The sequence below is a fragment of the Citrobacter sp. Cs237 genome (assembly GCF_030332325.1).
In the GTDB taxonomy this organism is placed as follows: Bacteria; Pseudomonadota; Gammaproteobacteria; order Enterobacterales; family Enterobacteriaceae; genus Citrobacter_A; species Citrobacter_A sedlakii.
In genome coordinates this window covers 1-113347 of record NZ_JAOWIB010000105.1, presented here as the reverse complement: position 1 = coordinate 113347, position 113347 = coordinate 1, and the positions used below count along the sequence as shown (strand labels likewise).

Genomic DNA, 113347 nt, shown 5'->3' with positions numbered 1-113347 from the left:
GGGCGGCAACAGGGAGCGAAATTTATCAGCCATTACCACTTTCCTCCTCTCGCGTAACATTAATCGCGGTACACCACGGTGCTTTGCCGGCTTCGGCTTCCAGATCTGCAACCGGGGAAATCAGTTTCACCCTTACAACACCGGCCTGCTGCAGCGCAGCATAGATTGCTGAAAGAGGGATGACGGCTTTTATTCGGTGAGAAAGGATGGTGTATGCCTGTAAAACATCAGTCGCATTCTTCAGCACCGTCTGCGCGTCCGGTCCGTCCGGTATTTGAAGTCTGGCGGTCACTTCATACCTGACGATCTCTGCACTTTTAACTGTCACATAATCAGTTAACGGGCGGACTTCATCAGCGTTCAGATTGCGTCTGACAGCTTCCAACAGCGTTTCCCCCGCCGTACCATCCCCTTTTCGCGACAGAACGTAGATATCTACTTCGCCGGGGCGATTGTGGGTTTCCGGACCATAGGCATCCGAGTCCAGCACATCGGTGTCTGCTGATTTGGCATGGAAGCGGTATGCGTTTCGCGCACCGGCGGTGTTTAGCTGCGCCCATGAAAGCTGGATGCGCTCACGGAAAGCGTCATCGTCTTCATAGACAGGATCGACGGGTGGCACGGCATTCGGATCACCCGGCGTAATAACAAGCCGTTTAACATTAAACGCCGCACCGAGTTGATCGAGATCGTCACCTTTTGAACTTGCAAGAAATACTGCCCGGACAGCGTCATTGACACGCTGGAAAGCCAGCATTAACTGATAAGCTGTTATCTCTCCCTGTTTGTAGGTCGGATCCGATTCCACCAGCGCATCAAATGCCGGATCCAGTTCGCGCAGGCGCGCCAGCCAGCGGGTAAAAATATCTGCGGCATCCGGTACCACTATTGCATCCGGTACCGCCAGGGCGGACAGGTTAATCACGTCATAGCTGCTTGCCATAAATCGGTATGCCTCCGGTGCTGACAGGAAGATTGTTTTCTTTGTTAATCCCTTCGATATCCACCACACACCCCGTTTCATCTGCCGGGAAAGAGACGGCCACGCGCGTGACCTTTAGCCGGGGTTCCCAGCGCGCCAGCGCCGAGGCGGTCGCTGCGATAATGCGCAGCCTGGTCAGGTCATCACGGGGGTTGTCTACCAGTAAAAACAGGTTGCTGCCATAATCACGGACCAGCAGACGGCTGCCGACGGGCGTGGAGAGGATGTCGCTGACCGACTGACGCAAATGGTCAATACCGGACAGGCGTTTACCCGTCCGGCTGTTTACGCCGTTCATAGTATTTTTCCGTATCGGGTCCGCCGGGTGGCGGAACGTTAGCCGAAGTAATCCGGGCCGGTTTTATCCTTGTTGCCGGATTTTTTAGAGGATTTTGCAGGTTTGCGAATATCAACCACCAGGTTGTATGTGTAGCTGAACCCGGCAGGTGTCAGGGAATACACCAGCGATTCCACCACCCAGGTACGATCCTCCCGCTCACCAAAACCGGAGGTAGACACTCCAGATTCTGCCGTGAGAGGAACATGCTTAGGGCGACACGGGCCAGAAACTGTCATTTTCTGTTCATTGCGTAGGGCCTGTGTCTTTTTTGATTTAGCCTGCTGGTCAGCCGTGGCCTTCACCGGCTGGGTATAGGGATTAGCCATCGAGGGACCATCATGGTCAACCGTGGTGGTTTTGGTCTTCCCATCCGCTTCATCGTAATACCGCACACCGATTTTGCCCGATGACTTACCACCACTGCCGGTAGCTTTCCCCGTAGAACTTCCCCGTTCCCCCTCACTGTATGACCAGTTCGATACTTCATCCGGGGTGATGACCAGCGCATCAGTTTGCCTGCCAGAGGCGTTCGCCGTAGCGCCTTGCCTGAGAAACAACCAGTAGCCGCCGGAGGGTTTGCTTACAGCGTTCCATGTCCTGGCAAGGCGGGTCAGCAGATTGGCGTCGGATTCTGCCACCTGGTCGATATGATCGATATGAATATCAGCAAGCTCTGAGGCCACTTTGGGCTTCAGCCCGTTTTCAATAGCAACGGTCTTGACCAGATCCGCCAGCCGCAGATTATCCCAGCTGCGCGTTTTATGGCTAAGCACATCGCCTGGCTGTTTCTGCGCGTTCATCGGCGCCGCGGTGGCATATATCTCGATACGACGTGGCGGGCCGCTGCTGCCAACACCGGACACCACGAACCAGCCCTTATCCACTAACTGGTCGTTAAAGCCCAGCGCGACACTTAGCCGTGCCCCTTTTGTCGGCAGGGACAGCGTTTCCGACAGAAGAGTGATTTTCAGCTCATCCGCCTTTGCCGTGGAGCCGCCGTAATCGGTGAGTGTCAGCTCCGTTAGGCTTTGCTGTAGCGCGCGGGTAATGTCTTTCCCTTCGGCGCTAACACTGTATGCGGGCGCATATTCTGGTTTAACAATCTGTTCGGTCATTTTAATCCCACAGGTTGAATGCAGATTCCTGAACGGGCGGAGACATATCCGGCAATGTGATAAGCAGACCTGACGGATAAACTGCCCCGCGGTCAGCCAGCCCCGGATTCGCTTCCAGTACCTGCGTCACAATATAAGAGAGGTTTTCCGTGCCGTAACGCGCTGCACAAATCGCATCCAGCACATCACCGTCACGGGTTTGATATATCGTCTGCATAATGTTTCAGCGTCATCGTCCAGTTTTTGTTACGGTGGCCGCCGCCTGGCAGAAAACGGCTGGTTGTATCGGAGAAGTCGATTACCACCCACCAGCCCAGCACATCGCCTTCGCCACTGACCAGTTGCTGTGGCTTTTTCTGATCGGCGAGGTCGTAGAGATCATTAACAGCATCCACCCCCTTACGGAAGAAAGCATGCGATTCCCCCTCGAGTCGGACGGTTCGCCCCGGCTTGCCGGTATACTGAAGCAAGTCCTGTTTGCCGATCCGCTCCTGCTCGCTCCATCGCCAGTTGGCCTCGCGGGTCAGTTGGTTGTAAGCCGTGGTATCGATGGAAAAGGCAAAGTCACCCAGCATCATCATCACCCTGGCCGCCTGCGCGCCACGAACAGCGCTGGATCCGGACTGCTCGAAATCTTCAAAGACAGGTATGATTTCACTCACCAGATTTGCCCTCCGTCCAGCATACTGCTGTCACCCGTAAATGCCGGGTTGCTTTTCGTCACTGCTCCCACCTCATCAGCAATTACCCGTTCGTCCTGTCCTGGCGCACCGTAAATTTCAAACCGGTATTCAAACTTACGGTTATCGGTAAGTTGCCGCTGTGGGGGGGGTTTATCAGCCATATCTAATCGCTGTAACAGTGTGTCCCAATTATCTGCTCCAGTCTGTCCCTGTTCATGGCTCGTCTGCTCGGCTATCCCTGCAGAGACAGGCCAATCCAAGTTGACACTTATGGCCGATGGGGCGGATGACACTGCAGTCAGCGCACCATTCTCCCGGAAACCTACCCCGCCCCCCGTCTGCGTGCCGGGTTGCTGACGGTTGCCCTGCAGTGAGGTGTTCCAGTCAAACTGTGTACCGCTGTTCTCCGGCGTCACATACTTATCGAGTGTGGAGTTGAACGTCTCCTCGTCGTCACGGAAAAAGCCTCGCGTATCGCGATACGATTTTTTCACATCATCCGGCAGATCCGGTTTTTCCTTAAGCTGCTGCTCAAACCATTCGCCCTGACCGTTACGCTGCGCGGTGATACGGGCAATATCGACTGAGCCTGTCATTGCCAGTGATTTGAGCACGTCCCGTTGATCGCCTCGCTCATCCGGCAGTAGCCAGGAAAGTTTTTTCGCGAGCGCGTAAGCGACCTTCCCGACAAAAACAATTCCCTGCCCGAAGGTCAGTATCCCAGGGTAAAGATCATTACGCAGGAAACTGACAATGCGCTTAATCCCGCCGCCCTTAAACCACTCTGCCAGATCGTCGGTCAGTCGGCGGATGTCCGGGGCCAGTTCGTTCCCCAGTTGTCCCGAAATCTCTGCAACTGCGGAGGAGAAGACAGTGCGCAGGTTCGTGACGGCGCGGTTGCCCGCCATCGCCCCTTCGGCGCCCTCTTTCGTGACGAGGTTATACCGCCGCTGCTCGTCCATCAGGTCGCGGTAACTTTTCCCGGATTGTTTCAGGAGCATCAGCAGTTTGCTGGCCTCACCGCCAAACAACGAATCCAGTGCAAATGAGGCTTTCGACTCATCCTGCAGGCTGAGCGCACGCTCGACAATTTTTTCAAACTGCGCCATATCGCTTAGCCCGGCCAAATCACCCGCCTTAAATCCCAGCGTCTCAAACGCATCCTGCAGTGAACCCTGCTTGCCGTTCTGCTTGTACTCCCCCGCTTTGTGGAGGTACTCCTCGAACAGGTCGCCTATATTCTCCCCATTCATGTCGTACTGTTTTGCGAGCGTGTCCCAGGCATCAAACGTCGGAATATCAACGCCATAACTTTTTGCCACACCTGCGCGCCGGGCCGTTTCCGCGTTGGTGGCTGCCGGGGCGATCAGGGTACCCAGTGCGGAGGCCACCACGCCCCCGCCCCCAATCGCCAGCCCCGGCGCCACCATGCCGCCCAGTTGTCCAGCGATACCCAGACCGCGGCGAAACAACCCTTTCCCGGCGCCTCTGAACGCCGCCAGGCGCTGTGCCTTTTGCATCTGCTGGTTCAGCTTCTGCTGTTCGGACTCCGTTTTACGGATTTCACGGGACACTTCACTGTAACGGCGTTTCAGATCGCCCAGGCTTTGCCCTGACAGCTTTGCTTTCTTAATCTCCGCCGCCAGCTTCGCCTGGTCTTTGGACAGTTTTTCTGATTGCTTCCCGACGTCCTTCAGGCTTTTTTGCAGACCGTTCGCTGAACGGTTCCAGGTACTGTCGATATTGCCGCCAAAGGTAATGACGGCCTTAAGATTCTGGCTTAATCCGGCCACGATTTACCGCCTCCACTTCGTCGGTGAGAAAATCAGAAAACACGCTGAATGGCATGTCCAGGTATTCCGTCATGGGGAAATGCAGACGCCGCCCCAGAAAGCGTATCGCCCGCCTCAGACCTCTTTCGGACGCTCCGCGGGCGGGAGCATAAAAACATTAAAAGCATCCAGCAGTTGCGCATAATCCGCCGCGGTCAGTTGCCATATATCCTGTTCGCTGATATTGCAGAGGAGCGCAATCATGCGTGCTTCTTTTTCTTCTTCGCTGCCGCGGTCTTTAGAAAAAGCGATACGGTCACGTACCAGCGGCTCGCGCAGAATCACCTGTTCAAGAAGATCACCGTTTTCAAGCTGAACGGGCGAATAAAGTTTGATGACGCGGGTTTCACCGGGAAAGCTCATAAAAACTCCTTAAAGTAAAAACGGCCCACAGGCCGTTGATAGTATGAGGGATAAATCAGAGGCGAACTTTTGCCGCCAGACCAGAAAGCACGTCCACGCCGTTCACCCGGCGCGCAAAGCGCTCAGTATCAATGGCAAAGAGTTCACGGCCATCTTTGGTCTGACGGTAATAGCTCACAGCAATATCAACTGTGATGGCATTTTCAGACAAATTGTCCTTCCCGCGCGCATCCGGCGTAACCGTCTGCACAAAACCTTCAATTTCCTCGATAGTACCGAGCGCGGTACCGTTCGCCAGGTAACCCTGATACGCCGTAAAGCGTGGGCGACTGCCGCTGACAAAACCGAACGCTGTCAGCATGTCCGTATCGATGCCGTAAAACTTGACCTGGCACGTCAGGGCCTCCATTCCGTCATCAACGGGCGTCGGTGCATCCTGCGCGCCGGTACGAAGATCTGTTTTAACGACTGCCAACGACGGCGGCGTAAACTCATGCGCCCCCTGAATGCGGATCCCCTGCCGGAAGAAGGTCCAGACGCGTAATGTGTTTTTTTCGCTCATGCTGCCAGCATCTCCTCAAGCGCATAGTTGTTATTCACCCGGACGCGCAGGCTGATAAGCTCAGTCGGCGATTTCGGACCAAAGTCATAGTTGATGTACAGGACACCTGCCGCCATGCTTTCTGCGGTATTCAACTCTTCATCCAGCCAGGCGCGACCGCCGAATATGGCACCGAGTCCAATCAGCTGCCGCATATAGGCATTGATGGTGCCGATAATGTCGTCGGCGTTTTCCCGGTCCAGCGGGCGGTCAACGTATTCCAGCATTGTTTCCTGTATGCTGTCCTCGATGACGTCAGCAGTGCGGCGAACCGATTCAAAGCGCCACTGCGGGTTGGTACCACACAGACGGTTGCCCCAGTGCTTAAACCCGGCACGACGGATAATGGTGGACACGTTCTGCATGTTGAGCAGGTTCGCGTCGCAGTTTTCATCGCCGAGAATAAACTCGTCGATCTGCTCCACGCCGAGGATATTGTTGATGTCCTGGTTGGATTTGCTCCACCACCATCCCTTCTCAAAGTCGATGCGCGCACGCAGCCCGGCAGCAAATGCCGAATACGGGCGGTAGACCAGCTGGCCATCAGCGTTGCTGACCTGCACGCGCGGACGCAGCAGCTCGGTGCGGGCACCATATGACTGGCGGCGCTGCACCACTTCCTGCAGCGTGGCGCCGGACTCACAGTCAACATACGCCACAGCCCGCAGCTTGCCAGCAACGGTTTCCAGCGCCTTGCCCACCGCATCATCCTCACTGAATCCCGGCGCGATGACGATACGAGGCTGATACGTTGTCACGGATTTTGCAGATGAAAGCTTGCCTGTCCCGGCCAGTACCGCAGCACGTTGTTTAGTCGCATCCGATTCTTCTGCCACACGCACCACCACAGTCAGGGCGTTACGCTGATCATTGATTTCCGTCAGCGCCTGCTTAAGCGTGCCTTTGTCCCCAAGGCGAGAGAGCATCGTCGTGCCTGCGATCGCCACCGGCGTATTCAGCGGAAAAGGTTCATCTTCACCACCAGCCAACTGGATACTGAACGGTGTGACAATACCGCTGCCGCTTCCTTGTGCGGTCACTTTCACATCAGCCAGTGCGCCCACCGCAGTGACAACCTCTGCAGGTGTTGCCGTCAGTTTTCCCGTATCATCACAGCCTAACGTGATGGTCAGCGTTAATGCCGTAGCATCCCAGACCGCAGATGTGTCCACCCTGGCTGGATTTTCCGCATCCGGGATCCCGGCTACAGCCTCAATCACCACAACGTTGCCTGACCTGCCCGCGATCGTCGCGGCAAAGTCCACAACGTTATCCATAATAGGGGTTCCGGTGGTGGCACTTGCCGGGGAACCGGCTGACGCATCCGGAGCAGTCCCCACCAGGCCGATAATCGCGGTCTGGATGGTGGTGACCGCCACAGTCCCTGAGGTTAGTTCTATTGTTTCAACGCCATGTAACTGAGACATGTTTTTTCTCCAGGCATAAAAAAACCTGCCGTAGCAGGTCACATTTTCTGATTAGGTTGCTTAGTGGTTCCGCCACTGTCTCCGGGGTGGTCGTGACTGTTAAAGGTTTTCCGGATCCCGCTCATACTGCCGGTTTTATCCGTAATTTCCTGAGAGGCGCCGATGTTACCTTTCACAGCGGTATCGGCGTTTATCTGCGTTTTTCCCTGTACCGTCAGGGTATCGGTGATCTCCACCGGGCCGTCCAGCGTACCTTTGCCAATAATTTTATAGGTACCGTTCTCCGCCACGGTGATGGTCAGAGCATGCTCGGCACGGTCATACCGGATTTCGGTACCATCGCCGTAGCGGGTGATATGTTCACTGTTACTGCCCTCCGGTACCGGCAGCCCGCCGGTATTCCAGCCGGGAAACACCCGGCCATTGTTGAGCTCGCCAGCCTCAGACAGTACTGTCACAGCATCCCCAACCGCGTACGGATTGGAGTCTGCCCGGTTCATACCAGAAAAGCCCTGGCAGAGAGGCAGCCAGCCGGTGATGTTGTCGCCCAGATCAACCCGGCATTTAGGGATCCGGTCATGCGTGACAGAATGAATGACGCCGCGCCGTACAATATTCGCCAGCCGGCGCTGTAAATCTCCTTCAATATCATTCATCAGGCTCAGCCTCATAAATCAGTCGGTAGTCATCAACATGTGCGCTGCCAATGTCCGGCGCCTTGCCGAGCCACGCCTGTTTGAGCGGTGCGTTCATCTGAGCAAACGGATCCGCACCAAAGGCGGCGGCCTGTGTGTACGAAATGCGCCAGACAAGGTAAGCATCCATTCGTGGGTCAAACTCATCGCGCGCAGCGTCGATAAAAATGGCAGGCTCCAGATTTGTCAGGCCAAATTGCTGGCCATCAATCCACTGCGTAATGTCCGCAGCCGCAGTACGCAGAAAAATTTCCGGGCGGCTGACACCGTGGCCGGCGGCATCCACTACCACGAACAAATCACAGGACAGGTTTACGTTGAGTTGCCCTTCATTACCGCCCCCCTGCTCCCAGCCATTAATGGAAAAATACACCGCAGGTGTGGACAGCCCGGAAAAGCGCGGTATGTTTTTTTCCGGATAGGCATCGGCGTCGCGCACCCACGCAATTTCTTTCAGCGCGCTGGTGACGGCATCGTGATATTGCCCCAGCAATAAAGGCTCAGCCATAAGCCACCTCAGACAGATATACGGGCTTTCACTCGCCCGCGCAGATCAGTTTCAAAGTGATGCATAAATATCTCCATCGCCTCCGCAAACGCGTTGTCCTCGATGTAGTTCAGCATCGGCTCATATATGTCGACTTCCGCTTCGCGGGTGCGGCGGGTGTCCGGATCACGGATTACCACCGTTCTCCTGTTTTCCCGTCGGGAGCGAGCCACTTCTCCGTTTTCATATGTGCACGGGGAAAGCAGACTGCCCTTAGGCGTAAATCCGGCGTTTTCCGCCTGGCGCCGCGCCTTAATAAAACGCCCTGTGGATTTATCCCGCCGGGTGTGATGAGGCCTGACACGCCCGTTAATGCGTCCTTTAAGGTCTTTAACTTTGATGGCGTTGAGGCCAAACCACAGACGAAAATTATCCAGCTTTGACTGAGAGGCGCGATCGAGACGAAAGGAAAGAAGACGGCGACGCACCAGATCAAGACTGCGTGGTGCCAGGCCGCTTTTCAGATCAGCTACCGCTTGTTTGCGGAGCGTCGTTGCCGTTCTGGTCAGGGCGCGGGAATACGCGGCCCGGAATTGTTTATGGGTGGCCCCGATGTGCTCCGCTATCCTCCAGATGGCATCCACATCGATATCGACAGGCAAATCCCGTCGCAGTCTGGACTCACGCGCCATATCAGCTCCACTTATTGATAGCCGGCTGCACCTTACCCGGTGCGCCATACGCCAGTGTGACGCGGGTACGGCCTTCTTCATCAGCCCCGACATGCGTCACACGATAAGCCGTACCGTTGATCTCCACACCGTGATGCTTCTCAAGTCCCGCGATATCGGAGGTCATTGCGCTGAATGCCGGAGAACGATCCTGAATTTGCCCCCCGCCCGGAACATCTACCGGGGCATCAGGCGTCTCGAAAATCACGTTAACAGGACGCAACTCAGCGTCGATAGACAGGACGGCAGGCACCTCTTCGGCAAATGCCCGGGAGATCCGGACATCCGCGTTTAACAGGCGTTGACGAAAGCGGTTCATCAGTAACCCAGCCGGACCGGAACAGATTCTGCATCCGCAGCAGCAGCAGCCCAGGCTGTACCCGCCAGAGGGTTGGGTGCAGCTTCCTCTCCCGCTTCCGCAGTCAGTTTACCGTCGGCCAGATACAGCTTCTGGCCGACAGTGACCGCTTCCGCTGCCTTTGGCAGAACGAACACGCCCGTTGTATGCAGCACGCCCCACAGCCCTGCCGGGATGTCATCGTGAGCGACGCCCACCAGTGCCCCTGAAAGCACGGCATCGCCTGAGTGAATATCGGTCACGCCGGTATTCTGAAAATCAAGAGTGTTGCCGTCCTGCTGATAGTTATTCGCCATGTTTTTTCTCCATAAGAGGATAAGGCGGCCCGCGCCGCCTTCAGGGATAAAAAAAACCGCCAGGCGGCGGTCGTTATTTTTTGGTGACTTTAACCATACCGCGCCAGTCAAGCGGTGCCACACCGGCATCGATACGCACCTTGAACGCGGCACCGTCAACAGTGAAGCCCTGTTGCTGCTCCAGATACGGCGTATCGATACCGTCCAGATACGCCACCTCAATGGTGTCGCGTCCCTGTGCAGCGGTCAGGTAATAATCCGTCGGACTGCTGTCATCCAGGCGAGCCTCAGAGGCCACCGTCACAAAGTTCTGGATCGGGTTAACGATACCGCTGTTCGCGTCCGCGCCCGGTACGCTTGCAGATTTGATCAGTTGGTTAGCGCGGGACTCAATGGCCACTGGCGTCAACATGTAGGCCGGGCGAATGTTCAGACGGCGGTCGCCTGATTTTTGCAGCAGCATCGCCTTACGCGCCGTATCCAGGCCTTCGATACTCAGATCAGCGGAGACAAGGTTGCCATGATCGGCGTGGAACAGCGGCTTGCCGTCGGACATTTTTGGGTTGCTGGTCAGAACTGCCCACACCAGATCACCCACGGTGGCACGAGCGGCAAGGCCCATTGCCTGCGGGATACGGGTCAGCATATCCAGGTCATCGTTGATGATGGTCTGGCGGTCAATGCTGAAAAGTTCGCCGTAGGTCGCCAGCGCAATCGGCTCACCGCGGTCTTTAATGGTGACATATTTATATTCCGCCCCGGCGCGAACCTTACGCAGCGATGCGAGTGATTCCAGGCCGACGCGGTGTGCTGTTTTGAAATCGGTCAGCGTACCTTTCCGGGTCCACTGATCAAAGGTTTCGCTTGCCTCATCCCACCCCTGTAGCGCTGCTTTGTGCGCCACATCCATCAGGATATTGCCGAAATCGCTGCTACTGTGGGTGAAGGCCAGGCCGACCATCGCTTGTGCCGTGCCTGCACCGGAGATACCGATGCCGCGATCGACCAGCGACGCGCGTGCCAACTCACGCAGGGTATAGCCGCTATAGGCATTATCTTTCTCTGCCTGGGCAAACCCCGCCCGGGTCATTACCGCAGCGCGAATGGAATCACCGACCAGATTGCCGTTACCGGCATAAAGATGAATAGCTCCCGGACCGGCGCTCGGGGTGGTGCCCGCCGCCAGTGCCTGCAACAGTTTGTCACGGGCCTTTTCGGCATTGCAGGAGAAGTCGGCCAGGCACTCCGCCTTTAGCGTCGCAAAGGTCGGAAACGCCTCAAACACGGCAGAGACGGAATTCACGCGCTCCGCGTTCGCCGTCTGCATCTGCTGCTGCAACTGCTGGGCAAGCGCGGTAATATCGATGTTCGACATCTGAGGCGCAGGCTGTTGTGGTGCTGGCGGGTTAAGATTTGCCTGTACCGGAGCAGGCTGCTGCGGCTGATTCACAGGAGCTTCGGCGCGCGGCGCAAATAGGGAATTAATCTGTTCTGGCATATTCTGGTAATCCTTCAGTTTATTTTGATTCACACAGGCCGCGGCCTGCAGTTCAGGTTCAAGTTTGTCGGCGAAACCTTTTTCCACCGCCTCGGCACCGTTAAGCCAGGTCTCTGCTTTCAGCATCGCTTCCAGCGCCTCCTGCCCCAGTCCTGTTTTGTTCATGTAAGCGCTGAGCATCAGGGACTCATTACGATCAAGCCAGGCGGCGTAATCGCGCATATCGTCAGAATCGCCGGCGATGCCGCCCCACGGTTTGTGGACCATAATCCAGGCGTTTTCCGGCATGTGCACCGTTGCGCCGGGCAGGCAGACAATCATCGAGGCCATGCTTGCCGCCACACCGTCCACCCAGATATCCACTTTCGCTTTCAGCCGCGACAGGGTGTTGTAGATGGCAAAACCCTGCATCACATCGCCGCCGGGGCTGTGGATATGCAAGTCCACCGCGCTGGCGTCAAACACCCCTGCCTCTTTACAGTCAGCGACAAACTGCTGGGCAGTGATGCCCCAGCCGCCAATCACGTCATAAAGGAAGATTTCGACGCGGCCTGCAGCCAGCGCGCGTATTTCATACCAGCACTGACCGTTTGCCGCATCGACACCCGCCAAGCTGGCGCGCGGATTAATCATCATCGTCCGGCTCACGCCGGACATCGTTTGTTTTTGCCGTTGCATCTGGCATCGCTCCTTTGTCGTTGGCGGCGTCGGAATCAAACACCAGCCCGTGTTTACGGTTAAATTCAGTTTCACGCAGTCGCTGGCGTTTAACCTCCTGCGGGTTTTTCCCACGGGCCCGCGCCCATTCCGCTTCTGTACCCGCACCGCCACGCACAATCGCTTTCCAGGCGTTAGCCTCTTTCCCCGGATCAATCCATGGCATAACCGGGCCGAGATAAAGTGCGTTATAGAGGGATTTTGGATCCACATCCGGCGGGACATCAACGCCACTCAGCAACGCCATCGCCAGCCATGCACGGTAAACAGGCCTGCTGTGCTGCCCGACAAACCACTGTTGCAGAACGTTGTAACCCTCGAAGCTTTCAACCAGTTCCTGACGTTGTGAGCTGTATGTACCGTTGTAGTCACGCGCGATACTCGAATAGCTGCCACGCGTACCGGCAGCAACCGCCCGCATTTGTCCGTTTCGGAATTCATACAGGTGAACATTCGGGCGATTTGATTCCACCATGCCCAGGTCTTCACCGGGCCGTAGTTCGTCATAAATCATGCCCGGCGCAATATCGTAATGACGCTGACCACCGGGTGTTGAAAACTCACTATCATCGCCAAGGGACTGCGCATCACCACGCTTGATGTAGAAACCGAGCGCAGCGGCAATACGGGCGGCCACGCGTTCACTCTCTTCGTAATCCTTGATGTCTGAAAGACGGGTGATCACCCCGTGGATCAGGCTGATGCCACGCAACTGATGCAGGCGCTTTCGCTGTGCCAGGTGGAGCATGTTTTCCGCTGAGACGGTTTTCAACTCAGCGCTGAACCGCGTCATGTTGGCCGGGTGGTACTTATAAACGCGGTAGCCTACGGGACGCCCCCACTCGTTCACGATGATGCCCTGGCGAACCTGCTGGCCTGCGGTACTGTTCAGGTTGAACGGAACGAAATCCGCCTCCAGCATTTCCAGTGAAAATGGTACTGACGTTGCGTGTTGCAGACCCGACACATTCCCCCTTACCAGTTGCGTGAACACCTCCCCGTCACGCAGCGCAGAACGCAGTAACAGGCGCTCAGCTTCCGGCCGGGTAAACATGCCGGTTACTTCCGGGCGCACGGACCATTCCGCCCAGAGCGCCGAAAGCTGCCCGGCAAAATCGGAATGGAGATTGCCCTCCAGATCGAGGGGCTGGGGTTCAACATGGATCCCGTGGGCACCGATTACCCGATCTTCCATTTTGTCGAACAGGCCGATCACCAGGTCATGGTTTTCATCCAGCCACCGGGCCTGCTCCCGCAGGGACTTACCTGCAGCAAATACAGAGGTGTCCGCTGACTGGCTTTGTTTTTTCGCCTTATGCAGCCGTGACGGGTTTGCCGCTTCATAAGCATTTAGCCGCAGACGATCCCGCGCACGCGCCGCTGCCCACCCGGGTGAAATAGCTCCCAGTGTTCTTTCAAAAATACCCATATGACGCCTTACAGAAAGTGTGCGAGTTTGTACGAACCACCGCGACTGTTGACCGCCCGCCAGCGACGCTCCCAGTATTCGAGCTCGTCGCGCAGCGCTATCGGATCGTGGTTAGTGATGGCGCGACCGTTTACGCCGGTAAAGGAAATGCTCTTGCCGTCTAGGGAATCCTGGTAGGCCTGACGCACCATCAGCAGCGTTTTCCAGATGTCGTCCTTCGTCACAACCAGCCTCCCTTACCGGAAGACCCCAGCCAGCTGCCGGAGAGAGCTGTATCCTTTTCAGGTTCAGCCTTAACAGGTGACTGAACAGGTTTTGTTTTTTTCACGGTTATCTCCCTTGGGCGTTCCCCTTCATGAATATTTGGGTTGAGATCCTGCGGCTCAGCCCACGCCGGAGGTTTTTCCCAGTCACGGATTTTTTCGTAGCCGCGCAGAACCGCCACGGCGTGGGCATAGCAGAACAGGTCAAAGGCTTCGTTGGGTCCCTTGCCTGGCTTACGCCATTTGCCGTCCACGCCGCGCTCTTCGTAGGTCAGTTCTTCGTAGAACCACTCCCCCAGCCAGTCAGGAAAATGGATATAGCCCGCGCCGGGGGTCTCACGGTCCAGATTGTTGCTCAACTGATCCTTGAGCAGGTCGGTCTGCAGCAGATATACCGGCACCTCGCCGCGCGCGTCGGCGCGACGGTCGCTGCGTTCGGTATTATTCGGGTGGGTTTTGGTGATAATTTTCTGACGCTTTGTACTGTCGCCCTTAACCAGATAGACGCGTTTACCCAGGCCATCCCGGCGGCACTGGCGCCAGAATTTATAGGCGTTATCGGTCACACCTTCTTCACCGCCGCTGTCGACGGCCATGGCCAGTACCGGCATACGCCGCGTCGGGTCAGACTGAAGCGCATACGTTTTTTCCAGCACATCGGAGACCAGCAGTTGCCAGTCCTCCGGATAGGCGCCGGGATGGATCGGCTCCGCCTCGCCATGGGCATTGCAGCGCAGCGACTGACGGATGTTGTAGCGGTCAACCAGCCAGCGTTCTCCGTTCTCGCCATAACCGATAATCTGCACGACGAAACGGCGTTTTTTACCGCCCTGAACGTCAACTGCCGCCAGCAGGAAACGTACCTTAGGCGGTACCAGGCGTTTACCGTAATCCTCCGCACGCAGCATCAGCGCATCGGCACGTCGCTGTTCGCTGGCCGAGCGAGGCAGGTACGGCAGCCCCCAGTCGGTGTTGATCACCGCCTTTAGGGTTTCTTCGCTGCCGGTGGCCTCATACTCCTGCTCAGCAGTCAGCAGTTTGTACACCAGCTGCGCCCAGGTCTGATACGCAGCGGCGGGGCCTTCCATCCAGAACGACGCTATGCGAGAACGGCGTGGCTCACCAGAAATATTGCCATCACGGTCAATACTCTGACCTTCACGCAACCAGACTCCCACACCGTTAAGCTCGCGCTTTTTATCTGCTGTAATAATGCTGCTGCAATGCGGGCAAAGCAGATGAGCCGACTCACTGGCTTTTACCGGATCCGGTTCATCACGGTAGCCGGTCATCGCCTCCATCGCTGGCTGAAAATATTCACCACAGTGCGGGCACGGCCAGTACCACCGACGGCGATCGCCACGGTTGTACAGAGAAAGCGCGCCAGTCGTTGGTGGCGCTTCATGGGGAGACTTGCGGCGCCATTTGCTGTCGCGAATGTCCCGCCCCGGTGAACACTCCACGAGGGTCATCCCGGCGGACATAAAAGTCGTTGTGCGTTTGGAGGCCAGGGTAAAACCGTCACCCTCGCCGTCGATGTCCTCAGGGAAACGGTCATAATCCGTGAGCGCCACACATTTGAAATCTGACGAGGACATAATGTTGATGGAAGGCCAGCCGATTTTGAGATAATTGCCCGCCAGAAAAGTACGATCATACACATTGTTGTCGTTTCGCAACGGGCTCAGGCGCTTCGCCACCTCAGGACTCACGCGGAAGGTCCGCGCCAGTCGCTTTTTTGAGTGCTCGCGGGCTTTCTCTTCGGTCATCTGAACGACGAGCATATCGGAAGGGTCGCAGACAATGTTGTATACAACCCAACCATCCACCAGACCGATCGTTTTCCCTGTTCGTGCCGGACCAACAAACACCACTGCATCGTATTCACGCATCGCGAGGCAGTTCATCGGTTCAATCACATACGGGGCGACGGCAGGGTCCCACGGTACTGAGTTACCGGCCCCCATGGGTACGCGCATAAATTTCTGAACCGCCTCAGCCACAGGCATACGGCGCGGGGCTTTGAGAATGACGGAAGCGTTACGCCTGACTTCCGCTGCCGTGGCCTGTCGCATGACTTACTCCTCTTCTGGCATATCCTCCTGTTCCGGTGAGTCGGCCTGCTCAACTTTGAGGGCTATCTGATCGCGCAGATCGTCAATAACCTGCTGCACCCTGACAACCGCTGCTGGGGTCATGGCGCAATCGCGCTCAAGAATATCGGGTAACGTTTCCAGCACCTGAACCATCGCTTTCGCCATGGAGGAAAACTGCCTGGTGACTTCGGATGCCGGGATCAGCTCCCCTGTTTCCTGCTGGAACTTGAGCCTTTCGCGCTCTGACTGAAACCAGGCTTTACGATCCGGGGGAAGCATTTTGTCGACGTCCAACAGCTCGGACGATGTGGTGCTTGTCAGCAGCTCACGCAAAATATCTGTGATTGCATAAAGCTTAAGTTTCGGATTGCTGCCGGGGGCGGGTTGCACATTTGCCAGCTTGCTTGCGACCGTCTGACGGTGCAGATCGGTGATTGCGGCCAGCTGAGTGATATTCAGCCGGAGATTTTTCAGTTCGTTATCCATGATGGTGAACAAAAAATAGTCATTTCGACATCCTGTAAACGATCAGGACTGAAATATCAATAGGTTAAACGGATGATGATGAAACCCATAAAATGCAAAAAACTAGCCGTTTTCCGCGTGTCCCCGGCCCCTCGGTGTTCAGAATCGTCAGGAGGACCCACAGAACTATCACTGATTAGCGCTTTGACGCCAGAATGTATGCACCTTTGCTGATAGCAGAGGCGAGAGCTTCAGCCAGCAGATCTGAGGGAATCCCCGGTAATCTGGCGGCCCAAAAAGCTCTCGTCCTTACCCAATCCATTTCTCCTGTCAGTTGTGCTGTAATAGCCCCATGCAGTTCTTTAATAAGAACAGCCTTAACCTCTTCTTTTTGATACAGGGAGTTATCCATAAATATGTCCAATATTGATAAGTTCGACGAAATTGCAGGTCAGGTATTTGCGGATTTGTACAATTCCTTTCCTCTCACCAAACCGTTAGGGTTGGCAGATTACACAGAAGGAGACTCAGCACTTGATCCCGATGGCTTTACCGGTGCTGAGTTAACCGAAGACGCTGAATTTGTTAAAGCAACAATTAGCTGGCTTATTAATGCAGATTTTATTACCTCCAGCGGATTTCACGGTGAATACTTTGCTGATGTAATTCTTACCCCTAAAGGGCTTGAATGTCTGAAACTCATGCCTGATAGCCTAACATCAAATGCTGGTAGCCAATTAACACAGGCGGTCAAAGCCGGAAGTAGAGAAACCATAAAAATGATAACTAACCATGTGCTGGCTCTTGGCGTAAAAATCATGGCAAGTAAATATGGTTTAACCGAATAAATATACTGAACCACACAGCAAGTGAGCGACAGCCATGAGAAGAAGTCTAGCTATAAAACAATTCAATGTAATTTTCCCAGTCATCTGCACATTACTGGGTGTCAGTATCACCGCATTACTGGGTCTGTATGGAAACTATTTACAAACACACAATGCTTCAAAAACAGCATGTATCATTCGTCTGGATAAGCAGGAATCTCTGTTGAGGGAGAAATATAATCAGTTCATGGTATCGGTGACTTCTTTTAGCTTTTCACCTACGTTAACAGCCCCTATTACACGAAGCGATATGAGAAAAGATATATTGCCAGTTATTAAAAGCGCCACAGAAGTGATGACTTATGCGCCACCTGAACTGGCGACAGTTGCAACTAACACACTTAAGGCTTTTTACCTGGCGGACAGAGCGGGTGATAACCCGGACTTGCAGAAGGCAGCGATTAAGCAGGCTGAGCAATCCTTTCAGGGGGCATATGGTGCTTATAGAAAAGCCCTTAATACAATCGACACTCAAAGGAAAAACTGTGAATGACTTTTCCTCCGCTCATACCCTGACAATAGCGCTTAAAATGCCTTACTGTATATAAAATTGAGGCTTCAAAAAAGAATAAAACAAGATAAAAAGACCAGCTATGCGTGAGCTGGTCTCTACGTATGGCTGTTTAAATGAAGTGCGCAGTCAGCAACTTCGCAGCAGACCTAGATCAAAGTAATCTTAATATCATAGCTCTCCAGCCCGGTCATTTTTTCACGAGCAGTAAACTTGATGTCCGAAACTTCCTTCCCTGTCTTTTTTTTGAGCTCGACAATTTTCTTAGTAATAAACTCAGAAATTTCTGTCTCCGTTTTTTGTTGTAACTCTGCGACGTTCATTTTGCTCCTCTCATACTCTGTTACGACATCAACAAACCATTATAACAATGTGTTCACAGCTTTATACTTGCCTTGTCTACCTATAAAGATAGGTTGAACACATCAAATGATCAATAGCTTGGTTATTATTTACCTTGAAAATACAGCCGGAAAACCACACTCAATACAGTTAGCACAGATACTTGAAACTTTCATTTCAGTAATTTGGATGCGACCTCAAGGATTTCTTCTGAACTTACATTACGATCAGAAGCAACATAAACTATTTTGTGATCACCTGTCAGTGATGGGAAGCCGGCAGACATAACGGATAGATGTGCCTTTTCACCGCTAGGATATTCACGTGTTATAGTTGTAATACCCTTCATTACTGATAGCACAACTGCCGGTTCGGAATTAAAAAACACTAACACTTTTTTCATAGTGGTCTCGTAAATATCCTATTATGAAGCCATATTACAATGTAAAAAGGCCCCAAAAAGGGGCCTGGTTTTTTACTTTCTGAAAGCAAGTGGAGCCTGACCAGAACAAATATAACGTGCAATATTATCAAATGTAATCATTGTAGATTTACAGAAAATACATTTCGCACCAAAAGGATTGCTGACGGTAACATCAAAAGATGATGTACGGTACTGAGACCCATGGCAGCAAGGACATCTAAAGTGAATATTATTAATAATAACAGTGACCTTAAAGCGCTACGACATTAACTGCCGACGGTCCTTTTGGACCCTGCTCAACACCGAACTCAACTGCCTGATTCTCATTCAGCGTTTTAAAATCATTACTCTGGATAGCCGAAAAATGTACGAATACATCCTTACTGCCATCTTTTGGGGTGATAAACCCAAAACCTTTTTCAGGATTAAACCATTTAACTAAACCAGTCATTTTATTAGACATAACTATTACCTTTTTGAGTAAGCCCTTGGGCAGAATGGTCTGAAAAAATTATCAGAGAGAAAAACCAACAAGGAAATCTCAATAGGAACAAATAATAAAAAATATTACAGTAACTGCTTCAGATAAATTCATAACAAACCACACCCCCATTAACGCATGATTGACCCGACATAGCAACATTTAGTTTGTAAGCTCGCATCTTACTGTTTTTAATTGCAAAATTTTAAACAACCATAATATAAATTTATGTCACGCTGGCCAAAACCTTTACTTCCCGCCCTTAGTTTTCAAAGATTTCAGTTCATGAAAGAGTTGCATGTACAGTATTTTCTTTCTGTTAAATTGGTAAACACGCTCCTTTAGACATCCCCACACTATAGTTCCTCTGTCTTATAACAAAGGCCTATTGTCTTATGAGTGTTATCTTCAAGGCGTGCGAGATATGTATAAAATAAAGGCCGCAAGAATATGCGGCCTTTGATTACTGTCAGTTAACAGATGAAACACAACTCTCAGGAGCCACCCGGAAGAGCTATACCTGACCGGATAACTTGCAACCTCTGCCAGACTGGTGCTGGTTGGCAAAGGTACAATGAGAGTAGTTTGTTTTATTTTAATAACACGAATAAAAAGGTGTTATTAGCATTTATCCTGTTAGTGACAAGAATAAATCGCTGTTTCACTGAAATATCAGCGATACATTCTGCCACCGGGAATACTTACTAAGTTTTCGTCATAATGATCCGACTTGGGGGTTCTGGCAGTTCGCCTGCCACGCTTTGTTATGCGCCAGGATATCTTTCTTCGTCTGGCGGTCCAGTACATCCCAGTCGTGATCCGTTCCGTAGATGGGTTTAACCCAGTCGCAAGCCGTATCAACCACTTCAACCCTTGCGGGTCCAGTTTGCGCGCAGCTCGCAATCAACATCGTCATCAGGCATATGGTTAACAGTCTGCTGTACATTGCTGGCCTCTTTAGTGACTTCCGCTTTACGTTCTGCCGCCGCAACGGTGGCCGCCGCGTTTTCTTCGGTGCGCTGCTTATCTGCTTTCGCTTCAGCTTTGCTGGCGCCGCGTAGGTGGCCCAGGCCAAAAGCTCCAGCAATAGCAGCAAATACTGCCACAACGAGTCCGGTGATCATCTCAAGCGTCATATAACCACCCGTTCCTTTACCCAGCCATAAACAAATGTCTCGTTCGCGCTGCGCTGTTCTGCCAGTTCGAGATAACGCTGACCCTGGCTGCAATTCAGAGCACGGAGCATAACCAGCTCTCCCTCTTTTCCTCGCCGGGCAAGATAGCTTTTTAACGCGCTGATAGTTCGTGGACCGATAAAACCATCAGCAATCAGCTCGGGATAGAGCGTCTCCTGAATGTTGAATACGTTCAGCCATCGCTGAAACCATTTGGTCTGAACCGATGGGCCCATGTTAACGCCGGTGTCGCACAATTCGGCGGCGATGGCTGGTGATACCTCAGAAACAAGGTCGAAGCGTGGCCCTGTCCAGTAGTCAGCCGTCAGGATATCCAGCGCCTGCTGGCGGGTAAGGTTACGCATATCACCGTTATAACCGTGGGCGCGAGCTACCGCTTGAGTGATTCCCCAGTTTGTTGGGCCGCCTTTGTCGTCGGGGTGATTAACGTACCCGCCCTCTTTGCCGAGGATGGCATTAAATATTTCGTCTTTGGTCATTATTGCCTCAGGTGATCAACCAGACGTGCAACGTTGCCTCTGACGGCCACCAGCACGGAAAGAAAAATGATGTTGGCCCCGATCGTAGGCCATGATGAATGTGGATAAATACCGCACAAGTAGGCAAGCGGTACAGCGCTGTACAAGACGGTAATCAGCCATGCCAGACGTGAAATCCACGGGCGGTGCCGGGAATTGCCGCGACGGTAAAACATTAACGTTATTACCACCCCCGCGCATAACAGAGCGTTAAGGGTTGCAGTCGGGTCATTTAGTACCACCGGAACCTCCCCGGCGCGTTATCAGCGCCACCAGCGATCCAACATCCTGGTTACTCAGGAACGTCAGGAATTTGACGGCCAATGCAGAAACGATTACGGCACCAATGGCATCCAGCGGTTTATCGGTGTAACCAGTCCAGGCCGCCAGCTTTGATCCCACCAGACCGGAACAAAGGATCCCCGCGATGTATGACACCAGAAAATATGCCAACCGGCGCGCTGCGCTCAGGTCCGCAGCAGTTGCAATGTAGAACACCGCCCCTGCAAATGCGCCAAATACAACACCGTAATCGGTTCCGGTCAGCAGTCCATAGATACTGGCCCCCGTCAGTGCACCACCAGCCAGCCCAGTGCCGGAAATCGGATCGGACATTTAGCCCCCTCTTATTGCTGTGAGTCCTCTCAGAATTGAGGGGAAATAAAAAAGGCCACCCGGAGGCAGCCTGATCAAAAATAAGTTTTTTAACCTGGTGGTTCTAACGGACCAGCCAGGATACTGACTTCACTGTTGTGACAAATTGCATCATCCCGGGTTAAGTGCCATACGCCAGGTACAATTTCGCCGGTTGATATATCTTCGAACTCTTCACTCTTGAAATAAGCCACCTGGACAGAGTCAACGTGCTTAATCCAGTAGAACCCTTCCTGCATAGGTCACCTCATCACTGATAGAGTAGACAGTATAGCGGTACGGCAACACCATAGCAGACTGAATAATAGATGTGTTTAAACAAACAGGCATTAATATGAGGCACTCCATCCAACAAACCACCCACGGTTGTACGGATATTAACGGAGTGCTTTTGGATGAGCGCTGAACCCAAAGGTCAGTATTTTTACACAGCAATTTTGCAAAAAGCAGCGCCCATTCAAAACTTGAGCGGTCAGCGGTAATCGAACCCGCATCATCAGCTTGGAAGGCTGAGGTAATAGCCATTATACAATGACCGCATAGTGCGCCATACTGGATTCAAACCAGTGACCGATTGCTTAGAAGGCAATTGCTCTATCCATCTGAGCTAACAGCGCATGGTGCCGACTACCGGAATCGAACTGGTGACCTGATGATTACAAGTCAGTTGCTCTACCTGCTGAGCTAAGTCGGCATGGTGGCCCCTGCCGGGCTTGAACCGGCGACCTGGCGGTTATGAGCTGCTCGCTCTGACCACTGAGCTCAAGGGCCGGAAGCAAAATATTATCCAGAACGGATAAATCCTGCAATATCAACGAATCAGTTCAGATATCCCCCGAATATCCTTCACGGTCTGCGCAAAACGCTCCGGCTCCAGTTCAACGCCAATAGCACGACGTCTAAGCGTCATAGCAGCTTTTATGGTTGAGCCTGAACCCATGAAAAAATCTGCCACCAGATCGCCTGGCCTACTGCTGGCATTGATAATCTGCCGCAACATGTCTGCCGGTTTTTCACAGGGATGCTTTCCAGGGTAAAACTGAGCGGGTTTATGCGTCCAGACATCGGTATAGGGGACCAGCGCTGTTACACTGAAATATCGCCGAAGGCTTTTATACTCGCCAAGCAGTTCTGCGTATTTCCTGCTCAGCACAGAATATTCCTCCACCAGCTGGTGGTGTGGATACTCCCGTTTTCCGGTGCACTTTTTTTCCTTTGCGACACGTAAAAACAATGCCTGTAACTTCTGGTAATCCTCTTCGTTCGGCAGTTGCCACTGACTGGCACTGAACCAGTGAGACGCCATGTTTTTCTTTCCCGTGGCATCGGCAATCTGTTTTGCCGTTATCCCCAGGGCTGCACGCGCATCGCGGAAATATGAAATCAGCGGCATCAGCACATGCTGTTTCAGTTCCCTGCCCTTCACCTCATAGCCGACGTCTTTTGGACGATATGGACCCTGATAGTGTTCAGCGAACAGAATGCGCTCTGTTGCAGGGAAATACGCCCGCAGGCTTTCCTTATGGCAGCCATTCCAGCGACCGGACGGCTTCGCCCAGATGATGTGGTTGAGAATATTGAAACGATTACGCATCAACAGTTCAATGTCTGCCGCCAGCCGATGACCGCAAAACAGGTAGATGCTGCCGTTCGGTTTCAAAACCCGCCAGAACTCCGACAGACACTTATCAAGCCACGCCAAGTAATCGGCATCCCGACGCCACTGGTTATCCCAATTTTCAGGTTTAACTCTGAAATACGGCGGATCGGTACAGATTAGGTCTATCGAATTATCGGGGATTTGGGAAAGAACGTGCAGACAATCAGCGTTGAACAACTCAACACTGTTTATTTTTACAGTATTTTTCATAGATCAGTAAGCAGGACTCTGATAGGCTCACTATGCTTTAGCGCTAAAGCGGTGGGCTTCGGTTCGCTTGTGACCTCAAACATGAGCGAATGGCTGGTGGAGTGCTCCAACACCCACCAGCCGCCCATTCTTCACAGCAGATAAGTCATATTTTTATGACTCGACAATTAAATTTAGTATCAATCACGCCAGTCTCTCGTGACGCTAAATACCTTTTCTGACATCTCCCCATATTTATACTCAAAACTACATACAAACGGATCGGGGTTAGTACCAAACCAAATAAACGCCCTACCTTTATGCGGAAAATAATCAGTGCTGAACTCAACACTGACAGACGCAATTTGGGCTTCATGCCCATAACGATTAATGATTTCTTTCTCAACCTCATCCCTGACTTCGTAGGGTATATGACTACCTTTTGCCACGTTTAAATCCTCAAATAATGAATGAAGCTTAAATCATACAAAATTTGAGACATAAAAAACCCGCTCATTGGCGGGTTTTAAAATTTTGGCAACGTATCAAATATGCTTCAAATATGTCTTATTTCGTTGCATTTTGCAAGCGCGTTAGACGTAGATAGTGAAACTTAGGTCACATTTCCAACGCATTAGCCACATCCATCGCTTCGCGCCTGATGAGGATCGTTTGCAACGCCTGAGCGTCAAGTTCAACGAATGCTGCTTTAAATCTCGCCCAATGCGAGGCATACACCCGTAACCAGGTTGAACGATTAACAGAGATCATGCGTGCTAACGCCGCGCCGGCGTACTCTTTATAGGTATCATTGCTTCTGGCCGCTGCTACCTCCTGCGCTGCCAGCCAGACAAGTGAGACCAGTTTTTTTACTACCCGTGACTGCAGCTTCTTCTCTATCCGGCAATTCTGAAAACCATTCCAGACGTGCTGGCACATCAGGGTCTGATACCTGAAGTTCAGATCGAAACCATAGCAGTAACGGATCCATGCCTGCTGGTAGTCATCAAGTGAATTGATTACCCGGCGCCACGGTGCGTAACTAAATTCCAGATCCTGCATTGGCGGTAAAGGTCGCCGCCGGCTTCTCGTTTCCAGCACATAAAAAGGCGTAGTTAATGCCCTTACAAGCGAGCGTCCGCAACCTCCCCCGCCCTCCAGTTCGATAAGGGGCTGTCCGCAGCGGGGAGTTTTATTTTTGTCTGCTGGTGGATGTTCACTAAACGCCTGCAACTGCCCCTTTGTCCCTTCAGATAAATTAGCCAGGGCGCGCCTTACTTCTATACGGGTATATTCAATGGCCTGTAAATTCATTCAGATTAGCGCTCCATACACTTACGCTTTAACAATTACGCCGATCGCCAGCGCCCGGTCCAGGAATCGAAACAGCAGCTCCAGTTGGGTGCCATTTTTCTGCTCAAACGCCGCCACATCAGTATGCAATTTGTCGTGGCACTCTCTGCACAGAGGGATCACGAACAGGTCGTGGGCTTTGGTAGCAGTGCCCCCCATCCCATTACCGATAATATGATGTGGATCATCTGCCGGACGGCGACAACACTCGCAGGGCTGGCTTTTTACCCAGCGCGTATACTTTTCATTCTCCCAGCGGCGGCGCTTAGGCCGTAACATGAACGACTCAGGGCTATCCGGATCCGCTTGTAGCGCCATAACAGGCTTTTGCTCTACCGGCTCCGGGGCTTCTGTCCGTTTAAACCGTCTTGCTCTCTGCTGAAGTTGAACCGCCGATGGGACAGGGTCGCCCGGGATGATATCGGCCTCTTTGTAAACCGACAGAAATGGTTCAACAGGGAGACGCAGCGCCTGATGCGCCATTCCCTCCGTTATTGAATCCCCAATCCCGGAGTAAATAGCCCACCAGCACAATTCCCCAAGGGACAGCTCGCGCTCTTTGTTGTATCCGAGCCCCAGTAATACTCTATCGATCACCCATTCCGTGGCGTTATTCAGCGCCAGTGCCCCAAGAGTTTCCGTCGCTTGGTCTTTCAGTGTGTGGTCACAGTGCCAACAAACAGCTATCGCCGACGATGCGTAGCGCATTGTGACCACCTCGTTATGGTGATAATCACCGTGGGGGTACTGACACTTTTTGAAGCGCCTCAGCAACCACTCTTCCAGGGCATTGATTCCCCCAGCGGCCTGAATAACTCGCGCATCAGAGAAAAAAGACTGGAGGCTTTTGTTTTCGGCTAGCGGTTGGCGCGCGTCCGGGACTCGCCCAGTAGGCATGCCTGCCATATGCTCAGGCTGACGTTCCACCAGCACACGGCCACCTATAAATAGGGAAAATAGTTCGCTGCCAGGCTTGAGGAGCACCACGCCGAGACGTGGCACAACTTCAGGGGTAAGCAGCGCTCTCACGCAACCTCCCGTTTCATACTGCCAATCTGTTCACTGGCAACAGTGATTATTTCGCTGGTGGACATGCGCTCAAGCCAGAGCTGATTGATATTTGCTTTTAGCTTGTTCTGCTGGATCTCACTCAGCGCGTCAGCGCCTTCAACCTGGTTAAACACCAGGCCAACCTCAAGAGGCCAGATTCGCGATTCCACTTCTGGCAGATATACAGCAGCAGAAGTAACCTCTTCCGCCGGAGCTGGCGGCGCCACTTTTGTCGCGGCAAATTGAGCCAGGGACATAAACGCCCGCCCTTTCGCTTCCAGTTCCATACGACTGATATAGCTGAACCGCTCGCCACGCCATGACTTATCGAAGACGGCGATAGCACCAGCGAAGAAAGCACTAGTGGGCTTCTGCTTATCGTCGGCAGGGACAAACCACACTGGCAGATCGAACCCAATGCGCCCGCGAATGAATACAATGTGATCGGCATCCTCCGGCCACCACGTTTCACTCGGCGCGGCTTTTATCAGGAATACATAGCGACCGCCCTTCTCGCGCTGGGCTGCTGCGTATTTCATGATGTGCGTCATGCCTGTGATCGCCTGCTTCTCGTGGTACTGCGAACGGCTATACGGTGGGTTGCCATAACCAGCACCACCCAGTTCTGCCAAACGTTCAGACCAGTCCTGTGTCAGCGCGTTATCTTCTGCGGTGTACCATACCGGGCACTTCGCATTGTCATCATCAGCAAACAGGTCGAGAACCAGCGGGCCAAACATCGCATTGATGCCCCAGAACAGCAGATCCGGAGTGCGCCACTGATCGCCAACTTCTCTTAACTCATGGGCTGGCTTGCTACGCAGTTCAGCCAGCGCCTGGCAGTATCTATTCATGAGCGAAATCCCGAGTTTTCTGGTAGTGAATAATCAACATCTTTGAAGATTGCCCGCGAAGCAGGACTGAGGTTGTTAACCCACTCGCCATTTTTGCGCTCAGGGCGACCGGCTTTGTGCCATTTGTTCGCGGCCTGCAGGTAACCAGGGAATTTCGTTGGTAGAAACAGCGTCGTAGGTCGAAGGTACTCGGACATTTTAAAATCCTGCCCCCATTTCTCGGTCATGTACTCCACAACCAGAGTGAGTTCCTCGGTGGTAAACCCTTCCCCCAGCCGGGCGCGAATATTCTCCAGCGACGTTTTCCCCACCTGATAACGGGATCCTGTTTTTTGGTTCAGAAAAGTCAAAACCTGTTTAGCCTGATCGGTGATCATCACTGCAGGGTCGGGTTGCGGCGCAACCGGACAAGAAGGTTTTTTATCTGATGGATCGGTAGTTGATGTTACTGACGGATCCCCGCCAGATTCTGACGGGTGAAAACCCCCATTTTTACCGGATTTTGACGCCTCAAATTTTGACGGGTCAGAATCTGACAGGTGGGCGAATGCCGCCGCCTGAAGCTTTGCCACATTTAGTCGGTAAACATTGGATGCATTACGGTTGCCCTGGCGGCGAGCGGTACGGGTCAACCAACCTTCAGCTTCCAGCTTTGCAATAGCCGTTCTGACAGTGCTGGGCCCCGCCCCAATCTGACGAGCGATAGTCTCAATGGAAGGCCAGGAAACGCCTTCGTCGTTACTGAAGTCTGCCAAGCGTGCCATTATTGCGACACTGGAAATCTTCATGCCAGCCGCCGCACAGCCATCCCAGACGTATGCAGATAATTTAACGCTCACTTATCTACCCTCACGAATCTGGAACGAAACACGACCAACGGTGCCACGCACTCCCAGTCATAGCCGGGGCGGCGGTAGATAACACGTTGACCAGTTGCGTCATAACCGATCACATTTACGACAATGCCGTGATGATCGCGATAGTAACGGTTCAAAGGTTGAATATGCTCTGCCACGTTAACCCCCCATTAATTCTGAGGCGTACCGTTCGGCGATCCACTGGACGCCTCGAGGTGTTACGCGGGTTTGCGTATAGGCATGACCGAAATCAGATGTACCGGTTTTGACGGTAAACAGGCCCTCACGCTGGCGCAGGGCATGCGGCAGCAAATTGCCAGACTGGCGGAACAAAACTTTGTCGCGCAGCAGCACGTCGATCATCGCTTTTTCAGGCATATTCAGGATCTTCGCCGTCTCACGCAGGCTTTTGGCGCCGCCAGCTTCAACATATTGCTCAACAAAAGCCACTTTTGGGGCGTCCTGCTGAACCTTATGGTTTAACCGTGCATTCTGCTCGGCCATATCGGCAGCCAGGCGCAATGCTTCCGGCAAAGTTTGCGGGATGGCGCCAGCGCGCTCTTCCAGTTCACGCAGACGGCGGATGATTGCCATCCGCAGAGGCGCGCTGTAACCGGCAACCAGACACTCGGTATGCTCGCGATCGAGGCGATATTCCCGATACTGCTGGTTGTTCTGGGGGTGGGTCCAGAAATGGGCATACCCCCCCGGCTTCTCGCCGAGTTGCTGCAGCATGGTTTCAATATCGCGTACGACGTGTTTGTGCTGCTTCTGAGTAAGCGCCGCAATATCGCGACTACTCATCGTTACGCGTACCCCAGCAAAGAACGGAGCTGCTGAAACATTAACGCCGTTTATTTGTTGAACCATGCCGCGGCCCTCCGGTTGAATACCCCCACAATTCGAGCCGTACGACTGTGGTTACATGAAAACCAGCGACCCGATACCATGCGTTCATACCGAAACGAAGGAGCGCCCGGTACCGGGATCAACCTGAGTTGCGGCAAACGAATATTTGCGGTTAAATTGCTCACGCGGATTTCTCCATACACAATGATTTATCTGCCACGGCGCCCGGAGCTGCACACTCGCGGGCGTCACTCTTTTCTGGCGCGCAAAACACGCGATAAACGAGCGATGTATGTTCCTGAAGCTTTGATATTGCGCTGTACAGTTCGCCATCAATCGCCGATCGCTCATGAGGTTCAATCACCCCATCCTCGATCGCTTCTCTGACCTGCTGCGAATAAGCACTAATCTGTTCAATTGCCTCAAGCAGGCGCTGGTTTATATCCCCGTAGTCCAGATCTTCAATCTCTGGCATTGGAACGAACGTACCGCCTGACGCTCTGCTGACGGCGTGGGCGATGTGATTTTTTCCACCAGCACTTTGCAGAACCATTACCCAACCAAGCGGGAAAATTTGATCTCCATCGGTACGCAGACGATTAAATAGCGCGTTTTCTGTCACCCCCAACCATTCAGCGGCTTCGGCATACCCGCCCGGCAGGTCAGTGATTGTCTTTTTGATAGCGGCGACCAGCCAAGCTGGCTGCTTATCAACTTTCCATTCAGGTTCGTTACCCACGGCTCCCCCTTCGTTTCTGTGGTTCAATTTATGTTGTCGAATGGCTACGCTTTTCATAAAGCGATTGGTCCACTTTCAAATCACCTTTCGTCAGCGCCTGAATCTCAAAGGCCCGTCCTTTTGGGATAATCTCATCCCATCCGGATACGGAAGCGTGCGAGATATTTAACGCCTTAGCGGTTTTCCCTACGCCACCGAAGTAAGAAATAACTTCATTTTTCTTCATTTTTTTCCTCTGGAGTTAGGTAATGCAGTGCGTAAATAGTAGGATAACTTACATTAATTGGTCAAGCATTCCTACATCATAAAATGGTAGGATTGCCTACATGAAAATGAATGATCGAATCCGAAGCAGACGCAAAGAACTAAAGATGACGCAATCCGTCCTGGCAAAGCTCGTGGGGGTAAACCGCGTCACTATCACTGGCTGGGAATCCGGTGACTACAAACCTGGTGGCGAGAACCTCCAGGCGCTTGCAGCTGCATTAGATAAGTCACCGCAATGGTTACTGGACGGAAAGGATGACGGAAACCAACAACCGCGCGCCGTGAAGCCTGAGCACAGATTCGGAATAAGGTCAGTTCCTATCCTCACATGGGTTCAAGCTGGGGAATGGACGGCTTGTAGCGGTGCTATTACAGAGCGTGATATTAAGGAATGGGTATATACCTCAGCCGCAGTCTCCGAGAACGCATTTGCTCTCATTGTACGTGGAGACTCAATGACCAACCCTACGGGTGCCCCGAGTATTCCTGAGGGTTCGATCGTCGTTGTTGAGCCTGATTTTGGCGATGCCAGCCAAGCTAATGGCAAAATTGTAATCGCACAGCTTTTGGGTAGTGATGAGGCCACCATTAAAAAGTTCGTCATCGATGGTCCATTGAAATACCTTGTACCTCTGAATCCCAATTACAGGATGCTCGAGGTTAACGGTAACTGCCGATTGGTAGGATTAGTAAGACAAGTAATAATGGATTTATAACAAAACCGGGGCCTCCCGGTTTTTTTTCGCCCCTCAATGTAAGTTATCCAACTTTTTCTCTTGACCTGTCAATGTAAGTTATCCTACATTATATTTGTCGATAGCGAACAGGCAGGACGCCCATGAAATAGCCGCCGGTGGCGCATGAATGACCGGATGATTCGCAAACAACAAAAAAGCGCCCATAGGACGCTTCGCTCTTTAACAATCTGGATATTACCAACAAACTTCTAGAAAGGTCGTCTAAGTCGACGTGGCACCTGAACTGGCGGCATGGGCGGAACTTTATCCATTTTGAATTCACTTTTACACAATGGACAGTAATGAATGAAATACCCGCCCATAGAATGAGTGGTTGGACTTGGCTGAAGTATTGACAACTGGCTTTGCTGGAAACAACGGGGACAAGCATTAATAGTAAATTGATCATTACTTCCCCCTATTAATGCTGAGTATACAAGCGTTCCTCCGGGGGTTTTCAATATCGAATATTCCTGCGTAGCTTTCTCAAAATCCTCTAAAACAGCAAGCCTCGAACGTAAAAGAGCAGCTTCATCTTCCTTTGCTCTAATAGCGTCTCCGAGAGAAAAACACTCTGCCTGCAGTGTAATCAGTTTGCTCTGGAGTTCAATTGTTGCCGCTTTAACTTCAGCATCCGTTTTCGCGTCATTGATAATTTTAGCGAGACCTGCAGTCTCCTTTATAGCGGCCATTGCCGCTGATAGTTCAGCGATCACATTGAATACTCTTCTTCTTGTTGGGGATATCCAGATTAACCGAATCCTTGTTGTTGGGGAATAGCGGGATCCACCGAGCCTGATGTGGTGAAAGACAGGCAATAGATTGCTGTGGGTAGTCTTGGCGGTATCAGGGTCTTCAACCTTATTCAAGAGGGACGAAGATAATGTTCTACCTCGGTACCGCCCTTTTTACACAATAGACAAGGGCATCACCGGGCGACGGGCTCATAACCCAATCCACCCGGGCAAGAGGATGGCAATTGCAGTTGCCGACCAATGCAGGTGCCCTTCTCTGTTGTGTATGGAGAAATTTACAGCGGCGGCAGCCGCTTAACCGAGAGGAAATGCTATGAGCAATGATCGCATGACCGTAGTGCCCGACTTTCTGGGCGAGCTGGATGCCGGCGTGTTCATGAATAAAATCGCCGCCGCGCTTAATACCACCGCGCTGGGTGTTCTGAACAACGGCAATAAAGGCAAGGTTGTCCTGACTTTTGATTTTGAGCGTATGGGTAATTCCGTTGAAGAAAAGCGCGTCAAGATTAAGCACAAGCTGAACTACATCACCCCGACGCCGCGCGGTAAAGCCTCCGAAGAGGACACCACCGAAACCCCAATGTGGGTTAACAAAGGCGGGAAACTTACCATCCTGCAGGAAGATCAGGGGCAATTGTTCAGTATCAACGGCGCCACAGACGGAAAGCTTAAAGCGGCTCAGTGAACCGCTGACAACTAATTCACTGCCACCAATTCGATCATTTGTTAATAAGGAATTTTTATGTCTCAGGTAGACAGCGGTACTTTTAAGCAGGTTAAGGATCTGGTTCTTTCTGGTTATCACCTGAATGATATTAACGGCCTGGCTTGCCCGACAGCATTACTCCCGGAAGATACTCGCGTTGAAAGCCTCGAGCGCTTTTCTCTTGAGCGCTTCCGTTTCCGTGGCGCTATGAGTACAACCAGCATCGATGATTTTGCCCGTTATTCTAAAGGCTACGCCAGCGCCGAGGAACCTGCTCGCTGCTTTATTGATGCGGGCAATATGACCGCGCGATCCGTGTTCAATATCGGCACACTGGATAATCCGGGTCATGCTGATAACGTTGCCTCAATCACCCTGAAGAAAACTGCTCCGTTCCGCGCGCTGCTGGGTATCGACGGCGACCGCCTGAGCCAGAAGCAGATCGCCGAGTGGCTGGAAGACTGGAGCGACTACCTCACCGCGTTCGACGCCAACGGCGAAACTATGACGATCGCCCAGGCCGCGACTGCCGTTCGCCGGGTTTCCATTCAGCAGATTAACCAGGCCGATCACGAAGACAACGACTTCAGCGGTAAGAAGTCACTGATGCAAAGCATCGAGGCCAGCAGCAAAGATGTAATGCCGGTAGCGTTCGAATTTAAGTGTGTGCCCTATGAAGGTCTCGAAGAGCGCCGCTTCAAGCTGCGTAACAGCCTGCTGAAAAGCGGTGAGGCCTGCTTCGTTCTGCGTATCGTCCAACGGGAGGCCCAGGAAGAAGCGATCGCCAACGAATTTCGCGATCTTCTGATCAGTAAATTCGACGGTGATTCAGTAGAAACCTTCATCGGGAGCTTTAAAGCGTAATTGCTCAGCATTAAATCCCCGGCGCAGCGGGGATTTATTGAAGCGTAATTCCTTTATTTATCGCCTTTCGGCGAGGGATTCGTACAACCAAAAATCGTGCGGTGAAGCGCACCAATTAAGGAGAAATAACGTGAGTTTTATCCAGACACTTTCCGGTAAGCAGTTCGATTACATAAACTCCACCATTGACGATATTGATGTCGAAGATATTGCCGGGGCGCTTTCAAATATCTGCCGTTTCGCAGGACACCTGCCGGAGTTCTACAGCGTGGCCCAACATTCCGTTTTGTGCAGCCAGATCGTGTCGCCAGAGTTTGCCTTTGAAGCGCTGATGCATGACGCCGCAGAAGCATATTGCCAGGACATCCCCGCCCCGCTCAAAGCTCTGCTGCCCGACTACCGGCAGATCGAGAAGCGTACTGATCAGCTCATTCGCCTGAAGTTCGGCCTGCCCCTTGAAGGATCGTCCTTTGTGAAATACGCCGACCTGACCATGCTGGCAACCGAACGCCGTGATCTGGACATCGACGACAGTATCCCATGGGTGATGCTGGAAGGCATACCGCCGACAGATTTGTTTGAAATACACCCTCTGCGCCCCGGCCAAGCTTTCGGGCTGTTCATTAACCGGTTCAATGAGTTGATGGAGCTGCGCCAATGCGCCGCCTGAAAATAACGGAACTCGTTGCGAAAGCTCATGCCTCCGTACCGGAATTACCAGCAAAGCATGCGCGGATCATGAAAGAAGTAGCAACAAGACTCGAAGCCACATATGCCGCGTTAACTGAGTCGTTAGCTCAGTTAGATCAACTGAAAGGTAAGGCTCAATGACCATACTCGAATACATTCAGGCCCATCCCAATACCACCAGCGGTGAAATTGCCAGAGGCATGAATAGAAGGACACCGGCTGTTGCCGGCGCACTGTCTCAACTCTATACCACCGGGCGAATAGTGAAGTCTGGCGTCCGTGAAGGTGTACCAACATACCGCGTTAATGACCTGCCTTTTGGTTGCAGTAACACCCTAACGCTGATGTTCAACCAACTTTTACGGACCGTTCGCTCGGGAGCAGCCCAATGAGCAACATCGACAAACGCACATTATGTGAAGCTTCGGTTCGCGCAGGTAGTGGGGTGTCAATACATGCGCGCCACCAAGCAAAAAACGTGGACGCAATCTGGCAGAAGTTGATTCCGACCAGCAACGCTGATATTTAATATTACTACCCGGGTGCAGCCGGGCAATGGAGAAATTTATGCTGAGCCTCGATTGTGTACCTATTTCAACTTATTGCAAAGAGACTGGTGAAACTCCTGATGCGATCAACAAGCGCGTACAGCGTGGTGTGTGGCGTGAAGGGGTTCAAGTGCTGAAAGTCGAAGGCGTTAAGGAGAGATGGATAGATCTTAGTGAGGTTGCAAAATGGGCCAGACAGAATCGCCTAAACTCCCGCGCGGCGTAACCATCAGGAAACATCGCAACGGTCAAACCATCAATATTACTTTTACATATAAAGGGGTGAAATGCCGTGAGCCTCTTTCTAATCTGGACGTAACCCCTAAAAATATCAAATACGCCGAGCGCACACTCGGCGAAATCCATAACAAGATCGAAAGGGGAACGTTTGTTTACGCGGAATACTTTCCCCGTTCTACCCGATTAAAAATTTTCGGAAACGCTGCCGCAGGAAAAACGGTGAAGATGTATCTGGATGAGTATCTGGTGATCTGCGAAACGAGGAAGCTTTCCCCTTCGACAATAGGCGGGTACAAGAAATGCCGAAGCGCATTGTCATCACTTCATATTTTTCCTGCAAGTGAGTTGACGCCGGCTGCATTGAAGACATGGATCCAGAACCAGAAAACGACATTGAAGACCATCCGAAACCAGTTGTCATTCCTGCGTTCTGCATTGGATGAAGCAGTGACAGATGGTGTGCTTCAGATTAACCCTGTATCTCTGGTAACAGCTTCACGGTACCAAAGTGATAAATCAGTGGCAGAAAGTAGTTATGTGGTAGATCCGTTGTCACCAGCAGAAGTAGACGCTTTACTCTCAACGGCTGGTAATAAGCAGTGGGAGAACCTTTTCCGGTTCGCTATCCAAACCGGGCTGCGTAGTTCTGAACTGTGTGCTCTTCGTTGGGATGATATTGACTTTGTAGGGAAGACAGCTCACGTCCAGAGCGCCAGTGTTGTTGGTGTGATCAAAGGGACCAAGACAAAAGCAGGTACCCGTAAAGTTGAACTCACAGATGAAGCAATGTCGGCTCTGATAAATCAGAAACCGTTCACGTTCATGAAGGGCGCTACTGTCTTTGAAGATCCAAAGACCAATAAGCCGTGGGCAAGTGCTGATGCAATTAGAAAAAAGGCATGGGTGCCAACTCTACGAAAAGCAGGCATCCGCTACCGAAACCCATATCAGACAAGGCATACATTCGCCACCAGCCATATCAGCCGTGGGGCCAACCTTTTCTGGTTAGCAACCCAAATGGGCCATAAAGGGCCAGAAATGCTCTTCCGAAATTATGGCCGTTACTTGAAGGAATATGATAACTCAACTTCCATCAATATATTGAATAAAAAGAGTATATAAATGATAATCCTCACTTTCTCGTAGAGTGAGGATTGTTCGCATGGCAGCAGAAAGTTGGGTTACCATCGGTGGTTTCATTGCAACCACAGCTTCAGCAGTTGCAGCTTTCTTTGCTGTAAAACAAACCATGTTACAAAGAACAATTTCGACAAAACCACAACTAATTATCAATTCGCAAGAAGTAAAAACCCTACATACGTCAGACAGTGTTTTCAGATTAAAACTTGAAAATAAAGATTATTTCTATGACATACCAATTACAATAAAAAACGTTGGGTTAGGTACCGCTTTGAACATAAAATACAACTGGAATTTCGACTACAAAAATATAGCTAAGCGCTCAGAAATCATCGAGATAAATCAAAATCAAATGTATAGCCTGTTAAAAAAGCAATCTCAAACAGGAGAAAGATACTTTGAAGCATTTGATGACAAAGAATCAAATGTCGTATATTTCCAATTTTACAGATACGGGAAATTAAACCATTATGGAATTAAAAGAGAGCATAAAGAGCTTGAGTATATTATGCCAATAACTCAAGAAAGCTCTCCTTCAAAAATAAAATTTCCATCATTGATACTTTTACTGCTGTCTGAAATGTCGCATTCAGAAACAGCTTCACATGATGCTTTTTTTGATATAATGGATGCAGGACAACTAAGCATTAAATATGAAGATATTTCTGGAAATAAAATAACAATAAACTTCAGATGTACCTTACAGTTAATAAGGTTTCAAAGCAAAACTGAAAATGGACCTAGTTCAACTTTTAGAATCGAGTTCAATCGTATCCATTCCGAGTCCAGGTCAGGACTGCAAAGGCTACGCAAAAGCTACGTTAATTTTATGAATGAGTATGATTTCAATAAAAACAGATAGTTAAAATACTTCGGACGCGGATTCAACTCCCGCCAGCTCCACCAAAATTCTGCATCGGTGATTACCAGAGTCATCCGATGAAGTCCTAAGAGCCCGCACGGCGCAAGCCCTGCGGGCTTTTTTGTGACTTGAATTTGTCCCGCGAAGTCCGAAGAGAACTAATTAAATCCGAAACTTTTAGGCCCATTGATAGGCCCAACGAAAAGCTCTATTGTTTTCGTTGGGCCTAAACGCATGGAGACTCCCTATGGCAAGAAAAACCAAGCCGTTAACCGATACGGAAATCAAAGCCGCCAAACCTAAAGATGCCGATTACCAGCTGTATGATGGTGACGGGTTTACTCTGTTAATCAAGTCCAGGGTCACTGACGCCCCAATATGGCTTTACCATGGCTTTACCGCCAGCGCCGATTGTTGAACAGGTCAATGTCATCGAAGAGATCTGCACGAGCCAGATCCTGGGTTTTGTAGGCCCGTTTTTTGATGCACTGCTTTTTCAGCGAACTGAAGCAAGGTCGTAGAAGTAAAACAGTACCGCTGGCAACTGGGGCATTTTCTCGCTTTAGCGAAGGTCGCCACTGTGCTTATATTCAGCTTATGACGTCAGCCGATAGTGCGACTGCACCAGACCCGAAGGGAAGCTGCGGCTGGATAATAGCGTCAAACCGATATCATGGGGCAGTTCTCCAAACAGCGGTTTTCCCGAACCAAGCAGGACAGGAACGGTAGTGATAACGATATCGGCGACCAGACCTTCGCGCAGGAACGACTGTATTAATTGCCCACCATCGATATAGACCCGGTGCACGTTCTTCTCCATCAGGTCAGCAAGAGCCTCCCCTGGCGTGCGGCATGAAAACTGCACTTTACCCTTCAGCGTCTTGGGCACGGGGGTATCGGTTAGCTGCCGGGAAAGCACCAGCACGGGCCGATCATAAGGCCATTCGTCAAAGGTCAGCACCTTCTCATAGCTGCCTCGCCCCATAATGATCCAATCTTTGTCCGCAATGAATGCGGCATAGCCATGATCTTCTGTCGGGTCATCGCGCTTCAACAGCCAGTCGATATCGCCATCCTGTCGAGCGATATAACCATCAAGACTGACCGCGATGAAAACATGTGTGGTGACCATAAAGAGCTCCGTATTCAGGTTGCATATATCTCGTTGATTAGCAATGTCCGCTCCAGGCACGAAGCGAGCAAGTTACCTAAGCTGAAGGTCCGCTGTGAGCGAGGAGCGGACGTTTTAGACCTCAGAACCTAATGCCTGTAATCTATCCCGCAGTATGCATCCTTTAAAGTGTGGGATTTCGTGTGCATAGCTACGTAACTGGTGAATATTATTGGGCATTCGGGGATATTGCTGTCTTTAGGTCGATAGCAAGCATCTCTGCTCGCTGATTCAAAGCATCTAACATGAAATCTTTTTTATCTTTTACGGTAACTAGTGAATAGTACGGCTCACTATTCGTACAGGTTAAGCGTGATATTGTAAAGTCATCATGATGAGGTATTAATGCACGGTAGTTTCCTTCAGAGAGAAACATAAATCGAGCTTTAGGATGTTCGTTGAGCCACATATATTTATTCCTACAAAAGAAAGTGTCTCGTGTATCATATTCCATGGCAAATCCGTAACCGAATTTGATGATGGAGAATGTCTGAACACTAAATGCAATATATGAAATGTAACCAATAAAAAATAATGGAGCAAAAACAGACATTGAATAGTTAATATCACAACAGGGTGTTGCCTTTACCTTTTTCACCTGTGGAATAATAAGGGTTAAATAAGGGGTGCACATAAAATAAATAGCATAGTAGAAAATAAATATAAAAAGCAAGGCCGTGACTGCTGTCATGAGCTTGTTAAATGTGGTGTCAAAAGGAATATCAAATGAGTTAGAGACTAGCGAGCGAGCAAGATAATATGAAATTAAAGTTACTATTACCCATGAATATTTAATCCCTAGTTTTACTTTTGCAATTATGTTTTTTTCTTTATTGTCAAAAGATTTTAGGTGGGATAAAATTGTATATGCAATTAGTAAGGTGGTCATGATAATTAATGCATTTGGAATGATGATACTGATATGATCAATAATCTTAAAGGAAATACATGTCAATAAGAACAATAACGACGAAAACAATGCCGCACTTTGCGTTTTTCTATGACTTTTTCGAAGGCGAGTGGCCAGCTGATTGGTCGATTTTTTGTTCCAATAATAATGTATAACTAGCCCGCTTAGGATAATCATCCCCAGCCAAATAACAATTGGGTATACAAGGCCTCTCTGAGGCATGATGACGAGTATTGCCATATAGAAGAATAAAAAATGGGTGATGCCAAGGTTTAATGATTTCCATATTTTTTTCATTGATGCTCTTTTTTATAATTAGTGATTCCATTAAAAATATTAGGTTTTTATAACAGATACCAACAACAATAGGAAGTTAATTTTGTGATCGAATAAACGATAAACGAGAATAGATAATTGCACCGAATCTTCTAGGTGAATCAAAGAGTTTTACCGAGTATGTTCCTCTATTCCTCGATGTCTACTTCTGGAACTTAGCAGACTGCTTTAGGCTGACAGTCCGCTCTGAGCGAGAAGCTGACCTTAGACCCTGTAATAAAGTCGGCCTGATACCCGCAGACATTTTACTGCGACCTAAATTCGTGATGGTAAAAATGCTCAGTGGTTCGAACCTGTCAGCGATGAGCAATATAAAGATCTGTAGCCACACTCGGCACTGCATATAAAATGCAGCATCGTACCTTAATCCTGTACGCGCAAGGCTTTAAGAAGTTCACTGAAAGCTGGTGAAGCCTGATGGCGATGCGGATAATAAAGATAAAATCCGTCCCAGAAGGGAGAGAACTCCTCAAGAACTCTTATTACGTCACCTTTTTCAATCCAGGGCTGGGCAATGTCTTCCGGTACATAAGCAAGCCCCAGCCCCGCTACAGCGGCATCAAGTACATGAAAAATATCATTGAAAATCAGTTGGCCATCAACCCGTATTTTTATTTCCCGTCCGTCTTCCTCGAATTCCCATGCATAGATACCGCCTCTGGTAAGAAAACGATAATTGATGCAGCTATGGTGGATTAAATCCTGAGGTTTTTGCGGTTCCTCGTGGCTGGCGAAATACGATTTCGCGCCGATTACCGCAAAACGAAAATCCGGGCTTATACGCGCTGATATCATCCCATTGGCTAACTGATATCCCATTCTGACGCCCGCATCAAATCGGTCGTTCACAATATCTGATAGGCCATTATCCTGCACCAGTTCAACGGTGACGTCCGGATAACGCGGGATAAACTCCCGCAATTTGGGCAGCAGCACGCAACTGATGGCAAAATCAGGAGCGTTAATTCTTATTGTCCCTGAAGGTTTATCTTTAAACGCATTGAGCGCCTCAAGCTGCGCTTCGATCCCATCAAAGTGCGCGCCAATCCCTTCCAACAAACGCTCTCCGGCTTCCGTTGGGGTTACCGAACGGGTAGTGCGAGTCAACAGCCGGATGCCAAGCCTTTTCTCGAGATTACGGATCGTATGGCTCAGGGCAGATTGTGAGATGCTCATCTTTGCCGCCGCCTTTGTGAAGCTTCGCTCCCGCGCTACGGTGAGAAATGCGGCCAAATCATTAATATTATTTCGTACCACTGGCATCTCCTCTTGACCAATGAATCTGCATTGCCCCTCTGTGCCATGCCTGAAAAGACGTTTGTCGGCCTTTCCGGTTTACCTTACCAGACCACTGACCAATTTATGAGAATTCTTCATGATTCTAACCAATATTACCCGACTAATTTTCTTAGCGCTGAGCCTCTATAGTTATGCCATGTTTTTTCAGTCTCAGGATTTAGTATGAAATCTCACTTCCCCGCTAGTAAAATTGCGGCAGCGGTTATCGTTAGCGCAGCGGGGCTGTTCAGTGCTTCAGCCCCGGCAAAAGATCCCACATTGATTCGTACGCATTCTGGCCCGGTGATCGGAACAGAAAAAGAAGGTGTCATTTCGTGGCTCGGCCTGCCTTATGCCGCGCCCCCGGTCAATCAGCTTCGCTGGCAGCCGCCCCATGCCGTCGCTTCATGGTCCACGCCGAGAAAAGCAAACGCGCTGGCGAACCGTTGTGCACAAAATGCCGATCTCGGTGATTTTGCCAGCGCTGGCGGTAGCGAAGATTGTCTTTATCTTAACGTCTATCGCCCTGCTGTCTCTGGTAAGGAAGATAAGAGGCTGCCTGTTTTTGTCTGGATCCATGGTGGTGCGCTTCAGGTAGGCCAGGGTGCCGATTATGACCCTTCAAAGCTGGTCACCCAGGGCAAAGCCGTAGTGGTCACGCTGAATTACCGTTTGGGCGTGTTTGGCTTCCTGTCTGTGTCGGGACTTGATTCGGAAGGCCATGAATCAGTTAACTACGGGCTAATGGATCAGCAGGCTGCGCTACGCTGGGTACAGAAAAATATTTCTGCGTTTGGCGGCGATCCTTCAAACGTGACAATTGCCGGAGAATCATCAGGCGGCAATAGTGTTATGGCGCATATCGTCGCGCCAGGCTCGGCAGGATTGTTCCAGCATGTGCTCTCAATGAGTGGCGCAGCCATTATGTCCCGCTACCCCGCTTTTGGCGCACCGCATCCTCTCAAAGTGGCGCAGGAGACCGGTGCAGAGTTTGCACGGGCGTTGGGTTGCAACCCAGAAGATTCAGGCTGCCTGAGGGCGGTACCGACACAGCGGATACTGAAAATGCAGACGCCGTATCTGCAGAACCAGCTCATCATTGATGGCAGCGTCATCCCCATACATCCGGCAGACGCTTATAAAAACGGCAATATTAACCCTGTCACGCTGATTAACGGTACGACGCGCGACGAAGGTCATTTCTTTGTGGCCTTGCCAGAGTTAATGAATGGTAAGTCTCTGCAGGCAAAAGCCTACCCGGAGTGGATCGGTCACCAGTATGGAGACACGCTGAAATCCAGGGTTCTTGCCGAGTATCCGCTCAGCGACTATGAAAACCCGAGTGAGGCATTTGCCGCTACGGTCACCGACAGCTTGTTCTCGTGCCCGGCTCGCGCCCTGAACCAGGCGCTCTCAGACATAATAACTGTATATGCTTATGAGTTCAGCGATCGTACGGCACCATCCTATGTAGGCCCAACGACTTTCCCGCTGCTTGCGGCGCATACCTTTGAACTGGCGTATCTGTTTCCCGGATTCCATGGCGGAAGCTCAGCTCATATCACATTAAATCCGTTGCAGGAAAAATTATCGGACGAAATGGTTAGCTATTTTGTTGCAATGGAAAAAATGTCATCACGCGAACAAGCCTGGTCCCGATACAGCCCGCAACGCGATAACTTCATGACTTTCGCTTTGCCAGCGGCGACGATGGTTTCAGGACGTTTTTCTGATGATCATCACTGTGCATTCTGGGATCAGCAAGGCATCTACTAACCGCTAAGTGATAAACAGACGTGAGGATTAAGTTATGAAATACAGGACGCTTGGCAGTATGGGATTAAGAGTTTCAGAGATGGGGTTGGGATGTATGGGACTCTCCTATGGCTATGGCCCCAGCCAGAGCAAGAAGGTAGCAATTGACCTTATCCGCTCGGCCTTTAAAGAGGGCATAACATTTTTTGACACGGCTGAGGCTTATGGCGCAGATAACGAAGAGTGGCTGGGGGAAGCCGTTCAGCCTTTCAGGCAGAACGTCATCATTGCCACTAAATTTGGCTGGAAAGAGGGTGATGCCAGCCTGGGTGAACTGGACAGTCGCCCGGAACGTATACGGCAGGTTGCCGAGCAGTCGCTCAGACGCTTACGTACCGACTGTATTGATCTTTTCTATCAGCATCGGGTTGATCCGGCGGTTCCTATTGAGGATGTTGCCGGAACGGTAAAAGACTTGATTTCCGAGGGTTAAGTTAAACATTTCGGTCTTTCCGAAGCCGGAACGGCTGCAGGAAAATATCGGGGCCGTGGAGGTGAACATTACGCCGGATGATTATCTTCAGATAGAAGCGATTTTTGAGAGATGGCCTGTTAAAGGCGAACGTTATCGGGAAGGGGGTATGAAGCTTGTCGGTCGTTAACGGCCCGGAGTGGTATTTAGAAAACAGGAAGATACAGTTGCTATCAGACAACTTGTCTCACCTGGGCTTATTCCCGTTATGTGTTCAACTAATTACTGAAGGTAACCCTTATGAGAGAGAATATTAAAGGTAAAGTTATCGTTATTACCGGTGCGTCAAGCGGGATGGGCGAGGCTGCAGCACGGTATCTGGCAAAACAAGGTGGCCGGGTCGTACTGGCGGCCCGGCGTGCTGAGCGAATTGATGTTATCGCGAATGATATTAACGGACAGGGTGGTGAGGCGCTGGCACAGACTACTGATGTCACGCGTCTGGAGGATGTGAAAAAACTGGTCGATACTGCCGTGGCAAAATGGGGACGCATTGATGTACTCATCAACAATGCGGGAGTAATGCCGCTTTCATCCCTTGATCAGGCAAAGGTAAATGAATGGGACATGATGATTGACGTCAATCTGAGAGGAGTCCTGCACGGTATCGCTGCGGCGCTCCCTATAATGAAAGCCCAGCAGTCCGGTCACATCATAAATACAGCTTCGGTTGCAGGTCATCTTGTATTTCCGACTTCTGCAGTTTATTCAGCCACTAAGTTTGCGGTACGCGCCCTGACCGAGGGGCTGAGAAAGGAGGCTAGCACATACAATGTCCGTGCCACGATCATTTCTCCGGGAGCGGTATCAACCGAATTACTGGACCATATCAGCGATAAGGATGTCCAGGCTGCTAACCAAGATTATGTCGGTAAGGTTGGCATCCCTCCTGAAACCTATGCCCGTATGGTTGCATTTGCCATAGGTGAGCCGGAGGATGTTGGCGTAAACGAAATTATTTTCCGCCCAACAGCGCAGGAACTGTAAGATCCGAGGATACTTTTACAGCGAACCTTCTCCTGTAGAGAGGGTTCGGTTTTACGTATGTTTACTGGTTGATCAATCTGCCAGATATAGCTTTAATTGCAACAGGGTTATGAATGTCCGCAATTGGCACAGAGCGGCCTGTTTGTAAGACCAGTCAGATCTGTTATAAGCGACAAGCCTTCAACGTCCATCAGAGCCTCTACCAACACGCCAAATCCCGCCCCCAACAATCAATTTAAAAATCAATCAGATAAAAAAACCCTTCCATATCAACATCATCGCCACTCTTTTTGCGCCTTCCCCACCCATTACAAGGACGTCAGATTACAGCCGCTCGGTCCATTTACTCAACCGCGACTGGGGCTTGCCGTCGGCACTCACTGCACGACCGTCCGGCAGCCAGCGCTCAGTCTCTTTTGTCAGCTTCCCGCAATCATAATATTGCCGCAGCGCCCGTGCGCCGTCGGGATAAAACTGTTCGCTGCACTGATGCCTCAGGCCATGTTGCCACTGCTCGCGCAGGTGCAGCGCGCCGGAGGGGTAAAAGCTGCGACATTCGCCATGCAGTTCGCCGTCATGCCAGTGTTCTTCCCGCACCAGCATTCCTTCTGGCGAATAATAGCGTGCGACGCCATGAAGCCTGCCGTACTGAAACACCTGTTCCAGCGCCAGGTGTCCGTTAGGGTGCCAGTTCTCCATTTTGCCGTGCAGTAACCCCTGCTGATAACGCAGGATCGCCAGCAGTCGACCGTGCTCCTCAATGCGCGTCTCGCCGTTAAGCAGGCCGCCGCTCAGCCCGGCCTGAATGCGGGTACGATCCTGCTGCAGCTCCAGCGTTTCGTTCATCACGTCTCCGTCAGTTGATCTTCACCATCCCGCCTTTAATAATCAGCATGCCGCCACCGTCCACGGTCTGGGTGGCGCTGGCTTTGCTGGTCAGGGTCGCTTTTGCTTCCTGACTGATGGTTGCCGCTTTCTGGGTCAACGAGGCTTTTGCTTCACTGGCGATGTTGGTCGCGTCCAGCTTCAGGCTGCCCGAGGCGCTGGCGTTAAGATCCGCCCCGCTTTTCACTTTCAGGGTTTTGCCGCTCTCCAGGGTTAGCGTGCCGCTGACCTTGATGGTCAAATTGCCGTCGACGTTAAGCGTGTAGTCGCCCTTCACCTTATGTGTGTCGTTGCCGTCGATGGCATGTTCCTGATCGCCCTTCACCGTCACGCTACGCTTGTCCTTCACCTCCAGGATGTCGCTGCCCTTCTCAATTTTCACCGTGCGGTTGCCCTTTTTCAGGATGACGGTTTCGTTGCCCTCTTCAACGGTACGCGTGCGATCGTTTTTGACGCTCTGAATGTCGTCGTGGCCGATCGCTGTTTTGCTGTCGTTGAGCACCGTAAGCTGGAAATCTTTCTGCGCCTGCATCGCCAGCAGCTCGGCGTCTTTTTTATCGTCAAAGCGCAGTTCGTTAAAACCTTTTGCGCTGTGGGTTTTAATGCCGGACTGGGTCTGGTTCGCCGGAAGGGCATACGGCAATGCATTCGCGCCGTTGTACACGCAGCCGGTAATGAGCGGCTTATCCGGGTCGCCGTCGATAAAGCTCACCACCACTTCCTGGCCAATGCGCGGGATAAACTGCGTGCCAAAGCCGTTGCCGCTCCAGGCGGTAGCCACCCGCAACCAGCAGGAGCTGGTTTCGTCGCTTTTGCCTTCTCTGTCCCACGAGAACTGCACTTTTACCCGCCCGAGTTTATCGGTCCAGATCTCCTCGCCACTTTTGCCGACCACCGTCGCCGTTTGCGTATGCATAAAGGGCTGCGGCGTCACGGCGAGCGGGCGATACGGCGTGGCCTTTGGAATGGCGGTAAAGCGGTTGCGATAGCGTTCACCATCGTATTCATGACTGACAGCGGTGACCAGCCAGTCGATGTTCAGGGATTTGTCATCGTGATCGGTTAAGGAAAACCAGTGTCCGGCCATCAGCGCCGCGCAGTCGCTTTCGCCCACCAGCTGTTTGGCCTGCGCCTTCAGGGCATTGACCTTCCACGCCGCCAGCGCGTCGCCCTGCGCTTTTTCACTAAACCTGCCGGGGTGCTGATACTGCGTGCCGCCCTTCTTCTCACCGGCCTGGGCGAACAGCGCCGCTTTTGGCTGCTCATAGTTAAAGTCGCTGCTCTGGAACCCCTGCGAAGTAGCCTGTAGACGCAGCTCTACCGAGCGAATCGCCCCGGTTTCCCGTGTGCCGCTTGCTGCCGCCTGATACTTCACCTTTTTGTCGCCTGCAATGGGCGGGAAGGCGCTGTTATCATCCGCCAGCATCAGCGTGTGCTTACCTTGCGCATGAGTGAAGAACCAGAAGATCCCCTCCTGCTCCAGCAGTCGCGAGACAAAATTAAAATCGCTTTCGTTGTATTGCAGGCAGTATTCGCGCTTTGTTGGTTTGGTTTTCAGCTTGAATTGATAGTCGGTAAACCCACCGTCTTTAAAGACCTTCTCGACAATCTCCTGCGCACTGAGGTTCTGAAACACACGGTTATTGCTGGCGAGCGTCAGCCACCATAGCCAGGGGCGCAGGACAAACTGATAGCGATCAGCGTTGCTGGTCGCCGGAAGCTGGTGCGCTTCGGCAATCAGTCCGTCATAGTCGGCGTTATTTATAGTGGCGGTCAGATGGGTCGCCAGCGCGCTGTCTAAGGTTAGCGGCGCGGCGGTGGTTGCGGCGACGGTGGCGGTGGTCAAGGCGTTAAGTTGCGATTCGGTTTGCGCGGTAGTGGCGGTCAGGCCGGTCAGGGTTGGGGCAGTGAGTTTTATGATGGTGGTGTCGGGCATGGGAAATTCCTTTTATATTTGAAGAGTACGTCATGCATGGTGGCGCTACGCTTACCGGGCCTACGGGATTTGCAGCCTTTGTAGGCCGGATCGCCATCCGGTATTTCATAACTCAAAATCACTACAGAGGAGAGTTCGTGCGAACAACGTCAACAACGTATTTAAGGATTTCATCTTCATCTAAGCCTGAATCATTAAAATATGTTTTAATAGTGCTCCATCTACTAACATCAAAAATGCTTTTATCTTGCAAGCTAACCGGCCATTTCCATGAGCTTGTAAAATGCTTATATATATCGCCTGTTGTTTTTACCACGCCGATTAATCCCAAAAGTTCAAGAACAAAAGCACAAGATTTACAAGGTGGAGATGATATTTCAATACAATTAATTTTTTTATCTTTATTCGCAGATGAAAAATAATTATCCAATGCCGTCATTTCAGCATGTGTACAAGTCATTGCATTATAACTTCCCTCAATTGCCTCAGTTACCCCATCGATACGTATAACTGCATTGCATGACATATAATTATCTTCACCTCCCCCAGATAAAGCTGTATTAATTTTAGAACGATAACGAATACCTATATTGTCAAGAGCAGCGTATACACACTGTTTCCCACGTGTAACATTGCTTGTATTAATCCGTCTTCTACACATGACATCACCGTTTAGCAATTATAATTGAACACCCATCACTTCCCCAACCACCAGGTTCTCAACATCTCTGGCCCCGACTCCCTTACATTTCTCCATCACCCTTTCGACCAACCCCTCATCCATATTCAACCTCTCTCCCGTCGCCACAAAATACCGCTGCGCTAATTTCTCCAGTTTCGCCAGCACAATCCCTTTTAATATCTCCTCATCCAGCGCCCGATAAGCCACCGTGGTCATCCGCGCCAAAAACGCCGGACGAAAATGCTTTAACAACTCCTCGCGCAATGCCTCGTTAAACCGCTCGCTTTTTAATTCAGAAGCAGGCGTATCGAGAATTAACTCCGCGCCGACGTTACTGGTCGCCAGCATCACCGTGTTTTTAAAATCAACAATCAGCCCGGTGCCGTCTTCCATCACCCCTTTGTCGAAGACGTTATAGAACGCCTCCAGCACGTCCGGGTGCGCCTTTTCGATTTCGTCGAGCAGCACCACGGAGTAAGGACGGCGGCGCACCGCTTCGGTTAACGCCCCGCCGCTGCCATAGCCGACGTAGCCCGGCGGCGCGCCTTTGAGCTGGCTGACGGTGTGCGCTTCCTGATATTCAGACAGATTAATCGTGATGAGATTGCGTTCGCCGCCGTACAGGGCGTCGGCCAGCGCATACGCGGTTTCAGTTTTGCCGACGCCGGTGGGTCCCACCAGCAAAAACACGCCGACCGGCTTTTGCGGATCGGTCAGGCCGCTGCGGTAAGCGCGCAGCCGCTGGGCGATGGTTTCCAGCGCTGCCTGTTGCCCCATCACCCGCTCGCTCATCCGTTCGGCCAGCGTGCGCAGGGCGTGGGCTTCGTCGGTGAGCATCTGCCCGAGCGGAATACCCGTCCAGCCGCCGATCACCGCCGCAACGGTGGCGGCATCCACGCAGTCCGGCACCAGCGGCACTTCGTCGCGCAGCTGGGCGGCGGCGGTTTCCAGCTTGCCGATCAGCGCCGCGCACTCCACCAGCGCCTGCTCCAGCTCGTCGTCTTCCGGCTGCGCGCTGAGATCCAGCATCCGTTGGCGGGCGGCCAGTAACTCGCCGACCCGCTGACGCTCATCCTGCCAGCGCTCTTCCACCTCCCGCGCCTGCAGCTGTAACTTCTGCGCCTGCGCCTCCAGCTCGCACAGCCGATCGTGATGATCGACGCCCACCAGCAGCTCGCGGTTCAGGCGCGCGCTCTCTTCTTCGATGGCCGCCTGCTGCTGACGGATCTCTTCCAGCGCGGGCGGCACGTCATGCTGTGCCAGCGCCACCCGCGCGCAGGCGGTGTCGAGCACGCTGATGGCCTTGTCCGGCAGCTGACGTCCGGAGATGTAGCGCTGCGACAGGCGCACCGCCTCGCGGATGGCGGTATCCAGGATTTGCACCCCGTGATGCGCCTCCAGCTTGTCGGCCACCGCCCGCAGCATCACCACTGCGCGGTTTTCGTCCGGCTCTTCGATCTGAATACGCTGAAAACGGCGGTCCAGCGCCGGGTCCTTCTCGAAATACTTTTTGTACTCTTGCCACGTCGTGGCGGCGATGGTGCGCAGCTCGCCGCGCGCTAATGCGGGTTTCAGCAGGTTGGCGGCGTCGCTGCCGCCCTCGGCGCCGCCCGCGCCAATCAGCGTGTGGGCCTCGTCGATAAATAAAATGATCGGCTGCGGGGATTTTTTTACCGCCTCGATCACCCTTTTCAGCCGCTGCTCAAATTCCCCCTTCACCCCTGCGCCCGCCTGCAACAGGCCGAGATCGAGCGCCAGCAGGGCCACATCGCGCAGCGGCGGCGGCACGCTGCCTTCAGCGATGCGCAGCGCCAGCCCTTCGGCGACGGCGGTTTTGCCGACGCCGGGCGCGCCCACCAGAATCGGGTTGTTCTGCCGACGGCGCAGCAGAATATCAATGCACTGGCGGATCTCGGCGTCGCGCCCGATAATCGGATCGATCCGCCCCTCTCTGGCGTCGTGGGTGAGATCATAGGTGTACTGTTCCAGCACGTTCTCATCACCAACCGCCGGGGCTTCGCCTGGCGCATCGCACACCGTTTCAGCGGAGCCGCGACACCAGCTCTGCCACTGTTCTTCCAGCGTTTCGGCGGGGATCTTCAGCAGCAGCGGCATCCCCAGCGCCAGTTGGGCGCGCAGGCGCTCTCGGGTAAGTAGCGTCAGCAGCAGCAGCGCGGAACGTACGTTCTTCATCTGGCGGAGGGAGGCCAACAGCAGCGTCCCTTCCAGCAGTTCTGCCAGTTGTATGGAAAAGATCGGCACCCGCGTACAGCCAGTTTTGAACTGCGCCAGGGCGCGTCGGATCTCGTCGCGCAGCGCGTCGGCGGCAATCCCCGCGCCGCTGAGGCAGCAGGCCAGATCGCTGTGCTCGTCGTCCAGCAGGGCCAGCAGCAGATGCTCAGGCTCCACAAACCAGTGTCCCTGCGCCCGGCTACGCTCCGCGGCCTGTTCCAGCGCGCGAAAGCAGATCGGGTTCAGTCGTTGTACCAGCGCTTTTAAATCCATGCGGCGTTCTCCTTAATCCTTAAGATGTTGTCGGTTGCAGAACGATGACGTTCCGCGCCCCCTGAGCTGCGCGGTGCGCCCGAGAAGCGGCGGGCGGTCGCGGGTTAACGTGGTGTCCAGCGTCAGCGCGCCGCGCATCATCAGTTCCAGCGACACGCCTGCGCCAAACCAGATTTGCCCCAACTGGCAGAGGGCCTTAAACCCCTCGCCGCCGGGCAAAAATGCCCGCCACTGCGTGGCGTCAGCAATATCCAGATATACCCGCAGCGCCGCATGCTGGTTCCAGGCGCGCCTACCCGCCACGCTGTCGCGGCCCAGGCGGCTGCCGGTGCGCCCCTGCGACGCGGGCGGCAGCGTCTGCCAGCGTCCGATAAACGCTTCTGTGCGCAGCGTGACGTTAAGCATCGCCGCCGCAAGGGCGATAAAGCCCTCCGTCGATCGCCTGCGGTTCGCCAGCAGCCCGCTCTGCGCCAGCAGGCGGGGCGACCCGCGCCCCTGCATGGTCGTCGAGTCAAAACCACACAGCGCGCGCATGATGGCGAAGCCCGGCGCATGCTCCCGCGCGGCATAGGGCGTCGCCAGCCGCCAGAGGCTCAGGCTGCGGCAGTGGTGTTCAATCAGCCGCCGCTGAAACAGATTGAGAAAATCCTGCGGCGCGGCGTTTTTGTCCTGGGTCGCCTGCTGCAGCCACTCCAGCCAGCCGTAGGGCAGCACGCCGTCGGCGCCGCCCGGTCCGAGGCTGCATACCCGCAGGCGGCCATCGCGCTGCACGCCGATCTCCGCGGGCGCAAAGGCCAGCCTATAGTCGCCGCACAGCTCGGGGATCTCTCCGCGCAGTTCAGCCAGCCTGACGTACTGCTCGAGCGAAAAACGCCACGGCTCGCGCCGCAGTCGCTCAGCTATACTGTCAGCGCCGTTTCTTCGGTATCGCGCCATAGCGGCAGCGCCTCCCCTTCATCCTGTAAGACACACTGTACAAAGCAGTTCGCCGTCGCGTTCTGCGCCAGATAGCAGGCGATAATCGCGGCAAACAACAGGCGACTGCTGGCGGTAAAGGCCTGTGGATCAAGCGTCAGCGTCACCCGAATACCGTTGCGCCAGCCGCGCCAGGCCTCGCCGCCGCGATGTTCGCTTACCCGCTCGCAGCGCAGGGCGCTGATGCCGTTAATCTGTTGCCAGAAGGCAGGCGACGCGCCGGACGGAGCGTAGAGCGCCAGCATCTCCTTCAGCGACGCCCGAGCCATTTCGCCTTCGGTGAGCGACAGGTGGTTGAGCGCCAGCGAAGAGACCAGCCGCCAGCGCGCGTCGCGCTGCGCAGCGGGGGCGGAAGGCGTTGTCGGCGTACCCAGCAGACGCACCTGCGCCACCGGGCCGGGCTGTTCGAAAGTGAGCGACGTGCCAGCCGCCAGCGTCAGGGGCGTCTCGCCGTTGCTGCACCATAGCCTGGCCGTCAGGCTGGCCTCTTCCGGCGGTTCCGCCGGGTCGAAGCGGCTGTCCACCAGGGTGAGCCACAGCGTATTGCCCTGCGCGCGATGGCGCCGCGCATGCCAGAACCAGCGGGCGTCGCTATGCCCCTGCGCTGAATAATAAGGCGGCACGCGCCACGCCGCGTCGCGGCTGCTCATCCACAGATCCTGGATACGATAGATCTGCATGGCGCTATCGTTGTGATCCGCCACCAGCCGCTGTTCGCTGCGGGTATGTTCGGCGATCAGCGGTTCTGAGGTACGGGTAAATAAGTTGACCAGCGGCGCACAGCCGGTACGAATATCGCCCAGTTGCAAAGGCAGCGCCATTTGCGGGGCGCGGTCAAAGGGGATCCACAGGGTCATCGCGTCGTCATCCGGCCCCGGCGGCATCGGCAAATCGAAATACATCAGCGCCTGCGGACAGTGCATCCACGCGCTCAGCGCCAGCCCGCTGGCGGGGGCGGCGGCATCAAACGGCAAAATGCGCGCCGCGTTCTGCACGCCCACCGGCTGCGGACGCCGCGGCCCGATAACGTGAGCGTAGAACAAATCAAAAAGCACAGCGTTAATCTGCGGCGAAGCGCAAAGATGTACGCGCAGCGAGGTCATCGCCAACTGCGAAAAGCGGTGCGGCGCCAGGCAGCGCAGGCGAATGCGCAGCGCGCCGCGCGCGTGGGGCTGCCCGCAGTAATGCTGCGCGGTCGCGGCATCGCACCATTCAAGCGAGTCAATCGCCACCGGCCACAAGGTCTGCTCCAGGGCGGTGCGCCACCAGACCGTTTTCCCCTCCGCGGTCAGCGCATAGAGCGGCGTTCCGGCGGACAGGACATAGCCGCGCGTCAGGTCGCCCGCCAGCGGATCGGGGGAAAAACAGGCGGTCGCGGTCGAGGGAAAAGGACGCATCAGGTGCGGAGAAAGCTGCTCCAGCAGCGACTCGCTCAGCTCGCCAAAGCCGTCGTCCAGCCGCTGGTGCAAGCGGGCGCTTTGTAGCGCGAAGCCCTCCAGCAACCGCTCAACGTGAGGGTCCGGGCAGTCAAACTCGCTTAAACGCAGGCGGGCCGCCACCTGCGGATGGCGACGGGCAAACTCGCCGCTGGCCGCACGCAGCCACCGCAGTTCTTGCAGGTAATCATCAAGCAGCCGATCGTCCATTGATCTTCCTTTGTATCGCCTATTGCCAGTTGCCGTTGCGCCAGCACAACTCCAGTAGCAGCGGCGCGTCGTCATTCCATAGCTGCGCGTCGATATGCAGCGCCAGCGTCTGCTGGCGCGCATCCTTCACGCTCACCGTCAGCGCCACGATCCGCGGCTCAAGGCGCAAAATCGCGCTGCGCAGCTGGCGACAGAACTGGCTGAGCGCCCGTTCGTCGTCCGCATTCAGTCCGTGCCATTCGGGCATGCCCCATACAAGCAGCGGCGGCAGCTCTTCGGCCTCCTGCGGGGCGCGGGCGTTGAACAGGCGGATCAGTTCGCGGCGCACCGACTCACGCGGCGGGACATTCTCATCTCCCAGCCTGTCGAGCAGCGCAACCGGAACGGATGACGACATCATCATTTATCTTTCTGGTTCATCGCCATATCCCAGACGGAGGAGGAGTTCCCCTCTTTCTGCCCTGCCGATTTCTGGGCGGTGATTTCCCATTTAATTTTCGTGAAGTTCAGCGACATGGTCTCCACCGGCTTGCCGCCGGATCCGCCGCTGACGCTCAGGTGCGAAATAATGACGTTGCTTAAGGTGTAGACAATAAACGGCAGCATATTGCCGTTGTCGTTACGGCACAGCGTCAGCAACGCCGTGGGAATGACCTTCCCGCTGCAGCAGTATTCGTTAAGCACCGGAGTGGCGAGGTCGACAAACTTGGTCAGCGAGAATTCGCCGACGTGAGCGCGCCCGGAGGTGCGCTCGGTGTTGCTGACGTCGTTGGTGACCTGCATCGCCACGTTATGGCTGTAGGACATGATCTCGATCTGCTTCTCAAACCCTTTCACCTGACTTTCGCCGGTAATGTTGTCCAGCTTTAAAAAAATCGCATCCATGGTTTATCTCCTTAACGATCAGGCCGCGGCCGGCGGCGGCAGTTCCGCCACCAGGCGAATCGAGGTAGTCAGCTCTTCGAGCTGGAAGTGCGGGCGCAGAAACACTACGGCGCGATAAACCCCCGGCTTGCCGGGCACTTCGCTGACGTCGATGCGCGCCTCACGCAGCGGATAACGCGCCTTGATCTCCTGCGGGGCGGTGTCGCGCAGCAGCACATAGTCGGCAATCCAGTTGTTGAGATAGCTTTCCACCTCGTCGCGGCTCATAAAGCTGCCGATCTTGTCGCGCATGATCACCTTCAGATAGTGAGCAAAGCGGGAGGCGGCGAGGATATAGGGCAGCATCGCCGAAATGCGCGCGTTGGCGTTGGCTTCCGGGGTGTTGTAGATCTTCGCCTGGTTGGTGGTCTGCCCGCCAAAGAAGGCGGCGGTATCGGTATTCTTTTTGTGGCACAGGGCGATAAAGCCGAGATCGTTAAGCTCCTTCTCACGGCGATCGGTAATGGCGATTTCCGTCGGGCAGCGCAGGCTGATGTCGCCGGAAGGGGTGGAGAACGTGTGCGCCGGAAGATGTTCTACCAGTCCGCCGCCTTCCGCGCCGCGGATCGCCGCGCACCAGCCGTAGAGCGCGAACGCCTCGGTGATCCGGTTAGCCAGCACCCAGGCGGCGTTGCCCCACAGGTATTTGCTGGCGTCCAGCCCGTCAACGTCCTCAACAAAGTTAACCCCTTCCACTGGCACGGTGTCCGGCCCATACGGCAGACGCTGCAACACGTGCGGCAACACCAGCGACACATAGCGGGAATCTTCGCTTTCGCGGAAGGAGCGCCATTTGATCAGCTCGCTGCTCTCGAAGATCTTCGCCAGATCGCGCGGCACACTCAGCTCGGCGAACGATCCCATGTCGAACAAACGCGGGCTGGCGGCGGCGATAAACGGCGCGTGAGCGGCAGCAGCCACCTGCGAAATCTTCTCCAGCAGCGCCACGTCCTGCGGGTGGCGGCCAAATTCAAAGTCACCAACCAGCACGCTGTAGGGGTTGCCGCCGAAAGTGCCGTACTCCTCTTCATACAGCTTCCTGAACAAGGTGCTCTGGTCGAATTCAACCGCTTTTTCCAGATCGTCCTGTAGCGCTTTACGCGAGACGTTCAACAGGCGCAGTTTCAGGCGAGAGCTGGTTTCGGTATTCATCACAAACTGATGCAGGCCGCGCCAACTGGCTTCCAGCTTCTGCATATCGGGGTGGTGCAGGACTTCGTTAAGCTGAGCGCTGATCAGTTCGTCAATTTGCGCAATGCGATAGTTGATCATGGCGATGGTGTCGCTTTCCACGACCATGCCTTCGTCAAGAATTTGCGTAGCCAACTCTTCCAGCATGTCGCGCGCGTAGGTCTGCTGTAGCTCATCGCGCGCCATGCGGCCTTCCTGAATGATACGATCCAGTACGCTTAGCGTGACCGTCTGCCCGCCGGTTTCAACCTGTTCCTGAACATTATCCATTGTCCGTCTCCTTTTTGGTTACGCGTTATCCACCGGAGTGTCTTCCGTTGCCGGGCGCAGCGCCTGTAGCTCGGCGTTGTCGGTGATCACCTTCTGCAACAACATGTCCAGATCGTCATTGCCGTCCAGCTTGGTCAGCAGATCGCGCAGACGCTGGCGGGCAAGAAGCAGGCGCTGGAGGGGCTTAATCTGGTTGATAATGTTGAGGGGCGTGAAGTCTTCGAAGGTTTTGAAATTCAGCTCGACGTTGAATTTGCTGCCATCGTTCGCCAGACGGTTGTTCACCTGCATCGCCAACCGGGGAGAGATGGACGCGAGCACGTCATCAAAGTTATCGCGGTCGATTTCAACGAACCGACGCTCGCGGAGTTTTTCCGGCGGAGAAATGGGCTGGCCGGATAAATCAGCCAGAATACCCACAACCAGAGGCAATTCTTTTTTCTCGATGGCACCACCGGTTTCAACATCATAAGTAATTTGAACGCGCGGGGGCCTTATTCTGTTGAGTTTATGCTGAATGCTTTCTGCCATGATCAATCCTTTTTTATGCAAAAATATTCCTGATGTCAAAGATATGACACCTTTTAATTCGCGAGCACGACTCCTGAATAACGCTTTCTGTTATAAAAAACACAACAACAAATAAATTTCAACCTAATTTTTACTTATTCATCATGACATTCCCATTTGATTAAAATCAATCAACAAAAAATTAATATATAAAAATCAATAAATTACAAACAAACAAAAATCAAAAAAATATTTTGGGATGAAAACATTCGCTCTTTGAATATGTTAAATTTAACATTTATCTTTTGTATGCCGTGCCAAATAATGATTTAAATCAAAAAACCTTTTCCCTGCATTAACTATTTTCTTAGCGGGGATATAAAAGGATTTTATATGACTTCCAGCCTGTGCCGTTCGCTGTACATTATTTTATTCAGTTTATTCTGCATGCAAATTTGCGCCTGTTCATTGTGGCAATCCCAAGTGCAATTAAATGCAGTCACCATTGATACGGCGCCCGATGCCAATGATAACGCGCCTGTCGCCGTGGATATTGTCGCTATTGCCGACGCCTCGCTGGTTCCCACCATTCAGGCGCTTTCGGCGGCACAATGGTTTAACGCCAGATCGCAGTTGCTGCGCGACGCCCCCGGCGGACTCCGCGTCTGGTCTCTGGAACTGGTGCCCGGTTCGCGCTTTGTCGCCGAAGATAACCCGCTTCGCGGCGCGCCGACGGAAGCGCTGGTGCTGTTCGCCCGCTACCGCAGTGAAGGCGATCACCGGTTACGGCTGGACAAACGGGATTCTCTGCATTTGCTGTTGATGACGGATGAGGCGGTTATCGCGTCTGCTCAAGGAAAGTAATATGAACGCAATTCCCGAAATGGTTTGCTGGTATGAAGGGATGGCGATGCTGCCCCAGCATTTTCAGTTACAGTCGCTGCGTAACGACGCCCTCGCTGCCGCCCTCGCCCACTGCGCCAACCCCTGTTTCTGGGGCGTCATCCGGATGGAAGTGGATGACGCGGCGCTGTGCGCAGGAACGCTGCGACTGCTACGCCTGGAAGCGATCATGCCCGACGGTCTGCCGGTGGACTACGATATCAGCCGCGATCCGCCGCTGGAATTTGACTGCGCCGCCCTGCTGCCAGCCTCTCCCGACAGCGCGCACGCGCTTTGGCTGGCCGTTGCTCCGGCAAACCGCGCGGGGATCTGGCAACTCATGAATACCCGCTATCGCTCCATTAACAGCGCGCCGCTGCCCGATCTCGCCAGCGGCGAGTTTCCCGAAAGCATTCCGCTCTGGCAGCCCGCGCCGCGGCTAATCAGCCAGCACGAACGTACCGACTCCGTCTGTCTTCCGCTGCTTCAGGTTGTTTATACCGAAGGCGGCTTCCGGCAAAACGACTGGTTCGCTCCCACGCCGGCGTTGAGCGAAAGCAGCTACCTGATTCGCCATACCCGTCACCTCTGTCTACAGGCGCGGGAAAAAATCCTTTTTCTTAGCCGGGAGATGCAGTTAGCGCAGCAGAATCAGCAGACTACCGACTGGCTCAGGCTGGCCCTGTCGCTGCAAAGCCTGCAGGGAGCATTGCCGCTGCTGGAGTGCCTGTTGAACAGCGGCAAGCCGCACCCGCTCGACCTCTGGCGCGCGCTCTGTCTGTTTACCGGCCAGACGGCAATCCTCAGCGACGAGAAAACCCTGCCGCTGCTGCCCAGGTTTGACTATCAAGACATGCTGCCCGGCTTCGCCACACTCTTTACCCAACTGAACACTCAGCTTGCCCGTATCCGCCGTCGCCTGCTGCGGCTGCACTTCAGCCACCAGGAGAACCACTTCGCGTTGATGTTGCCGACGGGGATTAACGCCGGGGAACGGATAACCCTCGGCGTGCTGATGCCGCACAGCAGCACGCTGTCGGCGGAGTCCTGGCTCCGACAAAGCCTGATTGCCAGCCAGCCGTTTCTGGCGATCCTGCGACGCCAGCGGATGCACGGCATGGGCATTACGCCACTGGCGGCAGAGAAGCGCGGAGAATGGGAAACCGACCCCGCCATCGCCCTGTTCTCGCTGACCCTCACCACGCAGTGGTTTGAAAAAGAGACGCCGCTGGTTATCGCGCCGCTACATGAAACCGACGTCATACCGGAACGGATTGTGCTTTACCGCCAGGAGGATCACGACGATGCCGATCGCGCCTGATATGCCCGCCTGTCGCCTGTTTGACGACGTATTTTCCCGCTGGCTGGCACAGTTTGAACACTGGAAAAGCACCACGCTTCCCCCGCCAGAACTGCACCGCGAGGCGTTTGACTACAGTTGCCAGACGGTGGCGGAATATGGCCGACGTTTGAACCTTGAGCTGGGCGCACCGTTCCATGCGCATATCGATGCCGCGGTTTATGCCCTGGTGGCGCTGATTGATGAAACCGTACTCTACAGCGACTGGCCCGCGCTGAGCTTCTGGCAGACGTGCCCGCTGGAATATCACCTGTGGCAGAGCCACAGCGCGGGCGATCGTTTTCCTTTGCGCGTGCAAACCCTGCTTGAAGCGCGCAACCCAGCCGAGCGCGATCTGGCCGCCCTCTACCTGCGCTGCCTGACGCTCGGCTTTGGCGTCAGACGCAGCGATTTTGATGCTCAGGCGCATCAGGAGACCTGCCGGCTACTCTGGCGCTTCGCCTTCCAACAGGACGCGGCGGCTGAGAGGATCGCAGCACAGCTTGACGCCAACTCACTGGGTTCGCCGCTACAGCTCCCGCTCCGCCGACGCTTACCCGACAACTCGCGCCTGCACCTGATTGGCATCATCGTCCTGCTGGCGCTATTGCTGTTAAGCCAGCGGCTTTGGCTGAGCATTGAAGACGCCATTGGCGCCACTACGCTGCCGACCTTTTCGATCGGCCAGATCTGCGGAGGGGATAAACCATGACGCAGCCCTGGCTGACGCTGGTGATTATCGTACTGGTTTTACTGGCGCTAACCTGCTGGGTCGTCTGGTGGCAATGGGACTACCGTAATAACGCCTTTAACCGCGCGCAGAAGGAGATACAGCGAGCCTGTGGCGGGCAGGATCGCTATGACAGTACGCGTATTTTGATGCTGGGCGACGAAGAAATGAATCGCCTGCTCTGTCGCAGTTGGTCACTCACCGACGGGCTGGAGCACTGGTTTGGACAGTGGTGGTTTAATCCGCAGTGCAGCCTGCTCTGTGTGCCCCAGGCCCTGCAAAACCCCGGCAAGAAACATCTTATCCGCCAGAACGAATGGCAAAAAACCCTTGCAGCGTTGGTAAGAAGCCGCCCCCAGCGCCCGCTCGATGCGCTGATCGTCACTCTGCCGCTGGAATCGCTGATCGGCGGCGATAACACCCGCGTTCAGTTGCTCAATAACTGCCAACAGATCCAACAGGTGTGCGGGCTAAGCCTGCCGATTTATCTGCTGATCGGCGGTCTTGAGAGCCTGGACGGCATGCAGGCGCTGCTGGAAATGCTGCCGGAGCAGGCGCGACGCAGTGCTATTGGCAGCCCCATTCCGGTGGCCCGGGAGGCTGTCTGGAAGCCGCAGTGGATCGACGATGCGCTGGACAACACCCGTCACGCCCTGCGTCAGGTAATTTGCGAACTCGGCGCCCTGAATGGGCAGACTCCCCCGTCGTTGTTTCGCCTGCCGGCGTCTTTTCTGCCCCTCGCCACGCCGCTGCATGATTATTTTGATTCGCTACTCAGCAACAATGCCCGTGACGAGCCGCCGTTGCTGCGCGGCATCTGGTTCGTTGCCCGCAGCATAACGGACGATAAGCCGCAGATGCAGTTTTGCCAGAACCTGCTGGACGGGAAAATCGCCGCCGAACGCGGACTGGCGATGCCGGTTCGCCGACTGCTGCGTCTGAACCTGCGACGGCAGTTTGTTACCCTCACCTGCTACAGTTGCCTGTGCGTGCTGTGGCTGGCCGTGATGACCTGGCGCTGGCAGTATCAGCACACCAACGCCCTGCTGCTGCACGATCGCCTGCAACTGCTCGCCAGCCAGACCGCAGAACCCGGCGCGCCCGGCGAGCGTACAGCCGCTTTTTACTGGCGCATTCTCAATGCCATTCCGCAGTGGCAGTTCAGCTCCGTCGTCTGGCCGGGTTCGCTGTTCAGCCGTACGGACGGCAAGCTGCGCGAGACCCTGCATAGCGCCACCCTGACCAGCCTGCTGCTGCCCGCCGCTAACGGCGTCTGTCAGCAAAACCTGAACGTCCTGCGCAACGAAGAGGACGCGCGGGAAGATCTGCTGCCGGACGAACGCTACCGGCAGATTGAGGCGCTGCTGGGAGAAACAAAGCAGATGGAGACCCGCTATCTGCCGCTACTTCAGCTATTGCAGGTAAAACAACCGACAGTCACGACGCTGGCGAACGTCTCGTCCTCCATCTGGGGGGTCGCCGTTGACGTTGATTCTTTGCCCGCGCAAGACAGCCTGAATGCGTTGTTCGCCACTCTCAACATCGCCCGTCTGCATCTGCCGGACGCCAGCGAACTGACCCGGCGAAACAGCGAGCTGTTTTCTCGTGAAACGATGCGCTGGCTGGAACAGAACTATGGGGACGCCAGTCTCGATGACAGCGAAGAACGGCTGGAGAAACTCCTGGCGCTGTTCAGTAACGATACGCGGATCACGCCACTGTTTGTCCGCTCGCTGGTGCGCCAGATTGGTCGTCTACAGGCGACGCTGGCGACCATCAACAACCTGAGCCGCGACGCGGCGCACTCCCCTGTCCGGCTTCCCCTTGATGAGATACTGACCCAGGCGCGCGGTCTGCGGCTTATCGACAATCGCGTCATTCCGCAATTGCTACGCCATGAAGCGCTGCTACGCCAGCGCTTCATGGCGCAAGTGGATGATTCGCGGCTGCATTTTTCTTCGTTAACCGAACAGTCACCAGATGGCAATTTCAGCGTTTCGCCGGATATTCTCGCCCTGCAAAAAAGTCTGCGCGATCTGCTCAACCACCCTTTCTGGCAGCGTGGCGTGGACCTGACGCCGATAGCCAGCACGGGCTATCCTGGCGTACTTCAGTTGCAGCAGGCACAGCAGTTGTTCAGCGGTTACCAGCGCTATGTCCAGCAATTGCCTGACAGTCTGTGGCGGCCAAAGCTGGTCGCGCTGGCGCAGAACGCGGTGGAGAACGCCATGAACCTGGCGCTGTATGCGGACGCGCCAGATTCGGCGCAAGGAAGCGCTGTCAGCATTGCCGATGCGGACCGGGTAATCGACGCCTTTAGTCAACTCGCCCGACCACAGCTCGCCGCCCGGCTGCGCCAGCAAATCGCAGCGCAGGTCATGGCGAGGGTGAGCCAGCAGGGCGGCGCGCTGCTGCCAAACATGGCGCCTCCCGCGATCGCCTACGCCACGCCGGAGCAGGCGCAGGCCAGTGGCGAACGGATCGCCGCCTGGTCGACGGCCCAGGCGGAACAGATCTCCGCCACGCTCACCCGCTATCAACAGGACGTCACCTGGCTTGACGGACAACGCCCATGGCTGTCGGCGGCGGAGAATCAGCAAATCGTCCGCTGGGTTAATTCCCTGAACGCCATGCAGCGTCTGCTACAGCAGGACCCGACCAGTCCCCCGGCGCAAATGACCACCCTCGCAACCGCGCTGCCGACCCTGACCGCGCAAAACTGCCAGAGCGAACTGGCGCAGTTCACCGCCTCCGGCGGCAATGATTTTTACAGCCAGTCGCTGACAGCGCTGGTCGGCGCCGCGCAGCAAAACTGCCGTCAGTTGCGCCAGCAGGCCAGCGTCAGCACGACGCAGAAGATCTTCAACCTGTACAACGTCTGGCTGGCGGGGCATTTCCCGTTTACCGCCGTGCCGCACGCGCCGGACGCAGATGTTGATCGGGTCCGCGAACTTACCGTACTGCTTGATACGCTGCCGCCGGAATCTCTGACCGGACAGCCGCCGCTGATCCAACAACTGGCAGCGGCAAAACCGCTGCTGGCGGCTCTCGTCTCACCGAAGGGCGTTGCGGTACGCGTCCTCTGGCGCACCTCGCGCAATAACGAGACCGGCGCAGATCAAATAGTCGACTGGCGGCTGAGCGGAAATCAACAGACTCTCAGCTACCCCGGCGGCGCAGAGGTGGATCTGCACTGGCGCAGCGGCGACGCTCTGAGCGTAAGCCTGCGCTGGGCGAAAAACTCCGCATGGCGGCCATTGCCGGGCGCATCACAGCCAGGCATAACCGTTGTCGGCGATACGGGGCGCTGGCGCTGGCAAGGCGCGTGGTCGCTGTTGCGAATGATTGCACAACAGCGCGTCGGCGGCGCACTGGCCCAGCCGCTGCCGCTGCGCTTCACCCTTCCCGTGGGCGACGGTCAACTGCGCGCAACGACTACCGTGTATTTACAGGTGGCGCTACTGGATGCGGAAGGTAAAGCGCCGTTGCCCTGGGTAAGGCTCACCGAACAAGGATTATCAGGAGAGGATTAATGGAACATATTGAAGCACTGCTGGCCCCTGTCCGCGCCGACTGCCCCTGCGGCGAGTCGATACGCTACTCGCCAGAGTTTGACCAACTGGTCGCCGCCCGCCAGCAGGATGACGAGACGCTGCCTACCGGCGTCTGGCAAAGCACGCCCCGGCGCGCTGACTGGGAAGCGGTCGCCCGCATTGCCAGCGAACTGACCGTCACGGGCAGTAAAGATCTGGTGATCATGGGCTGACTCGGCGAGGCGTGGCTGCGGCTGCGCGGGCTGCTTGCCCTGCCCGATGCGCTGGCGCTGCCCGTACTGGCGCTGGAGCGTTATCCGACAGAGTTGCATCCACAAATTAAAGCGGGTGATTACGACTATCGCGCCGCGCCGCTTAGCTGGCTGGCGCAGCGCTACGCGCTGCTGGTGGCTGACGCGCCGCTGTTTTTATCCGAGGATGAGAGCGTGTCGTTGACGGGGTGGCAGCAGGGCAACGTTGCCAGATTTCTCTCCCCCGAGAAGCAGGCGCCGATTGTGCAGGCGCTGGCGACAAGCCTGGAATGGCTGCAACGCCTGAACGCCGTCTGCCAGCACTGGCCAGAGGCTTCTGCCCCCTCGTTTACTAACCTGGAGCAAAAGATTAAAACCTGTCAACAGGCACTGGGCAGCGCACTGCCTGAACAGATACTGCCAGCCGCGCAACCAGCCGCACCGATGCCTGTCCATGGAGCGGCTTTCGGTAGCCGCGAAGAAGCCTATCAGATGCTCAGGCAGATCGCGGATTATTTGCAGAGCACCGAGCCGCACAGCCCGGTGCCCTACCTGCTGCAGCGCGCCTGTGTGTGGGGAAATACGCCCCTGCCGGAGTTGCTTAATGAACTGATCAGCGGCGATGAGGCCGCCCGCCGACTGTGGCGGCAACTGGGAGTCTTACCATGAGTTGTCCAGGAGTATGTAATGGCGCGACGCTGCAATGCTCGTTTGGCCTCGCGCCTTCCCCGCTGTGCGTAGTGCCCATCAGCCGTACTCTGGTAAACAGCGTGCCGATGGCGAATATCATGGACAACAAATCGTTCGTGAACATTTTGCCGTTCGGGATGTGCAGCAGTATGGCTAACCCGACCGTGGCCGCCGCGACCGCCGCGGCGCTCGGGGTGCTGACGCCGATGCCCTGCATTCCCGTGACCATAGCTCCCTGGATGCCCGGTTCTCCGACAATACTGGTGGGCGGCATGCCCGCCCTGACCGCGCAGTCGAAGCTGATGTGCAACTGGGGCGGCGTGATTCAGATTGTGTTTCCGGGACAGGTGACGACCATCGTGACGTAATTCTCCTGTTCACCTGGCGGGATAATCGCGATTAATCCACGCGTGATCGTCTTCCCAGGTGAACATCCATTTGCGCACCGGCCCGGCCATCACGTTGAGGTAATAGCTGTCATACCCGGCCATCGTCGCCACCGGATGGTAGCCCTTCGGCACCATCACCACATCGCGGTTGTAAACCGCCATACACTCATCCAGCGTTCTGTCGTCGGTGTAAACCCGCTGCATGCAGAACCCCTGCTCCGGATTGAGGCGATGGTAGTAGGTCTCCTCCAGGTAGGTCTCCTGCGGCGGGTTATCCGTATCGTGCTTGTGGCTCGGGTACGAGCTGGTGCAGCCCTCACTGGTCCACACCTCCACCACCAGCAGGCTGTCGGCGGGCTTGTCTTGCGGCAGAATGTTGTGCACGTAGCGCTGGTTGTGCCCCTTGCCGCGCGCTTCGCCGTCGATATCCTGCGGGGCAATCAGCCGCGTCGGATAAGCGCCTTTGCCGGGAGCGGCGCAGACCGCCAGCTCCAGCCTCGTCAGCGCCTTCACCTGCACCGTATCCTGCGGGGTGACGTAAACCGCCCACGGCTTGATGCGCTCGAACGGGCTCATCCGCTCGCCAATGTCGTTAAACTGCGCGGATGGCGTGCTGATGGAGGCGCGTCCGGCCACCAGCACCAGACAGCGCTCTTCGCTGACTGCGGGCAGCGTCAGTTGCTGCCCCTCCTGAAGTTCATAGGCTTCAAAGCCGACATATCCCCAGCCCGCGCTTTGCGGCGTCACGGACTGGGTGCGCCCCTCAGCGTTCGGCTGTTGCCAGCGTGATAACAGACGTGACATGTCGCCTCCTCAGATAAGCCCGGCGTCGCGCGCCAGGCGGCTCAGGTTGTTATACCCCATACGGGCGTAGGTCAGCGGATGGGCAATCGCTGGATCCTGCTCGGCCTCCACCACCAGCCAGCCGTGATAGTCCTGCGCTTTCAGCAGTTGCATAATCGGCGGGTAATCCACGCAGCCGTCGCCCGGCACGGTAAACACGCCGCTCAGCACCGCGTCGAGGAAGCTGGTTTTGCGGTTTTTGACGTCCGCCAGCACGTCGGCGCGCACGTCTTTGCAGTGGACGTGGTTGATGCGCGACGCCCAGCGCTGCGCCACCGCCAGCGGATCGGCCCCGGCAAAGGTCAGATGCCCGGTGTCCAGCAGCAGCCCGACCTCTTCGCCGGTATGGGTCATCAGGTTGTCCACGTCGTCGGCGGACTCAATCACCGTGCCCATATGGTGATGGTAGGCAATCTGCACCCCCTGCCGCTGCGTATAACGCGCAAACTCGGTGAGCTTCTCGCCGTACTCCTTCCAGCGATCCTGCGGGAAGCGCGGGCGCAGGTGCACCGGCGTCTGCTGCTCGCCGTGAATGCAGCCGCTCACTTCCGCAAAGACCAGCACCTTCGCCCCCAGCTCGCGCAGCAGCGTCAGGTGCGGCTGCACGGCGGCAATCTCCTCTTCCACGCTGCGCTCCAGCAGGCGGCCGGAGTACCAGCCGGAAACCAGCTGCAGGTCGTGGCGCTGCAGAATGGGGCCAAGCAGGCGCGCTTCGCGCGGGAACTTATTGCCCAGCTCGAAGCCGGCAAAACCGGCCTCTTTGCCTTCGCTCAGACAGGTCTCCAGCGGCGTCTCCGCGCCGAGCGAAGGCAGATCGTCGTTCGTCCACGTCAGCGGGTTGATGCCCAGTTGTACACTCATTGTCGTCTCCATTATGCGTGCCCGCGCTCGCGCCACCAGGCGATAAGCTGCAGGTAATTGTCCCGAATGCGCGACACCAGCTGCGCATCGTCGATATCGTGCTTCAGCCATGCGCGGGAAGCGTCGCCGAACAGCGTGCGCCCCACGGCAAACCCCTTCACCAGATCGTGCCCCGCCGCGGCGTTAAACCCGGCGCGTAGCTGTTCGGCCGGCGCGTCCAGCCCGAGGATCACCACCCCGCGGCAGTGCGGATCCCGGCGTTCGATAATTTCGCCGAGCGCCGCCCAGCCGTCGGCTGAGAGCGGCGGCAGCTTCCACCAGTCCGGGTAAATGCCCAGGTTGTAGAAGCGGGAGATGGCGCGCAGGTAAAGTTCATCGCTGCGCGGCATGGTCGCGGGCAGGATCACCTCCAGCAGCAGCTCATGCCCGGACCGGCAGCAGGCGCGGTAGACTTCGGCAATTTTCTGCTCCTGCTCCAGGCGCAGGCCGTGGGCATCTTCCGGATGGAAAAAGACCAGGCACTTCACCACGTGCTCCTGCGGCCAGCTGATGAGCTGGGTGCCGATATTGCCGTGCTCCATTTCCAGCGGCCGCGAGCCCGGCAGCTCAATGGGCCGCCCGATCCACCACCCTTCCCCGGTGATCGCGTTCAGCGCGTCCTGGCCGAAGGTGCCGTCGCACAGCAGACCGGCTTTGCCCTCCAGCCCGGCGCGGCTCGCCGCCTCGCGGCTGGCCTGCAGGATCAGCTGCTTCAGGGCCGGAATGCGCCCGAGCGACGCGCCGCACTGTATAGCCATATCCTCAAGCTGGCTGCGGTGATCGAACGCCATCACGCACAACTCCGGCCATTCCCGGCGGCGGGTGGTGACCCGGTGCAGATGGTTCAGGCGCGGATCGAGATCCGGACGCGGCACATTCGCGGCGCGGGAGAGATAATCGTCCAGCTCGATTTTGCTCGGCATCGCCGGGGCGCAGCCGTGGCGCGAGACCACCAGCGCGCCGCAGGCGTTGGCGTAGCGGCACGCCTGCTCCCAGCCCTCGTCGTTCAGGTAGCCGCGCAGCAGGCCGGACATAAACGCGTCCCCCGCGCCGAGGACGTTCAGCACCTCCACACGCACGCCGGTCACCGTCAGGCCGTCGTCCAGCCGGGGCGGAATGGCACCGGTATAGACCGAACAGCCGAGCGCTCCGCGCTTGCAGACCAGCGTGGCCTGACTCACGTCGCGCACCCTTTCCAGCGCCTGTAAGGTATCCGTGCTGCCGCCCGCAATGTGGAACTCCTCCTCGGTGCCGACAATGACATCGAAGAGGTGCAGCACCTCCTGCAGCTCGCGGGTGACCTTATCGGCAGCGATAAAGCGCGTTTCGCCGTCGCCCAGGGCGGTCAGCCCCCACAGCACCGGGCGGTAATCGATGTCCAGCACCGTGCGCACGCCGTGACGGCGGGCATAGCCCAGCGCCGTCAGCACCGCCTCGCGGGTCTGAGGGTGAGAAAGGTGAGTCCCGGTGATGGCAAGACACCGTGCGGAGGCGATGTAGCTTTCGTCCACATCGCTGGCGGTAATCGCCATATCCGCGCAGTTATCGCGGTAAAAAATCAGAGGAAAGGTGTCCCGGTCTTTAATGCCGAGCAGCACCAGCGCCGTGAGGCGTTCTTTATCGGTAATCAGATGGCTGGTGTCGCAGCCCACCTGGCTTAACTCTTCGCGCAGGAAGCGGCCCATATGTTCATCGCCCACGCGCGCCAGCATCGACGAGCGTAGGCCCTGACGCGCGGTACCGTACGCCACGTTGCCGGACGATCCGCCGAGATATTTGGCGAAGCTCGACGCATCCTCCAGACGGGCGCCAATCTGCTGGCTGTAGAGGTCTACCGCCACGCGGCCCATGCATATCACATCAAACTGCTTTTCCACGTTGATACCTCTTCAGACAATGTCGTTCACGTTCAGCCAGCGGCCCTGCTGGTGCGAGAGTGCGATGCCGTCCAGCACGCGCGACACCTTCCAGCCCTCTTCGAAGTCCGGCCACATCGGGGCGTCGGCGGCAATGCCGTCCACCAGGTCGCGCACCTCCACCGTTTTTTGGTCGTTAAAGCCGATCCCGTGGCCCGCGCCCATGCAGAACGCGGCGTAGTCCGGGTGCGCCGGGCCGACCAGCAACGTGCGGAACCCCTGGCGGTTGACCGGATCGTCATGCAGATAGAGCTTCAGCTCTGCCATGCGCTCCTGGGTAAAGCTGATGGCGCCTTTCGTCCCGGTGATGACGTACGACAACCCCATCTTGCGGCCACAGGCGACGCGGGAGGTTTCAATGACGCCCTGCGCCCCACCCGCGAAGCGCACCATCGCGTGGGCTTGATCCTCGTTTTCGACGGCAACCATGTCCGACGAACCGACCTTCGCCGGGCGTTCCGGGACCACAATCTTCAGGTCGCCGCAGACCTGCTCAATCTCGCCCACCAGGTACTGGGCCATATTGACGATGTGCGCCGCGAGGTCGCCCAGCGCTCCCAGCCCGGCGGTCTCCCTGAAGCAGTGCCAGTGAATGGGCGACAGCGGGTCGGCCATATAGTCTTCGTTGTGGGTGCCGTAGAAGTGGATCACCTCGCCAATCTCGCCGCGGGCGATAATCTCCTTCGCCAGCTGCGCCGTCGGGTTTTTCATGTAGTTGAAGCCCACCAGGGTTTTCACCCCTGCCCGCCTGGCGGCGTCGACCATCTCGCGCGCGTCGTGGGCGTTCAGCGCCAGCGGCTTTTCCGAGTAAACGTGCTTGCCGTGGCGGATCGCCTCCAGCGCCATCTCTTTATGGAGATGGTTGGGCGAGCAAATATCCACCACGTCAATAGCCGGGTCGGCCACCAGCGCCCGCCAGTCTCCCGTTGAACGGTTGAAGCCAAATGCCCGGGCGCGCTCTGCCGCCAGCGTCGGGTTTACCTCGGCCACCATCTCGCGCACCAGCCTGCCGCGCAGGTTGAACACCGTCGGGGCCTGGGCATAGGCGATGGCGTGCGCCTTGCCGATATACCCGGTGCCGATTAATCCAATACGTACCTCTTTCATCACGATCCTCACAGTGCGCCGCGACGGCTCTTGGCGTAGGTGTCGAACGCCACCGCCAGAACGATAATTAATCCGGTGATAATCTGCTGGTAGTAGGCCGAGACGTTCATCAGCACCAGGCCGTTAATCAGAATCCCCATGATGATGGAGCCGATAATGGTGCCGCCGATGCGCCCGTAGCCGCCCATCAGCGAGGTGCCGCCAATCACCACCGAGGCGATGACGCGCAGCTCAAAGGAGATCCCGGCCACCGCCTCGGCGCTCCCCAGACGCGCGCTGAGGATGAAGCCCGCCAGCCCCGCCAGGCAGCCAATCAGCACGTAGACGCTGACCAGCACGCGCTTCACGTTGACCCCCGCCAGACGCGCCGCCTCCGGGTTGCCGCCGATGGCGTAGACGAAGCGGCCCCAGCGGGTTTTGTGCAGCGCCAGATAGCCGCCGACGGCGACGATGGCGAAGATCCAGATCGGAATGGAGATGCCGAGCAGCTCCCCGCGCCCCCACCAGCGGTAGCCCTGATCGAAACCGGCGATCGGCGCGCCGTCGTTAATCACCAGGGTCAGGCCGCGCCAGATGGTCATCCCGCCGAGGGTGACAATGAACGGCGGCAGGCGCAGGCGGGTGACGCCCAGACCGTGCAGAAAGCCAATCGCCGTCCCCATCGCCAGGCAAATTCCCAGCCCAATCAGCCAGCTCATGCCGCCCCAGGCGTTCGGGTCAACGGTGGTAAAGTTGTCGCCCTTGATCACGTACGCCGCGGTCATGGCGCACACCGCCAGAATGGAGCCGACGGAGAGGTCGATCCCGGCGGTCAGGATGACGAAGGTCATCCCCACGGCCATGATCCCGTAGATGGAGACCTCGGTCAGGATGTTGAAAATGTTGCGTTCAGAGAAAAAGTTGCTGTTCTGCGACTGGAAGAAGATCAGCAGCAGGATCATGAAAATCAGCACCCCGAAGCGCTCGAAGAAGGCGATGGGATCGATGCGTCCGGCGCGTTTGACCGGGGCCTGCGTTTTAGAAATCATCTGCGTCATGAGAAACTCCGTTATGCCGCGTTCAGGGCGTTGTGGTTGATGGCCATCATCGTCATCAGCCGTTCTTCGTTAGCGTCGTCGCCGTGGATCTCGCCGGTCACCCGGCCTTCGCTGAGGGTGATGATCCGGTCGGACACCGCCATCACTTCAGGCAGATCGGAGGAGATCACGATCACCGCCACGCCCTTTTTCGCCATGTCAAACAGCACCTGGTGCACTTCCGATTTAGTCCCCACGTCGATACCGCGCGTCGGCTCGTCGACGATCAGCACCCGCGGGTTGAGCGCCATGCAGCGCGCGAGGATCACTTTTTGCTGGTTACCGCCGGAGAGCTTGCGCACCTCCTGCTCGCTGTTGACCATTTTGATCTGCAGCGCCTGGCGGTAGGACTCAATCAGGTCATCCTCTTTGCGGGTGTTCACGAACCAGCGCCACTGCAGCAGAGACGAAAGGCACGAGAGCGACAGGTTGTCGCGAATCGACAGCCCCAGTACCGCCCCCTCTTTTTTGCGATCTTCCGGCACCAGCGCCACGCCCTGATCGAGGGCATACAGCGGATCGCGCGGCTGGTACGGCACGCCGTCCAGCTCAAAGCTGCCCGAGGTAAACGCGTCCGCGCCAAACAGGCAGCGCGCCACCTCGGTGCGTCCCGCACCCACCAGCCCGGCAATGCCTAACACTTCCCCGGCGTGGACGTGGAAGCTGATGTCGTGCAGGGCGATGCCGTGCGGATCCAGCGGCGGCTTTTCGCGGCTCAGCCCCTTCACCGCCAGGCGGACAGGTTTATCTTCATGGTGGGTTTCGCTGGCGGGACGACGGTTAAACGCCACGTCGCGCCCGACCATCAGGCGAATCAGTTGTTCGACGGTGGTCTCCGCCACCGCGCCGGTACCGGTGAAACGACCGTCCTGAAACACGGTGAAGCGATCGCAAAGTTGAAACACTTCGTGCAGACGGTGGGTAACGTAAATAATGCTGACCCCACGCCCCTTTAGTTCCCGCACCACGCGGTGCAAACTTTCCACTTCGCTGTCGCTCAGCGCGGCGGACGGTTCGTCCATAACGATCAGCTTCGCGTTCAGGGTTAACGCGCGGGCGATCTCCACCATCTGCTGCTGCGCGACGCTCAGGCGGGCGACGGGCGTGGTCGGGGCGACGTTCAGCTGCAGGTAATCGAGGATGACCTGCGCCTCCTGATTCACCGCCTTTTCGTCGACGATCAGGTTACGCCTGCGCGGCTCGCGCCCGAGAAACATGTTCTCCGCGACGGTCATGTTGGGCAGCAGGTTGAACTCCTGATAGATGGTGATAATCCCCTTGTTCTGCCGCTCCACCGGGGAATCGTCCAGCGGCAGCGTTTCGCCGTTGAACCAGATCTCCCCGCGCGTTTGCGGCTGCGCCCCCGCGAGCGCCTTCAGCAGCGTGGATTTTCCCGCCCCGTTTTCCCCCAGCAGGGCGTGTATTTCTCCGCTGCCGACGGTCAGTTGTGCGCTGCTTAAGGCCCAGACGCCGGAAAAGCTTTTCGCCAGGTCGGTCACTTTCAGTAAGGGTTGCGACATCGGTCTGCTCCTCCTTCAGAGTGCGCCGCCGCTCGCGCGGCGGCTGCGGATAGATCAGTTACCGGCCTCGCCGATGCGCTCAGCCTGCTGCAGGTTCTCTTTGGTGATCAGCGTCGGCGGGTAGTCGGCCCCGGTGATGGCGGTTTTGTCGCGCACGTTGGCCACCAGCTGGCTCATCGCCGTTTTGACCGCAAAGCCCGGACGCTGATCCGCCGTCACCGCCAGCCAGCCCTCGCGCACACGGGCCAGCGCTTCCGGTACCGCATCAAAGCCGGTCACCAGTATTTCGCCCGGCTTCACGCCCTGGCTTTGCAGGGCTTCAATCGCCCCCAGCGCCATATCGTCGTTGGCGGAGAGGATCACCTGCGGGCGTTTCGGCAGAGATGGCAGGACGCTTTCAACGATGCGCATCCCTTCTGAACGCATCCAGTTGCCGGTCTGATCGGCGACGATCTTGTATTTATCGCCACCCGCCTTCAGGCTGTCGCGGATCCCTTTGGTGCGTTCAATATTGGAGGAGGAGCCGGGCTGACCGGTGAGCAGTATGATCTCCGCCCCGTTGGGGAACTTGCTTTTCACGAAGTCGCCAATCGCCTGGCCGCCTTTGTAATTGTTGGCGCCAAAGTGCGGCACCTTCTTCTGGCTGTCGACGGAGCGGTCAAGGGTGACGACCGGCAGCTTCGCCTCCTGAATTTCGTCTACCGCGCTGGAGACCGCGTTCACGTCGTTCGGGGAGACGATAAAGCCCTGCGCCCCGCGGGTGATGGCGTTTTCCAGGTCAGCCACCTGTTTCGGCGAGCTGCCCTGCCCGTCCAGCACCTGAAGCTGCACGCCCATCTCTTTTGCGGCCTTCACCGCCGTGCGCTGCATGTGAACTTCAAACGGCATCGCCAGATTTGGCGTACTGAAAACAATTTGCTCGTTTTCGGCGAGGGCGGCCCCGGACGTTACGGCGATGAGGGCGGCTACGATCAGTTTTTTCATTATTATGTCTCTCTGTGTAGGGTGGGTGTGTTTAGAGGACGATCTCGCGCTGGCTGCGCAGTGATTCCAGCGCTTTATCCGCGAGGTACAGCGCTCGTTCGCCGTCATCGCCGCTACAATCCGGCACCGCTTCGCCGCGCAGGACCGCAACAAAGTGTTCCCATTCCGCAGCGTAAGCGGATTTGTAGCGCTGGAGGAAGAAGTGTTCCGGCAGCGCGCTGATGCAGCCCTGTTTTCCGTAGTGCTGCACCTGGTTTTCAAGGATATTGCCCGCGCACAGCAGCCCTTCAGAGCCGTGCAGCTCCAGACGCTGGTCGTAGCCGTACGAGGAGCGGCGGCTGTTGACGATGGTCGCCATCGCGCCGGAGGCGTATTTGAGAACGATAAACGCGGTATCGATATCCCCCGCCTCGCCAATCGCCGGATCCACCAGGTTGCTGCCCTGGGCATACACCGACACCGGCTCTTCGCCCATGATGAAGCGCGCCATGTCAAAGTCGTGAATGGTCATGTCGCGGAACATGCCGCCGGAGACGCGCACGTACTCCGCAGGCGGCGGAGACGGATCGCGGGAAATAATCAGCAGCGATTCCGGTTTGCCGATGCGCCCGGCCTGCGCCTCGGTTTTCACGCGGCGGAACTGCGGGTCGAAGCGGCGGTTAAAGCCGATGAACAGCGGCACGCCGTGCTCTTTAACCACCTTCAGGCAGTCGCGTACGCGGGCGAGGTCGAGGTGTACCGGCTTTTCGCAGAAGATGGCCTTGCCGTGGCGGGCGGCCAGTTCAATCAGATCCGCGTGGGTATCCGTTGCCGAAGCAATCAGTACGGCATGAACGTCAGGGTCGGTCATCGCCTCCTCCAGGCTCTGCTGGCGGGCCTGATACTGCGTGGCGAGACGGGTGGCAAATGCCTGATTCGGGTCGACCACCGACCACAGCGTGGTCGCACTGTGGCTGGCGATGTTAGCTGCATGTACCTGGCCGATTCGGCCAGCGCCCAGTAAAGCAATGTTAAACATAACGGCTCCCGGTGTTGGTGAATGCAATGAACTAACGACCCTTTAAATAAAACATTTATTTCATTTTTATAAATAGTGAAAATTATGTTTTTGAGTGCGAGTTAACAGTTTTGAGATGAACGAGATAATTTTTGTTATCAATCTCACAACATGAGCGGCGATATACGGAAAGAACATCGCCCTCTCCCGGATGGGGAGGGCGCGGAAAACACAGGAAGAGAAAATGAAATGAAAATTTCGTTACGGCGGGAAAACTAATACTGACGCGCTTTTTTTACCTGCGCTTGCGTCAACGCGGCGGCTTCGCGCACCGCAGGCGAGTCTGCCACCTGCGCATCGCCGGTTCGCCACCACGAGGCGTAATCGTGGGTCATGGTCTTCGGCAGCACCTTAATATCCAGCAGCGTCGGGCCAGGATGGGCGCGGGACGCCGCCAGCGCCGCCAGCAGGCCTGGTTCATCGTGTACCCGCCACGCGCGGCAGCCGTAACTTTCCGCGTTTTGCGCGAAATCGACCTTCACCAGCGGTCCGTCAAGTTGCCCGGTTTCCGGGTTGCGTCGGCGATTTTCGGTGCCAAAGCTTCCCATACCGTGCCCCATTTGCAGGTTGTTAATGCAGCCGAAGCTGGCGTTATCAAACAGCAGAACGGTGACCTTAATCCCCTCCTGCACCGCGGTTTGCAGCTCGGAGTGCAGCATCATGTAGGAGCCATCCCCCACCATGGCGTATACCGGCTGTTCGGGTCTCGCAAGCTTCGCGCCAATCGCGGCCGCAATCTCGTAGCCCATGCAGGAGTAGCCGTACTCCAGATGATAGGTATCGGGCGTTTTGACCTGCCAGAGGCGCTGCAAATCCCCCGGCAGCGATCCGGCCGCACCCACCACAATGGCGTTGTCTTCAACATGCTGATTAATCAGCCCCAGCACCCGCGTCTGGGTCAGGCGGGTGTTGAGCGTCTCACCGTATTCCGCCAGCTGCGCGTCCAGGTGTCCCGCCACTTCCGGCGCCTCATCCGGGTGCCACTGGCGATCCCACAGGCGGCGGCACTCGTCGCGCCAGGCGGCTTTCGCCTGAGCAATCTCCTCTCCCCAGCAGCTGCGGTAATCCTTCAGCGCATGGGTCAGGGCCTGCAGCCCGGTTTGGGCATCGGCCACCAGCGCGGTGGCGTCGAGCTTCAGGGCGTCAAATTCAGCCACGTTCAGCAGCAGAAATTCGACGTCCGGATGGGCAAACAGTGCCTTGGAGCCGGTGGTAAAGTCGGTCAGGCGCGTGCCGACGCCAATCACCAGGTCGGCCTGTGGCGCAAGCTGGTTGGCCGCCAGCCCGCCGGTGACGCCAACCCCGCCCAGATTAAGCGGGTGGTCACTGACCAGCGCCCCCTTTCCGGCCTGGGTTTCGGCAAACGGCAGATGCAGCGTCTCGACAAATTCGCGCAACGCCTCATGCGCGCCGGAATAACGTACCCCGCCGCCGCATACCACCAGCGGGCGACGCTTACGGGCAATCAGCGCCCGCGCGTGTTCAAGCCGCTGGGGGTCGGGCGGTCGACGTTCAATGTGATGCACGCGACGGGCAAAAAAGCTCATCGGATAATCCCAGACCTCGCCCTGTACATCCTGTGGCAAACAAATGGTCACCGCGCCCGTATCCGCAGGGTCAGTGAGTGCTCGCATCGCATTGAGCATGGCGCTCATCAGCTGCTCCGGTCGGTTGATGCGGTCCCAGTAGCGGGAGACCGGACGGAAGCAGTCGTTGGTGCTGATGCTGAGATCGTGATACTGCTCAATTTGTTGCAAGACCGGGTCCGGCTGGCGGCTGGCGTAGATATCTCCCGGCAGCAGCAGCAGCGGGATGCGGTTCGCGGTGGCCGTAGCTGCAGCGGTCACCATATTGGCGGCGCCCGGCCCGACGGAGGAGGTGACGGCAAAAATGCGCTGACGGCGGTGCTGTTTGGCGAACCCCGTCGCCATATGGGCGATGCCCTGCTCGTTGCAGCCCTGCATTACCTGCAGATGGCCCGGATCCTGCTCCAGCGCCTGGCCGATACCCAGCACGTTACCGTGTCCGAAGATAGTGGCCACGCCCTCCACGAAGGGCGTTTCGTTGCCGTCAACGCTGACGTACTGTTGATTAAGGAAGCGGACCAGCGCCTGGGCCATGGTCATACGTTCGGTTTGCATAACACCTCCTGTCAGCCCAGCGTCGGCATGGAGAACGCGGCGCCTGTCTCCTGCTGCATTTCCGGCCAGCGCGCGGTGATGGTTTTCATGCGGGTGTAGAAGCGCACGCCGTCGTTGCCGTGGACGTTGAGCGCGCCAAAGATGGAACGCTTCCAGCCGCCGAAGCTGTGGAACGCCATCGGCACCGGGATCGGCACGTTGACGCCCACCATGCCCGCCTGCACCTCTTCGCAGAAGCGGCGCGCGCAGCCGCCGTCGCGGGTGAAAATGGCCGAGCCATTACCATATTCATGGCGGTTAATCAGATCCACCGCGCTGGCGTAATCTGCTACGCGCACCACAGAAAGCACCGGGCCAAAAATTTCTTCCTTATAGATGGTCATCTCCGGGGTAACGCTATCGAACAGCGTCGGCCCGACGAAATAGCCCTGCTCGTGACCCTGCACGCTAAAGCCGCGGCCGTCCACGCGAAGCCTCGCCCCCTGCGCCTCGCCGCTGTCGATGTAGCCCAGCACCTTGCTGCGGTGGGCGGCGGAGATAAGCGGCCCCATTTCGTTTTCCGGCGTCTGGTCCAGGCCCGGCCCGACGCGCAGCGCGGCAATCTGTTTTTCCAGACGGGCGCAGAGGTCGTCGGCGGTTTTATCGCCCACCGCCAGCACCACCGAGAGCGCCATACAGCGCTCGCCCGCCGCGCCGTAGGCCGCGCCCATAATGGCGTTGGCCGCCATCTCCATATCGGCGTCCGGCATCAGAATGCAGTGGTTTTTCGCGCCGCCCAGCGCCTGACAGCGTTTGCCGTGGGCGGAGGCGGTCTGGTAAATGTATTCCGCAATCGGCGTGGAGCCGACAAAGCTCACTGCCTGCACGCGCGGGTCGGTCAGGAGCACGTCAACGGACTCCTTATCCCCCTGTACCACGTTAAACACGCCGTCCGGCAGGCCGGCCTCTTTCAGCAGTTGCGCCAGCGCGAGCGCCAGGGAGGGATCTTTTTCCGACGGTTTCAGCACGAAGGTGTTACCGGTCGCCAGCGCAATCGGGAACATCCACATCGGCACCATCGCCGGGAAGTTAAACGGGGTGATGCCGACGCAGACCCCGAGCGGTTGCATCAGCGAATGGCTGTCGACGCCGGTCCCCACGTTGGCGGAATGCTCACCCTTTTGCAGGTGCGGGATGCCGCAAGCGAATTCCACCACTTCCAGGCCGCGGGTCAACTCGCCCACCGCGTCGGAGAAAACCTTGCCGTGCTCTTCGCTGATGATGCGGGCCAGCGTTTCCATGTGCTCTTCGAGCAGCGCCTTGAAACGGAACATCACCCGCGCACGCTTAAGCGGAGCCTGACGTGCCCACGCGGGAAAGGCCTGCTGCGCGGCGGCAACCGCCTGCTCAGCCTCCTGCGTCGTACTCATCACCACCTGGCGGATCTGCTCGCCGGTGGCCGGGTTGAAGATCGCCTGAACGCGCTGGCCTGAACCGGTGACACATTCGCCGTGAATAAAATTCGCTACCGTCTCCATCCTTAACCTCTCGCTGTGGGTTCGTGATTGTTACCTGAACGCTCTCTATGAAATCACTATATATGAAATAAATATTTCATTTTAAGTTGAAATAAAACAAATAGTGATTATTGTGATCAAGGATGGATTTTTATGTTAACAGCCGCAATACGCAGGATAAGCCGATCTTTCGGGGATTTCAGAGAGGGAAAAGCGTGAATCTTCTGTTTCATTTTTGCCGCGAATCGGACGTCCGACATTTAAAAGAAGCGGCTTTACGTTTAGAATCAGAAAACTAACCCAGGGGGATCAATGAGTACCGCAACCAACCTGAACGAACTGCAACAGCAAATCCGCGATCGCTACGACAGCCTGAGCAAAAGGTTGCAGCAGGTGTCCCGCTATGTGCTGGATAACACTAATAGCGTGGCCTTTGATACGGTCGCTGTCATTGCCGAGCGCGCCGGGGTGCCGCCATCCACGCTCATCCGCTTCGCCAACGCCTTTGACTTCACCGGTTTCAATGAAATGAAACAACTGTTTCGCATGAATCTGGTTGAAGAGACCGCCAGCTACAGCGACCGCGCCCGCCTGTTTCGCGAAATGGAAAGCGAAGCGGTGCCGGAAACGCCGCTGGATATTTTGCAGGAATTCGCCCGCTCAAATGCGCAGGCGCTACAGCAGCTTGCCGCCCGTGCCGAACCGGCAATGCTGGAACAAGCGGTGCAACTGCTGGCGGAAGCCGACACTATCTATGTCGCCGGCTTACGTCGCTCGTTCAGCGTTGCCGCTTATCTGACCTACGCCCTGAGCCATCTGGCCTGCCGTCCCATACTGCTCGACGGGATGGGCGGGATGCTGCGCGAACAGATCAACCGTATTAGCTCACGCGATATCGTGGTTTCCGTCAGTTTCTCGCCCTATGCGGAAGAGACGGTGATGGTGAGCGAAACCGCGGCGAAGGCCGGCGCGCGTCAGATTGTCATCACCGACAGCCAGATAAGTCCACTGGCCACGTTCAGTGAACTCTGCTTTGTGGTGAAAGAGGCGCAGGTTGACGCGTTTCGCTCCCAGTCCGCAACGCTGTGTCTGGTACAGTCGCTGGTCGTGGCGCTGGCTTACCGGTTGGGCGACAAGGGAAGCGCCTGACCGTAAACCGGTAAAAAACGCGTTCTTCGCTCGCACGTTAGCGTGGTTCCATCGACAAGGCGCTGGCGCTGGCAGGGTCGAAAAGGGAAAGGCTTTCTATCTGATCCAGCATAATCACCTTGCGGAAGTCCATTGCGCTTCTGGGCTCTGAATCCAGCGTAATGTCATGCTCGGCGTACCATTTGCTGTAGTTGTGCTCAATACACAGGTTCATTTTTTCCCCGTCACGATAGCCGCTCAGCATTGGAATCAGCACGATGTTGGCCGTTTTTTCATATTCCAGCGTGGCGGTATGGATCATGCCGATATAAATTCGCCGCGATTTGAGCGTCACCAGCGCCAGTTCCCCTTGTTCCATACACTGATACAACAGTTGTTCGATACCGCTCGAGCGCGCCAGACGCTTATACAGCGTTTTCCGGTCTTCACCGTCCAGCCTGGCGCTGCCCGCCCAGTTAGAACGATAAAGGCAAAACAGGATGGCAAAGGCCAGCATCACCACCACCGGCGCCTGGATGCCGAGAAAGCTCCAGTTCATAAATTCAATTTGCCAGTCGGCATATTTCTGCGAAGTGATCTGAAAGGTATTGTCAGCGGCGGAGAGCGCCAATAACAGCAGCCAGAGCAGCCCGGTAGCAAGGACGCCCTGCAACACAAAAATGCAGCCATACAGCGCCACCAGAAAATAGACATCCCAGCCAAACGATCGTTTGATCTTAAAACGTGTGGACAGATCGCGACTGGTGTACCAGTATCCGCACACCATCAGCACCATAAATATCGCCGTTCCCATGTCATGCCCTCTTCAGCGCGTTAACATGACGCTGGAAATCGTGTTGCACTTCTCTGCTTTTAAAATTAACCGAGGCATTACCGTCCTGGTCGATAATAATGCGGTCGCCATCCTCCACCGCTTCGATTATTTCCTGATGGCTCATCACCTGTAACAGCGACTCCGGGCTGGAAAAAATGGACATAAAAAGGCGTTTCATTACGCAACCTCCTCATAAACAAAAAGGATAAGTCTGGTCGGCATTCGCAGCGGCTGCCTTAAGGTTATGCTGAAAAGCCCTGGTTACGTCATGCGATTAGTACAACGCGGCGCGGCCAGCGCGTGCCGTTGCATGCGCGCGGGGTTAATTCACCCGCTATACCGCTTAATAATTTCGTTGCGCAATCATTAAGAAAATATTAGTAAAGTCCGAACACATACTTTCAGAATAATCAGCTTGCTTTTAAGAATTTTATACGTATATTACGATTCGCTAACATTATTCGTACAAAGAATGATCCTGCTGGAGTCCATTACAGCGGCACGTTCGCCTGTCATGTAGCCAGCGCCGTTAATGATTTTAAGGAAAAAACATGTATGTTCTTGCATTGATCTTCGCGCTCGCAGGCGGAGAGTCAAAGAGTGAAGTGATTGGCGCATACAGTACTCTCGCGCAATGCGAGGCGGCATCCGAGACAAAATCGTCCCCCACCCAATGCTTCTTTCTTGACCCGGAAAAAGGGTTAGTGGATGTGAAACTAAACGATCGTTCAGCAACGCAGAAATAAAGCAAATTGTAATAATCGTGATATCAATAAATATCCTCTTAGCGTCAACGCGATTAATTTATTTTGTGTATGGATGCATTTAGCGTTCAGAAAACATTATTTTCATTTACAGTTTTTTCTTAAAGCCAGCGCTTCGTTGACCTGCCATGCTTAATCACGCATTTAACTGATAACGTTAAGCGAGGATATTATGAAAAAAACAACGATCGCCTTATCTGCTCTTCTGTTGGCTTCCCCAGTTTTTGCCGCGACCACACACGCCACCGATAATGACGTAGCCGCCGCGCACGAAAATGCCAATACCGCCAAAGAGAAACTGCATCAGGCGCAAAACCAGGGTGAAGAACAGCAGCTAAAAGCAAAACATGCAGCCGAGGGCACCCGCAACGACCTGAGCAGTAAAGTCAGCGAAGGTTCTCAGGAAGCCTGGAATAAAACCAAAGAAGGCACCGAGAAAGGCTGGAATGCCACCAAAGAAGGCGCAGAAAAAGGCTGGAATAAGACCAAAGAAGGCGCCGCCTCGGTTGAGAAAAAGGTCAGCGAATAATTCTTCTCCCCTGACTGAAGCCGCGAAAGCGGCTTTTTTTATTTCAGGCCGCAGAACATATTTTTCGTGCGTTCCCGCCAGGTTAAACGCTAATGCGTCATGACCAGAAACCGCACTCTTACGCGTAACCCGCCCAGTGTTTCGCTGCGAGTCAATTGCGGATGGGTGCGGTGTAGCCGGGCAATATCATTGACCAGCGCCAGGCCGATCCCCGCGCCGGGCTGGGAGCCTGCGTTTTCCAGCCGGTGAAACGGCAACAGCGCCTGGGGGATCTGGTCGTCGTCTATTCCCGGCCCGCTGTCCTCTACCACCAGCACCACGGCCTCGCCCTCGCGGTCAAGCCTTGCCGTCACCGTTCCCTGCGGCGGCGTGTATTTCAAGGCATTGTCCAGGAGATTACCGCACAGTTCGCCCAGTAAGACCTCATCCCCCTCCATCCAGACCGACGCCTGTACGCCCTCGTAGCCAAGATCGATCTGTTTACTGCGCGCCTGCGCCAGTCGGGTAAAACAGCTTTGCTGCACTACGGCGAACAGATCTACCGGCGCAAACTGGCGCTCGCCCTGCTCTTTGCGCTTTACCGCCGAAAGCTGCAACAGCCTTTCGGTAAGCAGAATGGTATTGTCCAGCGTTGTGCTCATCGCCCGTAAGCTCTCGTACCATTGCTGCGGCTCCCGGCTCGCCAGCGCCACCGCCGCCTGGGTTTTCAACACCGCCAGTGGCGTTTTTAACTGATGAGACGCGTCGGCGCTAAAACGTTCCTGACGCGAGATCAGCACGCGCAGCCGGTCAAGGTAACGGTTGAAGGCCACGATCAGCAGGCGAGTTTCCGACCACGGCAGCAGTTCCGGTAACGGCGTGAGCAACCCCGGCTCACGGCGAACCATCAGCGAAGAGAGCTGGCGCATGGGTTTGAGCACCCGACGCAGCAACCAGCCGACCAGCACCAGCGTCAGCAACACCAACAGCCCCTGCGTGACCCAGGACGAAAACAGCAGTTGTCCCGCCAGATAGCGCCGGGACTGTAGCGTTTCGGCCACGTAGATTTCCGCCATTCCGACGATCCCGCCTTCGTTCACCGGCTGCAGCAAACGCGCGACGCGTATCGCCTGCCCGCGATATTGGGTGTGATAAAACCACGCCAGCGCCGGATAAAGCCGGGTTCGCGAGGTCGCAGGCGGCATCACGGGCATATCGTCATAGCCGGAGATCACCCGCCCCGCCGGATCCACCACTTTGTAATACAACCGATCGTTCATGTTGAGCTCAAAGCTGTCCAGCACCACCCACGGAACGTTGACCTCCAGCCTGCCGTTACGCACTTCCAGCCGTTCCGCCACCGTGCGTGCAGAAGAAAGCAGAGTGCGATCATAGGCCTGGGTCGCGGCCTGTAGCGCGCTGACATAGCTGTTAAATGCCGACAGTCCCCACAGCAGGAGCAACGGTAGCCCCAGAAACAGCAGCAGTTGCAGGTACAGCGACTGCGGTTTAACCCACCTCATCGCCGCACTCCAGCACGTAGCCCAACCCGCGCAGGGTTGTGATTCGCACGTTGCTGCCGTGTAGTTTTTTGCGCAGGCGATGAATATACAGTTCGATGCTTTCCGGGCTGACTTCATCGTTCAGACTGAATACCTGTTCAAACAACTGCTGACGCGACACCGGGCGCGTTCGCCGGTACATCAGCACCGTCAGTAGCGCCAGCTCTCGCGGGGTGAGCGCCAGCGGCTGCTGCTGAAGCAAAAAATACCCCTCGTCGTGAAACGCCAGATCGCCCAGTTGCTGGAGCTCCTGCACCTGGCCCGCACTGCGCCGCAGCAGGGCGCGCAGCCGCGCGTCAAGCTCCTCCAGCTCAAACGGTTTGGGCAGGTAATCATCTGCGCCGACGTTCAGCCCCTTTACCCGATCCGCCACCGCGCTGCGTGCTGTTAACAACAGGACGGGCAGCGTCTGCCCACGTTTGCGCAGACGCTGCACCACTTCCAGCCCGTCAATACCGGGCATATTGATGTCCAGCACCGCCAGCGCATAGCTTTCGCGGTGCAACAGATGGTCGGCAGCCAGTCCGTCGAACACGCAGTCCACGGCGAACCCGTTATGCACCAGCGCTTTTTCCAGCCAGTGAGCCAGCTCACGGTTATCTTCCGCCAATAAGAGACGCATATCACATCCTGTAAAGTTTCTGCCGCAATGAAAGGGAAATGAAAGGTTAATGTTTTAACAATCACGCAACCGAACTGCTACATGCAGGTTCACATAATCAAAAAAATGTTGTTCCGAACCCTACTATCCGGGCATCCGGCGTGAGGATAAACAATGAAAAAACAATTACTTCGTACTCTTACTGCAAGCGTTTTACTGATGAGCACCTCTGTTCTGGCGCAGGACGCGCCGTCACGTACCGAATGTATCGCCCCGGCGAAGCCCGGCGGCGGCTTTGATCTTACCTGCAAACTGATCCAGGTAAGCATGATGGAAACCGGCGCTATCGAAAAACCGATGCGCGTCACCTATATGCCCGGCGGCGTCGGCGCGGTGGCCTATAACGCCATCGTGGCGCAGCGTCCGGCCGAGCCCGGGACAGTGGTCGCCTTCTCCGGCGGCTCGCTGTTAAACCTGTCGCAGGGGAAATTTGGCCGCTACGGCGTTGATGATGTGCGCTGGCTGGCGAGTGTGGGCACCGACTACGGCATGATCGCCGTACGCGCCGACTCGCCGTGGACGTCGCTGAAGGATCTGCTCACCGCCATGGAAAAAGATCCCAACAGCGTGGTAATTGGCGCAGGCGCGTCTATCGGCAGCCAGGACTGGATGAAGTCGGCGCTGCTGGCGCAACAGGCGAAGGTCGATCCGCACAAGATGCGCTATGTCGCCTTTGAGGGTGGCGGCGAGCCGGTGACCGCGCTGATGGGCAACCACGTGCAGGTTGTCTCCGGCGATCTCAGCGAAATGGTGCCATACCTGAACGGCGACAAAATTCGCGTGCTCGCGGTGTTCTCAGAAAATCGCCTGCCGGGACAGTTGGCTGACGTCCCGACCGCCAAAGAGCAGGGCTACGATCTGGTCTGGCCGATCATTCGCGGTTTCTATGTTGGCCCGAAAGTGAGCGACGCCGAATACCAGTGGTGGGTGCAGACGTTCGAAAAGCTGCAGCAGACCGAAGAATTTAAAAAGCAGCGCGATCTGCGCGGCCTGTTTGAATTCAACATGACCGGCAAAGCCCTTGACGAGTATGTCAAAAAACAAGTTACCGGTTACCGGGATCAGGCCAAAGCCTTCGGCCTGGCTAAATAAACGCGGAGGCCTCCATGAGCGATCGTATTTTCGCCGGGATCTGGCTGCTGCTCTGTATCGCCGGGCTGTTTATCGCCTGGCAGATCCAGAGTGAATACAGCTACGAGCCGGTCGGCCCACGCCCGTTTCCTTTGGGGATCATTGGCCTGATGGCGCTATGCGCGCTGGCGCTGCTGCTGCGCCATCCGGATGTGGTGGACTGGCCACGCCGTCACGTGCTGCAAAAGCTGTTAACGATGGTCATCATCCTGTTGATGTACGCCTGGGGCTTTGAATGGCTGGGCTTTCCCGTCGCTACCGCGATCCTGACGCTGGTCATTGGCCTGCTGTTCGGCGCCACGCTACCTGCAGCGGGGATCTCCGGCGTGATCCTCGGTGTGGCCCTCTGGTACGCCTTCGACCGCCTGCTCGACGTCACCTTACCGCTCGGCGCCTGGCTGAGTTAACGGAGAAACGATGGATACCTGGATATATCTTTCTCAGGGTTTCGCGGTGGCGATGACCCCGGAAAATCTGCTGATCGCGCTGATTGGCTGCTTTGTCGGCACCATTGTCGGATTGCTGCCCGGACTTGGGCCAATCAACGGCGTGGCGATTTTGCTGCCGCTGGCCTTTGCCCTGCACCTGCCCGCCGAGTCGGCGCTGATCCTGCTGGCGACCGTGTACATCGGCTGTGAATATGGCGGGCGCATCTCGTCGATTTTACTCAACGTACCCGGCGATGCGGCGGCGATCATGACCGCCCTTGACGGTTACCCGATGGCGCAACAGGGGCGCGGCGGCGTCGCGCTGTCGATTTCCGCGGTCAGCTCATTCTTTGGCTCGTTGATCGCCATCGGCGGGATCATCCTGTTCGCGCCGCTGTTGGCGCAATGGTCGCTGGCGTTTGGTCCGGCGGAATATTTCGCGCTGATGGTGTTTGCCATCGCCTGCCTCGGCAGCATGATGGCGCAAAACCCGCTGAAATCGTTTCTCGCCGCGTTGATCGGACTGGGTCTTGCTACCGTCGGCGTGGACGCTAATACCGGGGTGTATCGCTTTACCTTTGACAGCGTTCACCTTTCCGACGGCGTTCAGTTTATCGTCGTGGTGATCGGCCTGTTCTCAGTGTCTGAAATCCTGTTGATGCTGGAGCACACCAGCAGCGGACAAACGCTGGTCCGTAAAACCGGACGGATGATGTTTAATCTGAAAGAAGGCGTTCAGTGTGCCGGCACGACGCTGCGCTCGTCGGTGATAGGTTTCTTTGTCGGCGTGCTGCCCGGCGCGGGCGCGACGATTGCCAGCGCCATCACCTACATGACCGAGAAGAAAATCAGCGGCAACAGCGACAGCTTCGGCAAAGGCGATATTCGCGGGGTGGCGGCGCCGGAAGCGGCAAACAACGCGTCGGCCTGTGGCTCGTTTATCCCGATGTTAACGCTGGGGGTTCCCGGTTCCGGCACTACCGCGGTGATGATGGGCGCGCTAACGTTGTACAACATCACACCCGGCCCGGCGATGTTTACCGAACAACCGGACATCGTCTGGGGGCTGATCGCCGCGCTACTGATCGCCAACGTGATGCTGCTGGTCATGAATATCCCGCTGATCGGCCTGTTTACTCGCATGCTGACCATTCCGCTGTGGTTTCTGGTCCCGGCGATCGCCGCTGTTTCAGCGGTTGGCGTGTACGCGGTCCACAGCACCACCTTCGATCTGGTGCTGATGGTGGCGCTTGGGGTGCTGGGCTATATTTTGCGCAAGATGCATTTCCCGATGTCACCGCTGATCTTAGGCTTCGTCCTCGGCGAAATGCTCGAACAGAACCTGCGCCGCGCGCTGTCCATCAGCAACGGCAATATGGCAATTCTGTGGGAAAGCGGCGTGACCAAAACCCTGCTGGTGATGGCGGTGGCAGTGATTATTGTCCCTCCCGTGTTACGCATCATCCGTAAACGTCAGGCAAAGCCGCAGATTGAAGTTGGCTAATCCTGCGGCGCGGCAACTGCCTCGATCCGTTCTTCAAGATAACCGAAGAACGGATTCGAGGTGACGCGCATCAGTGTGTCTGCTCCCACCAGCAGTGTGCCAGTCTCACCACGCAACGCAATTGTCCCCATACTCAGCCCATAGCGGTTTATCTGCTCCGGTTTCAGGCCATACAGGGAATCGGTCACGGGAAATGGCACCGCTACGTGCGACAGGGAATACATCTCCTGCGGCCAGACTTCATGCAAAGGCTGAATCTTTTCTTCCTGATTCCCGGCTGCCGTGTCGCGCGCCACAACCGCCAGCGTGTCTGCCGCGGCGTTAGCGATGACCGTGGCGCGGTAAGCGCGCGGCGCTGGCGGCAACAGCGTGGCGGCAGCGGTGTAAGAAGACGTTCGCAACAGCGGGCGCAGACTGGCAGCCTGGTTGATATCGAACAGCACCAGTTCGCTGCCGTTTGCCGGAAGATAACGATACAGCGAGTCCACTACCGCGTGGGTGCTGACGGTGGAGTCCATCACTGACTGAAAGGTCAGCACCGGCGGCAATGCCGTTAAACGGCGGCGCTTCGCGTCGTCGACGAGCTGCGTTTGCAGCGCGCGGGTCAGCAGATACGACTGGCGCGCGGCATTAACCGGAAACGAATTGTATTTGAAAGGATTATATTCAGGCGTCACGTTGAGCCACGCCGCTTTGGCAAACGCCGGAAACCATGCCGGAAGACCGGCCAGTCCGGCAAAACGGGCGAAAGCGGTGACGCCAATCATCGGCGACAGCAGCACTATCTGGCTGGGACGCCGCAAAGACGCGTCCTCCAGGCTGTCGAGCGTGTATTTCATTGCCAGCGCACCGCCGTTGGAGTAACCCACCAGATGCAACGGCAGGTCACGCCCCCCAAGCCGCGTCGCTTCCCGTATCGCCAGCCGCGTCGCTGCCAGCCAGTCCTGCCATGCCACGTCAGTCAGCGCTCCGGGGGCGGTGCCGTGTCCGGGCAAACGCGGTACGACGACGATATACCCCCACTGCCGGTAGCGCTGCGCCACGTGCTTCAGGCTGTACGGCGAGTCGGTTAAACCATGCAACATGACCACCGCGCCACGCGGCGCCCCCTGCGGCAGCAGGACGAATGAACGATTTTCGTTCGGCGTAAACTGCTGAGGATAAACCCGGCTTCCGGCCCAGTAGCGGTTGATCGGCGTTTGCTGTTCGGCGCCGAGCTTGTCGCTGATCTCGACTTTCAGCGCGTCGAATAAGCGCGCCTCGTGCGCCTGATATTGCGCAAAGGTGGCGCTCTCCAGCGTCTTCGCGGACATTTCCTCGCCATGCCAGGTATGCCAGAGCTGAAGGTCGGGACCGCGTTCGGTCTGATAAACCCGCACGCCGAGAAAGAGAATCAGTACCGCCAGCAACGTCAGGGAGACGTGCTTAATCAGCGCGATCAGTCCGGCGCTTACCCATTTCAGCCGACGAAAGCCGTGTTTAATCATGACGTTAATCCCGTTGTGCTGCGTACCTGACGCGCGATAAACGGCGTTAGTTTAGGCTAACTCACGGATTCCTCAATCTTTTCCTCCACACTCTGTCCTGTCGTCGGCGTCAATCAGAAACCCGCAATGTTAAATATTTGTAGCTTTAGATCACAAAAAATACACATTAGCGATTATTTTGTGCGCGTTTATTAAAAATGTAGATATTTTTAATTTATGGCTACGAAATGAGCATCGCCCTGACTCCCCGACGACTCACAGAGAGGAATGTTTCCGATGAACGCACTGACCGCCGTAAAACCGACTCCTGAAGACACCGATCAACGCTATAGCGGGTTCACCCTGACGCCTTCAGCCCAGTCTTCGCGACTGCTGGAGCTGACTTTTTCCGCCCCAACCACAAACGCGTTCCTCACGCAGGTAGCGCAGTGGCCGGTGCAGGCGCTGGAGTATAAATCCTTCCTGCGCTTTAAGGTCGCGAAGATCCTCGACGATCTGTGCGGCAATCAGTTGCAACCGCTGCTGCTGAAAACATTGCTGGATCGCGCCGAAGGGGCGTTACTGATCAATGCTGAAGGGATCGATAACGTTAGTCAGGCCGACGACATGGTCAAGCTGGCGACGGCAGTGGCGCATCTCATCGGGCGCTCGAATTTCGATGCGATGAGCGGCCAGTACTATGCGCGCTTTGTGGTCAAAAACGTGGACAACTCTGACAGCTACCTGCGCCAGCCGCACCGGGTGATGGAGCTGCACAACGACGGGACTTACGTTGAGGAGATCACCGATTTTGTGCTGATGATGAAAATCGACGAGCAGAATATGACCGGCGGCAACTCGCTGCTGCTGCATCTCGACGACTGGGAGCATCTGGAAGAATACTTCCGCCATCCGCTGGCGCGTCGCCCAATGCGCTTTGCCGCGCCGCCGAGCAAAAACGTCAGTAAGGACGTGTTCCATCCGGTGTTTGACGTGGACCCGCAGGGTCGCCCGGTGATGCGCTACATTGACCAGTTCGTCCAGCCGAAAGATTTTGAGGAAGGCGTCTGGCTGAGCGAGCTTTCTGATGCGCTGGAAACCAGCAAAAATATTCTTTCCGTCCCGGTTCCGGTAGGCAAGTTCCTGCTGATCAATAACCTGTTCTGGCTACACGGGCGCGACCGTTTTACCCCGCACCCGGATCTGCGCCGTGAGTTAATGCGCCAGCGCGGCTATTTCGCGTATTCCGCCCACCGTTACCAGACGCATCACTAAGTGGGAAGGAAGAGCGGATGTATGATTTTGTGATTATCGGCGGCGGCATTATCGGCATGTCGACCGCCATGCAGTTGATTGACGTCTACCCCGACGCCCGCATTGCGCTGCTGGAAAAAGAGTCCGGCCCGGCCAGCCACCAAACGGGCCATAACAGCGGCGTGATCCATGCTGGCGTTTACTACACGCCTGGCAGCCTGAAGGCGCAGTTTTGCTTTGCCGGAAACCGCGCCACCAAAGTCTTTTGCGATCAAAATGGCATCCGTTACAACACTTGTGGAAAAATGCTGGTCGCGACCTCGGAACGCGAAATGGAACGAATGCGCGCGCTGTGGGATCGCACCGCCGCCAACGGTCTGGAACGCGAATGGCTGAACGCCGATGCGCTTCGCGAGCGTGAACCCAACATCACCGGTCTGGGCGGCATTTTCGTGCCGTCGAGCGGGATCGTCAGCTATCGCGACGTCGCGGCGGCAATGGCGAAAATTTTCCAGGCCAGAGGCGGCGAGGTGATCTATCACGCGGAGGTCAGCGCCCTGAATGAGCATGCGGCAGGGGTGGTGGTGCGAACGCGGCAGGGTAAAGAGTATCACGCCGCCACGCTGATAAGCTGCGCGGGGCTGATGGCTGATCGGCTGGTGAAAATGCTGGGCGTCGATCCGGGTTTTATCATTTGCCCGTTCCGTGGCGAATATTTTCGCCTGGCGCCAGAGCATAATCAGATCGTTAATCATCTCATCTACCCGATCCCCGATCCGGCGATGCCGTTTCTGGGCGTTCATCTTACCCGCATGATCGACGGCAGCGTCACCGTTGGGCCAAACGCGGTGCTGGCCTTTAAGCGTGAAGGCTATCGCAAGCGCGACTTTTCGCTGGCCGATACACTGGAGATCTTCGGCTCCGCCGGCGTTCGCCGCGTGCTGCAAAAAAACCTTCGTTCCGGGCTTGGCGAAATGAAAAATTCGCTATGCAAAAGCGGCTATTTGCGGCTGGTGCAGAAATATTGTCCGAGCCTGACCCTCGCCGATCTGCACCCGTGGCCTGCGGGCGTCAGGGCGCAGGCGGTATCGCCGGACGGCAAGCTGATCGACGATTTTCTGTTTGTGACCACACCGCGTTCTGTTCACACCTGCAACGCGCCTTCGCCGGCAGCGACGTCGGCCATGCCTATCGGCGCGCACATCGTCAGCAAAGTGCAAACCCTGCTGGCCAGCCAAAGCAACCCCGGGCGCACACTGCGTGCGGCGCGCAGCGTGGACACCTTACACGCCGCCTTTACCCGTTAACCCTTTTTACGACAGGAAGCCCCTATGCAACTTAATGATTCTGGTTTGTTCCGCCAGCAGGCGTTTATCGACGGTCGCTGGCGCGACGCCAGCAGCGGCGAAGTGATTAGCGTTGTCAATCCCGCAAACGGCCAGACGCTGGGTAGCGTGCCAAAGATGGGCGCAGCGGAAACCCGCGAAGCCATTGACGCCGCAAACCGTGCCCTGCCCGCCTGGCGCGCGCTCACCGCCAAAGAGCGGGCGACATTTTTGCGTCGCTGGTTCAATTTGATGCTGGAGCACCAGGACGATCTCGCCCGTCTGATGACCCTGGAACAGGGAAAACCGCTGGCGGAGGCCAAAGGGGAAATCAGCTATGCGGCATCGTTTATTGAATGGTTTGCCGAAGAGGGCAAGCGGATCTACGGCGACACGATTCCGGGACATCAGGCCGACAAACGTCTGATTGTCATCAAGCAGCCGATTGGCGTGACGGCCGCCATCACCCCGTGGAATTTTCCTTCGGCAATGATCACCCGAAAAGCCGGTCCGGCGCTGGCGGCAGGCTGCACGATGGTGCTGAAGCCCGCCAGCCAGACTCCCTTTTCCGCGCTGGCGCTGGCCGAACTGGCGAACCGGGCGGGGATTCCAGCGGGCGTGTTCAGCGTGGTGACCGGGTCGGCAAGCGCGGTAGGCAACGAACTCACCGGCAATCCACTGGTGCGCAAACTGTCGTTTACCGGCTCGACGGAAATTGGTCGACAGCTCATGCAGCAGTGCGCCAGAGACATTAAGAAAGTGTCGCTGGAGTTGGGCGGCAATGCGCCGTTTATCGTTTTTGACGATGCCGATCTCGATAAAGCCGTCGAAGGCGCGCTGGCGTCGAAGTTTCGCAACGCCGGACAAACCTGTGTCTGCGCCAACCGTCTGTACGTGCAGGAGGGGGTATATGAACGCTTTGCAGAAAAATTGCATCAGGCGGTGCAAACCTTGCGCCTCGGTGACGGCCTGGATCCGGAGGTGACCACCGGGCCGCTGATCGACGACAAAGCGGTCGGTAAAGTCCAGGAGCACATTGCCGACGCGCTGGCGAAAGGGGCGCGGGTGCTCACCGGCGGCGAGGCGCACGCGCTGGGAGGCAATTTCTTCCAGCCCACGATTCTGGTAGACGTACCGGACAGCGCGAAGGTCGCTAAAGAAGAGACGTTCGGTCCGCTGGCGCCGCTGTTCCGCTTTCGCGACGAAGCCGACGTCATCCGCCAGGCGAATGACACCGAATTTGGCCTTGCCGCTTACTTCTACGCTCGCGATTTAAGCCGCGTTTTTCGCGTCGGTGAAGCGCTGGAGTACGGCATCGTGGGAATTAACACCGGCATTATCTCCAACGAAGTCGCGCCGTTTGGCGGGATCAAAGCTTCCGGTCTTGGCCGTGAAGGATCGAAATATGGCATCGAAGATTACTTAGAAATCAAATATATGTGCATCGGTCTGTCATGATCTTTTTTGTCCGGAACGGGCATCGTTGAAAGCCGGATGCCCAGTCTGTATCTGCAACGCGCCATCCGGCAAGCGGGCAACATAACAATAACGGGGTAAAAGTATGGGGCAACTGTCGCAATCACATGATTTAGGGGGCGGGCTGAAATCACGCCACGTCACCATGCTGTCTATCGCCGGGGTTATTGGCGCCAGTCTGTTTGTCGGCTCCAGCGTCGCCATCGCCCAGGCCGGTCCTGCGGTGCTACTGGCCTATCTGTTTGCCGGACTGCTGGTGGTGATGATAATGCGAATGCTGGCGGAAATGGCCGTCGCCACGCCGGACACGGGGTCCTTTTCCACCTATGCCGACAAGGCCATCGGACGTTGGGCAGGCTACACCATCGGCTGGCTGTACTGGTGGTTCTGGGTGCTGGTCATTCCGCTTGAAGCCAATATTGCGGCGATCATTCTTCATTCGTGGATACCGGGGATCCCCATCTGGCTGTTCTCGCTGGTCATCACGCTGGCATTAACCGGCAGTAATTTGCTGAGCGTCAAAAACTACGGTGAGTTTGAGTTCTGGCTGGCGCTGTGCAAAGTGATTGCCATTCTGGCCTTTATCGCGCTGGGCGCGGCGGCGATAAGCGGCTTTTATCCCTGGGCCGAGGTTGGCGGCATTTCGCGCCTGTGGGATCACGGCGGCTTTATGCCCAACGGTTTTGGCGCGGTGCTGAGCGCAATGCTGATCACCATGTTTTCCTTTATGGGGGCGGAAATCGTGACCATTGCCGCCGCCGAATCGGACACACCGGATAAGCACATCGTTCGCGCCACTAACTCGGTGATCTGGCGAATCTCACTCTTTTATCTCTGCTCTATCTTTGTGGTCGTGGCGCTGATCCCGTGGAATACGCCAGGGTTGAAGGAGACGGGATCGTATCGCTCGGTGCTGGAGTTACTGAATATTCCGCACGCCAAACTGATTATGGACGCAGTGATCCTGCTGTCGGTGACCAGCTGTCTGAACTCCGCGCTGTATACCGCTTCCCGTATGCTCTATTCCCTGAGCCGCCGCGGCGATGCCCCGGCGATAATGGGGAAAACCAACCGCAGCAAAACGCCTTACGTGGCGGTGCTGCTGTCGACCGGCGCAGCGTTTCTGACGGTGGTTGTGAATTATTACGCGCCCGCGAAAGTGTTTAAATTTCTGATCGACAGTTCCGGCGCCATCGCCCTGCTGGTTTATCTGGTGATCGCCGTGTCGCAACTGCGGATGCGTAAAATCCTGCTGGCGGAAGGCGGCGAACTCACCCTTAAAATGTGGCTGTATCCGTGGCTCACCTGGCTGGTGATCGGTTTTATCTGCTTTGTGCTGGTGGTGATGCTGTTTCGGCCCGCGCAGCAGCTGGAGGTGATTTCCACCTGTCTGTTAGGTATCGGTATCGTTTGTACCGTACCGATTATGTCGCGCTGGAAAAAGCTGGTATTGTGGCATAAGTCACCCATGCACCCTACCCGGTAGCGCAGATCCCTGCGCAGACCGGGCGTTCTGTTCAGGAGTAAGACCATGACCGCCATTTCGCATCCGACGGCCATTGATGGATACCGCTGGCTCAAGAATGACATTATTCGCGGTGTGTACCAGCCGGATGAAAAGCTGCGCATGAGCTTACTCACGTCACGTTATGCGCTGGGCGTCGGCCCGCTCAGAGAGGCGCTGTCTCAACTGGTGGCTGAGCGACTGGTTACAGTGGTAAATCAAAAAGGCTATCGGGTCGCGTCGATGTCCGAGCAGGAACTGCTCGATATCTTCGATGCCCGCGCCAATATGGAGGCGATGCTGGTCGGGCTGGCCATTGCGCGTGGCGATGATGAATGGGAAGCAGAGATCCTGGCGCGGGCGCATATGCTGAGCAAACTGGAAGCCAGCCACGCCAGCGAACAACTGCTTGACGAGTGGGATTTACGTCATCAGGCGTTCCATACCGCCATTGTTGCCGGATGCGGTTCGCGCTATCTGTTGCAAATGCGCGAGCGGTTGTTCGATCTGGCAGCACGGTATCGCTTTATCTGGCTGCGCACCACGGTACTGTCGGTAGAGATGCTTGAGGATAAACACGAGCAACATCAGGCGTTGACAGAGGCGATTCTGGCGCGCGATGCCGGGCGCGCCAGTGAATTAATGCGCCAGCATATGCTGACGCCTATTCCCGTTATTCAGCAAGCCATGTCCGGCAAGCTGCGAATGGAAAAGCCGTGACTGCTTTTATTCTTCCGGAATACGCAGAACCTGTCCGGGATAAATTTTATCCGGGCTGCTCAGCATCGGCTTATTCGCTTCGAAGATTTTATTATACAGATTAGCGTTACCATATACCTGTTTAGAAATAGCGCTTAAGGTGTCGCCGGATTTCACCGTATAGAACTGACTTTCCGCGGCGGGCGCGGCGGTTTTCACCTGATCTTCTACGCTACCAATACCGGAAATATTCCCGACCGCAATCAGGATTTTTTCTTTCGCTTCCTGACTCAGGCCGTCGCCGGTTACCGTCGCTTTACCGTCGGCAATTTGCACATTCACTTTATCGGCATCCGGAATACCGGTTTTGTTCAGGTGATCCTGTACTTTTTTCGCTAAATCGTCTTTATCGTGATTACCGGTTACGGCATCCCAAAGTTTCTCGCCAGCGTCTTTTACAAAGTTGAAAAGTCCCATATTCACCTCGATTGTTTGCAATAAACACACCCGAAGTGTAGCAGAAAGTTTCGCTTAAAATTCCGAAAGCCATTAAAAAACGAAGCCCGGCTGGCAGAATGCCCCGGGCGGGTAACAGGTTAAGAAAGATCTTAGCTACGGGTTTGCACCCAGAAGGCGTGGATCAGACCCGGGATATAGCCCAGCAGGGTCAGCACAATATTCAGAATAAAGGCCCAGCCAAACCCCTTACCTAACAGAACGCCAAGCGGCGGTAAAATAATGGTAAATACAATTCTCCAGAAACCCATACACACTCCATACATGCAAATTAATCTTTGTTTAAAAAGAGATTTTATCTCTAAGCATAGTAATTTTACGCCAACCCGCCAGTTTCGCCTTTCGCTTTTACCCTCTTTTACGCTCTTTACACTGGCGCTCTTTTTACCATTACTTTAGAATCTACTTAACTTAGCAAAAACTAAATTAACCATGAACGATCTTGAACAGCTTCAGGCCAGCGCTGAACAGGCGGCGGCCCTGCTTAAAGCAATGAGCAACCCTAAACGTTTGCTGATCCTGTGCATGCTCTGCGGTTCACCTGGCACCAGTGCGGGCGAGCTGGCGCGCATCACAGGGCTTAGCGCGTCAGCCACCTCTCAGCATCTGACGCGAATGCGCGATGAAGGGCTTATCGACAGTCAGCGCGACGCCCAGCGTATTCTCTATTCCATTAAGAACACGGCGGTGAATGCACTCATTGCCACACTAAAAAACCTTTATTGTCCATAAGGAGTGAACATGGCTATCGGGACACTTACCGCGCGTGAAGCGCAGGCGCGTATCGCCGCAGGCGCAAAACTGATTGACGTTCGCGACGCCGACGAATATCTGCGTGAACACATACCGCAGGCGGCGCTCGCCCCGTTGCCCACGCTGGAGCAACACGGTTTACCCGCGCTGCTGCGAAGCGAGCAGATTATCTTTCACTGCCAGTCGGGCAAGCGCACGCAAAACAACGCGGCAAGGCTGGAAGCTGTCGCCGCGCCGGCAGAAGCCTGGCTGCTTGAGGGGGGGATCGAGGGCTGGAAAAACGCCGGATTACCGACAGTGGAAGATAAATCGCAGCCGTTGCCTTTGATGCGTCAGGTGCAGATCGCCGCAGGCGGGCTGACGCTGGCAGGCGTGGTGCTGGGCTATACCCTGAGCAGCGGCTTTTTTCTGCTGAGCGGCTTTGTCGGCGCGGGATTAGTCTTTGCCGGATTAACCGGCTTTTGCGGCATGGCGCGCCTGCTTGATAAAATGCCGTGGAATCGTCGCGCGCACGCGCCTGAGTGAAATAAGCGGTGAGCATTGTCTCACCGCCGTTGTGATTAGATCAGGAAATCGTCGAGGGATTTTCCTTCCGCCAGCGCTTTGGCGATCGGTTTCGGCGTACGCCCCTGGCCGGTCCAGGTTTTGCTTTCGCCATTTACATCGGTAAAGCGATATTTCGCCGGGCGCGGTTGACGTTTTTTAGTCACGCGCACGTTCGCTTTTTCACCGGCAAATAACTCCTCCGGGTTAATTCCCTCGGCTTTCAGCAGTTCCAGCCACGTCTTAATTTTCTCCTGCTGTTCCTGACGTTCACGCTGTAACTGTTCTTCTTCTTCGCGTCTTTCTTTAGTGACCACCCTGAATTTCTCGAGCATTTCTTCAAGGACGTCAATGGAGAATTCGCGGGCCATTGCGCGTAATGTGCGAATATTATTTAAGTTATGTAACATCACATTCATAATAATTAAAACCTTATAACGCTAAAACATATGTATTACGCCGGGTAGTGTATTCGATCATAAAATCATTTTCCAGAGGTAATAATACCACGGGTATTATTCCGTTCTCATTCTCTGGCGTGCCCATCACCCTATTCTTTAATGCTTTCTGAATTATATTCAGGCTAATTTTTAGCGCGCCGTATGCGCTAGCGGAATAAGCTCAGGCGCTACCTTTGTCAAATTTTCGCTTATAACAAACTTTGCCGTCAGGCATTTTATAATAACCCACTGATTTTTAATGATTTCCACTCTATGAACAACGAAAACTCCACGCAACGCGCTAAACGCGCCGCCGCAGAGTATTTTATCGACAAAAAGCCACAAAATAAAAAGATTTCTCTAGTTGATAGTTACAAGGCAGCCATATAATCTATCATTAAGCGAAAACACCGCCCAAAACCACTACACAAAGCTTGTTTGCTATCGATTTTATCCTCTTTTGACAGGAGCATTAGCATGTTCTCACCGCAGTCACGCTTACGTCATGCCGTCGCTGACACGTTTGCGATGGTTGTTTATTGTTCTGTTGTGAACATGTTGATTGAGATCTTTCTTTCCGGGATGACCTTTGAACAGTCTCTGTCATCGCGACTGGTCGCTATTCCGGTTAATATTCTGATCGCCTGGCCGTACGGTATGTATCGCGATCTGTTTATGAAAGGCGCGCGCCGTTTAAGCACCGCGGGCTGGATGAAAAATCTGGCGGATGTGCTGGCGTATGTAACCTTTCAGTCGCCGGTATACGTAGCGATCCTGCTGACAGTGGGTGCAGACTGGCACCAGATTACAGCAGCGGTGAGTTCGAATATCGTGGTATCAATGATGATGGGGGCGGTGTATGGCTATTTTCTCGATTACTGCCGCCGGCTGTTTCGGGTTAGCCGTTACCAACAGATCAAAGCCTGAAGCGTGAGCGACTGGCCTTGCCAGTCGCTCAATTATTTAGCCTCGCCAAACAGCCCATTTAAATATCGCTCAAGCGCAATACGCGAACTAAAGCCGTGCGGAATACCGTAATGTTCATGGGTCTCGCCGGCTAAATAAAGCGGAAAATGCTGGTAATGATCGCAGGTTTTTATTTCCGAGGCAGGTTCCGCCAGCGATGAACTGCGCTCTTTCAGGGTAGGATGAATCACCAGCGCCGTGCGTCCCATGCGCGCTTCACGATTCACATAAACATAATTTTCGCCACGTCGATAACCGTACGCTTTCTGTGTCACCACATCGACGGTAAACCCCACTTTTTCAAGTACGCGCGCCACCTCGTCAGGTCGTAAATACATATATTTTCCTCGTTATCTTTTACTGCGGGCTTACCTTACCTGATTCAGCATTAGCAACGCTTTCAGAAAAGTCCATAAACACGCGATAACGCCGTGATGCGTCTCAGAAGTTAAAAATATGAACTAAACTGAAAAGCGACATCGAAATCACTGGAGGATCATATGTTTAACAGACCGAACCGCAACGATGTAGATGAAGGCGTGCAGGATATTCATAATGACGTCAACCAGTTAGCGGATAGCCTGGAAGCCGTGCTGAAGTCATGGGGTAGCGATGCGAAGGACGAAGCGGAAGCCGCGCGGCGTAAAGCGCAGGCGCTGCTGAAAGAGACCCGCGCGCGGATGCAGGGTCGTACCCGCGTTTCGCAAGCGGCACGTGACGCCGTTGGCTGCGCCGATACCTTTGTACGTGAGAAACCGTGGTGCAGCGTCGGAACGGCGGCGGCCATTGGGATCTTTGTTGGCGCGCTGTTAAGCCTGCGTCGCTAACCGCGTGACGCTTGTCCGGCCTGCCTGCACAGTGGGCCGGATAAGATTTCCCCCCGTTGCTCTACCGCCATTCGACTCACTTGCGCCCATAGCAGCCCATTCCCGCTGAGCTCATCATCAGGACCACCATCAATCGGAATTTCCCATATCTTGTATGGTTGAAACTTATTTCAACTACATCTAGTATTCCCTTTATCAACTCACACTCAACCGACGCGTCACATCGCGCCGTTCTTTTCATTTTAAATGGAAATACGAATCATGCGCATTACTATTTACACTCGCAATGACTGTGTTCAATGCCACGCCACGAAACGGGCGATGGAAAGCCGGGGCTTTGACTTTGAGATGGTAAATGTCGACCTGGAACCCGACGCTGCGGATACGCTGCGCGCACAGGGCTTTCGCCAACTGCCAGTCGTCATTGCAGGAGACATCAGTTGGTCGGGATTCCGCCCGGACATGATCAACCGCCTGCATCCGGAACCACGCGTGGCCAGCGCATGAACCCGCTCGTCTACTTCTCCAGCAGCTCCGAAAATACGCACCGTTTTATCCTGCGTCTGGGGCTGCCCGCCATTCGCATTCCGCTGAATGAACGCGAGCGTATCCGGGTAGACGAGCCGTACATTCTGGTAGTGCCCTCCTACGGGGGCGGCGGTACGGCGGGGGCGGTCCCCCGGCAGGTGATCCGCTTTTTAAACGATGAACACAACCGGGCGCTCATTCGCGGCGTCATTGCCTCGGGCAACCGCAACTTTGGTGAAGCCTACGGTCGCGCAGGCGACGTGATCGCCCAAAAATGCGCCGTTCCCTGGCTTTATCGCTTTGAGCTAATGGGTACGCCAGCCGACATTGAGAACGTCCGAAAAGGAGTAAGCGAATTTTGGCAACGACAACCGCAGAACGCGTAATGCAGGAAAAACGGGACTACCACGCGCTGAACGCGATGCTCAATCTGTACGATAAAGCAGGCCGTATTCAGTTCGAAAAAGACAGCGAGGCGGTGGATGCTTTTTTCGCCGCCCACGTTCGCCCTAACGCCGTGACGTTTAGCAGCCAGCAGGAACGACTCGACACGCTCGTTAACGAAGGCTATTACGATAGCGGCGTGTTGAGCCGCTACGATCGCCGGTTCGTGCTGGATTTGTTTGCCCACGCCCACGCCAGCGGTTTTCGCTTTCAAACCTTTCTCGGGGCGTGGAAGTTTTACACCAGCTATACGCTGAAAACCTTCGATGGCAAACGCTATCTGGAAGACTTTGAAGACCGGGTGGTGATGGTGGCGTTGACGCTCGCTCAGGGGGATGAAACGCTGGCCACGCGGCTAACCGACGAAATGCTCTCGGGGCGCTTTCAGCCCGCCACGCCGACCTTTTTAAACTGTGGAAAACAGCAGCGTGGCGAACTGGTTTCCTGCTTCCTGCTGCGCATCGAAGACAATATGGAATCGATTGGCCGGGCGGTGAACGCCGCGCTCCAGCTATCAAAACGCGGCGGCGGCGTGGCGTTTCTGCTCTCTAACCTGCGGGAAGCGGGCGCGCCGATTAAGCGCATTGAGAATCAGTCCTCAGGGGTGATCCCGGTAATGAAGATGCTGGAAGACGCGTTTTCTTATGCCAACCAACTCGGCGCGCGTCAGGGGGCGGGGGCAGTATATTTGCATGCGCATCACCCGGATATCCTGCGCTTTCTCGATACCAAACGCGAAAACGCCGATGAAAAAATTCGCATCAAAACGCTCTCACTCGGGGTGGTGATCCCGGACGTGACCTTTCGGCTGGCAAAAGAGAACGCGCAAATGGCGCTGTTTTCTCCTTATGACGTGGAGCGCATCTACGGCAAACCGTTCGGCGATATCGCAGTAAGTGAGCTTTATGATGAGCTGGTCGCCGACGCGCGGGTGCGCAAAACATACATTAACGCCCGCGACTTCTTCCAGACGCTTGCTGAAATTCAGTTCGAATCCGGCTATCCGTACATCATGTTTGAGGATACGGTAAACCGCGCGAACCCCATTGCTGGCCGTATTAATATGAGCAACCTGTGCTCGGAAATTTTGCAGGTTAACAGCGCTTCCACCTATGATGAAAATCTCGACTACGCGCAGGTCGGCCACGACATTTCCTGCAATCTTGGCTCGCTGAATATCGCTCATACTATGGATTCGCCAGACATCGGGCGCACCGTGGAAACGGCTATCCGCGGCCTGACAGCGGTATCCGATATGAGCCACATCCGTAGCGTGCCGTCGATAGAGGCGGGCAACGCCGCGTCACATGCGATCGGGCTTGGGCAAATGAACCTGCACGGGTATCTGGCGCGCGAAGGCATTGCCTACGGCTCACCGGAAGGGCTGGATTTCACCAATCTTTACTTCTACACCATCACCTGGCATGCGCTAAACACCTCGATGCTGCTGGCGCGAGAGCGCGGTCAGACTTTTGCCGGATTCTCACAATCGCGTTACGCCAGCGGAGAATATTTCACCCAGTATTTGCAGGGCAACTGGCAGCCCAAAACAGAGAAAGTTCGCGCGCTGTTCGCCCGCAGCGGCATTACCCTGCCGACGCGCGAAATGTGGCAACAATTGTGCGACGACGTGATGCGCTACGGCATTTACAACCAGAATTTACAGGCGGTACCGCCCACCGGCTCGATTTCGTACATTAATCATGCGACTTCCAGCATTCATCCGATTGTCTCGAAGGTGGAGATCCGCAAAGAGGGCAAGACCGGGCGCGTTTACTACCCTGCCCCGTTTATGACCAATGAAAACCTGGCGATGTATCAGGATGCGTATGAGATCGGCCCGGAAAAAATCATCGACACCTATGCCGAAGCGACGCACCATGTGGATCAGGGGCTGTCGCTGACCCTGTTTTTCCCGGACACTGCGACCACTCGCGACATTAACAAAGCGCAGATTTACGCCTGGCGAAAAGGCATTAAGTCGCTGTATTACATCCGGCTGCGCCAACTGGCGCTGGAAGGCACTGAAATTGAAGGCTGCGTCTCGTGCGCACTGTAAGGAGAGCGGAATGACATTAACACGCGTGAGCGCCATTAACTGGAACAAGATTCAGGATGACAAAGATCTGGAGGTGTGGAATCGCCTGACCAGCAACTTCTGGTTGCCGGAAAAGGTGCCGCTGTCGAACGATATTCCGGCATGGCAAAGTTTAAGCCCGGCGGAGCAACAGCTCACTATCCGCGTCTTTACCGGGCTGACGCTGCTCGACACCATTCAGAATATCGCTGGCGCGCCGTCGCTGATGGCCGATTCCCTCACTCCACACGAGGAGGCGGTGCTGTCGAACATCAGCTTTATGGAAGCCGTGCATGCCCGCTCCTACAGCTCAATCTTCTCGACGCTCTGTCAGACGAAAGATGTCGATGCCGCCTACGCGTGGAGTGAAGAAAACGCGCCGCTCCAGCGCAAAGCGCAGATTATTCTGGCGCATTACGCCCACGGCGAACCGCTGAAAAAGAAGATTGCCAGTGTTTTTCTTGAGTCTTTTCTGTTCTATTCCGGCTTCTGGCTGCCAATGTATTTCTCCAGCCGCGGCAAACTGACCAACACCGCCGATCTGATCCGCCTCATCATCCGCGACGAGGCGGTGCATGGCTATTACATAGGCTATAAGTACCAGAAAGGGCTGGAGAAACTGCCGGAACCGACGCGTGAAGAACTGAAGAACTTCGCGCTGGATTTACTGATGGATCTGTACGACAACGAAGTCCGCTATACCGAAGAACTGTATGCCGACACCGGCTGGGCGGAGGACGTGAAAGCGTTTCTCTGCTACAACGCCAATAAGGCGCTGATGAACCTCGGCTATGACGCGCTGTTTCCGGCAGAGATGGCGGAGGTTAACCCGGCGATTCTCGCGGCGCTGTCGCCAAACGCGGATGAAAACCATGACTTTTTCTCCGGTTCAGGCTCGTCCTACGTCATGGGCAAAGCCGTCGAAACCGAAGATGAAGACTGGAATTTTTAACGCAAATTATCTTAAAAATAGCCCGACAGTTTTCGGGTAAATATTTTTTACGGATCGCGTTTTTATCACACAAATATCGTCGAGTGAACTACACTCATTCACTGATGCCTTATTCGCCTGAATGCTTCCTCATTCAGGCGAATTTTGCCTGTCCGTGTCCACAAATATCATTTTTTTACACTTGCGATCAGCCCTTATATCACGGGGAATTCCGGCAAATTCCCCCTGGGGCTATTTCACCAATTCACACATTCAGGGTTGTCTCAGATTCTCAGTATGTTAGGGTAGAAAAAAGTGACTATTTCTATCGGGTAACATATCGACATAAATAAATAACGGGAATCTTTCTATTGCATGGCAATTAAATTAGAAGTTAAGAATCTATACAAGGTATTTGGAGAGCATCCGCAACGCGCCTTCAAGTATATTGAAAAAGGACTTTCGAAAGAGCAAATTCTGGAAAAAACAGGGCTATCGCTTGGCGTAAAAGACGCCAGTCTGGCCATTGAAGAAGGCGAGATATTTGTCATCATGGGATTATCCGGTTCGGGTAAATCCACAATGGTACGCCTTCTCAATCGCCTGATTGAACCCACCCGCGGACAGGTACTGATCGACGGCGTGGATATTGCAAAAATATCCGAAGCTGAACTTCGCGAGGTGCGCAGAAAAAAGATTGCGATGGTCTTCCAGTCATTTGCGCTGATGCCGCATATGACCGTGCTGGATAATACGGCTTTCGGCATGGAATTAGCCGGCGTCTCCGCCGAGGAACGTCGGGAAAAAGCGCTGGACGCCTTACGCCAGGTCGGTCTGGAGAATTACGCGCACGCCTGGCCTGACGAACTTTCCGGCGGCATGCGTCAGCGTGTTGGTCTGGCCCGCGCCTTAGCCATTAACCCTGACATTTTATTAATGGACGAGGCCTTCTCAGCCCTCGACCCGTTAATTCGTACCGAAATGCAGGATGAACTGGTAAAACTGCAGGCAAAGCATCAGCGCACAATTGTGTTTATTTCCCACGATCTCGACGAAGCGATGCGCATTGGCGACCGTATCGCCATTATGCAAAATGGCGAAGTGGTCCAGGTCGGTACACCGGACGAAATTCTCAATAATCCGGCCAATGATTATGTACGCACATTCTTCCGTGGCGTTGATATTAGCCAGGTGTTTAGCGCGAAAGATATTGCCCGTCGCAGTCCGGTGGGGCTGATTCGTAAAACGCCAGGTTTCGGCCCGCGTTCGGCACTGAAATTATTGCAGGATGAAGACCGGGAATTTGGCTATGTAATTGAGCGCGGAAATAAATATGTGGGTGTGGTTTCCATCGACTCATTAAAAAGCGCATTAAGCCAGACTCAGGGGATCGAAGGCGCGTTAATTGACGAACCGCTGGCCGTTGATGCGCAAACTCCGCTTAGCGAGTTGCTCTCTCATGTTGGACAGGCGCCGTGCGCGGTGCCGGTTGTCGATGAAGAACAACAGTATGTCGGCATCATTTCAAAACGCATGCTGCTACAGGCTTTAGATCGCGAGGGGGCAAATAATGGCTGATCAATCGAATCCGTGGGATACCGCACCAGCGGCCGATAGCGCCGCTCAGTCCGCCGACGCCTGGGGCTCGGCGGCCAGCACGCCGACCGACGGCGGTGGCGCAGACTGGCTGACCAGCGCGCCCGCACCGGCGCCAGAGCATTTTTCTATTCTGGATCCGTTCCATAAAACCCTGATCCCGCTCGACAGCTGGGTCACGCACGGGATCGACTGGGTCGTAACCCATTTCCGTCCCGTTTTCCAGGGCATACGTGTCCCGGTGGATTACATTCTTAACGGCTTTCAGCAACTGTTGCTGGGTATGCCTGCGCCGGTAGCGATTGTTATTTTCGCCCTGCTCGCCTGGCAGATCTCCGGCGCTGGGATGGGCGTGGCGACGCTGATCTCGCTGATCGCGATCGGTGCGATCGGCGCCTGGTCGCAGGCGATGATTACCCTGGCGTTGGTACTGACCGCCCTGCTGTTCTGCGTGGCGATTGGCCTGCCGATGGGGATCTGGCTGGCGCGCAGTCCGCGCGCGGCGAAGATCGTCCGGCCACTGCTCGACGCCATGCAGACCACGCCGGCGTTCGTGTACCTGGTGCCGATTGTGATGCTGTTCGGTATCGGCAACGTGCCAGGCGTGGTAGTGACCATTATCTTTGCGCTGCCGCCTATTGTCCGTCTGACGATTCTTGGCATCAACCAGGTGCCGGCGGACCTGATCGAGGCATCACGTTCGTTCGGCGCCAGCCCGCGGCAGATGCTGTTTAAGGTTCAGTTACCGCTGGCGATGCCGACCATTATGGCTGGCGTCAACCAGACGCTGATGCTGGCGCTGTCGATGGTGGTTATCGCCTCGATGATTGCCGTCGGCGGTCTGGGTCAGATGGTGCTGCGCGGTATTGGCCGTCTCGATATGGGGCTGGCGACCGTCGGCGGGGTGGGGATTGTGATCCTCGCCATTATTCTTGACCGCCTGACTCAGGCCGTCGGTCGCGATTCCCGCAGTCGCGGCAACCGTCGCTGGTATACCACCGGCCCTGTCGGGTTACTTACCCGCCCATTTACAAAATAAGGAACAACGATGCGACATAGCGTACTTTTTGCCACAGCGTTTGCCACCCTTGTCTCTACCAGCACGTTCGCGGCTGACCTGCCGGGCAAAGGCATTACCGTTCAACCGGTACAGAGCACCATCACCGAAGAAACCTTCCAGACGCTGCTGGTGAGCCGCGCGCTGGAAAAACTGGGTTACACCGTCAGCAAGCCGAGCGAGGTCGACTATAACGTCGGCTACACCTCCATCGCCTCTGGCGATGCCACCTTTACCGCCGTGAACTGGCAGCCGCTGCATGATGATATGTATGCCGCAGCAGGCGGCGACAAGAAGTTTTATCGCGAGGGAGTCTTTGTTACCGGCGCGGCGCAAGGGTATCTGATCGATAAGAAAACCGCCGAGCAGTACAACATCACCAATATCGCCCAGTTAAAAGATCCGAAGATTGCAAAGATTTTTGACACCAACGGCGACGGAAAAGCGAACATGATGGGCTGCTCGCCGGGCTGGGGCTGTGAAGCAGTAATTAATCACCAGAACACAGCGTTCGATCTGGAAAAAACCGTTGAGGTCAGCCACGGTAACTATGCGGCGATGATGGCCGACACCATCACCCGATTTAAAGAGGGCAAGCCGATTCTGTATTATACCTGGACGCCATACTGGGTGAGCGACGTTATGAAGCCGGGCAAAGATGTGGTCTGGCTGCAGGTGCCGTTCTCTTCCCTGCCAGGCGAGCAGAAGGACATTGATACCAAATTGCCTAATGGTGCGAACTATGGCTTCCCGGTGAACACCATGCACATCGTCGCCAACAAAGCCTGGGCCGAGAAAAACCCGGCGGCGGCGAAACTGTTCGCGATCATGAAGCTGCCACTGGCGGACATCAACGCGCAAAACGCGATGATGCATGCGGGTAAAGCCTCAGAAGCCGACGTTCAGGGTCATGTGGACGGCTGGATCAAAGCCCACCAGCAGCAGTTTGACGGCTGGGTGAACGACGCGCTGGCCGCACAGAAGTAAGGTTTACCTCTTGCCGGATAAGGTGCTCAGGCCCCTTATCCGGCACAGGCAATTATCTCTCCGGCGTCTTTTTATAGCCCGTCAGCATGAGCACCAGGCTTTCCCGTGAGTCTGCATTGTTGAACTGATAATGATTCCCCTGGCGATCGCCGCCGATATACCACGCGATTTCCGTTTTCCCCTCGGCCAGCGCCTTGCGCACGGCTTTGTCCACGTCCACCATCCGGTATTCTTTCGCGTTATTAAGATACAACACGGCATCTGAACGATAGTGACAGGCCGGGCGATTTTGCCAGGTGACACTGTGCGGATCCCAGTCGCTGCTGGTCGGGTAGAAAAAGATTTGATCCGCGCCGTTGCTCTCGACCTTGCCGCCATAAATACGGATGCGATATTTAAACAATGACGGATCCTGCCCCGCCGGTAGCGCCGGGATCGCGAATTTCACCAGCGTCATGGTTTCCGGGTTATGCGTGCGCCCACCGTTTTGCCAGTTATCCTGAATCAGCAGCTTTTCCGCCGCATTGGTTACTGTCTCCGGCTGCTCGCTGCTGATCCACGTCGCCACCGCCTTTTCATAGCGATACGGTACGTTCAGCCCGCAGTCCATACCGTTGTTCATGCACAGTTCCGTCATAAAGCGCGCGCCGTCCTCCGTCCAGCCGTTCATAAAGTCGGCATGTGCGGTGTAGATGCTTCCCCAGCGTTCTTCACGCTCGTCGCCGTTCATGATCGGGTCGAGAGAAAGCTGCGCTTTTGCGGTGTCCAGCGACGTAATTCCCGGGATCACATACGCCACGTTCATGTTTACCGTCGGGATTTTCACCGGATAGCCGGACGGACACTGACCGTTGCTGTCATAGGCGGCGTTTGGCATACCATGACCGGGTTTCAGGTGAATACCGTCCCAGCAGTCAGGAAACTGGATGCCAATGTTGAACTGTACCGCGTCCCCCGCTTTACGCAGACCGCATACTTCTCCGGCTTTGGTGGTATAGCCTTTCCCGTTGGCGCACAAAAAAGTAATGCGGGGATTTGGCGCCGCGCCGTGGTGATCGCCCGCCAGCAATGAAAGTCCCGCCGGAAACGGATGCAGCGGATACTCTGTCGTATTTTTGGCCTGATAGTAGGTTTTTTGATAGGCAGGCGGCACTACCGTCCCGTTCGGCAACTTCAGCGACGGGGCCCAGTACGCGGAGCTGTCCGCTTTATTATCGCAAGTGGTTTCTTCCTTCGCCCGCAGCGTCGGGTAAGTGGATACCGCATCGGTATGGGTATTACCGAAGAAGTCATGCCACATCGCCTGGTTCGGCATACCAAACATCATGATGGCGTCATCGCCCAGCGTGTGGCTGTAGCCGCATACCACATGCGCCTGCGGTGCGGCACACGCGGGCGCTATTGCGGCGGTCATCAATATCGAAAGCCCTGTCAACGTCGTGCTCAGTTTCATCGTCATCTCCTGTGATGAAAAAGAACATTGGTAACAGAGCGACGCGCCGCCACCGAACGCTTTCGCGACCGATTTTCTTCAGTTTGCCGGTTTCCCCCTACGCTTCGTGAAAAACGCACAATCGATCACCTCGCGATGTGCCAACAATCATTGACTTCCGCTATGATTGATTCCCCTGGAAATCATCACCTGACTGACGATAACAAACATAATGACAAAAAATACTCACCCGCTTAGCCCGGCGCTGATCGTGCTTATGTCGGTAGCGACGGGCCTGGCGGTTGCCAGCAATTATTATGCGCAGCCGCTGCTCGACACCATCGCCAACAATTTCTCTCTATCTGCCAGCTCTGCGGGATTTATTGTCACCGCCGCACAGTTGGGCTATGCCGCCGGCCTGCTGTTTTTGGTGCCGCTTGGCGATATGTTTGAGCGCCGGACGCTGATTGTCTCGATGACGCTGCTGGCCGCAGGAGGAATGCTCATTACCGCCAGTAGCCAGTCGCTGACGATGATGATCCTCGGCACCGCGCTAACCGGACTGTTTTCGGTGGTCGCCCAGATTCTGGTGCCGTTGGCGGCGACCCTCGCCACACCGGACAAGCGTGGTAAGGTGGTCGGCACGATTATGAGCGGATTGTTGCTCGGTATCCTGCTGGCGCGGACGGTAGCGGGCTTACTTGCCAGTCTCGGCGGCTGGCGCACCGTATTCTGGGTAGCCTCTGCACTTATGGCGCTGATGGCTGTCGCCTGTGGCGCGGCTTGCCAAAAATGAAGTCAGAGACGCATCTCAATTATCCGCAATTGCTCGGTTCGGTATTCAGCCTGTTTACCCGCGATAAATTGCTGCGCACGCGCGCGCTGCTGGGTTGTCTGACCTTCGCCAACTTCAGCATCCTCTGGACATCAATGGCCTTTTTATTGGCGGCGCCGCCGTTCAGCTATTCCGAAGGGATGATAGGCCTGTTTGGGCTGGCGGGCGCCGCGGGGGCGCTGGGCGCGCGTCCGGCGGGCGGCTTCGCCGATAAGGGACATTCTCATCTCACCACCACCTACGGTTTGCTGTTGCTGCTGCTTTCCTGGCTCGCTATCTGGCTGGGGCACGCCTCGGTACTGGCATTGATCGTCGGGATTCTGGTGCTGGATCTCACGGTGCAGGGCGTACACATTACCAACCAGACGGTGATTTACCGGCTCTACCCGGATGCCCGTAACCGACTTACCGCAGGCTATATGACCAGCTATTTTATCGGCGGCGCCGCCGGTTCGTTAGTTTCAGCCTCTGCCTGGCAACATGCCGGATGGGCAGGCGTGTGCCTGGCGGGAACCACCGTTGCCGTACTCAACTTGTTGGTCTGGTGGCGAGGATTTCATCGACAGGAAGCCGCAAATTAATCGGTTAGCGAGCGTTTACCTCTGTTTCGGCTCCTTAGGGTGTTAAGGAGCCCCCCAGTCTGTTAAGGTTATAGCAATCATTTACCCTGGTTATTTTAACATTGGTGATATCGCATAAATTTCTATGGAAAGCCCCACTCCCCTTTCCGAACCCAACCCGGCGCCATGCATGGAAGGATTCACCGAAAGCTTATCCACCGTCATGAGTAACCTGCCCGCCGCGTTTTCCTATCCCCATTGTCGGGTGCCCTGAGCTACGGATTAGCCTCAGAGGCGCTGGCGATTTTATAACCCGTAAGAATCATTTTGCTTTAATAATACATTTACTTTATTTGTCACTGTCGTTACTATATCGGCTGAAATTAATGAGGTCATGCCCAAATGGATAGTTCGTTTACGCCCATTGAACAAATGCTAAAGTTTCGCGCCAGCCGCCACGAAGACTTTCCGTATCAGGAAGTGTTGCTCACCCGTCTTTGCATGCACATGCAGGGCAAGCTGCTGGAAAACCGCAATAAAATGCTGAAGGCTCAGGGGATTAACGAGACGTTGTTTATGGCGTTGATTACGCTGGAGTCTCAGGAAAACCACAGCATTCAGCCTTCTGAACTGAGTTGTGCGCTGGGTTCGTCCCGTACTAACGCAACGCGTATCGCGGATGAACTGGAAAAGCGCGGCTGGATCGAACGCCGCGAAAGCGACAACGATCGCCGTTGCCTGCACCTGCAGTTGACCGAAAAAGGCCACGAATTTCTGCGCGAGGTGTTACCGCCGCAGCATCACTGCCTGCACCAGCTGTGGTCCTCCCTTAGCACCGCAGAAAAAGATCAGCTTGAGCACATCACCCGTAAGCTTCTGACGCGTCTCGATCAGATGGACCAGGATGGCGCCATTCTTGAGGCGCTGAGCTAACGCGTCGACTCGCTCAATAATCCAGATTAAGAAAGAAAACTGACTGGCCAGCACCCGCGCGTGCTGGCCTTTCTGATAAACAGTTCGGCCAAGCCGACAAAAAATAAGATCGTGGAGAACAACATGAGCGCAAATGCGGAGATGCAAACCCCGCAGCAACCGGTCAAAAAGAAAAGCAAACGTAAAAGTACGCTGATTCTGCTGACCTTGCTCTTTATCGTTATTGCCGTGGCATATGGGATCTATTGGTTTTTAGTATTGCGTCATTTCGAAGAAACGGATGATGCGTACGTGGCAGGGAACCAGGTTCAAATCATGGCGCAGGTATCCGGCAGCGTGACGAAAGTCTGGGCGGATAACACGGACTTTATCAAACAGGGCGATGTCCTCGTCACCCTCGACCAGACGGATGCGAAGCAGGCGTTCGAAAAGGCGAAGACAGCGCTGGCCTCCAGCGTTCGTCAGACGCATCAGTTGATGATCAACAGCAAACAGTTGCAGGCGAACATTGACGTACAAAAAACCGCCCTCGCCCAGGCGCAAAGCGACTTTAAACGTCGCGTGCCGCTGGGTAACGCCAACCTGATTGGTCGCGAAGAACTGCAACATGCCCGCGACGCGGTTGCCAGCGCCCAGGCGCAGCTTGACGTCGCCATACAGCAATATAACGCGAATCAGGCGATGATCCTTAACAGCAAGCTCGAAGATCAGCCTGCTGTTCAGCAGGCGGCGACCGAAGTGCGTAATGCCTGGCTGGCGCTTGAACGTACGCGGATCGTTAGCCCGATCACCGGTTATGTCTCTCGACGCGCCGTACAGCCCGGCGCTCAGATCAGCCCGACAACGCCGTTGATGGCCGTTGTTCCGGCCACAAATCTGTGGGTCGACGCCAACTTTAAAGAAACCCAACTGGCGCATATGCGTATCGGCCAACCGGCAACGGTGGTCAGCGACATCTACGGCGATGACGTTAAATACACGGGTAAGGTCGTCGGTCTCGATATGGGGACAGGCAGCGCTTTCTCCCTGCTGCCCGCGCAGAACGCGACCGGCAACTGGATCAAAGTGGTACAGCGTCTACCGGTTCGTATCGAACTGGACGAGCAGCAGTTAGCCCAGCACCCGCTGCGCATTGGTTTATCTACGCTGGTGACCGTCGATACGGCTAACCGTGACGGACAGGTACTGGCAAGTACCGTGCGCAGCACACCGGTTGCGGAAAGTAACGCTCGCGAGATCGACCTTGCGCCGGTGAATAAACTGATCGAAGAGATTGTGCAGGCCAACGCCGGCTAATTCCGAGGTGCGTGTTATGCAACAGCAAAAACCGCTGGAGGGCGCGCAGCTCGTCATCATGACGATTGCGCTGTCGCTGGCGACATTCATGCAGGTGCTGGACTCCACCATTGCTAACGTGGCGATCCCCACCATCGCCGGGAACCTCGGCTCCTCCCTGAGCCAGGGAACGTGGGTGATCACCTCCTTCGGGGTGGCGAACGCCATCTCGATTCCTATTACGGGCTGGCTGGCGAAGCGCGTCGGGGAAGTGAAACTGTTCATGTGGTCTACGGTGGCGTTTGCCATCGCCTCGTGGGCATGCGGCGTCTCCAGCAGCCTGAACATGCTGATCTTCTTCCGCGTGGTTCAGGGGATCGTCGCCGGGCCGCTGATCCCACTCTCCCAGAGCTTACTGCTGAATAACTACCCGCCCGCCAAACGTTCTATCGCGCTGGCGCTGTGGTCGATGACCGTCATCGTCGCACCGATCTGCGGCCCGATTCTGGGTGGCTACATCAGTGACAACTACCATTGGGGCTGGATCTTCTTCATCAACGTCCCCATCGGGATCGCGGTGGTGCTGATGACGCTGCAAACCCTGCGCGGTCGCGAAACCCGTACTGAGCAAAGACGGATTGATGCCATCGGTCTGGCGCTGTTGGTGGTGGGTATCGGGAGCTTGCAGATTATGCTCGACCGGGGCAAAGAGCTGGACTGGTTCGCCTCGCAGGAGATCATCATTCTGACGGTGGTGGCGGTGGTCGCCATTAGCTTCCTGATTGTCTGGGAGCTGACCGACGATAACCCCATTGTCGATCTCTCGCTCTTTAAGTCGCGCAACTTCACTATCGGCTGTTTGTGTATCAGCCTTGCCTACATGCTTTACTTCGGGGCGATTGTGTTGCTACCGCAGCTTTTGCAGGAGGTCTACGGCTATACTGCGACGTGGGCGGGTCTGGCCTCGGCGCCCGTTGGGATAATCCCGGTGATCCTGTCGCCGATTATTGGCCGCTTCGCGCATAAGCTGGATATGCGCAGACTGGTGACGTTCAGCTTCATTATGTACGCCGTCTGCTTCTACTGGCGCGCCTACACGTTTGAGCCGGGAATGGACTTTGGCGCTTCGGCCTGGCCGCAGTTTATCCAGGGCTTCGCGGTGGCCTGCTTCTTTATGCCGCTGACCACCATCACGCTGTCGGGACTGCCGCCTGAACGCCTGGCGGCGGCATCAAGTTTGTCGAACTTTACGCGAACGCTGGCAGGTTCCATTGGCACCTCGATCACCACAACCCTGTGGACCAATCGGGAATCAATGCACCATGCGCAGTTGACCGAGTCGGTGAACCCGTATAACCCGAACGCCCAGGCAATGTACGATCAGCTTCAGGGCATGGGGATGACGCAGCAGCAGGCGTCAGGCTGGATCGCCCAGCAGATCACTAACCAGGGACTGATCATCTCAGCCAACGAGATTTTCTGGATGTCGGCAGGCATCTTCCTGATATTGCTTGGCCTGGTCTGGTTCGCCAAACCGCCCTTCGGCGCAGGTGGCGGTGGCGGCGGCGCGCACTGATTAAAAAGGCCAGTTCATCTGAACTGGCCTTTTTTATGCCGGGCGGCGTTTATCCGTGGTCGACCGGGTAAGGCGCGTAGCCTTGCTATCCGGCAACGCAACTAGATATGCAGCTCCTGCAATTTTTCTTTCGGCAGCGCCAGTTCTTCGTTGCTGTTGACGCGAACGTCGCGCTCCAGAATGTGGCGGGCAATCTCCTGCGCTTCGCTCAGGGAATGCATCTGGTACGTGCCGCATTGATAGACGTTCAGTTCCGGGATCTGATTCTGATCCTGCACTTTCAGTACGTCAGCCATCGCTGCTTTCCACGCATCCGCCACGCGCTGCTCGTCTGGCGTACCGATCAGACTCATGTAAAACCCGGTGCGGCAGCCCATCGGCGAGATGTCGATAATCTCAACGCCGTTACCGTTGAGGTGATTACGCATAAAGCCTGCAAACAGATGCTCCAGCGTGTGGATCCCTTTCTCCGGCATCACCTCTTTGTTGGGGATGCAGAAACGCAGGTCAAACACGGTAATTGCGTCGCCGTGCGGGGTGTTCATCGTTTTCGCAACGCGGACGGCAGGTGCTTCCATCCGGGTATGATCGACAGTGAAGCTATCTAACAACGGCATTTAGCCACCTCCGATATTATTTTTTAAAATAAACTGAACTCTTCGTTTCGGGGCGAGTCTGAGTATATGAAAGACGCGCATTTGTTATCATCATCCCTGATTTCAGAGATGAAATTTTGGCCACTCACGAGTGGCCTTTTTCTTGTCTGTCAGGCCTGTTTTTCCAGCCAGCGTTCAAAGGGTTCGCTGTCCGCCGCTTCCACCTCATGTTGACGCCGTAAAGATGCCTCGCGTTCAGCGATAAACTCTTCTTCCTGCAAGATCTCCAGCGGCTCTTCGCGCAGCACATTACGCCAGGCTTCGCCCAGCGCTTTACCGGTGCCGCCAATCCCGTTGTCGATCATCGAACGCAGGATCCGCGCCGAAAACGTCAGTTCCGGGTTATCAAAACAGGCGACCAGTTCGTCGCACACTTTCTGATAATCCTCTCCACCGTGAATGCTGTCCAGCGTTTGCGCTACGCGTTTGAGATCGCGGAACAGATCTTTTCCGACTTTCGTCAGCGGGAACTGCGCGGTTTCGCAGCCAATCCCCAGCGTCAGCCCCGGCTTGCGCCCTTCCAGAATCACCCGATTCCAGTTGGTACGCGTACACTGCAGCTCGCCGCTGCTCATCTCCGGCGCGTCGGCCAGCACGCACCAGACCATGAACAGATCGAGGAAACGCACCTGTTGCTCGTCAACGCCAATTGGCGAGAAGGGATTGATATCCAGCGAGCGAACTTCAATGTATTCAATGCCGCCGCGCAGCAGTGCGTCTGAAGGCGACTCTCCGCTGCGGGTCACGCGTTTGGGACGGATTGGCGCATACAGCTCATTTTCGATTTGCAGCACGTTGCTGTTGATCTGCAGTCGCTTACCGTCTTTCTCGATACCAATGGCCGCGTATTCTTCTGACGGCGTTTTGATCGCGCGTTTCAATCCTGCCACATAGTCGTGCAGATCGTTAAACGTAATACCGAGATTACTTTGCGATTTATTGGTATAGCCGAGATCGCTCAGACGCAGCGAGGTCGCGTACGGCAGGTAGTACATGCCGCAGTCGGTTTTCTCGAAGGGCAGCGTGGTCGGTTTCCCCTGCAGGAAGGAAGAACAGATCGCCGGCGACGCGCCAAACAGGTACGGAATGACCCAGCCGAAGCGATAGTAGTTGCGGATCAGGCGAAAATAGCCAGCCGAGATTTTCTCTTTTGCCGCTTCGCCGTCCATCTCGCCGCACTTCGCCTGCCAGAACGCCATCGGCAGGGAAAAGTTATAATGCACGCCGGAGATCGTCTGCATTAGCGCGCCGTAACGGTTTTTCAACCCTTCGCGGTACAGTGTTTTCATCCGCCCGACATTCGAGGTGCCGTATTGCGCCAGTTCGATATCCTGCCCTTCCGCGATGTAACAGGGCATACTCAGCGGCCACATGCGCTCATCGCCCAGTTTTCTGGCGGTGTAGCGGTGCAGATCGCGCATGAACGTCAGCATATGCTGAATGTCACCGTCCACCGGCGTAATGAATTCCAGCAGCGCTTCGGCAAAATCCGTGGTGATCCATTTATGCGTCAGCGCCGAGCCCAGCGCTTCCGGATGCCCCGTTGTCGCCAGGGTACCGTCAGCATTCACGCGCAGCGTTTCGCGCTCCAGCCCGCGCTGTATGCCTTTTAGAGCCTGAGGATGTCTTTCCAGCCAGGTCAGAGCCTGTGATACGTCCGGGATCAAATTGACCTCCCGCCTGTCAAAATCGTTTTAATTAGCATAATTGTAGTGGTTGCCCTGAAGGCTATTCCAGGCACAATTAGTGCCACCATAAAGAGCCCTGAATGGTTGCAGCCGCGACGACAATATAGCGCAGCGCTTTGCCAAGGCATAAAAAAAAGAGCACTGGTCCCCACGGGAGGCGCATCCACCCCGCTAACAGGCACAGTAAATCGCCCACTACCGGCATCCAGCTTAATAATAGCGCCACCGCGCCATAGCGATTAAGCCAGCCTGTTGCTTTCTCCTGCCAGCGCGATGTTTTGCGTAGCGGAAAGAAACGCCCAAGGATAACGTTAGTTAGCCCTCCAAGGCTATTACCCATTGTTGCTGTTATGACTAAGACCCAGGGATGAGAAATCCCGGAAAGCAGCATGGCAACCAGAACGACCTCAGAGTTGCCAGGCAACAGCGTCGCACTGAGAAAACTGCTGGCGAACAAAGAGAAGAGCGACAGTACGTCACTCACAGCAAACGCACATCCACGACATCCATGCCTGCGGCGCGTGCTGCCTGCACGCCAAAATCAGCGTCTTCAAATACCACACAGCGAGCCGGAGGCACGCCCATGCGTTCTGCGCAGAGAAGAAAGGTATCCGGCGCCGGTTTATGGCGCAGTACGTGGTCAGCGGCAATCACGGCGTCAAAATAACGACGCAGGCCCAGGTGCGCCAGCAACGCTTCGGCAACGGCGCTTTCACTGCCGGTGCCAACCGCCATCGGACGACGACCATGCCATGCCTTCACAACGTCGACCAACGGCAAGGGTTCGACGCTGTCGAGCAACATGCGTTTTACCGCCGCGGTTTTTTCTTGCGCCAATGCGTGCGGATCGAGGTCCGCCTGGTTCAGTTCAATGATCGCCTGCGCGATACGCCAGGTCGGTGAACCGTTAAGCGCGATCATCGCCTGAAGATCGAAATGCATACCGTAACGGCCTAATACTTCGTCCCACGCCTTACGGTGTGTCGGCTCAGTATCCAGGATGGTGCCATCCATATCGAAAATCAGACCCGCATAACGTTCGTACATTGTGTTCTCGCAAACCGTAGAAACCAGACGTTATTTTATCGTAATGGCGGGATTTTGTCGCTGACGGCGAAAGTGAGGATTGTTAAGGGAAGAAGAAGTAAATAAAACGGGAAGTAGGGGATTATCTCAGAGAAGATGGTGCATCCGGGATGATGACTCGGCTGCGCCTCGCCCTTCGGGCCATTGCTTAAGCAACGTTATCCTCCCTGGTGCTTACGGTAAATCCGCAGCCCCTGAAACAACAGCGTGGCTATTGATTCGGAGAAGATGGTGCATCCGGGAGGATTCGAACCTCCGACCGCTCGGTTCGTAGCCGAGTACTCTATCCAGCTGAGCT

122 protein-coding genes, 4 tRNA genes and 5 pseudogenes (1 of these 131 cut by a window edge) are annotated in these 113347 nt (G+C 55.4%); 48 read left to right on the top strand and 83 right to left on the bottom strand.

Features of this window, described 5'->3' with window-relative positions; genetic code table 11:
- The 21 genes from OGY07_RS13235 to OGY07_RS13135 all read right to left on the bottom strand — a co-directional run.
- Positions 1–33, bottom strand: the start of a protein-coding gene (locus OGY07_RS13235) for a phage tail protein I (RefSeq protein WP_206255685.1). Its footprint begins 531 nt before the window's first position; only the first 33 of its 564 coding nucleotides appear in the window; it begins with the start codon at positions 31–33; the stop codon falls past the left edge of the window.
- The gene (locus tag OGY07_RS13230) at positions 26–943 is read right to left on the bottom strand and encodes a baseplate assembly protein (protein ID WP_205612181.1); all 918 of its coding nucleotides are present in this window, start codon (positions 941–943) and stop codon (positions 26–28) included. Before OGY07_RS13230 ends, OGY07_RS13235 begins: the two co-directional genes overlap by 8 nt.
- Entirely contained in the window at positions 927–1280 is a 354-nt protein-coding gene (locus tag OGY07_RS13225; RefSeq protein ID WP_181822709.1) for a GPW/gp25 family protein, read from the bottom strand. Before OGY07_RS13225 ends, OGY07_RS13230 begins: the two co-directional genes overlap by 17 nt.
- A 38-nt stretch (positions 1281–1318) precedes the next feature.
- On the bottom strand, positions 1319–2437 hold the full coding sequence (locus tag OGY07_RS13220) for a contractile injection system protein, VgrG/Pvc8 family (protein ID WP_286601086.1): 1119 nt from the start codon (positions 2435–2437) through the stop codon (positions 1319–1321).
- A 1-nt stretch (position 2438) separates the two neighbouring features.
- The gene (locus tag OGY07_RS13215; RefSeq protein WP_286601083.1) at positions 2439–2654 is read right to left on the bottom strand and encodes a tail protein X; all 216 of its coding nucleotides are present in this window, start codon (positions 2652–2654) and stop codon (positions 2439–2441) included.
- Complete coding sequence (locus OGY07_RS13210; RefSeq protein WP_502872430.1) at positions 2629–3090, bottom strand: phage tail protein; 462 nt, start codon at positions 3088–3090, stop codon at positions 2629–2631. The genes OGY07_RS13215 and OGY07_RS13210 overlap by 26 nt, the downstream gene beginning before the upstream one ends.
- Before the next feature lie 5 nt (positions 3091–3095).
- Entirely contained in the window at positions 3096–4913 is a 1818-nt protein-coding gene (locus OGY07_RS13205) for an AAA family ATPase (protein ID WP_286601079.1), read from the bottom strand.
- A 114-nt stretch (positions 4914–5027) separates the two neighbouring features.
- Complete coding sequence (locus tag OGY07_RS13200; protein ID WP_181822704.1) at positions 5028–5315, bottom strand: phage tail assembly protein; 288 nt, start codon at positions 5313–5315, stop codon at positions 5028–5030.
- Positions 5316–5370: 55 nt separating this feature from the next.
- Positions 5371–5877: a phage major tail tube protein gene (locus tag OGY07_RS13195; RefSeq protein ID WP_181822703.1), complete on the bottom strand. Its 507-nt coding sequence runs from the start codon at positions 5875–5877 to the stop codon at positions 5371–5373.
- A complete protein-coding gene (locus OGY07_RS13190; RefSeq protein WP_286601075.1) occupies positions 5874–7343 on the bottom strand; it encodes a phage tail sheath C-terminal domain-containing protein in 1470 nt (489 codons plus the stop codon). The genes OGY07_RS13195 and OGY07_RS13190 overlap by 4 nt, the downstream gene beginning before the upstream one ends.
- A 38-nt stretch (positions 7344–7381) precedes the next feature.
- Positions 7382–7999: a phage baseplate assembly protein V gene (locus OGY07_RS13185; protein WP_181822701.1), complete on the bottom strand. Its 618-nt coding sequence runs from the start codon at positions 7997–7999 to the stop codon at positions 7382–7384.
- Complete coding sequence (locus tag OGY07_RS13180) at positions 7992–8546, bottom strand: hypothetical protein (protein WP_286601072.1); 555 nt, start codon at positions 8544–8546, stop codon at positions 7992–7994. Before OGY07_RS13180 ends, OGY07_RS13185 begins: the two co-directional genes overlap by 8 nt.
- Positions 8547–8554: 8 nt before the next feature.
- Positions 8555–9217 carry a hypothetical protein gene (locus OGY07_RS13175; protein WP_181822699.1) on the bottom strand — a complete coding sequence of 221 codons (663 nt, stop codon included), beginning with the start codon at positions 9215–9217 and terminating at the stop codon, positions 8555–8557.
- Between the two features lies 1 nt (position 9218).
- Positions 9219–9575: a head-tail joining protein gene (locus tag OGY07_RS13170; RefSeq protein ID WP_181822698.1), complete on the bottom strand. Its 357-nt coding sequence runs from the start codon at positions 9573–9575 to the stop codon at positions 9219–9221.
- Positions 9575–9910 carry a DUF2190 family protein gene (locus OGY07_RS13165; RefSeq protein WP_286601068.1) on the bottom strand — a complete coding sequence of 112 codons (336 nt, stop codon included), beginning with the start codon at positions 9908–9910 and terminating at the stop codon, positions 9575–9577. Before OGY07_RS13165 ends, OGY07_RS13170 begins: the two co-directional genes overlap by 1 nt.
- Before the next feature lie 73 nt (positions 9911–9983).
- Positions 9984–12065 (bottom strand): ClpP-like prohead protease/major capsid protein fusion protein, encoded by a 2082-nt coding sequence (locus OGY07_RS13160; RefSeq protein WP_502872429.1) that lies wholly within the window; start codon positions 12063–12065, stop codon positions 9984–9986.
- Complete coding sequence (locus tag OGY07_RS13155; protein ID WP_286601066.1) at positions 12034–13554, bottom strand: phage portal protein; 1521 nt, start codon at positions 13552–13554, stop codon at positions 12034–12036. Before OGY07_RS13155 ends, OGY07_RS13160 begins: the two co-directional genes overlap by 32 nt.
- 8 nt (positions 13555–13562) lie before the next feature.
- Positions 13563–13778, bottom strand: a complete 216-nt coding sequence (locus OGY07_RS13150) for a hypothetical protein (RefSeq protein ID WP_286601063.1) — start codon at positions 13776–13778, stop codon at positions 13563–13565.
- Positions 13775–15892: a phage terminase large subunit family protein gene (locus OGY07_RS13145; RefSeq protein WP_286601061.1), complete on the bottom strand. Its 2118-nt coding sequence runs from the start codon at positions 15890–15892 to the stop codon at positions 13775–13777. Before OGY07_RS13145 ends, OGY07_RS13150 begins: the two co-directional genes overlap by 4 nt.
- Before the next feature lie 3 nt (positions 15893–15895).
- Entirely contained in the window at positions 15896–16399 is a 504-nt protein-coding gene (locus OGY07_RS13140) for a DUF1441 family protein (protein WP_286601140.1), read from the bottom strand.
- Positions 16400–16574: 175 nt separating this feature from the next.
- Entirely contained in the window at positions 16575–16790 is a 216-nt protein-coding gene (locus OGY07_RS13135; protein ID WP_181822693.1) for a hypothetical protein, read from the bottom strand.
- Between the two features lie 4 nt (positions 16791–16794).
- Here OGY07_RS13135 and OGY07_RS13130 point away from each other — a divergent pair, with 4 nt between their 5' ends.
- Complete coding sequence (locus tag OGY07_RS13130; RefSeq protein ID WP_206255717.1) at positions 16795–17226, top strand: hypothetical protein; 432 nt, start codon at positions 16795–16797, stop codon at positions 17224–17226.
- 34 nt (positions 17227–17260) lie between these two features.
- Positions 17261–17758 (top strand): hypothetical protein, encoded by a 498-nt coding sequence (locus OGY07_RS13125; RefSeq protein ID WP_181822691.1) that lies wholly within the window; start codon positions 17261–17263, stop codon positions 17756–17758.
- A gap of 167 nt (positions 17759–17925) precedes the next feature.
- On the opposite strand, the gene OGY07_RS13120 is transcribed toward OGY07_RS13125, so the two are convergent.
- The 23 genes from OGY07_RS13120 to OGY07_RS13005 all read right to left on the bottom strand — a co-directional run bounded on the left by OGY07_RS13120 (position 17926) and on the right by OGY07_RS13005 (position 29168).
- Positions 17926–18099, bottom strand: a complete 174-nt coding sequence (locus OGY07_RS13120) for a GnsA/GnsB family addiction module toxin (protein WP_181822690.1) — start codon at positions 18097–18099, stop codon at positions 17926–17928.
- 191 nt (positions 18100–18290) lie between these two features.
- Entirely contained in the window at positions 18291–18521 is a 231-nt protein-coding gene (locus tag OGY07_RS13115) for a hypothetical protein (RefSeq protein ID WP_181822689.1), read from the bottom strand.
- Positions 18522–18593: 72 nt separating this feature from the next.
- Positions 18594–18782, bottom strand: a complete 189-nt coding sequence (ymcF, locus tag OGY07_RS13110; RefSeq protein ID WP_181823240.1) for a cold shock small protein YmcF — start codon at positions 18780–18782, stop codon at positions 18594–18596.
- Between the two features lie 10 nt (positions 18783–18792).
- Positions 18793–19005, bottom strand: a complete 213-nt coding sequence (gene cspE / locus OGY07_RS13105; protein ID WP_181822688.1) for a transcription antiterminator/RNA stability regulator CspE — start codon at positions 19003–19005, stop codon at positions 18793–18795.
- 733 nt (positions 19006–19738) lie between these two features.
- The gene (locus tag OGY07_RS13100) at positions 19739–19933 is read right to left on the bottom strand and encodes a hypothetical protein (RefSeq protein ID WP_249418877.1); all 195 of its coding nucleotides are present in this window, start codon (positions 19931–19933) and stop codon (positions 19739–19741) included.
- Entirely contained in the window at positions 19890–20159 is a 270-nt protein-coding gene (locus OGY07_RS13095) for a hypothetical protein (protein WP_181822687.1), read from the bottom strand. The genes OGY07_RS13100 and OGY07_RS13095 overlap by 44 nt, the downstream gene beginning before the upstream one ends.
- Positions 20156–20698 carry a glycoside hydrolase family 108 protein gene (locus tag OGY07_RS13090; protein ID WP_286601054.1) on the bottom strand — a complete coding sequence of 181 codons (543 nt, stop codon included), beginning with the start codon at positions 20696–20698 and terminating at the stop codon, positions 20156–20158. The genes OGY07_RS13095 and OGY07_RS13090 overlap by 4 nt, the downstream gene beginning before the upstream one ends.
- The gene (locus OGY07_RS13085) at positions 20698–20979 is read right to left on the bottom strand and encodes a phage holin family protein (RefSeq protein WP_079780884.1); all 282 of its coding nucleotides are present in this window, start codon (positions 20977–20979) and stop codon (positions 20698–20700) included. Before OGY07_RS13085 ends, OGY07_RS13090 begins: the two co-directional genes overlap by 1 nt.
- Entirely contained in the window at positions 20966–21352 is a 387-nt protein-coding gene (locus tag OGY07_RS13080) for a phage holin family protein (protein ID WP_079780883.1), read from the bottom strand. Before OGY07_RS13080 ends, OGY07_RS13085 begins: the two co-directional genes overlap by 14 nt.
- Before the next feature lie 506 nt (positions 21353–21858).
- Positions 21859–21930 (bottom strand) — tRNA-Gly (locus OGY07_RS13070).
- A gap of 4 nt (positions 21931–21934) precedes the next feature.
- Positions 21935–22008 (bottom strand) — tRNA-Arg (locus OGY07_RS13065).
- A 1-nt stretch (position 22009) separates the two neighbouring features.
- A tRNA-Thr gene (locus tag OGY07_RS13060) sits at positions 22010–22085 on the bottom strand.
- Between the two features lies 1 nt (position 22086).
- Positions 22087–22162 (bottom strand) — tRNA-Ile (locus tag OGY07_RS13055).
- Positions 22163–22202: 40 nt separating this feature from the next.
- Positions 22203–23261, bottom strand: coding sequence for a DNA-methyltransferase (locus tag OGY07_RS13050; protein ID WP_286601049.1), 1059 nt, complete (start codon positions 23259–23261; stop codon positions 22203–22205).
- 179 nt (positions 23262–23440) lie between these two features.
- On the bottom strand, positions 23441–23689 hold the full coding sequence (locus OGY07_RS13045) for a hypothetical protein (RefSeq protein WP_181822684.1): 249 nt from the start codon (positions 23687–23689) through the stop codon (positions 23441–23443).
- A gap of 169 nt (positions 23690–23858) precedes the next feature.
- Positions 23859–24554, bottom strand: a complete 696-nt coding sequence (locus OGY07_RS13040; RefSeq protein WP_181822683.1) for a bacteriophage antitermination protein Q — start codon at positions 24552–24554, stop codon at positions 23859–23861.
- A 21-nt stretch (positions 24555–24575) separates the two neighbouring features.
- Positions 24576–25622, bottom strand: coding sequence for a DUF968 domain-containing protein (locus tag OGY07_RS13035; RefSeq protein WP_286601044.1), 1047 nt, complete (start codon positions 25620–25622; stop codon positions 24576–24578).
- Positions 25619–26497 (bottom strand): phage N-6-adenine-methyltransferase, encoded by an 879-nt coding sequence (locus OGY07_RS13030; RefSeq protein WP_181822681.1) that lies wholly within the window; start codon positions 26495–26497, stop codon positions 25619–25621. The genes OGY07_RS13035 and OGY07_RS13030 overlap by 4 nt, the downstream gene beginning before the upstream one ends.
- The gene (locus OGY07_RS13025; protein ID WP_286601040.1) at positions 26494–27336 is read right to left on the bottom strand and encodes a conserved phage C-terminal domain-containing protein; all 843 of its coding nucleotides are present in this window, start codon (positions 27334–27336) and stop codon (positions 26494–26496) included. Before OGY07_RS13025 ends, OGY07_RS13030 begins: the two co-directional genes overlap by 4 nt.
- A complete protein-coding gene (locus tag OGY07_RS13020) occupies positions 27333–27512 on the bottom strand; it encodes a DUF4222 domain-containing protein (protein WP_181822679.1) in 180 nt (59 codons plus the stop codon). Before OGY07_RS13020 ends, OGY07_RS13025 begins: the two co-directional genes overlap by 4 nt.
- Before the next feature lies 1 nt (position 27513).
- Entirely contained in the window at positions 27514–28158 is a 645-nt protein-coding gene (locus tag OGY07_RS13015) for a phage antirepressor KilAC domain-containing protein (protein WP_286601038.1), read from the bottom strand.
- Between the two features lie 226 nt (positions 28159–28384).
- Positions 28385–28942: a YmfL family putative regulatory protein gene (locus OGY07_RS13010; RefSeq protein ID WP_181822677.1), complete on the bottom strand. Its 558-nt coding sequence runs from the start codon at positions 28940–28942 to the stop codon at positions 28385–28387.
- Positions 28943–28970: 28 nt separating this feature from the next.
- On the bottom strand, positions 28971–29168 hold the full coding sequence (locus OGY07_RS13005) for a Cro/CI family transcriptional regulator (protein WP_181822676.1): 198 nt from the start codon (positions 29166–29168) through the stop codon (positions 28971–28973).
- A gap of 100 nt (positions 29169–29268) precedes the next feature.
- Here OGY07_RS13005 and OGY07_RS13000 point away from each other — a divergent pair, with 100 nt between their 5' ends.
- Positions 29269–29925, top strand: coding sequence for a LexA family protein (locus OGY07_RS13000; RefSeq protein WP_181822675.1), 657 nt, complete (start codon positions 29269–29271; stop codon positions 29923–29925).
- A 230-nt stretch (positions 29926–30155) separates the two neighbouring features.
- Here the strand turns inward: OGY07_RS13000 and OGY07_RS12995 are convergent, their stop codons facing one another.
- Positions 30156–30662, bottom strand: coding sequence for a hypothetical protein (locus tag OGY07_RS12995; RefSeq protein ID WP_249418870.1), 507 nt, complete (start codon positions 30660–30662; stop codon positions 30156–30158).
- A gap of 352 nt (positions 30663–31014) precedes the next feature.
- On the opposite strand from OGY07_RS12995, the gene OGY07_RS12990 reads away from it, so the two are divergent.
- The 10 genes and pseudogenes from OGY07_RS12990 to OGY07_RS12945 all read left to right on the top strand — a co-directional run.
- The gene (locus tag OGY07_RS12990; protein ID WP_286601032.1) at positions 31015–31386 is read left to right on the top strand and encodes a YfdP family phage-associated protein; all 372 of its coding nucleotides are present in this window, start codon (positions 31015–31017) and stop codon (positions 31384–31386) included.
- 57 nt (positions 31387–31443) lie between these two features.
- Positions 31444–32271: a YfdQ family protein gene (locus OGY07_RS12985; protein ID WP_286601030.1), complete on the top strand. Its 828-nt coding sequence runs from the start codon at positions 31444–31446 to the stop codon at positions 32269–32271.
- 130 nt (positions 32272–32401) lie between these two features.
- Positions 32402–32941: an HD family hydrolase gene (locus tag OGY07_RS12980; protein ID WP_286601026.1), complete on the top strand. Its 540-nt coding sequence runs from the start codon at positions 32402–32404 to the stop codon at positions 32939–32941.
- Positions 32929–33102: a hypothetical protein gene (locus OGY07_RS12975; protein WP_286601024.1), complete on the top strand. Its 174-nt coding sequence runs from the start codon at positions 32929–32931 to the stop codon at positions 33100–33102. The genes OGY07_RS12980 and OGY07_RS12975 overlap by 13 nt, the downstream gene beginning before the upstream one ends.
- Positions 33099–33353 carry a hypothetical protein gene (locus tag OGY07_RS12970; RefSeq protein WP_205612215.1) on the top strand — a complete coding sequence of 85 codons (255 nt, stop codon included), beginning with the start codon at positions 33099–33101 and terminating at the stop codon, positions 33351–33353. The genes OGY07_RS12975 and OGY07_RS12970 overlap by 4 nt, the downstream gene beginning before the upstream one ends.
- Positions 33350–33490: a hypothetical protein gene (locus OGY07_RS12965; RefSeq protein ID WP_286601021.1), complete on the top strand. Its 141-nt coding sequence runs from the start codon at positions 33350–33352 to the stop codon at positions 33488–33490. Before OGY07_RS12970 ends, OGY07_RS12965 begins: the two co-directional genes overlap by 4 nt.
- A gap of 38 nt (positions 33491–33528) precedes the next feature.
- Positions 33529–33735: a hypothetical protein gene (locus tag OGY07_RS12960; protein WP_012906810.1), complete on the top strand. Its 207-nt coding sequence runs from the start codon at positions 33529–33531 to the stop codon at positions 33733–33735.
- Entirely contained in the window at positions 33696–34871 is a 1176-nt protein-coding gene (locus OGY07_RS12955; RefSeq protein WP_286601018.1) for a site-specific integrase, read from the top strand. Before OGY07_RS12960 ends, OGY07_RS12955 begins: the two co-directional genes overlap by 40 nt.
- Before the next feature lie 40 nt (positions 34872–34911).
- On the top strand, positions 34912–35751 hold the full coding sequence (locus OGY07_RS12950; protein ID WP_286601016.1) for a hypothetical protein: 840 nt from the start codon (positions 34912–34914) through the stop codon (positions 35749–35751).
- A 247-nt stretch (positions 35752–35998) separates the two neighbouring features.
- Positions 35999–36139, top strand: a pseudogene (locus OGY07_RS12945) (integrase); the annotation flags it as partial.
- A 7-nt stretch (positions 36140–36146) separates the two neighbouring features.
- Here OGY07_RS12945 and OGY07_RS12940 read toward each other — a convergent pair.
- From OGY07_RS12940 to OGY07_RS12925, 4 genes and pseudogenes are all read right to left on the bottom strand, one after another.
- Positions 36147–36260: pseudogene (locus OGY07_RS12940) on the bottom strand (IS3 family transposase); the annotation flags it as partial.
- Between the two features lie 86 nt (positions 36261–36346).
- On the bottom strand, positions 36347–36883 hold the full coding sequence (locus OGY07_RS12935) for a dihydrofolate reductase family protein (protein ID WP_286601012.1): 537 nt from the start codon (positions 36881–36883) through the stop codon (positions 36347–36349).
- Positions 36884–37091: 208 nt separating this feature from the next.
- Complete coding sequence (locus tag OGY07_RS12930) at positions 37092–38129, bottom strand: hypothetical protein (RefSeq protein ID WP_286601009.1); 1038 nt, start codon at positions 38127–38129, stop codon at positions 37092–37094.
- A gap of 402 nt (positions 38130–38531) precedes the next feature.
- Positions 38532–39425, bottom strand: coding sequence for a LysR family transcriptional regulator (locus OGY07_RS12925; RefSeq protein ID WP_286601007.1), 894 nt, complete (start codon positions 39423–39425; stop codon positions 38532–38534).
- 204 nt (positions 39426–39629) lie between these two features.
- Between OGY07_RS12925 and OGY07_RS12920 the strand changes: the two genes are divergently transcribed.
- The 3 genes and pseudogenes from OGY07_RS12920 (at position 39630) to OGY07_RS12910 (ending at position 42720) form a co-directional block, all read left to right on the top strand.
- On the top strand, positions 39630–41222 hold the full coding sequence (locus OGY07_RS12920) for a carboxylesterase/lipase family protein (RefSeq protein WP_286601005.1): 1593 nt from the start codon (positions 39630–39632) through the stop codon (positions 41220–41222).
- A 34-nt stretch (positions 41223–41256) separates the two neighbouring features.
- Positions 41257–41691, top strand: a pseudogene (locus OGY07_RS12915) (aldo/keto reductase); the annotation flags it as partial.
- 282 nt (positions 41692–41973) lie between these two features.
- Positions 41974–42720: an SDR family oxidoreductase gene (locus tag OGY07_RS12910; RefSeq protein WP_060569175.1), complete on the top strand. Its 747-nt coding sequence runs from the start codon at positions 41974–41976 to the stop codon at positions 42718–42720.
- A 324-nt stretch (positions 42721–43044) separates the two neighbouring features.
- On the opposite strand, the gene OGY07_RS12905 is transcribed toward OGY07_RS12910, so the two are convergent.
- The 10 genes from OGY07_RS12905 to tssB all read right to left on the bottom strand — a co-directional run bounded on the left by OGY07_RS12905 (position 43045) and on the right by tssB (position 54265).
- Positions 43045–43566: a toxin-antitoxin system YwqK family antitoxin gene (locus OGY07_RS12905; RefSeq protein WP_286601003.1), complete on the bottom strand. Its 522-nt coding sequence runs from the start codon at positions 43564–43566 to the stop codon at positions 43045–43047.
- Between the two features lie 10 nt (positions 43567–43576).
- Positions 43577–45541 carry a type VI secretion system Vgr family protein gene (locus tag OGY07_RS12900; RefSeq protein ID WP_286601001.1) on the bottom strand — a complete coding sequence of 655 codons (1965 nt, stop codon included), beginning with the start codon at positions 45539–45541 and terminating at the stop codon, positions 43577–43579.
- Positions 45542–45662: 121 nt separating this feature from the next.
- Positions 45663–46202: a hypothetical protein gene (locus OGY07_RS12895; RefSeq protein ID WP_286600999.1), complete on the bottom strand. Its 540-nt coding sequence runs from the start codon at positions 46200–46202 to the stop codon at positions 45663–45665.
- Between the two features lie 18 nt (positions 46203–46220).
- On the bottom strand, positions 46221–48728 hold the full coding sequence (tssH, locus tag OGY07_RS12890; protein WP_286600998.1) for a type VI secretion system ATPase TssH: 2508 nt from the start codon (positions 48726–48728) through the stop codon (positions 46221–46223).
- Positions 48729–48740: 12 nt separating this feature from the next.
- Entirely contained in the window at positions 48741–49664 is a 924-nt protein-coding gene (locus OGY07_RS12885; RefSeq protein WP_286600996.1) for a type VI secretion system baseplate subunit TssG, read from the bottom strand.
- The gene (gene tssF / locus OGY07_RS12880; RefSeq protein WP_286600994.1) at positions 49628–51349 is read right to left on the bottom strand and encodes a type VI secretion system baseplate subunit TssF; all 1722 of its coding nucleotides are present in this window, start codon (positions 51347–51349) and stop codon (positions 49628–49630) included. The genes OGY07_RS12885 and tssF overlap by 37 nt, the downstream gene beginning before the upstream one ends.
- A 19-nt stretch (positions 51350–51368) precedes the next feature.
- Positions 51369–51749 carry a type VI secretion system baseplate subunit TssE gene (tssE, locus tag OGY07_RS12875; RefSeq protein ID WP_286601136.1) on the bottom strand — a complete coding sequence of 127 codons (381 nt, stop codon included), beginning with the start codon at positions 51747–51749 and terminating at the stop codon, positions 51369–51371.
- On the bottom strand, positions 51749–52234 hold the full coding sequence (locus OGY07_RS12870) for an Hcp family type VI secretion system effector (protein ID WP_042288398.1): 486 nt from the start codon (positions 52232–52234) through the stop codon (positions 51749–51751). Before OGY07_RS12870 ends, tssE begins: the two co-directional genes overlap by 1 nt.
- An 18-nt stretch (positions 52235–52252) precedes the next feature.
- Positions 52253–53734: a type VI secretion system contractile sheath large subunit gene (tssC, locus tag OGY07_RS12865; protein WP_042288401.1), complete on the bottom strand. Its 1482-nt coding sequence runs from the start codon at positions 53732–53734 to the stop codon at positions 52253–52255.
- A gap of 18 nt (positions 53735–53752) precedes the next feature.
- Complete coding sequence (tssB, locus tag OGY07_RS12860; RefSeq protein ID WP_042289041.1) at positions 53753–54265, bottom strand: type VI secretion system contractile sheath small subunit; 513 nt, start codon at positions 54263–54265, stop codon at positions 53753–53755.
- A 462-nt stretch (positions 54266–54727) separates the two neighbouring features.
- On the opposite strand from tssB, the gene OGY07_RS12855 reads away from it, so the two are divergent.
- The 6 genes and pseudogenes from OGY07_RS12855 (at position 54728) to OGY07_RS12830 (ending at position 62037) form a co-directional block, all read left to right on the top strand.
- Entirely contained in the window at positions 54728–55108 is a 381-nt protein-coding gene (locus tag OGY07_RS12855; protein WP_286600990.1) for a T6SS protein Cts2N, read from the top strand.
- A 1-nt stretch (position 55109) separates the two neighbouring features.
- Positions 55110–56447, top strand: coding sequence for a type VI secretion system baseplate subunit TssK (gene tssK / locus OGY07_RS12850; RefSeq protein ID WP_286600988.1), 1338 nt, complete (start codon positions 55110–55112; stop codon positions 56445–56447).
- Positions 56431–57177, top strand: coding sequence for a DotU family type IV/VI secretion system protein (locus OGY07_RS12845; RefSeq protein WP_286600986.1), 747 nt, complete (start codon positions 56431–56433; stop codon positions 57175–57177). Before tssK ends, OGY07_RS12845 begins: the two co-directional genes overlap by 17 nt.
- Complete coding sequence (locus OGY07_RS12840; protein ID WP_286600985.1) at positions 57174–60728, top strand: type VI secretion system protein; 3555 nt, start codon at positions 57174–57176, stop codon at positions 60726–60728. Before OGY07_RS12845 ends, OGY07_RS12840 begins: the two co-directional genes overlap by 4 nt.
- Positions 60728–61648 (top strand): annotated as a pseudogene (locus OGY07_RS12835) (type VI secretion system ImpA family N-terminal domain-containing protein). Before OGY07_RS12840 ends, OGY07_RS12835 begins: the two are co-directional and overlap by 1 nt.
- Positions 61645–62037: a DUF4280 domain-containing protein gene (locus tag OGY07_RS12830; protein WP_042288418.1), complete on the top strand. Its 393-nt coding sequence runs from the start codon at positions 61645–61647 to the stop codon at positions 62035–62037. Before OGY07_RS12835 ends, OGY07_RS12830 begins: the two are co-directional and overlap by 4 nt.
- A 9-nt stretch (positions 62038–62046) precedes the next feature.
- Here the strand turns inward: OGY07_RS12830 and iolB are convergent, their stop codons facing one another.
- The 10 genes from iolB to OGY07_RS12780 all read right to left on the bottom strand — a co-directional run bounded on the left by iolB (position 62047) and on the right by OGY07_RS12780 (position 75119).
- Positions 62047–62862: a 5-deoxy-glucuronate isomerase gene (iolB, locus tag OGY07_RS12825; protein ID WP_286600981.1), complete on the bottom strand. Its 816-nt coding sequence runs from the start codon at positions 62860–62862 to the stop codon at positions 62047–62049.
- A 9-nt stretch (positions 62863–62871) separates the two neighbouring features.
- Positions 62872–63762, bottom strand: a complete 891-nt coding sequence (iolE, locus tag OGY07_RS12820) for a myo-inosose-2 dehydratase (RefSeq protein ID WP_286600979.1) — start codon at positions 63760–63762, stop codon at positions 62872–62874.
- Between the two features lie 11 nt (positions 63763–63773).
- Positions 63774–65678, bottom strand: coding sequence for a bifunctional 5-dehydro-2-deoxygluconokinase/5-dehydro-2-deoxyphosphogluconate aldolase (locus OGY07_RS12815; RefSeq protein WP_286600977.1), 1905 nt, complete (start codon positions 65676–65678; stop codon positions 63774–63776).
- A 12-nt stretch (positions 65679–65690) separates the two neighbouring features.
- A complete protein-coding gene (locus tag OGY07_RS12810) occupies positions 65691–66824 on the bottom strand; it encodes a Gfo/Idh/MocA family protein (RefSeq protein ID WP_286600975.1) in 1134 nt (377 codons plus the stop codon).
- A gap of 8 nt (positions 66825–66832) precedes the next feature.
- Positions 66833–67861: an ABC transporter permease gene (locus OGY07_RS12805; protein WP_013098254.1), complete on the bottom strand. Its 1029-nt coding sequence runs from the start codon at positions 67859–67861 to the stop codon at positions 66833–66835.
- An 11-nt stretch (positions 67862–67872) separates the two neighbouring features.
- Entirely contained in the window at positions 67873–69420 is a 1548-nt protein-coding gene (locus OGY07_RS12800) for a sugar ABC transporter ATP-binding protein (RefSeq protein WP_042288438.1), read from the bottom strand.
- A gap of 54 nt (positions 69421–69474) precedes the next feature.
- Positions 69475–70404 carry a sugar ABC transporter substrate-binding protein gene (locus OGY07_RS12795; protein WP_042288441.1) on the bottom strand — a complete coding sequence of 310 codons (930 nt, stop codon included), beginning with the start codon at positions 70402–70404 and terminating at the stop codon, positions 69475–69477.
- Between the two features lie 31 nt (positions 70405–70435).
- A complete protein-coding gene (iolG, locus tag OGY07_RS12790; RefSeq protein ID WP_286600969.1) occupies positions 70436–71422 on the bottom strand; it encodes an inositol 2-dehydrogenase in 987 nt (328 codons plus the stop codon).
- 254 nt (positions 71423–71676) lie between these two features.
- Positions 71677–73602 (bottom strand): 3D-(3,5/4)-trihydroxycyclohexane-1,2-dione acylhydrolase (decyclizing), encoded by a 1926-nt coding sequence (gene iolD, locus OGY07_RS12785; protein ID WP_286600966.1) that lies wholly within the window; start codon positions 73600–73602, stop codon positions 71677–71679.
- 11 nt (positions 73603–73613) lie between these two features.
- A complete protein-coding gene (locus tag OGY07_RS12780; RefSeq protein WP_286600965.1) occupies positions 73614–75119 on the bottom strand; it encodes a CoA-acylating methylmalonate-semialdehyde dehydrogenase in 1506 nt (501 codons plus the stop codon).
- 291 nt (positions 75120–75410) lie between these two features.
- Here OGY07_RS12780 and OGY07_RS12775 point away from each other — a divergent pair, with 291 nt between their 5' ends.
- Positions 75411–76247, top strand: coding sequence for a MurR/RpiR family transcriptional regulator (locus tag OGY07_RS12775; RefSeq protein ID WP_060569154.1), 837 nt, complete (start codon positions 75411–75413; stop codon positions 76245–76247).
- 37 nt (positions 76248–76284) lie between these two features.
- On the opposite strand, the gene OGY07_RS12770 is transcribed toward OGY07_RS12775, so the two are convergent.
- A complete protein-coding gene (locus OGY07_RS12770) occupies positions 76285–77040 on the bottom strand; it encodes a hypothetical protein (RefSeq protein WP_060569153.1) in 756 nt (251 codons plus the stop codon).
- A gap of 1 nt (position 77041) precedes the next feature.
- Complete coding sequence (locus OGY07_RS12765) at positions 77042–77239, bottom strand: hypothetical protein (protein ID WP_060569152.1); 198 nt, start codon at positions 77237–77239, stop codon at positions 77042–77044.
- A 373-nt stretch (positions 77240–77612) separates the two neighbouring features.
- Here OGY07_RS12765 and OGY07_RS12760 point away from each other — a divergent pair, with 373 nt between their 5' ends.
- Together OGY07_RS12760 and OGY07_RS12755 are read left to right on the top strand one after the other, a co-directional pair.
- On the top strand, positions 77613–77807 hold the full coding sequence (locus OGY07_RS12760) for a DUF1482 family protein (RefSeq protein WP_286600958.1): 195 nt from the start codon (positions 77613–77615) through the stop codon (positions 77805–77807).
- Positions 77808–77997: 190 nt separating this feature from the next.
- Positions 77998–78354, top strand: a complete 357-nt coding sequence (locus OGY07_RS12755) for a KPN_00521 family repetitive protein (protein ID WP_060569150.1) — start codon at positions 77998–78000, stop codon at positions 78352–78354.
- Between the two features lie 89 nt (positions 78355–78443).
- Here OGY07_RS12755 and OGY07_RS12750 read toward each other — a convergent pair whose 3' ends face one another.
- Both OGY07_RS12750 and tctD read right to left on the bottom strand, forming a co-directional pair.
- Entirely contained in the window at positions 78444–79856 is a 1413-nt protein-coding gene (locus OGY07_RS12750; protein ID WP_200035387.1) for a sensor histidine kinase, read from the bottom strand.
- The gene (gene tctD / locus OGY07_RS12745) at positions 79843–80517 is read right to left on the bottom strand and encodes a transcriptional regulator TctD (protein WP_286600954.1); all 675 of its coding nucleotides are present in this window, start codon (positions 80515–80517) and stop codon (positions 79843–79845) included. The genes OGY07_RS12750 and tctD overlap by 14 nt, the downstream gene beginning before the upstream one ends.
- 153 nt (positions 80518–80670) lie before the next feature.
- Here tctD and OGY07_RS12740 point away from each other — a divergent pair, with 153 nt between their 5' ends.
- Genes OGY07_RS12740 through OGY07_RS12730 form a run of 3 tightly spaced genes read left to right on the top strand, consistent with a single transcriptional unit; the run spans position 80671 to position 83619 of the window.
- Entirely contained in the window at positions 80671–81648 is a 978-nt protein-coding gene (locus tag OGY07_RS12740; protein WP_060569148.1) for a Bug family tripartite tricarboxylate transporter substrate binding protein, read from the top strand.
- 14 nt (positions 81649–81662) lie between these two features.
- On the top strand, positions 81663–82094 hold the full coding sequence (locus OGY07_RS12735) for a tripartite tricarboxylate transporter TctB family protein (protein WP_042288459.1): 432 nt from the start codon (positions 81663–81665) through the stop codon (positions 82092–82094).
- A gap of 10 nt (positions 82095–82104) precedes the next feature.
- Positions 82105–83619 carry a tripartite tricarboxylate transporter permease gene (locus tag OGY07_RS12730; protein ID WP_042288462.1) on the top strand — a complete coding sequence of 505 codons (1515 nt, stop codon included), beginning with the start codon at positions 82105–82107 and terminating at the stop codon, positions 83617–83619.
- Here the strand turns inward: OGY07_RS12730 and OGY07_RS12725 are convergent.
- A complete protein-coding gene (locus tag OGY07_RS12725; protein ID WP_286601134.1) occupies positions 83616–85103 on the bottom strand; it encodes an alpha/beta hydrolase in 1488 nt (495 codons plus the stop codon). The genes OGY07_RS12730 and OGY07_RS12725 overlap by 4 nt on opposite strands.
- A 279-nt stretch (positions 85104–85382) precedes the next feature.
- On the opposite strand from OGY07_RS12725, the gene glaH reads away from it, so the two are divergent.
- The 5 genes from glaH to csiR all read left to right on the top strand — a co-directional run bounded on the left by glaH (position 85383) and on the right by csiR (position 91364).
- The gene (glaH, locus tag OGY07_RS12720) at positions 85383–86360 is read left to right on the top strand and encodes a glutarate dioxygenase GlaH (RefSeq protein WP_286600948.1); all 978 of its coding nucleotides are present in this window, start codon (positions 85383–85385) and stop codon (positions 86358–86360) included.
- A gap of 17 nt (positions 86361–86377) precedes the next feature.
- Positions 86378–87646: an L-2-hydroxyglutarate dehydrogenase gene (lhgD, locus tag OGY07_RS12715; protein WP_060569145.1), complete on the top strand. Its 1269-nt coding sequence runs from the start codon at positions 86378–86380 to the stop codon at positions 87644–87646.
- Positions 87647–87670: 24 nt separating this feature from the next.
- Positions 87671–89122 carry an NADP-dependent succinate-semialdehyde dehydrogenase gene (gene gabD / locus OGY07_RS12710; RefSeq protein ID WP_286600945.1) on the top strand — a complete coding sequence of 484 codons (1452 nt, stop codon included), beginning with the start codon at positions 87671–87673 and terminating at the stop codon, positions 89120–89122.
- Between the two features lie 103 nt (positions 89123–89225).
- Complete coding sequence (gabP, locus tag OGY07_RS12705; protein ID WP_042288477.1) at positions 89226–90626, top strand: GABA permease; 1401 nt, start codon at positions 89226–89228, stop codon at positions 90624–90626.
- Positions 90627–90671: 45 nt separating this feature from the next.
- The gene (csiR, locus tag OGY07_RS12700; RefSeq protein ID WP_042288480.1) at positions 90672–91364 is read left to right on the top strand and encodes a DNA-binding transcriptional regulator CsiR; all 693 of its coding nucleotides are present in this window, start codon (positions 90672–90674) and stop codon (positions 91362–91364) included.
- A 6-nt stretch (positions 91365–91370) separates the two neighbouring features.
- Here the strand turns inward: csiR and lysM are convergent, their stop codons facing one another.
- Together lysM and OGY07_RS12690 are read right to left on the bottom strand one after the other, a co-directional pair.
- Complete coding sequence (gene lysM, locus OGY07_RS12695; RefSeq protein ID WP_042288484.1) at positions 91371–91820, bottom strand: peptidoglycan-binding protein LysM; 450 nt, start codon at positions 91818–91820, stop codon at positions 91371–91373.
- A 131-nt stretch (positions 91821–91951) separates the two neighbouring features.
- The gene (locus tag OGY07_RS12690; protein ID WP_042288486.1) at positions 91952–92110 is read right to left on the bottom strand and encodes a YqaE/Pmp3 family membrane protein; all 159 of its coding nucleotides are present in this window, start codon (positions 92108–92110) and stop codon (positions 91952–91954) included.
- 181 nt (positions 92111–92291) lie between these two features.
- Between OGY07_RS12690 and OGY07_RS12685 the strand changes: the two genes are divergently transcribed.
- Together OGY07_RS12685 and OGY07_RS12680 are read left to right on the top strand one after the other, a co-directional pair.
- The gene (locus OGY07_RS12685) at positions 92292–92591 is read left to right on the top strand and encodes an ArsR/SmtB family transcription factor (protein ID WP_200035391.1); all 300 of its coding nucleotides are present in this window, start codon (positions 92292–92294) and stop codon (positions 92589–92591) included.
- A gap of 9 nt (positions 92592–92600) precedes the next feature.
- Positions 92601–93137, top strand: coding sequence for a rhodanese family protein (locus OGY07_RS12680; protein ID WP_286600940.1), 537 nt, complete (start codon positions 92601–92603; stop codon positions 93135–93137).
- Positions 93138–93172: 35 nt separating this feature from the next.
- Here OGY07_RS12680 and stpA read toward each other — a convergent pair whose 3' ends face one another.
- Entirely contained in the window at positions 93173–93574 is a 402-nt protein-coding gene (gene stpA / locus OGY07_RS12675; RefSeq protein ID WP_042288495.1) for a DNA-binding protein StpA, read from the bottom strand.
- Positions 93575–94072: 498 nt separating this feature from the next.
- Here stpA and alaE point away from each other — a divergent pair, with 498 nt between their 5' ends.
- Complete coding sequence (alaE, locus tag OGY07_RS12670) at positions 94073–94522, top strand: L-alanine exporter AlaE (protein WP_042288498.1); 450 nt, start codon at positions 94073–94075, stop codon at positions 94520–94522.
- A gap of 32 nt (positions 94523–94554) precedes the next feature.
- On the opposite strand, the gene OGY07_RS12665 is transcribed toward alaE, so the two are convergent.
- On the bottom strand, positions 94555–94899 hold the full coding sequence (locus tag OGY07_RS12665) for a DUF2002 family protein (protein WP_042288502.1): 345 nt from the start codon (positions 94897–94899) through the stop codon (positions 94555–94557).
- A 162-nt stretch (positions 94900–95061) separates the two neighbouring features.
- On the opposite strand from OGY07_RS12665, the gene OGY07_RS12660 reads away from it, so the two are divergent.
- From OGY07_RS12660 to proX, 8 genes are all read left to right on the top strand, one after another.
- The gene (locus OGY07_RS12660) at positions 95062–95388 is read left to right on the top strand and encodes an ElaB/YgaM/YqjD family protein (RefSeq protein WP_042288505.1); all 327 of its coding nucleotides are present in this window, start codon (positions 95062–95064) and stop codon (positions 95386–95388) included.
- 261 nt (positions 95389–95649) lie between these two features.
- Positions 95650–95895: a glutaredoxin-like protein NrdH gene (nrdH, locus tag OGY07_RS12655; protein ID WP_042288508.1), complete on the top strand. Its 246-nt coding sequence runs from the start codon at positions 95650–95652 to the stop codon at positions 95893–95895.
- Positions 95892–96302 (top strand): class Ib ribonucleoside-diphosphate reductase assembly flavoprotein NrdI, encoded by a 411-nt coding sequence (nrdI, locus tag OGY07_RS12650; RefSeq protein ID WP_042288511.1) that lies wholly within the window; start codon positions 95892–95894, stop codon positions 96300–96302. The genes nrdH and nrdI overlap by 4 nt, the downstream gene beginning before the upstream one ends.
- Complete coding sequence (nrdE, locus tag OGY07_RS12645) at positions 96275–98419, top strand: class 1b ribonucleoside-diphosphate reductase subunit alpha (protein ID WP_286600935.1); 2145 nt, start codon at positions 96275–96277, stop codon at positions 98417–98419. The genes nrdI and nrdE overlap by 28 nt, the downstream gene beginning before the upstream one ends.
- A 10-nt stretch (positions 98420–98429) precedes the next feature.
- Complete coding sequence (nrdF, locus tag OGY07_RS12640; protein WP_042288515.1) at positions 98430–99389, top strand: class 1b ribonucleoside-diphosphate reductase subunit beta; 960 nt, start codon at positions 98430–98432, stop codon at positions 99387–99389.
- A 354-nt stretch (positions 99390–99743) separates the two neighbouring features.
- A complete protein-coding gene (gene proV / locus OGY07_RS12635; protein WP_060569138.1) occupies positions 99744–100946 on the top strand; it encodes a glycine betaine/L-proline ABC transporter ATP-binding protein ProV in 1203 nt (400 codons plus the stop codon).
- Complete coding sequence (gene proW, locus OGY07_RS12630) at positions 100939–102003, top strand: glycine betaine/L-proline ABC transporter permease ProW (protein WP_286600930.1); 1065 nt, start codon at positions 100939–100941, stop codon at positions 102001–102003. Before proV ends, proW begins: the two co-directional genes overlap by 8 nt.
- 9 nt (positions 102004–102012) lie before the next feature.
- The gene (gene proX, locus OGY07_RS12625; RefSeq protein WP_042288521.1) at positions 102013–103008 is read left to right on the top strand and encodes a glycine betaine/L-proline ABC transporter substrate-binding protein ProX; all 996 of its coding nucleotides are present in this window, start codon (positions 102013–102015) and stop codon (positions 103006–103008) included.
- 52 nt (positions 103009–103060) lie between these two features.
- Here proX and OGY07_RS12620 read toward each other — a convergent pair whose 3' ends face one another.
- A complete protein-coding gene (locus OGY07_RS12620) occupies positions 103061–104461 on the bottom strand; it encodes a DUF1996 domain-containing protein (protein ID WP_286600927.1) in 1401 nt (466 codons plus the stop codon).
- A gap of 211 nt (positions 104462–104672) precedes the next feature.
- On the opposite strand from OGY07_RS12620, the pseudogene OGY07_RS12615 reads away from it, so the two are divergent.
- From OGY07_RS12615 to emrB, 4 genes and pseudogenes are all read left to right on the top strand, one after another.
- Positions 104673–105856, top strand: a pseudogene (locus OGY07_RS12615) (MFS transporter).
- Between the two features lie 381 nt (positions 105857–106237).
- Positions 106238–106768 (top strand): transcriptional repressor MprA, encoded by a 531-nt coding sequence (mprA, locus tag OGY07_RS12610; protein ID WP_042288528.1) that lies wholly within the window; start codon positions 106238–106240, stop codon positions 106766–106768.
- 123 nt (positions 106769–106891) lie between these two features.
- Positions 106892–108064: a multidrug efflux MFS transporter periplasmic adaptor subunit EmrA gene (emrA, locus tag OGY07_RS12605; RefSeq protein WP_042289046.1), complete on the top strand. Its 1173-nt coding sequence runs from the start codon at positions 106892–106894 to the stop codon at positions 108062–108064.
- Between the two features lie 16 nt (positions 108065–108080).
- Positions 108081–109619, top strand: a complete 1539-nt coding sequence (emrB, locus tag OGY07_RS12600; protein ID WP_042288532.1) for a multidrug efflux MFS transporter permease subunit EmrB — start codon at positions 108081–108083, stop codon at positions 109617–109619.
- A 101-nt stretch (positions 109620–109720) separates the two neighbouring features.
- Here emrB and luxS read toward each other — a convergent pair whose 3' ends face one another.
- The 4 genes from luxS to yqaB all read right to left on the bottom strand — a co-directional run bounded on the left by luxS (position 109721) and on the right by yqaB (position 113010).
- Entirely contained in the window at positions 109721–110236 is a 516-nt protein-coding gene (gene luxS / locus OGY07_RS12595) for an S-ribosylhomocysteine lyase (RefSeq protein ID WP_060569134.1), read from the bottom strand.
- 149 nt (positions 110237–110385) lie between these two features.
- On the bottom strand, positions 110386–111942 hold the full coding sequence (gene gshA, locus OGY07_RS12590) for a glutamate--cysteine ligase (RefSeq protein ID WP_286600924.1): 1557 nt from the start codon (positions 111940–111942) through the stop codon (positions 110386–110388).
- Positions 111943–112018: 76 nt separating this feature from the next.
- Positions 112019–112447 carry a YqaA family protein gene (locus tag OGY07_RS12585; protein ID WP_042288542.1) on the bottom strand — a complete coding sequence of 143 codons (429 nt, stop codon included), beginning with the start codon at positions 112445–112447 and terminating at the stop codon, positions 112019–112021.
- Complete coding sequence (gene yqaB, locus OGY07_RS12580) at positions 112444–113010, bottom strand: fructose-1-phosphate/6-phosphogluconate phosphatase (RefSeq protein WP_181822644.1); 567 nt, start codon at positions 113008–113010, stop codon at positions 112444–112446. The genes OGY07_RS12585 and yqaB overlap by 4 nt, the downstream gene beginning before the upstream one ends.
- Positions 113011–113347: the final 337 nt, after the last annotated feature.

Coding starts and splice junctions, on each gene's coding strand:
- OGY07_RS13230 (WP_205612181.1), bottom strand. CDS start 943: ATGGCAAGCAGCTATGACGTGATTAACCTGTCCGCCCTGGCGGTACCG.
- OGY07_RS13225 (WP_181822709.1), bottom strand. CDS start 1,280: ATGAACGGCGTAAACAGCCGGACGGGTAAACGCCTGTCCGGTATTGAC.
- OGY07_RS13220 (WP_286601086.1), bottom strand. CDS start 2,437: ATGACCGAACAGATTGTTAAACCAGAATATGCGCCCGCATACAGTGTT.
- OGY07_RS13215 (WP_286601083.1), bottom strand. CDS start 2,654: ATGCAGACGATATATCAAACCCGTGACGGTGATGTGCTGGATGCGATT.
- OGY07_RS13200 (WP_181822704.1), bottom strand. CDS start 5,315: ATGAGCTTTCCCGGTGAAACCCGCGTCATCAAACTTTATTCGCCCGTT.
- OGY07_RS13195 (WP_181822703.1), bottom strand. CDS start 5,877: ATGAGCGAAAAAAACACATTACGCGTCTGGACCTTCTTCCGGCAGGGG.
- OGY07_RS13190 (WP_286601075.1), bottom strand. CDS start 7,343: ATGTCTCAGTTACATGGCGTTGAAACAATAGAACTAACCTCAGGGACT.
- OGY07_RS13185 (WP_181822701.1), bottom strand. CDS start 7,999: ATGAATGATATTGAAGGAGATTTACAGCGCCGGCTGGCGAATATTGTA.
- OGY07_RS13180 (WP_286601072.1), bottom strand. CDS start 8,546: ATGGCTGAGCCTTTATTGCTGGGGCAATATCACGATGCCGTCACCAGC.
- OGY07_RS13175 (WP_181822699.1), bottom strand. CDS start 9,217: ATGGCGCGTGAGTCCAGACTGCGACGGGATTTGCCTGTCGATATCGAT.
- OGY07_RS13170 (WP_181822698.1), bottom strand. CDS start 9,575: ATGAACCGCTTTCGTCAACGCCTGTTAAACGCGGATGTCCGGATCTCC.
- OGY07_RS13165 (WP_286601068.1), bottom strand. CDS start 9,910: ATGGCGAATAACTATCAGCAGGACGGCAACACTCTTGATTTTCAGAAT.
- OGY07_RS13160 (WP_502872429.1), bottom strand. CDS start 12,065: ATGTCCGGCGTGAGCCGGACGATGATGATTAATCCGCGCGCCAGCTTG.
- OGY07_RS13155 (WP_286601066.1), bottom strand. CDS start 13,554: ATGGGTATTTTTGAAAGAACACTGGGAGCTATTTCACCCGGGTGGGCA.
- OGY07_RS13145 (WP_286601061.1), bottom strand. CDS start 15,892: ATGCGACAGGCCACGGCAGCGGAAGTCAGGCGTAACGCTTCCGTCATT.
- OGY07_RS13140 (WP_286601140.1), bottom strand. CDS start 16,399: ATGGATAACGAACTGAAAAATCTCCGGCTGAATATCACTCAGCTGGCC.
- OGY07_RS13135 (WP_181822693.1), bottom strand. CDS start 16,790: ATGGATAACTCCCTGTATCAAAAAGAAGAGGTTAAGGCTGTTCTTATT.
- OGY07_RS13130 (WP_206255717.1), top strand. CDS start 16,795: ATGTCCAATATTGATAAGTTCGACGAAATTGCAGGTCAGGTATTTGCG.
- OGY07_RS13125 (WP_181822691.1), top strand. CDS start 17,261: ATGAGAAGAAGTCTAGCTATAAAACAATTCAATGTAATTTTCCCAGTC.
- OGY07_RS13120 (WP_181822690.1), bottom strand. CDS start 18,099: ATGAACGTCGCAGAGTTACAACAAAAAACGGAGACAGAAATTTCTGAG.
- OGY07_RS13115 (WP_181822689.1), bottom strand. CDS start 18,521: ATGAAAAAAGTGTTAGTGTTTTTTAATTCCGAACCGGCAGTTGTGCTA.
- cspE (WP_181822688.1), bottom strand. CDS start 19,005: ATGTCTAATAAAATGACTGGTTTAGTTAAATGGTTTAATCCTGAAAAA.
- OGY07_RS13100 (WP_249418877.1), bottom strand. CDS start 19,933: ATGTTGATTGCGAGCTGCGCGCAAACTGGACCCGCAAGGGTTGAAGTG.
- OGY07_RS13095 (WP_181822687.1), bottom strand. CDS start 20,159: ATGACGCTTGAGATGATCACCGGACTCGTTGTGGCAGTATTTGCTGCT.
- OGY07_RS13090 (WP_286601054.1), bottom strand. CDS start 20,698: ATGACCAAAGACGAAATATTTAATGCCATCCTCGGCAAAGAGGGCGGG.
- OGY07_RS13080 (WP_079780883.1), bottom strand. CDS start 21,352: ATGTCCGATCCGATTTCCGGCACTGGGCTGGCTGGTGGTGCACTGACG.
- OGY07_RS13050 (WP_286601049.1), bottom strand. CDS start 23,261: ATGAAAAATACTGTAAAAATAAACAGTGTTGAGTTGTTCAACGCTGAT.
- OGY07_RS13040 (WP_181822683.1), bottom strand. CDS start 24,554: ATGAATTTACAGGCCATTGAATATACCCGTATAGAAGTAAGGCGCGCC.
- OGY07_RS13030 (WP_181822681.1), bottom strand. CDS start 26,497: ATGAATAGATACTGCCAGGCGCTGGCTGAACTGCGTAGCAAGCCAGCC.
- OGY07_RS13015 (WP_286601038.1), bottom strand. CDS start 28,158: ATGAGTAGTCGCGATATTGCGGCGCTTACTCAGAAGCAGCACAAACAC.
- OGY07_RS13005 (WP_181822676.1), bottom strand. CDS start 29,168: ATGAAGAAAAATGAAGTTATTTCTTACTTCGGTGGCGTAGGGAAAACC.
- OGY07_RS13000 (WP_181822675.1), top strand. CDS start 29,269: ATGAAAATGAATGATCGAATCCGAAGCAGACGCAAAGAACTAAAGATG.
- OGY07_RS12990 (WP_286601032.1), top strand. CDS start 31,015: ATGAGCAATGATCGCATGACCGTAGTGCCCGACTTTCTGGGCGAGCTG.
- OGY07_RS12985 (WP_286601030.1), top strand. CDS start 31,444: ATGTCTCAGGTAGACAGCGGTACTTTTAAGCAGGTTAAGGATCTGGTT.
- OGY07_RS12975 (WP_286601024.1), top strand. CDS start 32,929: ATGCGCCGCCTGAAAATAACGGAACTCGTTGCGAAAGCTCATGCCTCC.
- OGY07_RS12970 (WP_205612215.1), top strand. CDS start 33,099: ATGACCATACTCGAATACATTCAGGCCCATCCCAATACCACCAGCGGT.
- OGY07_RS12965 (WP_286601021.1), top strand. CDS start 33,350: ATGAGCAACATCGACAAACGCACATTATGTGAAGCTTCGGTTCGCGCA.
- OGY07_RS12960 (WP_012906810.1), top strand. CDS start 33,529: ATGCTGAGCCTCGATTGTGTACCTATTTCAACTTATTGCAAAGAGACT.
- OGY07_RS12955 (WP_286601018.1), top strand. CDS start 33,696: ATGGGCCAGACAGAATCGCCTAAACTCCCGCGCGGCGTAACCATCAGG.
- OGY07_RS12950 (WP_286601016.1), top strand. CDS start 34,912: ATGGCAGCAGAAAGTTGGGTTACCATCGGTGGTTTCATTGCAACCACA.
- OGY07_RS12935 (WP_286601012.1), bottom strand. CDS start 36,883: ATGGTCACCACACATGTTTTCATCGCGGTCAGTCTTGATGGTTATATC.
- OGY07_RS12930 (WP_286601009.1), bottom strand. CDS start 38,129: ATGAAAAAAATATGGAAATCATTAAACCTTGGCATCACCCATTTTTTA.
- OGY07_RS12920 (WP_286601005.1), top strand. CDS start 39,630: ATGAAATCTCACTTCCCCGCTAGTAAAATTGCGGCAGCGGTTATCGTT.
- OGY07_RS12910 (WP_060569175.1), top strand. CDS start 41,974: ATGAGAGAGAATATTAAAGGTAAAGTTATCGTTATTACCGGTGCGTCA.
- OGY07_RS12905 (WP_286601003.1), bottom strand. CDS start 43,566: ATGAACGAAACGCTGGAGCTGCAGCAGGATCGTACCCGCATTCAGGCC.
- OGY07_RS12900 (WP_286601001.1), bottom strand. CDS start 45,541: ATGCCCGACACCACCATCATAAAACTCACTGCCCCAACCCTGACCGGC.
- OGY07_RS12895 (WP_286600999.1), bottom strand. CDS start 46,202: ATGTGTAGAAGACGGATTAATACAAGCAATGTTACACGTGGGAAACAG.
- tssH (WP_286600998.1), bottom strand. CDS start 48,728: ATGGATTTAAAAGCGCTGGTACAACGACTGAACCCGATCTGCTTTCGC.
- OGY07_RS12885 (WP_286600996.1), bottom strand. CDS start 49,664: ATGGCGCGATACCGAAGAAACGGCGCTGACAGTATAGCTGAGCGACTG.
- tssF (WP_286600994.1), bottom strand. CDS start 51,349: ATGGACGATCGGCTGCTTGATGATTACCTGCAAGAACTGCGGTGGCTG.
- tssE (WP_286601136.1), bottom strand. CDS start 51,749: ATGATGTCGTCATCCGTTCCGGTTGCGCTGCTCGACAGGCTGGGAGAT.
- OGY07_RS12870 (WP_042288398.1), bottom strand. CDS start 52,234: ATGGATGCGATTTTTTTAAAGCTGGACAACATTACCGGCGAAAGTCAG.
- tssC (WP_042288401.1), bottom strand. CDS start 53,734: ATGGATAATGTTCAGGAACAGGTTGAAACCGGCGGGCAGACGGTCACG.
- tssB (WP_042289041.1), bottom strand. CDS start 54,265: ATGGCAGAAAGCATTCAGCATAAACTCAACAGAATAAGGCCCCCGCGC.
- tssK (WP_286600988.1), top strand. CDS start 55,110: ATGAACGCAATTCCCGAAATGGTTTGCTGGTATGAAGGGATGGCGATG.
- OGY07_RS12845 (WP_286600986.1), top strand. CDS start 56,431: ATGCCGATCGCGCCTGATATGCCCGCCTGTCGCCTGTTTGACGACGTA.
- OGY07_RS12840 (WP_286600985.1), top strand. CDS start 57,174: ATGACGCAGCCCTGGCTGACGCTGGTGATTATCGTACTGGTTTTACTG.
- OGY07_RS12830 (WP_042288418.1), top strand. CDS start 61,645: ATGAGTTGTCCAGGAGTATGTAATGGCGCGACGCTGCAATGCTCGTTT.
- iolB (WP_286600981.1), bottom strand. CDS start 62,862: ATGTCACGTCTGTTATCACGCTGGCAACAGCCGAACGCTGAGGGGCGC.
- iolE (WP_286600979.1), bottom strand. CDS start 63,762: ATGAGTGTACAACTGGGCATCAACCCGCTGACGTGGACGAACGACGAT.
- OGY07_RS12810 (WP_286600975.1), bottom strand. CDS start 66,824: ATGAAAGAGGTACGTATTGGATTAATCGGCACCGGGTATATCGGCAAG.
- OGY07_RS12805 (WP_013098254.1), bottom strand. CDS start 67,861: ATGACGCAGATGATTTCTAAAACGCAGGCCCCGGTCAAACGCGCCGGA.
- OGY07_RS12800 (WP_042288438.1), bottom strand. CDS start 69,420: ATGTCGCAACCCTTACTGAAAGTGACCGACCTGGCGAAAAGCTTTTCC.
- OGY07_RS12795 (WP_042288441.1), bottom strand. CDS start 70,404: ATGAAAAAACTGATCGTAGCCGCCCTCATCGCCGTAACGTCCGGGGCC.
- iolG (WP_286600969.1), bottom strand. CDS start 71,422: ATGTTTAACATTGCTTTACTGGGCGCTGGCCGAATCGGCCAGGTACAT.
- iolD (WP_286600966.1), bottom strand. CDS start 73,602: ATGCAAACCGAACGTATGACCATGGCCCAGGCGCTGGTCCGCTTCCTT.
- OGY07_RS12780 (WP_286600965.1), bottom strand. CDS start 75,119: ATGGAGACGGTAGCGAATTTTATTCACGGCGAATGTGTCACCGGTTCA.
- OGY07_RS12775 (WP_060569154.1), top strand. CDS start 75,411: ATGAGTACCGCAACCAACCTGAACGAACTGCAACAGCAAATCCGCGAT.
- OGY07_RS12770 (WP_060569153.1), bottom strand. CDS start 77,040: ATGGGAACGGCGATATTTATGGTGCTGATGGTGTGCGGATACTGGTAC.
- OGY07_RS12765 (WP_060569152.1), bottom strand. CDS start 77,239: ATGAAACGCCTTTTTATGTCCATTTTTTCCAGCCCGGAGTCGCTGTTA.
- OGY07_RS12760 (WP_286600958.1), top strand. CDS start 77,613: ATGTATGTTCTTGCATTGATCTTCGCGCTCGCAGGCGGAGAGTCAAAG.
- OGY07_RS12755 (WP_060569150.1), top strand. CDS start 77,998: ATGAAAAAAACAACGATCGCCTTATCTGCTCTTCTGTTGGCTTCCCCA.
- OGY07_RS12750 (WP_200035387.1), bottom strand. CDS start 79,856: ATGAGGTGGGTTAAACCGCAGTCGCTGTACCTGCAACTGCTGCTGTTT.
- tctD (WP_286600954.1), bottom strand. CDS start 80,517: ATGCGTCTCTTATTGGCGGAAGATAACCGTGAGCTGGCTCACTGGCTG.
- OGY07_RS12740 (WP_060569148.1), top strand. CDS start 80,671: ATGAAAAAACAATTACTTCGTACTCTTACTGCAAGCGTTTTACTGATG.
- OGY07_RS12735 (WP_042288459.1), top strand. CDS start 81,663: ATGAGCGATCGTATTTTCGCCGGGATCTGGCTGCTGCTCTGTATCGCC.
- OGY07_RS12730 (WP_042288462.1), top strand. CDS start 82,105: ATGGATACCTGGATATATCTTTCTCAGGGTTTCGCGGTGGCGATGACC.
- glaH (WP_286600948.1), top strand. CDS start 85,383: ATGAACGCACTGACCGCCGTAAAACCGACTCCTGAAGACACCGATCAA.
- lhgD (WP_060569145.1), top strand. CDS start 86,378: ATGTATGATTTTGTGATTATCGGCGGCGGCATTATCGGCATGTCGACC.
- gabD (WP_286600945.1), top strand. CDS start 87,671: ATGCAACTTAATGATTCTGGTTTGTTCCGCCAGCAGGCGTTTATCGAC.
- gabP (WP_042288477.1), top strand. CDS start 89,226: ATGGGGCAACTGTCGCAATCACATGATTTAGGGGGCGGGCTGAAATCA.
- csiR (WP_042288480.1), top strand. CDS start 90,672: ATGACCGCCATTTCGCATCCGACGGCCATTGATGGATACCGCTGGCTC.
- lysM (WP_042288484.1), bottom strand. CDS start 91,820: ATGGGACTTTTCAACTTTGTAAAAGACGCTGGCGAGAAACTTTGGGAT.
- OGY07_RS12690 (WP_042288486.1), bottom strand. CDS start 92,110: ATGGGTTTCTGGAGAATTGTATTTACCATTATTTTACCGCCGCTTGGC.
- OGY07_RS12685 (WP_200035391.1), top strand. CDS start 92,292: ATGAACGATCTTGAACAGCTTCAGGCCAGCGCTGAACAGGCGGCGGCC.
- OGY07_RS12680 (WP_286600940.1), top strand. CDS start 92,601: ATGGCTATCGGGACACTTACCGCGCGTGAAGCGCAGGCGCGTATCGCC.
- stpA (WP_042288495.1), bottom strand. CDS start 93,574: ATGAATGTGATGTTACATAACTTAAATAATATTCGCACATTACGCGCA.
- alaE (WP_042288498.1), top strand. CDS start 94,073: ATGTTCTCACCGCAGTCACGCTTACGTCATGCCGTCGCTGACACGTTT.
- OGY07_RS12665 (WP_042288502.1), bottom strand. CDS start 94,899: ATGTATTTACGACCTGACGAGGTGGCGCGCGTACTTGAAAAAGTGGGG.
- OGY07_RS12660 (WP_042288505.1), top strand. CDS start 95,062: ATGTTTAACAGACCGAACCGCAACGATGTAGATGAAGGCGTGCAGGAT.
- nrdH (WP_042288508.1), top strand. CDS start 95,650: ATGCGCATTACTATTTACACTCGCAATGACTGTGTTCAATGCCACGCC.
- nrdI (WP_042288511.1), top strand. CDS start 95,892: ATGAACCCGCTCGTCTACTTCTCCAGCAGCTCCGAAAATACGCACCGT.
- nrdF (WP_042288515.1), top strand. CDS start 98,430: ATGACATTAACACGCGTGAGCGCCATTAACTGGAACAAGATTCAGGAT.
- proV (WP_060569138.1), top strand. CDS start 99,744: ATGGCAATTAAATTAGAAGTTAAGAATCTATACAAGGTATTTGGAGAG.
- proW (WP_286600930.1), top strand. CDS start 100,939: ATGGCTGATCAATCGAATCCGTGGGATACCGCACCAGCGGCCGATAGC.
- proX (WP_042288521.1), top strand. CDS start 102,013: ATGCGACATAGCGTACTTTTTGCCACAGCGTTTGCCACCCTTGTCTCT.
- OGY07_RS12620 (WP_286600927.1), bottom strand. CDS start 104,461: ATGAAACTGAGCACGACGTTGACAGGGCTTTCGATATTGATGACCGCC.
- mprA (WP_042288528.1), top strand. CDS start 106,238: ATGGATAGTTCGTTTACGCCCATTGAACAAATGCTAAAGTTTCGCGCC.
- emrA (WP_042289046.1), top strand. CDS start 106,892: ATGAGCGCAAATGCGGAGATGCAAACCCCGCAGCAACCGGTCAAAAAG.
- emrB (WP_042288532.1), top strand. CDS start 108,081: ATGCAACAGCAAAAACCGCTGGAGGGCGCGCAGCTCGTCATCATGACG.
- luxS (WP_060569134.1), bottom strand. CDS start 110,236: ATGCCGTTGTTAGATAGCTTCACTGTCGATCATACCCGGATGGAAGCA.
- yqaB (WP_181822644.1), bottom strand. CDS start 113,010: ATGTACGAACGTTATGCGGGTCTGATTTTCGATATGGATGGCACCATC.